At 69.8% G+C, this 114,457-nt stretch carries 89 protein-coding genes, 1 tRNA gene, 1 pseudogene and 1 riboswitch (2 of these 92 cut by a window edge); of the genes and pseudogenes, 42 read left to right on the top strand and 49 right to left on the bottom strand.

Translation table 11 applies throughout. The annotated features are described in order from the left end of the window. Positions 1-1,560 carry the 5' portion of a DEAD/DEAH box helicase gene (locus QRD43_RS04720; RefSeq protein WP_285981315.1) on the bottom strand. Its footprint begins 822 nt before the window's first position, so the window shows 1,560 of its 2,382 coding nt (coding positions 1-1,560); the start codon lies at positions 1,558-1,560; the stop codon falls past the left edge of the window. A gap of 70 nt (positions 1,561-1,630) precedes the next feature. Here QRD43_RS04720 and QRD43_RS04715 point away from each other — a divergent pair, with 70 nt between their 5' ends. Continuing rightward, positions 1,631-2,911, top strand: coding sequence for a hypothetical protein (locus tag QRD43_RS04715; protein WP_285981314.1), 1,281 nt, complete (start codon positions 1,631-1,633; stop codon positions 2,909-2,911). A gap of 12 nt (positions 2,912-2,923) precedes the next feature. Here QRD43_RS04715 and QRD43_RS04710 read toward each other — a convergent pair whose 3' ends face one another. Then, positions 2,924-3,856: a DMT family transporter gene (locus QRD43_RS04710; RefSeq protein WP_285981313.1), complete on the bottom strand. Its 933-nt coding sequence runs from the start codon at positions 3,854-3,856 to the stop codon at positions 2,924-2,926. A gap of 138 nt (positions 3,857-3,994) precedes the next feature. Between QRD43_RS04710 and QRD43_RS04705 the strand changes: the two genes are divergently transcribed. The 7 genes from QRD43_RS04705 to QRD43_RS04675 all read left to right on the top strand — a co-directional run bounded on the left by QRD43_RS04705 (position 3,995) and on the right by QRD43_RS04675 (position 9,954). Then, positions 3,995-4,453 (top strand): Lrp/AsnC family transcriptional regulator, encoded by a 459-nt coding sequence (locus QRD43_RS04705; protein WP_285981312.1) that lies wholly within the window; start codon positions 3,995-3,997, stop codon positions 4,451-4,453. A gap of 13 nt (positions 4,454-4,466) precedes the next feature. Then, on the top strand, positions 4,467-5,051 hold the full coding sequence (locus QRD43_RS04700) for a tRNA-uridine aminocarboxypropyltransferase (protein ID WP_285981311.1): 585 nt from the start codon (positions 4,467-4,469) through the stop codon (positions 5,049-5,051). 189 nt (positions 5,052-5,240) lie between these two features. Then, complete coding sequence (locus tag QRD43_RS04695) at positions 5,241-5,669, top strand: hypothetical protein (RefSeq protein WP_285981310.1); 429 nt, start codon at positions 5,241-5,243, stop codon at positions 5,667-5,669. Positions 5,670-5,764: 95 nt separating this feature from the next. After that, entirely contained in the window at positions 5,765-6,721 is a 957-nt protein-coding gene (locus QRD43_RS04690) for an RDD family protein (protein ID WP_285981309.1), read from the top strand. Continuing rightward, entirely contained in the window at positions 6,718-7,785 is a 1,068-nt protein-coding gene (locus tag QRD43_RS04685) for a hypothetical protein (protein ID WP_285981308.1), read from the top strand. Before QRD43_RS04690 ends, QRD43_RS04685 begins: the two co-directional genes overlap by 4 nt. A 394-nt stretch (positions 7,786-8,179) precedes the next feature. Then, positions 8,180-8,941, top strand: a complete 762-nt coding sequence (locus QRD43_RS04680) for a TSUP family transporter (protein WP_434063820.1) — start codon at positions 8,180-8,182, stop codon at positions 8,939-8,941. A 191-nt stretch (positions 8,942-9,132) separates the two neighbouring features. Further along, the gene (locus QRD43_RS04675) at positions 9,133-9,954 is read left to right on the top strand and encodes an HDOD domain-containing protein (protein ID WP_285981307.1); all 822 of its coding nucleotides are present in this window, start codon (positions 9,133-9,135) and stop codon (positions 9,952-9,954) included. A gap of 81 nt (positions 9,955-10,035) precedes the next feature. Here the strand turns inward: QRD43_RS04675 and QRD43_RS04670 are convergent, their stop codons facing one another. After that, positions 10,036-11,346, bottom strand: a complete 1,311-nt coding sequence (locus QRD43_RS04670; protein ID WP_285981306.1) for a GGDEF domain-containing protein — start codon at positions 11,344-11,346, stop codon at positions 10,036-10,038. Between the two features lie 192 nt (positions 11,347-11,538). Here QRD43_RS04670 and QRD43_RS04665 point away from each other — a divergent pair, with 192 nt between their 5' ends. Both QRD43_RS04665 and QRD43_RS04660 read left to right on the top strand, forming a co-directional pair. Beyond that, a complete protein-coding gene (locus QRD43_RS04665) occupies positions 11,539-12,291 on the top strand; it encodes a hypothetical protein (RefSeq protein ID WP_285981305.1) in 753 nt (250 codons plus the stop codon). 53 nt (positions 12,292-12,344) lie between these two features. Continuing rightward, a riboswitch (FMN riboswitch) is annotated at positions 12,345-12,495 on the top strand. 107 nt (positions 12,496-12,602) lie between these two features. Then, on the top strand, positions 12,603-13,094 hold the full coding sequence (locus tag QRD43_RS04660) for a 6,7-dimethyl-8-ribityllumazine synthase (RefSeq protein ID WP_285981304.1): 492 nt from the start codon (positions 12,603-12,605) through the stop codon (positions 13,092-13,094). On the opposite strand, the gene pbpC is transcribed toward QRD43_RS04660, so the two are convergent. Continuing rightward, on the bottom strand, positions 13,095-15,500 hold the full coding sequence (gene pbpC, locus QRD43_RS04655) for a penicillin-binding protein 1C (protein WP_434063827.1): 2,406 nt from the start codon (positions 15,498-15,500) through the stop codon (positions 13,095-13,097). Between the two features lie 91 nt (positions 15,501-15,591). Continuing rightward, the gene (locus tag QRD43_RS04650; protein WP_434063826.1) at positions 15,592-20,658 is read right to left on the bottom strand and encodes an alpha-2-macroglobulin family protein; all 5,067 of its coding nucleotides are present in this window, start codon (positions 20,656-20,658) and stop codon (positions 15,592-15,594) included. 183 nt (positions 20,659-20,841) lie between these two features. On the opposite strand from QRD43_RS04650, the gene QRD43_RS04645 reads away from it, so the two are divergent. After that, a complete protein-coding gene (locus QRD43_RS04645; protein ID WP_285981301.1) occupies positions 20,842-21,663 on the top strand; it encodes an endonuclease in 822 nt (273 codons plus the stop codon). On the opposite strand, the gene QRD43_RS04640 is transcribed toward QRD43_RS04645, so the two are convergent. The 11 genes from QRD43_RS04640 to rsmB form a co-directional block, all read right to left on the bottom strand. After that, entirely contained in the window at positions 21,624-22,559 is a 936-nt protein-coding gene (locus QRD43_RS04640; protein ID WP_285981300.1) for a pseudouridine synthase, read from the bottom strand. The two genes, QRD43_RS04645 and QRD43_RS04640, sit on opposite strands and share 40 nt — an antisense overlap. Beyond that, positions 22,556-23,488, bottom strand: coding sequence for a TIGR02285 family protein (locus tag QRD43_RS04635; RefSeq protein ID WP_285981299.1), 933 nt, complete (start codon positions 23,486-23,488; stop codon positions 22,556-22,558). The genes QRD43_RS04640 and QRD43_RS04635 overlap by 4 nt, the downstream gene beginning before the upstream one ends. Before the next feature lie 31 nt (positions 23,489-23,519). After that, positions 23,520-24,821 carry a UDP-N-acetylglucosamine 1-carboxyvinyltransferase gene (locus tag QRD43_RS04630; RefSeq protein ID WP_285981298.1) on the bottom strand — a complete coding sequence of 434 codons (1,302 nt, stop codon included), beginning with the start codon at positions 24,819-24,821 and terminating at the stop codon, positions 23,520-23,522. Between the two features lie 134 nt (positions 24,822-24,955). After that, positions 24,956-25,369, bottom strand: a complete 414-nt coding sequence (locus QRD43_RS04625; protein WP_285981297.1) for a YkgJ family cysteine cluster protein — start codon at positions 25,367-25,369, stop codon at positions 24,956-24,958. Between the two features lie 132 nt (positions 25,370-25,501). Beyond that, entirely contained in the window at positions 25,502-26,701 is a 1,200-nt protein-coding gene (locus QRD43_RS04620) for a glycerophosphodiester phosphodiesterase (RefSeq protein ID WP_285981296.1), read from the bottom strand. 120 nt (positions 26,702-26,821) lie between these two features. Then, a complete protein-coding gene (locus tag QRD43_RS04615; protein WP_285981295.1) occupies positions 26,822-27,304 on the bottom strand; it encodes a hypothetical protein in 483 nt (160 codons plus the stop codon). Positions 27,305-27,495: 191 nt separating this feature from the next. Beyond that, positions 27,496-27,571: transfer RNA gene (locus tag QRD43_RS04610), tRNA-Phe, on the bottom strand. Positions 27,572-27,636: 65 nt separating this feature from the next. Continuing rightward, complete coding sequence (locus QRD43_RS04605; protein WP_285981294.1) at positions 27,637-28,347, bottom strand: response regulator; 711 nt, start codon at positions 28,345-28,347, stop codon at positions 27,637-27,639. Positions 28,348-28,360: 13 nt separating this feature from the next. Continuing rightward, on the bottom strand, positions 28,361-30,616 hold the full coding sequence (locus tag QRD43_RS04600; RefSeq protein ID WP_285981293.1) for a sensor histidine kinase: 2,256 nt from the start codon (positions 30,614-30,616) through the stop codon (positions 28,361-28,363). 145 nt (positions 30,617-30,761) lie between these two features. Beyond that, complete coding sequence (locus tag QRD43_RS04595) at positions 30,762-31,424, bottom strand: DUF4390 domain-containing protein (protein WP_285981292.1); 663 nt, start codon at positions 31,422-31,424, stop codon at positions 30,762-30,764. Continuing rightward, positions 31,424-32,818, bottom strand: coding sequence for a 16S rRNA (cytosine(967)-C(5))-methyltransferase RsmB (rsmB, locus tag QRD43_RS04590; RefSeq protein ID WP_285981291.1), 1,395 nt, complete (start codon positions 32,816-32,818; stop codon positions 31,424-31,426). The genes QRD43_RS04595 and rsmB overlap by 1 nt, the downstream gene beginning before the upstream one ends. A 219-nt stretch (positions 32,819-33,037) precedes the next feature. Here rsmB and folE point away from each other — a divergent pair, with 219 nt between their 5' ends. Together folE and QRD43_RS04580 are read left to right on the top strand one after the other, a co-directional pair. Next, positions 33,038-33,763 carry a GTP cyclohydrolase I gene (folE, locus tag QRD43_RS04585; protein ID WP_285981290.1) on the top strand — a complete coding sequence of 242 codons (726 nt, stop codon included), beginning with the start codon at positions 33,038-33,040 and terminating at the stop codon, positions 33,761-33,763. Positions 33,764-33,791: 28 nt separating this feature from the next. Then, positions 33,792-34,214, top strand: a complete 423-nt coding sequence (locus QRD43_RS04580; RefSeq protein ID WP_285981289.1) for a BLUF domain-containing protein — start codon at positions 33,792-33,794, stop codon at positions 34,212-34,214. A gap of 46 nt (positions 34,215-34,260) precedes the next feature. On the opposite strand, the gene QRD43_RS04575 is transcribed toward QRD43_RS04580, so the two are convergent. Both QRD43_RS04575 and queC read right to left on the bottom strand, forming a co-directional pair. Beyond that, on the bottom strand, positions 34,261-34,806 hold the full coding sequence (locus QRD43_RS04575; RefSeq protein ID WP_285981288.1) for a LemA family protein: 546 nt from the start codon (positions 34,804-34,806) through the stop codon (positions 34,261-34,263). A gap of 5 nt (positions 34,807-34,811) precedes the next feature. Next, a complete protein-coding gene (gene queC, locus QRD43_RS04570; protein ID WP_285981287.1) occupies positions 34,812-35,540 on the bottom strand; it encodes a 7-cyano-7-deazaguanine synthase QueC in 729 nt (242 codons plus the stop codon). 245 nt (positions 35,541-35,785) lie between these two features. On the opposite strand from queC, the gene QRD43_RS04565 reads away from it, so the two are divergent. Together QRD43_RS04565 and QRD43_RS04560 are read left to right on the top strand one after the other, a co-directional pair. Further along, a complete protein-coding gene (locus QRD43_RS04565) occupies positions 35,786-36,430 on the top strand; it encodes a hypothetical protein (RefSeq protein ID WP_285981286.1) in 645 nt (214 codons plus the stop codon). 57 nt (positions 36,431-36,487) lie between these two features. Next, positions 36,488-38,071, top strand: coding sequence for a DUF4139 domain-containing protein (locus QRD43_RS04560; protein ID WP_285981285.1), 1,584 nt, complete (start codon positions 36,488-36,490; stop codon positions 38,069-38,071). A gap of 18 nt (positions 38,072-38,089) precedes the next feature. On the opposite strand, the gene QRD43_RS04555 is transcribed toward QRD43_RS04560, so the two are convergent. Both QRD43_RS04555 and QRD43_RS04550 read right to left on the bottom strand, forming a co-directional pair. Next, entirely contained in the window at positions 38,090-38,803 is a 714-nt protein-coding gene (locus QRD43_RS04555; protein ID WP_285981284.1) for a hypothetical protein, read from the bottom strand. Between the two features lie 79 nt (positions 38,804-38,882). Next, the gene (locus tag QRD43_RS04550; RefSeq protein WP_285981540.1) at positions 38,883-40,136 is read right to left on the bottom strand and encodes a glutamate-5-semialdehyde dehydrogenase; all 1,254 of its coding nucleotides are present in this window, start codon (positions 40,134-40,136) and stop codon (positions 38,883-38,885) included. A gap of 227 nt (positions 40,137-40,363) precedes the next feature. On the opposite strand from QRD43_RS04550, the gene QRD43_RS04545 reads away from it, so the two are divergent. Next, a complete protein-coding gene (locus QRD43_RS04545; protein ID WP_285981283.1) occupies positions 40,364-41,278 on the top strand; it encodes an AraC family transcriptional regulator in 915 nt (304 codons plus the stop codon). Here the strand turns inward: QRD43_RS04545 and QRD43_RS04540 are convergent, their stop codons facing one another. Genes QRD43_RS04540 through QRD43_RS04525 form a run of 4 tightly spaced genes read right to left on the bottom strand, consistent with a single transcriptional unit; the run spans position 41,279 to position 47,695 of the window. After that, complete coding sequence (locus QRD43_RS04540) at positions 41,279-42,127, bottom strand: GNAT family N-acetyltransferase (RefSeq protein ID WP_285981282.1); 849 nt, start codon at positions 42,125-42,127, stop codon at positions 41,279-41,281. It lies immediately after the preceding gene. A gap of 58 nt (positions 42,128-42,185) precedes the next feature. Next, positions 42,186-43,175, bottom strand: coding sequence for an AEC family transporter (locus tag QRD43_RS04535; protein WP_285981281.1), 990 nt, complete (start codon positions 43,173-43,175; stop codon positions 42,186-42,188). Between the two features lie 16 nt (positions 43,176-43,191). Further along, a complete protein-coding gene (locus QRD43_RS04530; protein ID WP_285981280.1) occupies positions 43,192-45,051 on the bottom strand; it encodes an ATP-binding protein in 1,860 nt (619 codons plus the stop codon). A 34-nt stretch (positions 45,052-45,085) separates the two neighbouring features. After that, the gene (locus QRD43_RS04525; protein ID WP_285981279.1) at positions 45,086-47,695 is read right to left on the bottom strand and encodes a DNA topoisomerase III; all 2,610 of its coding nucleotides are present in this window, start codon (positions 47,693-47,695) and stop codon (positions 45,086-45,088) included. Between the two features lie 165 nt (positions 47,696-47,860). On the opposite strand from QRD43_RS04525, the gene QRD43_RS04520 reads away from it, so the two are divergent. From QRD43_RS04520 to QRD43_RS04510, 3 genes are read left to right on the top strand one after another with little or no spacing between them, the layout of a single operon-like run. Next, positions 47,861-48,343 (top strand): SET domain-containing protein, encoded by a 483-nt coding sequence (locus QRD43_RS04520; RefSeq protein WP_285981539.1) that lies wholly within the window; start codon positions 47,861-47,863, stop codon positions 48,341-48,343. A gap of 15 nt (positions 48,344-48,358) precedes the next feature. Further along, a complete protein-coding gene (locus QRD43_RS04515) occupies positions 48,359-49,267 on the top strand; it encodes a biotin--[acetyl-CoA-carboxylase] ligase (protein ID WP_285981278.1) in 909 nt (302 codons plus the stop codon). Next, positions 49,261-49,959 carry a hypothetical protein gene (locus tag QRD43_RS04510; protein WP_285981277.1) on the top strand — a complete coding sequence of 233 codons (699 nt, stop codon included), beginning with the start codon at positions 49,261-49,263 and terminating at the stop codon, positions 49,957-49,959. The genes QRD43_RS04515 and QRD43_RS04510 overlap by 7 nt, the downstream gene beginning before the upstream one ends. Before the next feature lie 298 nt (positions 49,960-50,257). Here the strand turns inward: QRD43_RS04510 and QRD43_RS04505 are convergent, their stop codons facing one another. From QRD43_RS04505 to QRD43_RS04490, 4 genes are all read right to left on the bottom strand, one after another. Beyond that, on the bottom strand, positions 50,258-52,003 hold the full coding sequence (locus tag QRD43_RS04505; protein WP_285981276.1) for a S8 family peptidase: 1,746 nt from the start codon (positions 52,001-52,003) through the stop codon (positions 50,258-50,260). A gap of 181 nt (positions 52,004-52,184) precedes the next feature. Next, positions 52,185-53,183: a type I glyceraldehyde-3-phosphate dehydrogenase gene (gene gap / locus QRD43_RS04500; protein WP_285981275.1), complete on the bottom strand. Its 999-nt coding sequence runs from the start codon at positions 53,181-53,183 to the stop codon at positions 52,185-52,187. A gap of 230 nt (positions 53,184-53,413) precedes the next feature. Next, on the bottom strand, positions 53,414-54,007 hold the full coding sequence (locus QRD43_RS04495) for a PEP-CTERM sorting domain-containing protein (protein ID WP_285981274.1): 594 nt from the start codon (positions 54,005-54,007) through the stop codon (positions 53,414-53,416). Between the two features lie 164 nt (positions 54,008-54,171). After that, positions 54,172-55,197: a hypothetical protein gene (locus tag QRD43_RS04490; protein ID WP_285981273.1), complete on the bottom strand. Its 1,026-nt coding sequence runs from the start codon at positions 55,195-55,197 to the stop codon at positions 54,172-54,174. A gap of 222 nt (positions 55,198-55,419) precedes the next feature. Between QRD43_RS04490 and QRD43_RS04485 the strand changes: the two genes are divergently transcribed. After that, positions 55,420-59,460, top strand: coding sequence for a leucine-rich repeat domain-containing protein (locus QRD43_RS04485; RefSeq protein WP_285981272.1), 4,041 nt, complete (start codon positions 55,420-55,422; stop codon positions 59,458-59,460). Between the two features lie 123 nt (positions 59,461-59,583). On the opposite strand, the gene tkt is transcribed toward QRD43_RS04485, so the two are convergent. Continuing rightward, positions 59,584-61,626, bottom strand: a complete 2,043-nt coding sequence (gene tkt / locus QRD43_RS04480; RefSeq protein WP_285981271.1) for a transketolase — start codon at positions 61,624-61,626, stop codon at positions 59,584-59,586. Between the two features lie 211 nt (positions 61,627-61,837). On the opposite strand from tkt, the gene QRD43_RS04475 reads away from it, so the two are divergent. From QRD43_RS04475 to QRD43_RS04455, 5 genes are all read left to right on the top strand, one after another. After that, a complete protein-coding gene (locus QRD43_RS04475; protein ID WP_285981270.1) occupies positions 61,838-62,473 on the top strand; it encodes a hemerythrin domain-containing protein in 636 nt (211 codons plus the stop codon). Positions 62,474-62,637: 164 nt separating this feature from the next. Beyond that, positions 62,638-63,783, top strand: a complete 1,146-nt coding sequence (locus QRD43_RS04470) for a porin (RefSeq protein ID WP_285981269.1) — start codon at positions 62,638-62,640, stop codon at positions 63,781-63,783. A gap of 13 nt (positions 63,784-63,796) precedes the next feature. Next, positions 63,797-64,225: a type 2 periplasmic-binding domain-containing protein gene (locus tag QRD43_RS04465; RefSeq protein WP_285981268.1), complete on the top strand. Its 429-nt coding sequence runs from the start codon at positions 63,797-63,799 to the stop codon at positions 64,223-64,225. A gap of 108 nt (positions 64,226-64,333) precedes the next feature. Next, positions 64,334-65,056: an N-acetylmuramate alpha-1-phosphate uridylyltransferase MurU gene (murU, locus tag QRD43_RS04460; protein ID WP_285981267.1), complete on the top strand. Its 723-nt coding sequence runs from the start codon at positions 64,334-64,336 to the stop codon at positions 65,054-65,056. A gap of 283 nt (positions 65,057-65,339) precedes the next feature. Next, positions 65,340-66,959, top strand: coding sequence for a M20/M25/M40 family metallo-hydrolase (locus tag QRD43_RS04455; protein WP_285981266.1), 1,620 nt, complete (start codon positions 65,340-65,342; stop codon positions 66,957-66,959). 102 nt (positions 66,960-67,061) lie between these two features. Here QRD43_RS04455 and QRD43_RS04450 read toward each other — a convergent pair whose 3' ends face one another. Further along, positions 67,062-70,343: a ligand-binding sensor domain-containing diguanylate cyclase gene (locus QRD43_RS04450; protein WP_285981265.1), complete on the bottom strand. Its 3,282-nt coding sequence runs from the start codon at positions 70,341-70,343 to the stop codon at positions 67,062-67,064. Positions 70,344-70,429: 86 nt separating this feature from the next. Beyond that, a complete protein-coding gene (locus tag QRD43_RS04445; RefSeq protein WP_285981264.1) occupies positions 70,430-71,410 on the bottom strand; it encodes a potassium channel beta subunit family protein in 981 nt (326 codons plus the stop codon). Between the two features lie 180 nt (positions 71,411-71,590). Here QRD43_RS04445 and QRD43_RS04440 point away from each other — a divergent pair, with 180 nt between their 5' ends. Continuing rightward, complete coding sequence (locus QRD43_RS04440; protein ID WP_285981263.1) at positions 71,591-72,850, top strand: FAD-dependent monooxygenase; 1,260 nt, start codon at positions 71,591-71,593, stop codon at positions 72,848-72,850. Positions 72,851-72,883: 33 nt separating this feature from the next. On the opposite strand, the gene QRD43_RS04435 is transcribed toward QRD43_RS04440, so the two are convergent. From QRD43_RS04435 to QRD43_RS04405, 7 genes are all read right to left on the bottom strand, one after another. Next, positions 72,884-74,878, bottom strand: coding sequence for an ATP-binding cassette domain-containing protein (locus QRD43_RS04435; protein WP_285981262.1), 1,995 nt, complete (start codon positions 74,876-74,878; stop codon positions 72,884-72,886). Between the two features lie 8 nt (positions 74,879-74,886). Further along, entirely contained in the window at positions 74,887-77,802 is a 2,916-nt protein-coding gene (locus QRD43_RS04430) for a type 2 lanthipeptide synthetase LanM family protein (protein ID WP_285981261.1), read from the bottom strand. 143 nt (positions 77,803-77,945) lie between these two features. Beyond that, on the bottom strand, positions 77,946-78,134 hold the full coding sequence (locus QRD43_RS04425; RefSeq protein ID WP_285981260.1) for a DUF6229 family protein: 189 nt from the start codon (positions 78,132-78,134) through the stop codon (positions 77,946-77,948). A gap of 320 nt (positions 78,135-78,454) precedes the next feature. Beyond that, entirely contained in the window at positions 78,455-78,850 is a 396-nt protein-coding gene (cutA, locus tag QRD43_RS04420; RefSeq protein WP_285981259.1) for a divalent-cation tolerance protein CutA, read from the bottom strand. A 68-nt stretch (positions 78,851-78,918) separates the two neighbouring features. Continuing rightward, positions 78,919-79,485, bottom strand: a complete 567-nt coding sequence (locus QRD43_RS04415; RefSeq protein ID WP_285981258.1) for a hypothetical protein — start codon at positions 79,483-79,485, stop codon at positions 78,919-78,921. A gap of 97 nt (positions 79,486-79,582) precedes the next feature. Continuing rightward, complete coding sequence (locus QRD43_RS04410) at positions 79,583-80,437, bottom strand: carbon-nitrogen hydrolase family protein (protein WP_285981257.1); 855 nt, start codon at positions 80,435-80,437, stop codon at positions 79,583-79,585. 10 nt (positions 80,438-80,447) lie between these two features. Continuing rightward, positions 80,448-84,605 carry a YhdP family protein gene (locus QRD43_RS04405; protein ID WP_491572000.1) on the bottom strand — a complete coding sequence of 1,386 codons (4,158 nt, stop codon included), beginning with the start codon at positions 84,603-84,605 and terminating at the stop codon, positions 80,448-80,450. A 149-nt stretch (positions 84,606-84,754) separates the two neighbouring features. On the opposite strand from QRD43_RS04405, the gene glnE reads away from it, so the two are divergent. After that, positions 84,755-87,544 (top strand): bifunctional [glutamate--ammonia ligase]-adenylyl-L-tyrosine phosphorylase/[glutamate--ammonia-ligase] adenylyltransferase, encoded by a 2,790-nt coding sequence (gene glnE, locus QRD43_RS04400; RefSeq protein ID WP_285981255.1) that lies wholly within the window; start codon positions 84,755-84,757, stop codon positions 87,542-87,544. Continuing rightward, positions 87,544-88,116, top strand: a complete 573-nt coding sequence (gene rrtA, locus QRD43_RS04395) for a rhombosortase (protein WP_285981254.1) — start codon at positions 87,544-87,546, stop codon at positions 88,114-88,116. The genes glnE and rrtA overlap by 1 nt, the downstream gene beginning before the upstream one ends. Before the next feature lie 90 nt (positions 88,117-88,206). Here rrtA and QRD43_RS04390 read toward each other — a convergent pair whose 3' ends face one another. Then, entirely contained in the window at positions 88,207-88,704 is a 498-nt protein-coding gene (locus tag QRD43_RS04390) for a GNAT family N-acetyltransferase (RefSeq protein WP_285981253.1), read from the bottom strand. A gap of 223 nt (positions 88,705-88,927) precedes the next feature. On the opposite strand from QRD43_RS04390, the gene QRD43_RS04385 reads away from it, so the two are divergent. The 4 genes from QRD43_RS04385 (at position 88,928) to QRD43_RS04370 (ending at position 92,125) form a co-directional block, all read left to right on the top strand. After that, positions 88,928-89,821: a DMT family transporter gene (locus tag QRD43_RS04385; protein ID WP_285981252.1), complete on the top strand. Its 894-nt coding sequence runs from the start codon at positions 88,928-88,930 to the stop codon at positions 89,819-89,821. A gap of 99 nt (positions 89,822-89,920) precedes the next feature. Beyond that, positions 89,921-90,586 carry a glutathione S-transferase family protein gene (locus QRD43_RS04380; protein WP_285981251.1) on the top strand — a complete coding sequence of 222 codons (666 nt, stop codon included), beginning with the start codon at positions 89,921-89,923 and terminating at the stop codon, positions 90,584-90,586. A gap of 14 nt (positions 90,587-90,600) precedes the next feature. Further along, positions 90,601-90,879, top strand: a complete 279-nt coding sequence (locus QRD43_RS04375; RefSeq protein ID WP_285981250.1) for a cupin domain-containing protein — start codon at positions 90,601-90,603, stop codon at positions 90,877-90,879. Positions 90,880-91,207: 328 nt separating this feature from the next. After that, complete coding sequence (locus tag QRD43_RS04370; RefSeq protein WP_285981538.1) at positions 91,208-92,125, top strand: helix-turn-helix domain-containing protein; 918 nt, start codon at positions 91,208-91,210, stop codon at positions 92,123-92,125. Positions 92,126-92,505: 380 nt separating this feature from the next. Here the strand turns inward: QRD43_RS04370 and QRD43_RS04365 are convergent, their stop codons facing one another. Genes QRD43_RS04365 through QRD43_RS04340 form a run of 6 tightly spaced genes read right to left on the bottom strand, consistent with a single transcriptional unit; the run spans position 92,506 to position 97,945 of the window. Beyond that, positions 92,506-93,672 carry a DUF6421 family protein gene (locus QRD43_RS04365; RefSeq protein ID WP_285981249.1) on the bottom strand — a complete coding sequence of 389 codons (1,167 nt, stop codon included), beginning with the start codon at positions 93,670-93,672 and terminating at the stop codon, positions 92,506-92,508. Continuing rightward, positions 93,669-94,307 carry a LysE family translocator gene (locus QRD43_RS04360; protein ID WP_285981248.1) on the bottom strand — a complete coding sequence of 213 codons (639 nt, stop codon included), beginning with the start codon at positions 94,305-94,307 and terminating at the stop codon, positions 93,669-93,671. The genes QRD43_RS04365 and QRD43_RS04360 overlap by 4 nt, the downstream gene beginning before the upstream one ends. Continuing rightward, the gene (locus QRD43_RS04355) at positions 94,304-95,503 is read right to left on the bottom strand and encodes an aminotransferase-like domain-containing protein (RefSeq protein ID WP_285981247.1); all 1,200 of its coding nucleotides are present in this window, start codon (positions 95,501-95,503) and stop codon (positions 94,304-94,306) included. Before QRD43_RS04355 ends, QRD43_RS04360 begins: the two co-directional genes overlap by 4 nt. 22 nt (positions 95,504-95,525) lie before the next feature. Beyond that, complete coding sequence (locus QRD43_RS04350; protein ID WP_285981246.1) at positions 95,526-96,113, bottom strand: PaaI family thioesterase; 588 nt, start codon at positions 96,111-96,113, stop codon at positions 95,526-95,528. After that, a complete protein-coding gene (locus QRD43_RS04345; RefSeq protein ID WP_285981245.1) occupies positions 96,113-97,249 on the bottom strand; it encodes a radical SAM family protein in 1,137 nt (378 codons plus the stop codon). The genes QRD43_RS04350 and QRD43_RS04345 overlap by 1 nt, the downstream gene beginning before the upstream one ends. A gap of 3 nt (positions 97,250-97,252) precedes the next feature. Next, on the bottom strand, positions 97,253-97,945 hold the full coding sequence (locus QRD43_RS04340) for a Phenylacetic acid catabolic protein (RefSeq protein WP_285981244.1): 693 nt from the start codon (positions 97,943-97,945) through the stop codon (positions 97,253-97,255). 370 nt (positions 97,946-98,315) lie between these two features. Here QRD43_RS04340 and QRD43_RS04335 point away from each other — a divergent pair, with 370 nt between their 5' ends. Then, entirely contained in the window at positions 98,316-98,591 is a 276-nt protein-coding gene (locus tag QRD43_RS04335) for a VF530 family protein (protein ID WP_285981243.1), read from the top strand. Between the two features lie 103 nt (positions 98,592-98,694). Here QRD43_RS04335 and QRD43_RS04330 read toward each other — a convergent pair whose 3' ends face one another. Further along, positions 98,695-101,985, bottom strand: coding sequence for an alkaline phosphatase family protein (locus QRD43_RS04330; RefSeq protein ID WP_285981242.1), 3,291 nt, complete (start codon positions 101,983-101,985; stop codon positions 98,695-98,697). Positions 101,986-104,212: 2,227 nt separating this feature from the next. Between QRD43_RS04330 and QRD43_RS04325 the strand changes: the two are divergent. From QRD43_RS04325 to QRD43_RS04310, 4 genes and pseudogenes are all read left to right on the top strand, one after another. Next, positions 104,213-104,744, top strand: a pseudogene (locus tag QRD43_RS04325) (IS3 family transposase); the annotation flags it as partial. 307 nt (positions 104,745-105,051) lie between these two features. Beyond that, complete coding sequence (locus QRD43_RS04320; RefSeq protein WP_285981241.1) at positions 105,052-105,405, top strand: GntR family transcriptional regulator; 354 nt, start codon at positions 105,052-105,054, stop codon at positions 105,403-105,405. Next, entirely contained in the window at positions 105,402-106,295 is an 894-nt protein-coding gene (locus QRD43_RS04315; protein ID WP_285981240.1) for an ABC transporter ATP-binding protein, read from the top strand. Before QRD43_RS04320 ends, QRD43_RS04315 begins: the two co-directional genes overlap by 4 nt. 13 nt (positions 106,296-106,308) lie before the next feature. After that, positions 106,309-107,208 carry a hypothetical protein gene (locus tag QRD43_RS04310; RefSeq protein WP_285981239.1) on the top strand — a complete coding sequence of 300 codons (900 nt, stop codon included), beginning with the start codon at positions 106,309-106,311 and terminating at the stop codon, positions 107,206-107,208. Positions 107,209-107,277: 69 nt separating this feature from the next. On the opposite strand, the gene QRD43_RS04305 is transcribed toward QRD43_RS04310, so the two are convergent. Together QRD43_RS04305 and corA are read right to left on the bottom strand one after the other, a co-directional pair. After that, entirely contained in the window at positions 107,278-108,156 is an 879-nt protein-coding gene (locus QRD43_RS04305) for a ferritin family protein (RefSeq protein ID WP_285981238.1), read from the bottom strand. Positions 108,157-108,957: 801 nt separating this feature from the next. Further along, a complete protein-coding gene (gene corA, locus QRD43_RS04300) occupies positions 108,958-109,932 on the bottom strand; it encodes a magnesium/cobalt transporter CorA (RefSeq protein WP_285981237.1) in 975 nt (324 codons plus the stop codon). Between the two features lie 615 nt (positions 109,933-110,547). On the opposite strand from corA, the gene hpf reads away from it, so the two are divergent. The 3 genes from hpf (at position 110,548) to hprK (ending at position 112,571) form a co-directional block, all read left to right on the top strand. Continuing rightward, positions 110,548-110,889, top strand: coding sequence for a ribosome hibernation-promoting factor, HPF/YfiA family (gene hpf, locus QRD43_RS04295; protein WP_285981236.1), 342 nt, complete (start codon positions 110,548-110,550; stop codon positions 110,887-110,889). A gap of 235 nt (positions 110,890-111,124) precedes the next feature. Then, positions 111,125-111,595 (top strand): PTS sugar transporter subunit IIA, encoded by a 471-nt coding sequence (locus tag QRD43_RS04290; RefSeq protein ID WP_183103497.1) that lies wholly within the window; start codon positions 111,125-111,127, stop codon positions 111,593-111,595. A 13-nt stretch (positions 111,596-111,608) separates the two neighbouring features. Continuing rightward, a complete protein-coding gene (gene hprK, locus QRD43_RS04285; RefSeq protein WP_285981235.1) occupies positions 111,609-112,571 on the top strand; it encodes an HPr(Ser) kinase/phosphatase in 963 nt (320 codons plus the stop codon). A gap of 30 nt (positions 112,572-112,601) precedes the next feature. Here the strand turns inward: hprK and fur are convergent, their stop codons facing one another. After that, complete coding sequence (gene fur, locus QRD43_RS04280) at positions 112,602-113,027, bottom strand: ferric iron uptake transcriptional regulator (protein ID WP_285981234.1); 426 nt, start codon at positions 113,025-113,027, stop codon at positions 112,602-112,604. 103 nt (positions 113,028-113,130) lie between these two features. Between fur and QRD43_RS04275 the strand changes: the two genes are divergently transcribed. Continuing rightward, on the top strand, positions 113,131-113,712 hold the full coding sequence (locus tag QRD43_RS04275) for an outer membrane protein assembly factor BamE (protein ID WP_285981233.1): 582 nt from the start codon (positions 113,131-113,133) through the stop codon (positions 113,710-113,712). Beyond that, on the top strand, positions 113,709-114,457 hold the 5' portion of the coding sequence (gene dapB, locus QRD43_RS04270) for a 4-hydroxy-tetrahydrodipicolinate reductase (protein WP_285981232.1). It continues 67 nt past the right edge of the window; the window shows 749 of its 816 coding nt (coding positions 1-749); the start codon lies at positions 113,709-113,711; the stop codon falls past the right edge of the window. Before QRD43_RS04275 ends, dapB begins: the two co-directional genes overlap by 4 nt.

Below are 114,457 nucleotides of genomic sequence, written 5' to 3'. Positions count from 1 at the left end.
CCGCAGCAGAAAGGGCCGCACGCGCGCGGCCAGCCAGCGGGCCCGGCGCCCGTCCCCGCCCTCCTCGATCGGCTTGCGCCAATGGCGGGCGAAGCTGCGGGCGTCGCCCAGGTAGCCCGGCATCAGAAAGTCGACATGGGCCCACAGCTCGCCCAGGTGGTTCTCGAGCGGGGTGCCGCTGAGCACCAGGCGCTGGCGCGAGGGCAGGCGTCGCAGCGCGCGGGCCGTGCGGGAGGCGGCGTTCTTCACCGCCTGGCCTTCGTCCAGCACGAGCCAGTCCCAGTCCCGCCCGGACAGCACCCGCAGGTCCCGCCAGACGAGGCCGTAGCTGCACAGCAGCAGGTCGCATTCGGGCAAGACCTGGCCCCGCGGCGTGCCATGCCAGGTGGCCACGCGCAGGCCGGGCGTGACGCGGGCCGCCTCCTGTGCCCAGTTGAAGAGCAGGCTCGTGGGCATCACCAGCAGCGCGCCGCGGGCGAGGCGGCCGGCCTGCTTCTCCAGCCACAGGTGGGCCAGGGTCTGGGCGGTCTTGCCCAGGCCCATGTCGTCCGCCAGGATGCCGCCCAGGCCCTGCTGCCCCAGGTACTGCAGCCAGCCGACGCCCTGCCGCTGGTAGTCCCGCAGCGCCAAACCCAGGCCCTCGGGCTGAGGGGCCACGACCGGCCGGCCGGCCGCATGCAGCCGCGCCACCAGCGCCTCCAGCACGTCCCGGCCATGAAACTGCCAGCGCCCCCGCTCCTCCTCGAACAGCGCCAGCTGCTGCGCCTGCCAGCGGCTCAGCCGGACTGCCCCGCCGCCCTCCAGCTGGCGCGGCGTGACGAGGCTCAGGAGGTGCCGCATCAGCTGCTTGAGCGGCGCGGCCGGGGTGTGGAAGCGGCGCCCGCCGGGCGCACGCAGGAAGACCACCTCGTCGTCCTCGATCGCCTCGAGCGCCACGGCGTCCAGCCAGCGCTTGTCCCGGCGCAGGAGGTTGGCCATCAGCGGGGCCAGGTCCAGACGCTCGCCCTGGACCTCCAGGCCCAGGCTCAGCAGCCAGGAGCCCCGCTGGCGCGGCGCGGCGAGGCGGGGCACGGCCGTGCCCTCCGCCGCTTCCGCCCCCTCCGCCGCCGACAGGCCCAGATGCCAGGCAGTGACCGGCAGCGGCTCGTGGCGAAAGCCCGGCAGACGCTCCACCACCCAGCCCTCGGCCGTCAGGCGGGGCAGGACATCGGTGACGAAGTCGCCGAAGTCGTCCTCCAGCAGCAGCGTCCAGACCCGGCCCGGTGCCGGCGGCGAGGCCTGGCGCCACTGCAGGTGATCGGCCCGCAGCGGCTGGGCGCCCAGCGCCAGCAGCTGCTGGATCCAGGGGCCGTGCGGGCCCGCGTGGCCCTCGGGCGGACAGGGCCAGGGCGCCCCGCCCGCGTCGTCCACGAGGAAGAGCTGCATCAGGCTCAGCGGCGCCCCGCGCGGCCCCAGGCGCCCATGCCGCCGCACGCCGAGCAGGCCGTCACCGCGGTCGAGGGTCTGCAGTCGCAGCAGCGGGCGGAGGAGGGGCGGGGCAGGGGTCGCGGGCGCGGGCATGGCCGCCATTGTCGCCAGCGGCGGGGCTGGCTTTCGGAAGCGGTCGGCGCAAGGTGGCAGACTCCCGCCCATGACCTCGATCCCGCGACACGCCCAGTTCGGCCGCCTGCTGCGCCGCAGTCTCTGGCTGCTCCTGACACTCGGCCTGGGCCTGCCGCTGCTGCTGGCGGTGCTGGCCCTGCAGGCCGACCCCAGCGTGCCGCCGCCGGCCGCGCTCGAAGGCGCCCAACTGCAGCAGGCCAGCGAGATCCTGCGCCAGAACGATCCCCGCCAGCTGCCGCCCGGCGGCCTGCGCGTGGTGCAGCTCAGCGAGGTCCAGCTCCAGCTGCTGCTGGGACGTCTGGTCAACCGCTACCACGACGCCCGCGCCACGGCCCAGCTCGCCCGGCACGAGGCGCTGCTCGAGGTCAGCATTCCCCTGCGTGCAGGCGGCGGGCCCTGGCTCAATCTGCATGCCCGGCTGCAGGAGACCGGCAGCCTGCCCGTGCTGCGCCAGCTGCGCGTCGGCCATCTGCCCCTGCCGACCTGGGCCTCCGACTGGCTGGTGCGGCGGCTCACCGAGCGCCTTGCCGCGCAGGCCGAGGCGCAGGTGGCGGGCGAGCTCATCCAGCACGTGGGCTTCGAGCCGGGCCGTCTGCAGATGAGCTATGAGTGGAAGCCGGACTCGCTCAGGCGCGCCCTCAACGCCCGCTGGCCGCTGGCCGAGCAGGCGCGGCTGAAGCACTACAACGCGCTGCTGGTGGCGATCAGCGAGCCGCGCCCGCCGGGCACGCCGGTGTCGGTGGCCGCGCTGCTGCCGACCTTCTTCGCCGAGGCCCAGCGGCGCAGTGCGGCGGGCGAGGACCCGCGGCTGGAGAACCGCGCGGCCTTCATCATCCTGGCGCTGCAGGCGGCGGGCGAGCACGCCAGCCGCCTCCTGCCCGCGGCGCAGGATTGGCCCCGGGCGCGGCCGATGCTCCTCACCGTCAACGGGCGCGACGACTTCTCGCAGCACCTGCTGGTGTCGGTGGTGCTGGCGATCGAGGGCGGCGGGCCCATGGCGGATGCCATCGGCATCTACAAGGAAGTGGCGGACTCGCGGGGTGGCAGCGGCTTCAGCTTCAACGACCTGGCGGCGGACCAGGCCGGCGCGCGGATGGGGCTCTATTCCGAGCAGGACCCGCGGGCGCTGCAGCAGCGCCTGGCCGCGCATCCGCCGGAAGGCGCCTTCATGCCGCTCACGGACGACCTGCCCGAGTACCTCTCCGCCGAGGCGCTGCAGCAGCAGTACGGCGGCCTGCAGGGCGAGGGCTACCGGCGCATGGCCGCGCTGATCCGCCAGCGGGTGGACACCCTGCCGCTCTACCGCTGAGCGGCGCGGCGCTCAGCGCTGCGGCCGCTGGCTCCACAGCACGCCGCCGAGGATCAGGCCCATGCCCGCGAGCGTGGCGCCATCCGGCACCTCGCCGAACATCGGCCAGGCCAGCGAGGCCGCCAGCACCGGCGTCAGCGCACCGACCGTGGCCGCCCGCTGCGCGCCCAGGCGCTGGATGGCGAAGGCATAGCTGAGCGTCGAGAGCAGGCCCACGCCCAGCCCCTGGATGCTGCCGTGCAGCGCCCAGGCCCGCGCGGGCAGCGCCATCAGGCCCACCGGCGGATGCATCGCCAGCCAGGGCAGCAGCAGCGCCAGGGACACGACGGAGATCAGGGCCGCCGCCTCGATGGGGCTCAGGCCCGAGTGGCGCAGGGCCAGGGTGTAGTTGGCCCACATGAGGCTGCCCAGCAGGAAGAGCCCGTAGCCCTGGGCCAGCTGCCCCTCGCCATGATGGAAGGCCAGCAAGGTCACCACGCCGCTGACCACCGTCAGCAGGGCGGGCCAGCGGCTCAGGGCAGCACGGCCCTGCGTGAAGGCGGCGATCAGCGCGACAAACAGCGGGATGGTGCCGGGAATCAGCGTGGCGCCATCCGCCACCGGTGCATGGCGCATGCCGGCGCCGGCGATCAGGAAGTACGGGAGGCCGGCGCCCGCGACGATGCTCATCCACTGCAGCATCGGCAGCGCGGCAAAGCGGCGCCAGCGCATCACCACCACGGGCAGGAAGATCAGTCCGGCCGGCAGGAAGCGCACCAGGGCGAGTTCGGACGGCGCCAGCGCCGCCCGGGCCCCCGCACGCAGCGAGACGAAGAAGCTGGCCCAGATCAGCAGGGTGAAGGCCAGGGCGGCCCAGCCCGCCCAGGGGACGACGGCAGGGGCGCGGGACGGGGCGATCGACGGCAGGCCGGCGGCCTGGAGCGTGGAGGGAGCAATGCTGGACACGGGACGACTGCGGGTTACTACTGAACGGCGCCGATTTTCGAGGGGATCCAGCGCGATAATTGACCGCATTCGCTGGTGATTGGCGATGTCAAAGCACATATTCGCCAACGAAATACTTATCAACGCTCTTTTTCACCCATGGACCGCATTGATCTGCAATTGCTGGAGCTGCTCCAGCGCGAGGGCCGGCTTTCGGTGGCCGAGCTCGCCGACCGCGTCGCGCTGTCGCAGAGCCCCTGCGCGCGCCGCCTGCGCCGCCTCGAGGAGGCGGGCTACATCAGCGGTTACCGGGCCGTCCTGGACCGCAAGCGCCTGCAGCTGGCGACGACCGTGTTCGTGAACGTGCGGCTGATGCACCACCGGGAGGACGCCGTGCGGGAGTTCGAGGCCGGCATGCAGGCCATGAGCGAGGTGGTGGCCTGCCATGTCGTGTCCGGCGCGCACGACTACCTCCTGGAGGTGGTGGTGGGCGACCTCCCCGACTACGAGCAGATCGTGCGCCGGCTCCAGGCCCTGCCCATGGTGCAGGACATCACGAGCAACTTCGCCATCCGCTGCGTCAAGAGCGGCGCCCCGCTGCCCCTGAAGGCGCCCTGAGCGCGGGGGTTCCATGAGCCGCCGTCTCCACTGCCCCCGCTGCGAGCGCCCGCTGGCCGGCTGCCTGTGCGCCTGCGTCCGGCCGGTGGACAACGCCGTGCCGCTGCTGATCCTCCAGCATCCGGACGAGTCCCGGCAGGCCAAGGGCACGGCGCGCCTGCTGCAGCAATGCCTGCAGCGCTGCGAGCGCCGGGTCGGCCAGGCCTTCGCACCGCCGCCGCAGGACGGGCACCCGCTGCTGCTGCTCTACCCGCCCGACCCCGACCGGCCGTGTGGACCGTCGCCCGCCGCGTCCGGCCTGCCGCCCCGGCTCGTCCTGCTGGACGGCACCTGGCGCCAGAGCCGACAGCTGCTGCGCGCCTCGCCCTGGCTGCAGGCCCTGCCCCGCCTGACGCTGGCCGAGCCCCCGCCGAGCCGCTACGCCATCCGCAAGGCCCATGCCGCGCACCAGCTGAGCACGCTGGAGGCGGCGGCCCTGGCGCTGGGGCAGTTGCAGCCGTCGCTGGACGCCACCCCCCTGTGGCAGGCCCTGGACGACTTCGTCGCCCTGCAGCGACGGCTTCAGTCCCGGGGCACCGACGCCCGGGCGCAGCCCTGACCGACGCGTGGGGCACCCCCGGGTCGCGCCGGGAGGCCGGCGATGCCGCACGGGTTGAGGGGATTGAGAGGCTGACGGGCTGAGCAGCTTTGCATTTCTTCGCACAACAGACGCGAGCGGCTCAGGCAGGGCACGCATCCTTCGGCCTGCTCTTCCCTCGTGCCACGGCTCCCTGCCCGCCCTGCCTCCATGAAATCCACGGTCTTCCTTGCTCTTGCGCTTGCCGCCGTGGTCCTGGGCCACCGGCTGCCCTCGCTGGAGTCGACCGCGGCGGACGGCGTCGTGAGCGAGCCGGCCCCGCCCCGTCCCGCACACCGGCCGGCGGCTCCCGCGGCGGACGGCCTGCTGCGCGTCGCCTACGAAGCGCCGCCCCAGGCCGGACCACTGCAGCCGTCGCCGGCCCAGGATCCGCTCCCGGCGGGCGCCGGATCCCGGGCGGCCCCCCACGCCGCGACGCCGGCGTTCGCCCCACCGGACCTGCCCGCCGGTCCGGCCAGCCGTCCCATGGCCGCGACCGAACCGGAGAGCCCGAGTTGGCGGGACAACGCGCTGGACCTGCTCAGCCAGATCGGTGTGCTGTGCCCCGCCGCCGGTTGCGACAGCCTGGAAGACGACTGAGCGCAGGCCGCGCGGCCGATGGGTCGCGAGTCACCCGCGGGCCTGGTCCGCGGGGCAGAATCGGCAGCCTTGCCTTCCGCGTTGCCGCCTTCCCGATGCGCCTGCCCGCCCTCATCAAGCCCTCGCCCCGCCGTGACTGGGTCACACCCGAAGACGTCAACGTCAGCCCCGACCTGCTGGGCCACGCCCTGGCGCGGCCATCGCAGCGGGCCTGGGCCATGGCGCTGGACCTGGCGCTGATCGGCCTGGCCTCGTCGCTGGGGAACTGGATGCTGCTGGGGAGCGTGGCCGCCGCGGCCTGGCTGAAGATCCGCCAGCGGGACGCCGAGCAGGCGGCACGGCCGGCGCCATCGGTGCTGTGGTGGGTCCCCGTGGCCCTGGCCCTGGTGCTCGGGCTGTACGGGGTCTGGCAGGACCTCCGCCCTGCGAGCTTCCGTGAGAAAGGCCCCTCGCGCGCTGCCGCCACCGCCCCGGCGGACGACGAGAGCGAGGACCGGGCCGACGCCCCGGCGGCGGCCCTGCCCGAGGCGGGCGCTGCCAGTGCCGCCAGCGCAGAAAGCCGCCGCATCGCCGACCTGGAACGTCGGATCCAGCAGCTGCGCCGTTCGGAAGAGGAGGCGCGCAAGCACAGCGGCTTCCGTCCCCGGGAGTGGCTGGACGAGGCCCTGGGCGAGGCCGGACTGCGCTTCAGCCTGGCCATCGTCTACTTCACCCTGCTGCCGGTGCTGTGGCCAGGCCAGACCGTCGGCAAGCGGCTGATGGGCTTGCGGGTCGCGGAACTCAGCGGCAAGCCGATCAACTTCCTGCGCAGCTTCAGCCGCTATGGCGGCTACCTCGCCGGCATGGGCACGGGCGGCATGGGCTTCGCCCAGGTGTTCTGGGACGCCAACCGGCAGGCCCTGCAGGACAAGGCCGCCCATACCGTCGTGCTGGACCTGCGCCGCCGGGACCGCCTGCCCCTCGAGGACGCGCGGATGCAGGCCCCCGCCCCGGTGCCTGCTCCGGCTCCCACCCCAGCCCCCGCCACCCCGTCCACCGAGACCGCCCCATGAGCGCTGCCGCCCCCCGTCGCCCCCTGCCCGCCCGCGGGCGCCTCGATCGGGCCCTGCACCGGCTGGCCGCCCACGCCACCCACGCCGCGCTGAGCCTGGCGGGACTGCTCGGCGGCACCTCCGCGCTGGCAGCCGAGCCCGCGCCGCCGAAGCCCTTCGAGTTCGTGGCCCTGGGCGACATGCCCTACGGCGCGCCCGAGACGGCTTACCCGGTCTACCAGCACCTGATCGGGCTGGTCAACGCGCAGGCCCCGGCCTTCAGCGTCCACGTGGGCGACTTCAAGAGCGGCAGCAGCCTCTGCAGCGACGACGAGTTCGCCCGCCAGCGCGACTTCTTCAACCAGTTCGACAGCGCCCTGGTCTACACCCCGGGCGACAACGAATGGACCGACTGCCACCGCCCCGCCGCAGGCGGCTACGCGCCCCAGGAGCGGCTGGAGGCGCTGCGCGAGATGTTCTTCGGCGCGCCTCGCAGCCTCGGCCGGCGTCCGCTGGCCGTGGAGCGGCAGGCCGATGTCCAGCCGGCCCATGCGCGCTACCGCGAGAACCTGCGCTTCACGCGCGAGGGCGTGCTCTTCCTGACGCTCAACGTGCCGGGCTCCAACAACGGCTTCGAACCTCGCGACCTCGCCGCCGTCCAGGAGCATTTCGCCCGCACCGACGCCAACCTGGCCTGGCTGCAGGCTGGCTTCGAGCAGGCTCGCCGGCAGGACGCTCGCGCCGTGGTGATCGCCATGCAGGCCGATCCCTTCCTCGGTGCCAATGTGTGGTCCGAGTTCCCCAGCCACAGCGGCTTCACCCGGCTCTTCGAGCAGGGACTGCTCCCGATGGTGCAGGACTGGGGCCGCCCGGTGCTGCTGATCCACGGCGACAGCCACCGCTTCGTGATCGACCGCCCCTTCAAGGCCGTGAAGGAACCCGGCAAGGGCCAGGTCCTGCGCAACCTGCTGCGCCTGCAGGTCTTCGGCGAGCAGGAGGTGCATGCGGTGCGGGTCACCGTGGATCCGGCCAACCCCGATCCCTTCGCGTTCAAGCCACTGTTCAATCCGCTGTCGCCGCGCTGAGCCCGCCCGGCGCCCCCGGATCAAGGGACAGCCGCCCGCCGACCGCTGGCGCGCGGTGGAGCGCCCGCAAACCGGCGCCGCCGGCCCTGCGTCATGGAGAAAAACGGGGTGCGGACGACTGGCGGCGAGCCCCCGAACGGCGCGGACGGCACCGTAACGGTGCGTGACATCCCGTAAAAACCCCAAGTGCGTGCATGTCGGCCCGCCTCTACATTGGCGTCACTCGACGCGGATGCTGCTTTTGCAGTGTCTGCCTACGGGGGCTGAGGAGACAAACAAGACGGGGCCGCCACTACCGTGGCGCGCCACTGTCACAATCGACGGGCACCACATCGGTGCCCGTTTTCATTGGTGCCCGCCTCGCGGCCACCGCCCTGCCGCCTGAAGCCTGCCCATGCTGGATCTCGTCACCGTCGCCCTGGCCTCCCTGCTGGCCGGATTCATTGATGCCATCGTCGGCGGTGGCGGCCTGATCTTGGTGCCGGCCCTCTTCAGCGTCTACCCGCAGGCGGCACCGGCCACGCTCTTCGGCACGAACAAGGGCGCCGCCATCTGGGGCACCGCCTGGGCCACGAAGCAGTACGCCGCCCGCGTCACCCTGCCCTGGCACGCCCTGCTGCCCGCCGCGGGCGCCGCGCTGCTGGGCAGTTTCGGCGGGGCCTGGACCGTCACCCTGATCAGCCCGGAAGGCCTGCGCAAGCTGCTGCCGCTGATCCTCGGCGCCGTGCTGCTCTACACCCTGGCCAAGAAGGACCTCGGCCGCGACCACGCCCCGCGCTTCAGCGGCCGCACCGAGGCGGCGGTGGCCTGCCTGATCGGCGGCGTGATCGGCTTCTACGACGGCTTCTTCGGCCCGGGCACCGGCAGCTTCTTCGTCTTCCTGTTCGTGCGCCTGCTGGGCTTCGACTTCCTGCACGCCTCGGCCAGCGCCAAGCTGCTCAACACGGCGACCAACGCCGCCGCGCTCGTCCTCTTCTCGTTGAAGGGGCATGTGTGGTGGCACATCGCCGCGGTGATGGCCGTCACCAACGTCATCGGCAGCCTGCTGGGGACGCGCATGGCCCTGGCCCGCGGCACGGGCTTCGTGCGGGGCATGTTCGTGCTGGTGGTCGGGGCGCTGATCCTCAAGACCAGCTACGACGCCTTCCTGCGCTAGGGCGCCGGCCTGTTCGAGGCGCGGAATCATTTCCAGGCGTCACAAGATGCCGCGGCGGGCCTGCTGCGGCGCTACCATTGCCGGATTACGTCTCTCAGGACGCCGCCGCACCCTGCCGGCCGGCCTGACTCCCGCGGGGGGCGGAACGGGCCCGGCCCGTTTCCCGGAGATGCTCTCATTCAAGGCCGCCCATGTCCGTTGATCCTGAACTGCGCAACCTCGAGATCGAAATCCCGACCCAGCCCGAGGTGCTGGTCAAGCTGTCCCTGCTGATGGCGGCCGACGACATCGACCTGCTCGCCGTCTCGGCCCTCGTCGAGACCGACATGGCCCTCGCCGCTGCCGTGATGAAGGCCGTCAACTCCTCGCTGTACGGCCTGCGCGGGCGCGTGCAGACGGTGCACCAGGCCCTGACCTACCTCGGCATGCGCGAAGTGGCCGCCATCACCTTCGAGATGGGCCTGCGCGCCGCCTTCCCGCCCGCCCCCGAGCTCGAGCCGGTGTGGGCGCGCGCCTCGCAGCGCGGGCTGCTGATGGGCCGCATGGGGCAGATGCTGGGCGTCGATCCCTGGGCCGCGCACTCGGCCGGCCTGTTCGAGGAATGCGGCAAGGCCGTGCTGTACCGCCACGCGCCGGCCCACTACCCCGCGATGCTTCGTGCCACGCAGGATGACGCCGAGCTGGTGAAGCTGGAGCACACGGCCTTCGGCGTGAGCCACGATGCCCTGGGCGCCGCGCTGTGCGAGAGCTGGGGCCTCGCCCCCGCCTCGGTGGCCAGCGTGCGCAGCCACGTCGAGGTGCAGACCAAGCTCGAGATGCCCGAGACGCTGCAGCGCCGCAGCATCTGCGCCATCTCGGTCATTGCGTGGGCGCTGATGAACGCCCCGGAACGCCTGGACGAGATCGCCCAGGCCATCGCCCCGCAGGCGCAGCTCGACGAGACGCTGGTGCTGCGCGCCGCACGTCGCGTCAGCGAGCAGCTGCTGGAGGCGCAGGCCCACGGCCGCGACTGAAGTCCGGCGCCCCCGCCACAACGAAGCCGGCCCGGGGCCGGCTTTTTCTTTGGCGAGGCCTGCGACCTCGCACGCCAGCGCTCAGGCGGCCAGGCTGAGGCGGTCCCGCCCGGCGTGCTTGGCGATGTACAGCGCCTCGTCGGCCGCCTGCATGAGGGCCAGGGGGCTGAGGTAGGGCTGGGCGGGGCTGTAGGCGGCAAGCCCGATGCTCACCGTCACCACGGCATCCACCGGGCTTGCGCCATGCGGCAGCGACAGGCGCCGCCATTCCTCGCGCAGGCTTTCGAGCAGGCCCTGGGCCGAGTCGGCGTCAAAGCCCGGCAGCAGCGCCCCGAACTCCTCACCGCCGAGGCGCGCCACCAGGTCGGTATCGCGCTTGAAGCGCTCGCCCAGCAGCCGGGCGAAGCGGCGCAGGAGCTCGTCCCCGGCGTCGTGGCCGTGCAGCTCGTTGTAGGCCTTGAGGTGATCGAGGTCCAGCACCGCCAGGGCCAGGCGGGACTGCTGGCGCTGGGCGCGCTTGAACTCGCGGCGCAGGGCGTCGTCGAACTCGCGCCGGTTGGCGAGCCCCGTGAGCTTGTCATGGCGCGCCAGCTGGGCCAGCTCGCGCTGCTTGATGTCCAGCGCCGCCTGCGCCTCGTGCAGGGCGCGGGCCTGCTGGGCCACCTGGGCGCTCAGGTCCCGCATCTCGCGCTGCTTGCGCTGCAGCTGCTGGTCCACGCTCTGGTGGACGTGCGCCATGGCGCGGTTGATCTGCTGAAGCTCGGCGGGCGTGCGGGCGGGCAGGCCGTCGTCGAACCAGCTGAATTCGCTGGGCGGGCGGCTGGGATCGAAGCGTTCCATGTCCGAGGCCATGCGGCGCAGATGGCGCAGCAGCAGGCGGTCGACCAGCATCGCCGCCCCCAGCCCGAGGGCCAGGGCCAGGGCCAGCAGCTGCAGCAGCCAGTGCTGCATCGAGGGCTTGCCCAGCTGCCCCCACGCACTCAGTTCCGGGGCGATGACACGCACGCGGCCGATCTCTTCGCTGTCACCCGGCAGGCGCAGTGCGAATTCGCTGTGGGGGCTGTCCTGGCCGGGCAATGCGTCCGGCCCGCTCAGCAGACGGAGGCCATCGCGCCCCCGGAGCTCGGCGGACTGCAGCTCGTGGCGGCTGACCATCGCTTCCAGCAGGCGCTGGGCCGCGCTCGTCTGGCTGCTGGCCATCGCGCGCGACAGCGGCTCGGCATACAGCAGCGGCAGCAACTGCTGGCTGGCCTCGGCCTGCTCCGCCTGCAGGTTCAGCTCGCGCCGCAGATGCCAGCCGCCGAGCACCAGCACCATGGCCAGGCCCAGCAGCAAGAGACCCATCAGCGTGCGGGACTTGAGCGATCGGAGCGGAGCATAGGTGGCGTTCATGATGCGGCACCGGCATTGCAAACGTTGCCGGTTCTTCAGCATCGGCCGATTCGCGCGGATCGCACACCCGGGAATCCCCGGAACTTTGTCGCCGGAGCGGCGCTTGTGTCCCCAAACTGAGGCACAAGTTGGCAACGCTTGCTACATTGGCGTCGCCGCTCCAAGGGGGAGCCGGCCCTCCGGAGGAGCCTCATGCTGCGTCCGTTCCTGCCCACCCTGCTGCGCCGGGCGCCGCTCGTCGCCGCCCTGCTGGGCCTGGGCACCGCCCACGCCGACCCTGGCTACTACGTGATCCGCCCCTATGCCCAGGCGGCGCAATGGGGCCTGGAGCTGCGCTACTGGACGGTCAAGCAGCGTGACGGCAGCCCGGCGGTGCTGTGGCCGGAGCTGGCGCTGTCCTATGGCATTTCCGAGCGCTGGACCAGCGCGCTGCTGGCCAGCTACGAAGGCACGCGCGAGGAGGCCGTGCGACTGGACACCTGGAACTGGATCCATCAGGTCCGGCTCGACGATGGCCGGGGCGACAGCGATCTGGCGCTGCATGTCCAGCTGATCAAGACCGGCGGCGAGCAGCGCGGCCATGCGCTCGAGCTCGGCCTCGTCACGCAGACGGAATGGCGTCTGGCGCGCCTCCAGGCGAACGCGATCCTTGAGCACGGCTGGGGCGACCTCGCCCGCAACGGCACCGAGCTCAAGGTCCAGTGGCAGCTCAGCTGGCCCCTGCAGCCCGGCTGGCGCGCGGGCGTGCAGGGCTTCGGCGAGCTGGGCAACTGGCGGCGCTGGAAGCCGGCCGAGCGCCAGTCCCTCCGCGCCGGCCCGTCGCTGCAGACCGACTGGACGCTCGGCGCGCAGCGAAGCCTGCACGTCGAGGCCGCGTGGCTGCTGGGCAAGACCTACGGCCAGCGCGGGAACATGTTCTCGGCCACGGCGAAGCTGCTGTTCTGAACGCGGCCCGTCCCGGCCCCTAGAATGCGGCCGCCGGCCCCCCCCCTGGGTCGGCGCGTTCTCAGGGCGAGGTGCAATTCCTCACCGGCGGTATCTGCGCCACGCGCAGGAGCCCGCGAGCGCCTCGGCCGCTTCGGCCGAGGGTCAGCAGACCTGGTGCGAGGCCAGGGCCGACGGTCACAGTCCGGATGAAAGAGATCGCGTTGTTGAAGCCATGCGGCGCACCTGCCTTGTTCACGCCAGGCCGGAGCGCCGCTGTGGCTTGTCTGCGCGCGCCCTGATTTGTGTGACCTGCTTTCAGAAAGCTCAACATGAATCAGACCTTTGACACCCTTCCCGCTCCGAAGCATCGCGGCCGCATCGCCTTGCTGGCCAGCCGATGGCATCCCGAGCTTGTCCAGCGCCTTACCGGCGGCGCCACCGAGGCGCTGCGGCGCCTGGGCTGGACCGACGACCAGATCGAGGTGCACGAGCTGCCCGGCGCCTTCGAGTTCCCGCTCTACGCCCGCCGTCTCGCCGCCGGCGGCCAGCACCAGGCCGTCATCGCCTGCGCCCTGGTCGTGGACGGCGGCATCTACCGCCATGAGTTCGTGGCCCAGGCCGTGGTCGACGGGCTGATGCGCGTGCAGCTGGACAGCGGCCTGCCGGTCATCTCGGCCTCGCTCACGCCCCAGCATTTCCACGAGCACGACGTGCACCAGCGCTTCTTCCACGAGCATCTGGCGCTCAAGGGCGTGGAGGCGGCCCAGGCCTGCGCGATGACGCTGGCCGCGCACGAGCGGCTCGCGCCGCTGGCGGGCTGATCAGAGCCCCTGGACCGTGAAGCGCAGCCGGGCGTAGCGCCCCTGCGCATCCAGCGCGGTGAGCTGCTGCTCGCCGTTGCGCTGCGGCTGCAGCAGGACGCCGCCCCGGGCTGCCGCCCCCGCGGGCGCGTCCTGCCAGGCCAGCAGCTGCCCGTCGAGCAGCCAGGCGACGGCCCCCTGCGCGCCCAGCACCTGCAGCGGCAGCCGGATGTGCGTCTGTCCGGGCGACGGCCGCAGCACGGTGCCAGGCTCCAGCCCCACGATGCGCAACCGGGCGCTGGGCCCGCCCTGCGCCTCGCCACGGCACCCGGACTTCCACGGCAGACGCTCCAGCGGATGCCGCTGCGCCGGCTCGATCCAGGGCTGCAGCAGCTGCGGCCAGCGCACGGCGGGCACGCTGTGTGCGCCCGGGCCGGCGCAGTCGCCCGACACGCGCTCGCGCCCGGCGCCCTCCACCATCACCTGCATCTCCAGCCCCTGCGACACGCCGCGCTCCGGCAGCGTGGGCGGCGCCGCACCGTCCAGCAGCCAGGCCGTGCGCTGCTGCAGGCACTGGTCGGGCGGCGTGCTCGAGGCCAGGCGGCCGAGCGGCCAGCAGACGGCCGCGGCCTGCACGCTGGCCGGCTGGCGGCGCGGCGCGAGCTGCTGCGGCCCCAGCGCGGCGGCCAGATCTCGCAGGAGCGGCGCCGCGCTGTTGGCCCCGAAGTGGCCCGGGTTCGGCGTGCCATCGGGCCGGCCCATCCAGACGCCCAGCGTGTAGCGGTCCGTCACGCCCAGCGCCCAGGCGTCCCGGAAGCCGAAGCTCGTGCCCGTCTTCCAGGCGATCCGAGCCCCGGACTCGCGAAAGGGCGCGCCGGGCCGCCCCCCGTTTTCCAGGATCTCCCGCACGATGAAGGCCGCCCCCTCGCTCATGAGACGCGTCGTGCGCACCGGGTCCGCGGCCTGCAGGCGCGGCTGCACGGCCTCGCCGCCCCGTGCGAGCGCCGTGTAGGCCCCGACCAGCTCCTCCAGCCGGGTGCTGCCGCCGCCGAGGATCAGGCTGAGGTTGGGCGTCGCGTTCGCCGGCAGGCGCAGGCGCAGGCCCGCGCCACGCAGCTGCGCCGCGAAGCGCTCCGGCCCGATCCGGTCCAGCAGGTCCACGGCCGGCACATTGAGCGAGCGCTGCAGCGCCTCGGACACGCTCACCGGCCCGGAAAAGTCCGCCTGGAAATTGCCCGGCGCATAGCCGCCGAAGTTCTGCGGCGCGTCGATCAGCAGGCTCTCGGAGTGGACGAGCCCCTGATCCAGCGCCATGGCGTAGAGGAAGGGCTTGAGCGTCGAGCCCGGCGAGCGCAGGCCGCGCACCATGTCCACGTGGGCGGCGCGCTTCATGTCGCCGAAGTCCGCCGAGCCGGCGTAGGCGCGCACGGCGCCGTCGCGGTTGTCCACGATCAGCGCCGCGATGGAGACCTGCTCGGGCAGCGTGTTGAGCCGATCCAGCAGCACCTGCTCCAGGCGCAGCTGCAGGCCGGCATCGAGCAGCGAGGGCACGACGGCGGTGCCCGCCTTCAGCCCGCGCTGGCGCAGGCGCTCGGCGAACAGCGGTGCCAGCACGCGCGAGCGCAGGGGCGGCGCGAAGACCTTCTCCAGCTGGGCGTCCCGCACCTCGGCGGCCGGCCACACGCCCTGGCTCATCAGACGATCCAGCACCTTGTCCCGCGCCGCCTGGGCCTGCGCCGGATGGCGATCCGGTCGCAGCCGGGACGGGCTCTGCGGCAGGGCGGCCAGCAGCGCCGCCTCGGCCTGCGAGAGATCGCGCGCGGACTTGCCGAGGTAGGCCTGCGCCGCCATCTCGACGCCTTCGACCATCCCGCCCATTGGGGCCTCGTTGAGGTAGAGCGTGAGGATCTCGCGCTTGCCCAGATGCCATTCGAGCTGCAGCGCGCGCAGCATCTGCCGCGCCTTGGCGCCGACGGTGCGGGTGGCGCAGGTCTGCAGATTGCGCCGGCGGTCGGCGCACTCCGGGTCGAGCAGGCGCGCGACCTGCATCGTCAGCGTGGAGCCGCCCGACACCACCTGCCCCGCGCGCACCCACTGCCAGGCCGCCCGCGCCAAGGCCACCGGGTTGATGCCCGGGTGCCACCAGAACGCGCGGTCCTCGTAGTGCAGCAGGGCTTCGACGTACCGCGGCGACACCTGCTCGATCGTCACGCGGTGCCGCATGGCGCCATCCGCCCCGGGCCAGTAGCGCAGCGGCGTGCCGTCCTCGGCCAGCACCACGACGGCCTCCAGCGGGCGCCGCGCCGGGCTGTCGGGCCAGGCTGCCGCCGGCAGCGGGAACAGCCGGTCCAGGGCCAGCAGGGCCAGCGCCAGCAGGGCCAGGACTCCGCAGACCCGGCGGCGCCGGGCCCATCGTTTCAAGTTCAGACGCGCAGGCATGGGACGATCACCTGGCCCGGCTCAGCACGCCCTGACGACGCGCCGACGACGCACCGACGGGGCGCACTTCACGTCGGGCTCATTTCTTGTTCAGCACGGTGATCTCGCCTTCCGCCTTGCCGATGCCGCGCAGCTCCGGCCGGTACATGTCCTCCGCAAAGGGCGCCGGCACCTGGTAGCGGCCCGGCGTCACCACGCGGACGAGGTAGTAGACGTCCAGCGGATTGCCGTCGAGCTGTGCGGCGGCCACGAAGCGGTCGTCGCGGTACTCGGTGTGCACGATGCGGGCATTGGCGTTGGCCTGCGCGATGTTCTGGCCGTCCACCTCGAACTCGCCCGCCTGCGGCCCCTGGCTGAGGTTGAGGTTCTCCACCTCGAAGCCAGCCGGGATGCGGTCCACGATCAGGCCGTCCTTGATCGGACGCTTGGCCGTGGCGCGCAGGCGCACGATGTACATCTCCCCGGTGGTGAACTGGCGCGTCGTGACGGGCTTGCCGGACGTCGTGAAGAGGCTGCGCTCGACCACGATGCTGTCCGCCTGCGGTGGCAGTGGCTTCGTCGGGTAGCCCTGGGCATGGACCTCCACGAAGAGCGAGCCCTTGCCCTCGTTCTTCACCACGGTGCCGGCCTTGAGCTTGGCGCCGGGAATGTCGCGCTGTGCGGTCTCCTTGCCGGCCAGCGCCTCGGGTGCGGCGGCCGCGGTCTGCAGGCTGGCGCTCCAGCCTTCGCCGCCGGCCTGGCCGTGGGCGCTGCGCACCGCCAGGAACAGCGCGAGGCGTTCCTGCGTCGAGAAGTAGCGGCGGCGGTCGAAGTCGGAGGCCAGGTCGAAGAGCAGGCCCTCGCGGCGCTCGTGCTGGATGCCGTGCCGGGTCAGCAGGGCGTAGGCCAACGCCTGGTCGCGCACGCGGCTGCCGTAGTCGCCCAGCCATTCCTCCCACCACCACCACTCCTGCACCGGCGCGAGCGCGGGGTTGATGCCGTAGGCGCGCTTCACGCCTTCGTCCAGCGCCTGCTTCGCCCGCGTCTCGTCGCCCATCAGCTTGAGCGCGAGGCCCAGGTGGATCAGGGGCAGCGGCGAGCGGGCATTGCCGCGGTACTGGTCATGCAGCGTCTTGAGCGTCGCGAGCGGTGCCTTCTGCGCGCGGGCCAGGATGTAGCCCGCGTGTGCGGCCTCGGCGAAGCGCTGGTGGGCGATGCGGATCAGCTCGATGTCGCTGTAGCTCGCCACGCGGCCCTTGTCGTCCCGCTTCGGGTCCTTGGGCGGCTGCGTCTGCTGGCCGGGGCTGCGCTGGAACTGCTCCAGGAGGTTGTCCATGGCGCGCGTCATCATGCTCTCGGGCGGCGCGAAGCCGGCGTCCTTGGCATCCTGCAGGAAGCCCGTCACGTAGGCCGTCAGCCAGGCCTCGTAGGGGCTGGTGTTGCTCCACAGGCCGAAGCCGCCCTTGGCCTGCTGCATGCCGGCCAGCCGCCCGAAGGCGGTGTCCAGGCGCTTGGCACGCTCCTCGCGCGGGACGGGCGTCATGCCGAAGGCCTTGGCGGCCTCCTCGTCGATCATGGCCAGCGGGTAGGCGCTGCTGGTCGTCTGCTCAAGGCAGCCGTAGGGATAGCCCAGCAGTCCCTTGACCTGCTCGCGGATGTCGATGGGCGGGGAGTCCGAGAGGCTCAGCGTCGCGCTGGCCGAGCCGCCCCAGTAGCCGTCGAGCAGCCCCGGTTCGAGCTTGAGCGTGGCGCCGGGCTCGAGGCGCGTGCGCCTGAGCTCGTGCACCGGCGGCGTGAGCGGCTGCAGCTGCAGGGCGGCCTCGCGGGTGAGCTTGAGGTCGCCGGCCTGCACGTGCAGCTTGATCGGCACCAGCCCCGCGGCCTCGGTCGCCTCGACCTGGAAGCTCAGCACCTTGCGCTGCTTGTCGGCCAGCTGCACGGGCTCGGGCTGGGCGGCCACGCGCAGCGGCCCCTCGGCTTCCAGGCGCACCTTCACCTCGCGGGCGCTGCCCGAGAGATTGCTCACGTCGAGCGCGATGGTGGCCTTGTCGCCCGGCGAGAGGAAGCGCGGCATCGACAGCTCCGCCACCAGCGGCGCCGCGACCACGGTCTCGGCCTGCGCACTGCCGTAGCTGTCGGGGCTCGACACCACCGCCATCACGCGCAGGGTGCCGTTGAAGTCCGGCAGCTTGAAACTGACCGTCGCCTCCCCCTTGGCGTCCAGCAGCACGGGGCCGCTGAAGAGGTCCACCAACAGCACCTTGCGCGGCATGCTCTGCGTGTCGCGCTTGCCGGCATCACCGCCGAAACGCTGGCGGGCGGCATTGCCCTCCATCTTCTCGATCAGCTTGCCGTAGAGGTCCAGCAGATCGGCGCCGTAGCGGTGCTTGCCGAAGAAGAAGTCCTGCGGGTCCGGCGTCTTGTAGCGGGTGATGTTGAGGATGCCCACGTCCACGGCGGACACGGTCACCATCGCCGACTTGCCCGCCAGCTGCGGCACCTTGACCTTGATCGGCAGCGCCTGCTCCGGCGTGGCCTTCGGGGGCGCGACGAGCTCCACCTTGGGCTTGCGGTCCTCGCGCCACAGCGGCAGGTGCACCAGGCCCAGCGCGCGCGCCGGCGTCACCTTGTCGCCCTGGCTGCCCGGGCGGAAGGCGGCCACCGTGATGTAGAGGTCGTGGCGCTTCCAGTCCTCCGCCACGGGGATCTCGACCGTGGTGCCGCGCGCCTTGACCGAGAGGCGCTCGCTCCACAGCACGCGGTCGCCCTCGACGGTCACCAGCGCCTCGCCGTCATGCGGCGGCTTGATCTCGAGCTTCGCCTTCTGGCCCGGCTTGAAGGGGGCGCCCTCGAGCTTGAGTTGCACGCGGTCCGGACGGTTGCCGACGTCATCGGCGTCCTGCGCGCCCCAACCGGCGTAGAAGCCGTAGCGCAGCGTCTCCTGGGTGCCCGGATCCGCGATCTCCAGGCGGTAGCGGCCCCAGCGCACGGGCAGCGCGATCTTGCTGCGCTTGTCCAGCTTGATCTGGCGGGCCTCGACCAGCTCCTCCTGCGTATTGAAGCCCGAGTGCCAGCCACGGCTGTCGTCATAGCGCCAGTACCACTGCCGCTCCTCGTAGATCAGCTTGAGCTGCAGATCGGCGGCGGGGTGGAACTTGCCGGCGGCGTCCACGCGCGTGATCTCGAACTCGGCCATGCCGCCTTCCTGCACGACGTTGCGGTCGAACAGCGGGCGAAGTGCCACGAGCTGCTCGGCCGGCCACCAGCTGCGCTCCAGCGAGCGCACCACCGGGCGGCCGCCGCTCTCCAGCAGCGCCACGCTCGTGCGCAGCAGCATGGGCGAGCTGCGCTCCGTCAGCTCGGGCTTGAAGCTCAGGCTCGCGTGGCCCTTGTCGTCGAGCTCGGTGTCCGAGGCATCGCCGCGCTTCTTTGCCTTGTCGTCCGCGAAGTCACCGAAGATGAAGCCGGGCAGCTGGCGTGCCAGCGGATTGACCTGGCGCTCGCTGTAGAGGCTGGCCTGGACGCGGTTGCCGGAGGCCGGCGCGCCGTAGAGGTAGTCGCCCTGCACGTCGACGCTCAGCTCCGCGTCGCCCGTCAGCACGGCCTCGGGCGCGCTGAGCTGCAGCTTCATGCGCTCGGGCAGGAACTCCTCGACCTGGAAGCTCCATTGCGCATCCGGCTGCTTGGCGGCCGGGTCCACGCGCGCCTGCAGCTGCCAGCGGCCCGTGGGCGCATCAGCCGGCAGCGTGAGGGCCTGCTGGTAGTAGCCCGCGCCCGTGGCGCCGGGGCGCACCAGCAGCGTGGCGGCATTGCTGCCGTCGGGCTTCTTGAGGCTCAGCGTCAGCGGCACGGGCTTGGTCCAGGCGCGGCCGTCGGCATCGCGGGCCAGCACGGAGGCCTGGAAGCTCTCGCCGGGCCGGTAGAGATCCCGGCCGGCGTAGACGAAGAGCTTGTTGTTGCGCGAGGGATGGCCGACGGCGTCGAACTCCGAGAGATCCAGCGCCGCATCGCCCAGCGACAGCACCGACATCTCCTTGCCGCGCTTGGCCAGCACCACGCGGGCCTTGTCCAGCTTCTGCGTGAAGACGGCATGGCCCTGGCCGTCGCTGCTGGCCTGCTGCACGGCCTTGCCGGCCTCGTCCACCAGCGTCAGCTCGATGCCCGTCAGCGCCGAGCCGCTCTTGAGCGAGGTGGCAAAGACGTCGATCTGCGCGGCGTGGCGACGCAGGTGCAGGCCGATGTCGGTGACGTAGAAATGCGTGACCTGGTAGTCCCAGCCGAAGCGGCCGGGGGTGTTCATGACAGCCACGTAGATGCCGGGCTCCTGCAGCTCCTTGATGCGCTCGACGGGCAGGAAGGAGACGTTGCGGCGGTTGGGCCGCTCGTCCGTGGTGAAGCGGCCGATGTAGACGCTGTCGGACATGCCGCGCAGCTGGTCCAGCACGTAGCCCGAGGTCGTGCCCTTGAGACGGCGGCCCGGGTCCTCGTAGTAGTAGCCCCCCTCGTACTCCTCACTGCCCTCCTCGTAGCTCGCGGCGCGCGGGCGATCCCGGCGGCCGCCGACCTGGTCGAGGAAGGCGCTGAGGTTCTCGGGGCGGATGCGCAGGAACTGCACGTCCACCTGCGGCGTGTTGACCGTCACGACGGGCAGACCGCCGTTGATCTCGGCCGGCAGCACGGTGCCGCGGCTGGCGAAATAGTAGGCATCGGGCATGGCCTCGCTCGCGACCTCGCAGGTCTGCGGCGTGGCCAGCGTCGCGCCCGCGCGGGCGGCCAGCTCGCCGGCCAGCTTCACGCGGAACTTGCGCTCGGGCTTCACGTAGGGGAGGTAGAGCACGCGCGGGTTGTCGCCGAGGACCCAGCGGGCCTCGACGGGCTTGGCCTTGTCGGCGTCCTCGTTCGTGGCGGATTCCGTGGCCGTGAGCAGCTTGCCGAAGTCCTGGCCGCCGGCCAGCGCCTGCGTGAACATCACCGCGATGGCGGGCGAGCCGTCGAACAGGCGCGCCTTGCAGTCCGCCAGCGCGAAGGCGGCCGGCGGACCGCTGTCGGCCTCGGAGGCCTCCGGGGTGCCGCGCAGGCGCTGCCAGCCCCACCAGCCCGCGGCAGCCACCGCCGCCGCCAGGCCCACGCCCGCCAGGATCTTCAGTCCCTTGCCCATCGTTGCCATCGTCATGCTCCCGCCCTGCTGTGATCAAAGGGCGCCAGCAGTGTAGGGCGCGCCGCCCCTCGCGCCGGGTCCCTGTTGCGGCTTGTTGCTCCCTCCTGCTGGGGGGATGACAGCACAGCCGGCACGCCCCTCGCACAGCCATGACGCCTCTTGGCATACTGCGGCTCCCCCGCCCTGCGCCCCATGCTGCCCCACCGCATCCCCGACGCCAATCTCGCCGAGCTGCCCGCCGCCTGCGGGGTCTACGTCTTCCATGGCGAGGGCGCGCTGCCGCTCTACATCGGCAAGAGCGTCAACATCCGCTCGCGCGTGCTGGCCCACCTGCGGGAGCCGGCCGAGGCGCGCCTGCTGGCGCAGACCTGCCGCATCAGCTGGCAGCGCACGGCCGGCGAGGTCGGGGCGCTGCTGCTGGAGTCCCGCTGGGTGAAGGAGCAGCAGCCGCTGTTCAACAAGCGCCTGCGCCGCAGCCGCTCGCTGTGCGCCTGGATGGCGGCGGGCAAGCCCGCCGTGCTGCGTCTGGTGCATTCGCGGGACCACGACTTCGCGCGCAGCCCGGGCCTCTTCGGCCTTTTCAGCTCGGCCCATGCCGCCCAGCAGGCCCTGCGCAGCCTGGCCGAGGACCACCGCCTGTGCCTCGCCCGGCTCGGCCTGGAAAGCGCCTCGTCACGCGGCTGCTTCGCCCGGCAGCTGGGACGATGCGCGTTGTGCGCCGGGCAGGACACCCCCGCCGCGCACGATGCCCGCCTGTTCACGGCCCTGGGCGACTGGCAGGTGCAGGCCTGGCCCTTCGACGGCGCCGTGGGGCTGGTGGAGCGGGACGGCGACTGGGTCCAGACCCATGTGCTGCAGCACTGGGCCTACCTCGGCACCGTCGAGGGCCCCCACCTGGCACTGCCGGCGTCGCACCGGCCGCCGCCCTTCGACCTCGACGGCTACCGCATCCTCGTGCGGCCGCTGCTGAGCGATCAGGCGGAGCTGCTGCTCGCCTCGGCCAGCGCCAGCTGACGCGTCGAGCGATAGGCCCGGCGCTCGCCCGTCACCGGATCCGTGAAGGCGATGGCCCGCGCCAGCAGCTGCAGCGGCTCGTCGAAGTCTTCGCGCGGCGGCTGCAGCACCGGGTAGATGCGATCCCCTGCCAGCGGCAGCCCCAGCGCGCACATCTGCGCGCGCAGCTGGTGCTTCTGCCCCGTCAGCGGGTGCAGCTCGTACAGCGCCCGGCCCTGCCCCAGCAGGCGCAGGCAGCGGATCTGCGTCTCGGCATTGGGTTCGCCCGGCACCTCGGCCATCTGCATGAAGGCATCGCCCGCGCGCTCCACCAGACGGCTGCGGTAGCGCAGCGGCAGGGCCAGGCCCGCCGGCGGTGCGGCGGCCACGGCCTCGTAGACCTTATCGACGCTGCGCTCGCGGAACAGGCGCTGGTAGGCATCGCGGTGGGCCGGCTGCACGCAGAACACCGTGAGCCCGGCGGTCTCCAGGTCCAGGCGATGCACGGGCGTGAGGTCCGGCAGATCCAGCCGGCGCTTGAGGCGCGTCAGCAGCGTCTGCTGCACGTGCCGGCCCTTGGGCGTGACCGAGAGGAAGTGCGGCTTGTCGGCGATCACGAGGTGCTCGTCCACCTGCACCAGCCGCTCCTCGAAGGGGACGGGCGCCTCGTGGGCCACCCGGCGGTAGTAGTAGATGCGCTGGCCGGCGCGGTAGGGCGTGCCGGGGGGCAAGACCTGACCCTGCGGCCCCAGCACGTCGCCGGCGGCCATGCGGTCGGCCCAGTCCTCGCGTTCGACCAGGGGGAGGCGCTCCGCCAGGAAGTCCAGCAACAGGGTCCAGGCGCCGGCCGGGCAGGCCAGGGCGGAGGCGCTCACGCCCTCGCGCATGGGCAGCGCGAGCTTGGGCGGACGGCTCACTCGATGGCCGGGCCGCCGCGGGCCCGCTCGTCCATGTAGCGGATCACGCGCTGACGGTCCTGCTCGTCCAGGCCCTCCTTGCGCCAGCCACGCATCCAGCCCTCGCGGTCCTTCTCCTGGGCGAGGCGGCGCACGGCGGCGTCGATGGCCTCGATGTGCTGGCGCCCCTCCGGCGTGCGGCTGCAGGCGACGGTGGCGAGCTGCGTGCTGCGCCCCTCGGCCAGCGGCAGCTTCACCAGGTCGTCCCCGCCCTGCAGGCGCAGGAACTCATCCACCACGGAGGGGTACTCCAGCGTGTAGTCCATGCGCCGGGCCCGCAGCATGTGCAGCAGGTGCATGTTCCGGTTGGGCACGACGGTGCGGGGTGCGGCCTCGCCCGCCTGCTTCAGGAGGGCATCGATCCGCGGACCGAAGGCCCGGTCCCGCGGCAGCAGGCCCTGGAGGTCCGGGCGCTGGAGCAGGTCGGTCAGCTGCAGCGCCTGCCCGGTCGTGGCGGTCTCGAACTGCGCGAGCCGGTCCCGGTGCACCACGACGTGGAGCTGGCGCGAGAACAGCGGCGGGTACAGATGACTGAAGTAGAGCCAGGCCAGGCGCTCCGGCGTGCGCACATGCAGCAGGCTGCACATCGTCTGCCCCTGCCGAGCCTGGACCTCGAAGCGCGTGAAGGGCATCTCGACCAGCACGTGACGGTACTGCGGCATGCGCTTCAGCAGGATGCGCATGAAGCCGTCGAGCTCGCCCTGGCCGAGGTCCTCCACCGTCAGCGGCGTCTGGCCCGAGCGGGTGTAGCTGAAGTGCGGCGGCACGTCCTGGACGAGCCAGGTGATCGCCGGCAGCTCGGCGGCCCGCGCCGGTGCGGCGAGGGCCGACAGCAGCGCCAGCCCCGGAAGCAGGGAGCGCAGGCAGGAGCCCAGGAACTGCGGCAGCATGCGGACAGCGGGATGGCGTCAGGGGGCCGGATCAGTCCCCGTCCACCCACTCGATGCGGGCGCCGAGGGTGCAGATGTTCTCGACGAAGTGCGGGTGGGCGCGCCGGATGGGCGTCGCGTTGCGGATCACCGAACGCCCGGGGATCGACGCCGCCACCATCAGCAGGGCGATGGCCACGCGGATGATGTAGGGGCTCTCGACCTCGGCCGCATGCAGGGGCTTGCCGCCGAAGGTGACCATGCGGTGCGGGTCCGAGAGGAAGGCATGCCCGCCGAACTTGGACAGCTCGGAGGTCCAGCCCATCGCCCCGTCGTAGATCTTGTTCCAGAACATCACGCTGCCCTCGGCCTTCACGCCCAGGGCCACGAAGATGGGCAGCAGGTCCACCGGCAGGTAGGGCCAGGGCGCGGCCTCGACCTTCTGCAGGATGTTGCGCGTGAAGGGCTCCTTGACCTTGAGCGGGCCCTGCGTGACGGCCCGCGACCAGCCGTCCTTGTGCTCGATGTGCACGCCGAACTTCGCGAAGGTGCGGTCGATCAGCGGGAACTGCTCGGGATGGGAGTTCTTGACCTGCACGTCGCCGCCGGTGATCGCGCCGAGCGCGAGGAAGGTGACGATCTCGTGGAAGTCCTCGGCGAAGGTGAAGTCGCCGCCGCCCAGGCGCGGCACGCCGGTGATCTTGAGACGCGAGGTGCCCAGGCCCTCGATCTTCGCGCCCAGCATCTGCATGAAGGCGCAGAACTCCTGCACGTGCGGCTCGGAGGCCGCGTTCATCAGCGTCGAGGTGCCTTCGGCCAGCGCGGCGCAGAGCACGAAATTCTCGGTGGTGGTGACGGAGGCGTAGTCCGTCCAGTGGTCGTTGGCCTTGAGCGGGCGGTCGACGCTCAGCAGCAGGCCGTCGCTCAGACGCTGCACGCTGGCGCCGAAGCGCTCGAAGACCTCCACGTGCGGATCGATCTCGCGGGCGCCCAGCGTGCAGCCCTTGACGTCGTCCTCGATGCGGGCGGCGCCGAAACGCGCCATCAGGCCCGGCACCAGCATGATGGAGGAGCGCATCTCCTCCGGCAGGCGGTCCGTCGCGGCATCGAAATGGGTGTCGCGGTGGTGCACGTCCAGGATGCCGGTCTTGTAGTCCACCTCGACGGTGCTGCCCAGCTTGCGGAAGACCTCGAGGATCTTCTTGACGTCGGTGATCTCGGTGATGCCCCGCAAGCGCACCGGCTCGGCGGTGAGCAGGGTGGCGCACAGGATGGGCAGGATGGCGTTCTTGTTGGCCGAGGGGATGATGCGGCCAGCCAGCGGGGTGCCGCCGTGAACAATCAGATTCGACATGGATGCTGCAGCGAGAGGGTCGGGCCCCTGGGAAGGGGGACGGCGCCGATTATCCCGGATCGGCCCGCCCCCGGCGCGCCGGGGCCTTGCGGCCGAGGGACGGGCCGCGCTGACGCCGCATCCATCCCGCGGTCTCAGTCCCGCTGCGGTGCCTCGCGGCGGGGGCCGAAGGGGCAGTGCCCGGGCCGCGGCCCCACCTGGGGATGCTTGCGGCAGATGTCCGGGCGGCGCTCGTAGACCGTGCAGCGTCGCGTCTTCGCATCGAGGAACTGGCAGTCGCCCCCGGCACGGCGGGCCAGCTGGAAGATCTCATGGCGGAAGCTGAAGTGCTCGATCAGCCCCGCCTTGCTCAGACGCTTGGCGATCTGCTTGGGCGCCTCGTGCTCGGCCTCGAAGGCATCGACCAGCCCCAGTCGCACGAGGTCCGCCAGGCGGGCCTCCACGGGCATGGTGCAGCAGTTGGCGGCGCAGGTGTCGCACAGGCCCTTGCGGTAGCGCGTCCAGGTCTCCGTGCGGTCGACGTCGACGATGTGGATGGACGATCTCATGGCGCGGGCGGCGGGCGTTGATGCGGCTGGGGCCGGCATCGTACCGCGAGGCCCGCTCAAGATCCGCGCCGCGCCAGGGAATCCGCCCGACGCACGGCGGGTCCGTGCGTCAAATCACCGCCGCGCGCCCGCTCAGTTCGCCGGCTTCCAGCCCTGCACCGCCAGGCGGCCGACGGCGGAGTCGTCGGTGAAGAAGCCGTCGATGCCGGCATCGAGGTAGGCGCGGATTTCCGCCACGCTGTTGCCGCGCGCCGTGGCGTCGGCGGACGGCGCCCCCTGCAGACCGGTCGGCAGGAAGGCGTTCTCCGGTCGCAGCGTCCAGATCGTGATCTTCAGCCCCGCCGCGTGCGCGTCACGCGCGAAGCTCGTCGGCTGGCCCAGGCCCGTGGCCACGCCCTTGGCATCGCGGACCTGCGGGATCACCCATTCCTTGTACGGACCGACCGCATAGGCGTAGCGGGCGATCTCCTTCAGCCCGTCCGGGGTGACCAGGTCGGCGTAGCTGCGCGTGTTGGCCGCGCCTTCCTGGATGAAGTCCCAGGGCCGGCCGCTGCTGTTGATCAGCTGCACCAGGCGCACCGTGCTCTTCTGCGCGATGGCCTTCAGGTTGGCCACCTCGAAGGACTGGACGATCACCGGCGCATCGCGGTGGTTCCAGCCGTTCTTGTCGAGCACCGACAGCAGGGTCGGCTCCAGCGGCAGGCCGATGGACTGGAAGTAGGACGGGTGCTTGGTCTCGGGAATGATGCCGATGGTGCGGCCCTTGGCGGCCGTCTGCGCCTTGGCGAGGTCGATCACCTCCTGCAGCGTCGGGACCTCGAACTGGTCGTTGAAGGTGACATTGCCCGGGCGCACGGCCGGAATGCGCTCGCGGGCGCGCAGCGTCTTGAGCTCGGCCAGCGTGAAGTCCTCCGTGAACCAGCCCCGGATGCTGACGCCGTCGACGGACTTGGTGCGCAGCCGGTCCTTGAACTCGGGCTTGTCCGCCACGTTCGTCGTGGCCTCCTTGAGGCTGCCGTCGGCGTTCAGGATGGCGATGGCGTTCTCGTGGCGGGCCACCAGCACGCCGTCCTTGGTCGAGACGAGATCGGGCTCGATGATGTCCGCGCCGTCGTCGATGGCCTTCTGGTAGGCGGCCAGCGTGTGCTCGGGACGCAGGGCGGACGCGCCACGGTGAGCGATCACCGCGGAGGCCGGCGGCCAGGGCTGGGGTTCGGAGGCACTGCCCCCGCAGGCGGCCAACGCCGCCAGCAGGATGGCCACCGGCAAGGCGGCCAGCGGCGTCAGGCGGCGCGACGCGCGGGTGGAAACGGGCACTGGGACGATGGACATGCGGGACTCCGTGAGTGAAGTCCGGCAGCATCGCAAGGCCGGATGACAGCTTGATAAGGGCGGCGTGTCGGGGCTGTCACACAGGCGCCGGGCGGGCCCGCGGCACGGCGCGGCCCGGCGTCAGCCCAGGCGTCCCTGGCGCACCAGGTCCTGGTGCATGGCGTTGACCGTCATGGCGGCCTCATGCCCGCCGGCCATGTGCGTCATGATGATCTCGTTGGCCTTGGTGAAGCGGTGCCCGATGCGCACCGTGTAGGACTTCAGCAGCCAGCTGCCCAGGCCCTGGAAGAAGACGGCCTCGTCCAGGTCGCGCCACTTCACGCCGGTGATGCCCTTGCTCCAGGGCAGGATGCCGCGGGAATGCCAGACGCCGATGTCGTCGACATAGAGATGGTGGCTGCGGATTTCCAGCACCTGGTAGACCAGGAAGGCCACCACCGGCACCGTGAGCAGCAGCCCGCCCTTCCAGTTGGCCCCCCAGAACGCGGCCAGCAGCACCAGGGCCACCAGGCCCAGGAGGACGACGCGGATGTAGGCGGTCCAGGACTTGCGGGCCAGGATGCGGGCGTCGCGGCCGACGTTGAGCGAATTGTCTTGATCCATGGGAGGCTCCCTAAAAAGTCCGGCATGCTACGTGGGACCGCCGCCCGGGCCTACGGGGGAATTGCGGAAGCCGCCCCGAGGCGAGCGGCCCGTCACCCACCGTCGGTGGCCCACACGGACGCAAAAAAGCCCGGGCATGCCGGGCTTTTGTTGCGGCTTCAGCCGCCGGGAGGCGATCGAAGCACTTGTCTTGGTGGCCAAGGGCGGAATCGAACCACCGACACGCGGATTTTCAATCCGCTGCTCTACCAACTGAGCTACTTGGCCATCTTTTCTTCTCTGACCGCCTGCGTCTTGCGGCGCAAAGATCAGCGAAGACCATGACTATAACACTAAATTTGGCTGTTGCGCTTATTTCTTGAAAGATCAACGCCCAGCTGCTTGAGCTTTCGGTACAGATGGGTGCGCTCGAGGCCGGTCTTCTCGGCCACGCGGGTCATGGAGCCGTTCTCCTTGGCCAGGTGGAACTCGAAGTAGCTCTTCTCGAAGGCATCGCGCGCCTCGCGCAGCGGACGGTCGAGCTCGAAGAGCTGTTCGGAGGCCAGCGCCTGCACAGGGGCGATCACCGGCGCCACGGCATGGCCGCTGTGGTTCAGCACCGAACTGTGCGGGTGCATGGGCAGCTCCGGACGCGCCGCGTAGCTCGGCAGACCGGGCGCCGGGGCGGCCGGGCGCGGGGCGGTCTTGACGAGGGCCTGCTCGACCGCGCGCAGGAGCTTCTGCAGCGTGATGGGCTTTTCCAGGAAGGCGATGGCGCCGAACTTGGTGGCCTCCACCGCGGTGTCGATGGTGCCGTGGCCGCTCATCATGATGACGGGCATGGTCAGCTGGCCGCTGCTGCCCCACTCCTTGAGCAGGGTGACGCCGTCGACGTCGGGCATCCAGATGTCCAGCAGCACGAGGTCGGGGCGCATGCGCTCACGGACGGCGCGGGCCTGGCCGGCGTTTTCCGCCAGCTCGATCGTGTGACCTTCGTCGGTCAGGATTTCAGACAACAGGGCCCGGATGCCCAGTTCGTCGTCAACAACAAGAATGGTTGCCATGTATGCCTACTGTTCACGCAGCCCCGGGAGCGTCGCTCGGCTCGGCCGGGCTCGGTGCAGTCGCGAGTTTTGAAAATGATAACGAAACTTGCGCGCCGTTCGGCGGCAGGGACTCGTCGGCCTCGGGATGCAGATTGCTGAGGCGGATGCGCGCCCCATGCTCGTCGGCGATCTTCTTGACCACGGCCAGCCCCAGCCCCGTGCCCTTGGACTTGGTGGTCACGTAGGGCTCGAAGGCTCTCTTGAGCACTTTCTCCGCAAAGCCGGGACCGTTATCCGAGATCACGAGGCGCAAGCCCCGAAGTTCGCCAGTGTCGCCCAGAGATTTGAGCGTGCGTACCCGCACATGCCCTTGTTCTCGATCAGCAACCGCGTCGAGCGCGTTCTGCACCAGGTTGTGGATGACCTGGCGCAGCTGGGTCGCGTCCCCCACGATCATGGGGAGATCCGCGGTGAGCTCGGCATGCAGCCGCCCGGCCTCCTGGGCCGAGGCATAGAGCATCAGCACCTCGCCCACCAGCGCATTGAGGTCCAGCGGCTTGAGCTGCGCGGCGGGCAGGCGGGCGTAGTCGCGGAACTCGTTGACGAGCTGCTTCATCGCCTGCACCTGGTTGACGATGGTGCCGACCGAACGCACGAGCATGGCCTGGTCCGGCCCCTCGAGCTTGGCCTCGAGCTTGTGCTGCAGGCGCTCGGCCGAGAGCTGGATGGGCGTCAGCGGGTTCTTGATCTCGTGCGCCAGACGCCGGGCCACTTCGCTCCAGGCCGCGGAGCGCTGGGCCGACACGACCTCGGAGATGTCGTCGAACACGATCAGCCGCTCGCCCTCGGGCAGGGTCGCGCCGCGCATCAGCAGGTTGAGCGATTCCTCCTGCCCCGGCAGCTTGAGCTCGAAGCTGTCCTGCCAGGTGCCGTCGCTGTCCTCGCTGCTGGCGAAGCGCTGGGCGACCTCGGCGGCGAAGTCCTGCAGCTCGGGCACCGCCTCCATGCGCTGCCCCTGGTAGGCCGACAGCGGCAGGCGCAGGATGCGCGTGGCGCCGGGGTTGATGGTGTCCATGCCGCCGCGGGCATCGAAGCCGATCACGCCGGCGGTGAGGTTGTCCAGGATGGTCTGGAGGTGGGTGCGGGCGCTTTCAAGCTGGGTCACGCTCTGCTCGACCATGTGGCGGGCATCGGCCAGCTGCTGGGTCATGTCGGCAAAGCTGCGGGTGAGGCCGCCCAGCTCGTCGCGCGAGGCGATGGTGGGCTTGGCGGTGAGGTCGCCCTGTGCCACCTGGCGCATGCCGTCGGCCAGCAGCAGCAGCGGCTGGGCGAGCTGGTCGCCCAGGGTCACGGCCAGCAGCAGCGCGGCGAAGGTGGCCAGGATCAGCACCAGCGTGAGCGTACCGAGGTACATGCCGCGCATGCCGTCCCGTTCCAGCGAGCGCTGCTGGTACTCGAGGTTGGCGTTCTGCACGGCGAGCGCATTGGCCAGCACCGAGCCCGGCAGGCCCTGCACGACCATCAGATAGCGGTCGCTGGCGCCGAGGCTGAAGTCGTTGCTGGGCACGAGGGCCAGGGCGCGGATGCGGGCCTGGCCCTGCAGCGCCTTGGCCTCGTCCTCCAGGCCTTCGATCTTGCTGATCACGCCCTGGCGGCGCACGTCGCGCAGCAGGTTGCTGCTGGTGCGGCTGAGGGTGAGCGAGGGGTTGTCCGCGCCGCCGACCACCGCCAGCGGCTGCCCGTTGGCGCCCAGCAGGCTGACGGAACGGGCCGAGAGCTGGTCCCGCAGCCGCTCGAGCGCCAGCGTCATCGGCGTGCCGCCCTGCTCGCCCAGGCGCTCGGCGGCACTGCGTGTCTTGGTGCCCAGCTCGTTGACGAGGCCGTCGAGCGTGCCCTGCCCCAGCTTCAGGCCGGACTCCAGGGCGCTGGCGAGGCGCACGTCGAACCAGCTTTCGATGGAGCGGTTCACGAACTGGTAGGACACGGTGTAGATCAGCACGCCCGGCACCACGCCCACGAGGGCAAAGATGCCGGCGAGCTTGAGCAGCAGGCGACTGCCGAACTTGCCCCGGCGCACCCGCAGCACCAGACGGACGCCGGCGCTGATGATGACCGTGGCCAGCACGACCGCCACGCCGACATTCAGCCCCAGGAGCCAGAGCGAATGCCGCACGAAGAAGCCGCGCTCCGCCGTGGCGCCGATGGACAGCAGGAAGGCCAGCAGGCCGCCCGCCCCGGCAACGGCCAGCAGCGAGACCAGCCAGGCCCAGCGTCTCACACGGCTCACGGGAGCATCCTTCGCACGATGTGCGGTCCCGCCAGGCGGGAATTCGCGCCTACGGGCGGCCGGGCGGCGTCCATTGTGGGCACCCTTCGCACGATGTGCGGTCCCGCCAGGCGGGAATTCGCGCCTACGGGCGGCCGGGCGGCGCTCATGGCTGCAGCTTGGCGCTGAAATCAGGCGCGAGGTTGAGGCGCTGCTCGACGCTCAGGCCCCAGCCCTGCGGCGCGCCCAGGCCGATCTGCATGGGGCGCGGCAGCTGGGAGGTGTCGAGCTTGTAGCTGAACTCGAGGTAGTACTTGCCTTCCTCGTCGATGTCGCGGGGCTCGGCGATGCGCCAGCCGGCGACACCCCGCATGAAGGCCAGGGCCTCGGGGAGGGAGTCGAAGTTCTGGTGCAGGCCCTCGGTGGTCACCCGGTACTGGCGGGTCAGCGGCTGCCAGACGAGGCGCCAGCTGCGCGTGGCCCGCGCCGCACGGGCATCGCGCCAGTACCAGCGGCTGCGCATCACGGTGACCTCGGCCTGGAAGAAGACCGGCAAGCCCTTGAGCAAGGCCTCCTCCACCGGGCGGGTCAGCTCGAAGCGAGCGCTGAAACTCAGCTGCAAGCCGTCGTCGGTGCGCTCCGTGCGCAGGTCGCTCAGGTGGATGCCCTCGGCGCGCGCCGCGGACACCGCCCCGAGCAGCAGGGCCAGCATCAGCACGATCCCCAGAAGCAGCCGCCCGCCCCATGCCACAGCGCGGCCCAGACCCTTGGCGGGCCAGGCGCAGCGCAGCAGACATGGCGACACCGGCGCCAGGGGAGCAAGAACCATCAGTGGGTGGATGCGGGCGATTTCAGGAGCAGGGCATAGAAGAAGCCGTCCAGCGGGACAGCCTGCCCGGCCGCGTTCTGGGAGCCATTGTCAGGCACGGGTAGCAGATGGCCCGTGAGCCCGGCACACTCCAGGGCCTTCGCATCAGGCCGGCGTTGCAAAAATGCGTCGACCTGGTCCTGCCCCTCCGCCCTGAACAGCGAGCAGGTGGCGTAGACGAGCCGCCCCCCCGGCTTGAGCAGCGGCCACAGGGCGTCCAGCAGCTCGGCCTGGATGCGCGCCAGCTGGGCGATGTCCTCCGGGCGGCGCAGCCAGCGCACGTCCGGGTGGCGGCGCACGATGCCGGAGGCGCTGCACGGCGCGTCGAGCAGGATGGCGTCAAAGGGGCGGCCGTCCCACCAGTCGGCGGTCTGGCGGGCATCCACCGCGCGGGTGCCGGCCTGCAGCTGCAGGCGGGCAAGGTTGTCATTGACGCGGGCCAGGCGCTCGGCGTCGGCGTCCAGGGCCAGCAGGTCCAGCGCCTGCAGCTCCAGCAGGTGCGCGGTCTTGCCCCCCGGCGCGGAGCAGGCGTCGAGCACCCGGGCGCCGCTTGGCAGGGCGGCGAGGGCCAGGTCTTGCCCCTCGCCCGTGCGCCCGCGCAGGGCGGCCACCGTCAGCGGGGCGGCGATCTGGGCGGCGGCGTCCTGCACCGACACGGCCCCCTGCTCGAAGCCCGGCAGCGCGGACACCGGCTGCGGGCGATCCAGCAGCAGGCCCTGCGGCAGACGATCGCCCAGCAGGCGCGAGGCCAGTCCCTGCGCCGTCAGGCGGGCCTGGTAGTCCGCCGCGCTGCCCTGGCGGGCGTTCACGCGCAGCGTCATGGGGGGACGGCTGTTGTTGGCGGCCAGGATGCCCTGCCAGTGCTCGGGCCAGTCCTGACGGACGCGGTCGATCCACCACTGCGGATGGTTGTGGTGCGCCACCGGGTCGCGCTGCAGGGCCTGCACGAGGGCCTCGCGCTCCCGCAGGAAGCGGCGCAGCACGGCGTTCACGAAGCCAGCGCTCGGGGCCGCGCGCTGGCGCATGGCCCGCACGGCCTGGTCGACGACGGTATGGGCGGCGTAGGGCGGCTCCTCGGCGGGCCACAGCAGGGCCAGCGCGCACAGCAGCAGGTTCTCGACCTTGGGCGGTGGCGCCTTGGGCGCGAGCTGGCGGCGCAGAGCCTGGGCCGCGCCCAGGTGGCGCAGGACGTGGAAGCTCAGGGCCTGGGTGCCAGGGCGCAGCTCGCGCGGGCAGCGGGCCAGGACATCCGTGAGCGAGCGCCCCTGGCGCACGGCCTGGACGGCGTCCGCGGTCTGGAGCAGGAGGCGCTGCAGGGGGATGCCGGCAGCGGTGGAGGAGGAGTTTTCAGACACCCGGGCAGTGTAAGTGCCGCCCCGTTCCGAGACTTAGGCCGGTTTGAAGGGGGCCGGCGACGGGCGTCAGACGGCGGCGCCGTCGCCTCCCCAGCCTGCCTCCATGCGACGCCCACCGCCCTTGCCCTGCCGGCCCCTGGGGACAAGCGCCCGGCGCCTGCGCTCTTTGCCGCCAAAGAGGCCACAATCCGCGCACAACAAGTTCTCTGCGAGACCCCCATGCCCGGCAAGACCGCCTCCCTCCCCGCCCTCAGCGCCGACGAGCTGGCCGCGCTGCCCGCCTCGGAGCGCGTGCGCTACCGCCTGCTCGCCGCCGACTGCCGACACCACGCCAACGACAACATCGCCGACTTCATCGAGGACGGCGAGCTCGACGAGATCCAGGCCGAAGTCCAGAAGCAGCTCCAGGGCGTGCTGCGGGCCCTGGTGATCGACACCGACAGCGACCACAACACGCAGGACACCGCCAAGCGCGTGGCCAAGATGTTCGTCCGCGAGGTGTTCAAGGGGCGCTATGTGCAGGCGCCGGACGTCACCGAGTTCCCCAACATCACGCGGCTCAACGAGCTGATGATCGTCGGCCCCATCACCGTGCGCTCGGCCTGCTCGCACCACCTGTGCCCCATCGTCGGCCGGGTGTGGATCGGCCTGCTGCCCAACGAGCACTCGAACCTGATCGGCCTGTCGAAGTACGCGCGGCTCACCGACTGGATCATGAGCCGCCCCCAGATCCAGGAAGAGGCCGTGACGATGCTGGCCAACGAGCTGCAGGAGCGGGTCCAGCCGGACGGCCTCGGCATCGTGATGGAGGCCGACCATTTCTGCATGCATTGGCGCGGCGTCAAGGACAGCGACTCGATGATGACCAACAGTGTGATGCGCGGCGCCTTCCTCAAGGATCCGAACCTGCGTCGCGAATTCCTCTCGCTGCTCAGCAAGAAGTAAGCCCCGCCCCACCCTCCCGGAGTGCCCCATGCTTGTCCGTCTTCTCTATGCCAGCCGTGCCGCCGAAGGCACCAAGGAAAGCCAGCTGGCCGCCATCCTCAAGCAGTCACGAGAACACAACCCGGCCGAAGGCATCACCGGCCTGCTGTGCCTGAGCGACGGTGTCTTCATCCAGGTGCTCGAGGGCGGCCGCGATGCCGTCAATGCGCGCTACAAGGCCATCGTCCAGGATCCGCGCCACCACGACGTGATCCTGCTGAGCTACGAGGAAATCGACGAGCGCCGCTTCGCCGGCTGGTCGATGGGCCAGGTCAACCTGCACCGGCTCAACCCGGCCCTGGTGCTCAAGTACTGCGACACCACGCGCCTGAACCCCTACGCGATGCGCGGCCAGGCGCTGATGGCGCTGTTCCAGGAGCTGGTGAGCTCCGGCGTGATCGAGTGCAGCTGAGACCCGCGCCGGGCTGGGGGCCACCGCCTCCCGGCCGCGCGCAAGATCAGAGCGAGCGGGCCTCGCCGAAGCCGAAGAAGCTGGCCAGGACCCGCGTCGGGAACTGCTGCACCGCCTCGTTGTAGACACTCACCGCCTGGTTGAACAGCTGCCGGGCGAAGGCGCGCTGGCGCTCGACCATCTTCAGCTCGTCGACCAGCGCGAAGACCTCGGGATGCTCGGCGAGCTCGCCGTGGTGTTCGACGAGGGACATCAGCCGCGTGAGCGCCGCGGCATGCACCGCCGCCGCCACGGCCAGCGCGGCGACCGGGTCCGCCGCGAAGGGCCGGGCGCGCACGGCGTTCGCCGCCGCCTGGGCCTCGGCCTGGGCGCTCTCCAGCGCATCGAAGGTGGCCTGCTCGTTCTGCAGCAGCGGCCGCAGCCCCTCCAGCAGCCGGGCGCACAGCTGCGCACGCTGGCTGAGCAGGCCGTCCAGCTGCCCGTAGGCCGCGCCGATGGCATTGCGCAGCCGCATCATGCGGTTGTAGCCACCCACGCCCCAGAAGAAGAGCAGGGCGCCGAGCACCCAGGGGGTCCAGGACCAGGACGTCATCCCGCTCACGCCCCGCGACCCGCCAGCCAGCCCTCATAGCCCTGCGCCCGCAGCTCGCAGGCCGGGCAGGTGCCGCAGCCATGGCCCCAGGCGTGCCGCAGCGTGCGGTCGCCCAGGTAGCAGGTGTGCGTGTGCTCGACCACCAGCGCGTTCAGCGCCGCGCCGCCCAGGCGCTCGGTGAGGGCCCAGGTCTCAGCCTTGGTGATGAACATGAGCGGCGTCTCGATGGTCATGGGCTGGTCCAGGCCCAGGCTCAGGGCCACCTGCAGCGCCTTGAGCGTGTTGTCCCGGCAGTCCGGGTAGCCGGAGTAGTCCGTCTCGCACATGCCGCCGACCAGCACGGAAGCCCCGCGGCGGTAGGCCAGCGTCGCCGCGAAGCTCAGGAAGAGCAGGTTGCGACCGGGCACGAAGGTGTTGGGCAGGCCGTTCGCCTGCATCTCGATGGCGCGCGATTCGGTCAGCGCCGTGTCGGAGATCTGACCCAGGAGAGAGAGATCCAGCACATGGTCCTCACCCAGCTTGGCGCCCCAGGCGGGGAACTGCGCGGCCAGCTCGCGGCGCACGGTCTGGCGGCAGTCGAGCTCGACGCGGTGGCGCTGGCCGTAGTCGAAGCCCAGCGTCTCGACGCGGGCGTAGCGGTCCAGCGCCCAGGCGAGGCAGGCGGTGGAATCCTGGCCGCCGGAGAACAGCACCAGGGCCTTGCGGCTGGAATTGGCTTGCGGGGGAAGACTCATGGCCCGCAGTGTGCCATTGCCGGCCGAGCTGCTCCCGATCGAGCCCCTTGCCGCAGTGCCCGGCGCCGCGCCAAGGGGCAGGGTCGACGTGAAACCGTTTGGAAGGACATGGCTCGGGCAATACCCTGAAGTCGGAGGGGCTTCCGCACTCCTAGACTGCCGCACCCGTCCTGCAAACGATCCACGCAAGAAAAAGAAGAACGACGGTGCCGAGGAGGTCTTAGGACCTACACGAGGACTTCATCATGCAACTCCCGGATTGGGATGCCTTGCTGCGCCTGGTGGCGCTCTATGCCCACGTCCTGGCCTGCTTCGCCGCTGCGGCGGGCATCGTCATGGGCGACCTGGCCGTGTTCATGCGCCGCCGCATCGACCACGAGCAACTGAGGGAGGGCACGGTCTGGGTGAGCCGCGCCCTGCTGGCTCTGTGGATCACCGGACTGGTGATCATCGGGATCGACACCGGCTTTGCGCCGGCCGTCATCGCCTCCAAGGGCAAGCTGCTGGCCAAGATCGCCGTCGTGGTCGTGCTGACGCTCAACGGCTTCGCCCTGCACCGCTGGGCCCTGCCCCGCCTGCTGGCGCCCGCCGGTGACGCGGACTATGCGCGTCAGGCCGCCAAGGTCCCGAGCCTGCTGGGGGCCGTGAGCGCCTGCAGCTGGCTCTTCGCCGCCTTCCTCGGCCTCGCCAAGGTGCTGGCCGCGGTGATGGGCGTCGGCGGCTTCCTCGAGCTCTACGCCCTGGGCCTCGTGCTGGCGATGGCCGTGGCCTGGGTCTGGGCCCGCCCGCGCCTGGCTCGCCAGCTGCGCGAGCCGAGCCCGGCCAGCGCGGCCATGGCGCTGGACGCGCTGCACAGCGAATCCCGCCTCGAAGGGCTCTGGGGCACCTGAGGCCGGCAGCGGGCTGGCGGTGTTAGGCTCAGGCTCCCATTGCCAGCCCCCACTGCCATGCCCGTCGCCCTGCCTGTCACGTGCCGCCCCCTCCCGCTGCTGATCCTGCTCGCCGCGGGCCAGGCCTCCCTGGCCCAGGCCGCCCCCGCCTCCGACACCCTCCGCCAGGTCACCCTGCATCCCCAGGGCGCCACGATCGAGCGGGCGCTGACCCTGGCGCCCCATGCCCGCGAGGCCCGCTTCAGCTGCCTGAGCCCGGACCTCGTCGCCGATTCCCTCCAGCTCCTGCCCGCAGCCGACATGGGCGTGGGCGAGGTCCGGCTGGAGCTCAAGCCCGCCGAGCTGCTGCCGGAATGCGACCGTGGCAGCCGGGTGCGGGAGCTGGAGCAGCAGTCCCGCCAGCTCCAGGCCGAGAAGGAGGCGCTCGAGGTCTCGCTGAATTTCCTGCGCCACCTGACCGGCAAGGAGCTGCCCCCGGGCCCGCGCCTGCAGGACACGCTCGAGACGCTGCGCCGCCAGACGTTCGAGCAGCTGCAGCGCCAGCAGTCGCTCAAGGAACGCGCGGAGGCCCTGGACCGCCAGCTGGCCCAGGCCCGTGAGCAGGAGGGTGAGCAGCGCCAGTACCAGGTCCTGACCGTGCCCGTGGACACCGCCGCGGGCGGCGAGCTGCGCCTGGTCTACCGCAGCGAGCAGGCGGGCTGGACGCCGCTCTACCGCGCCCGCCTCGACACCGCCACGGGCAAGCTGAGCGTGGAGCGCCGCGCCGAGGCCTCGCAGAAGACGGGCGAAGACTGGAGCAGCGTGCCGCTGCGCCTGAGCACCGAGCTCGGCCGGCCGCAGGGTGGGCCGGGCTTTCTCGCGCCCTGGCTGCTGGACATCCGCCCGAAAGAGGAGCCGCGCCCTCGCTATGCCGCCGCGCCGGCCCCCGTCATGATGGCGGACAGCAAGCCCGGGGCGCTGGAGCACGTGCAGGTCACCGGCTCGCGGGTGCGGTCGCCGTTCACGCCCGAGGTCTTTGCCGGCGAGTTCGCCACGGACTACACCCTGCCCGGCCGCCAGCGCCTGCTCAGCGGCGCGCAAGCCCTGCAGCTGTCGCTCGGCCAGGAGGTGATCGAGGCCGGTGTCTACAGCCGCGTGCAGCCGCAGGTCGACAACGCCGCCTTCCTCATCGCCGAGCTCTCGCGCCCGGCCGGCAGCTGGCCGCGCGGCAAGCTGCAGCTCTACCGCGACGGCCTGCTGGTCGGGGACTCCCAGCTGCTGTTCAGCGGCGAGCAGAAGGTCGACTGGGTCTTCGGCCGGGACGATCGCCTGCGCGTGCGCCGCCTGCCGGAGCGCCTTGACGGCGCCCAGTCCGGCCTCATCAGCCAGCGCCAGGAGCGCCAGGTGGAACGCAGCTACGAGGTGGAGAACCGCCTCGACAAGCCGATCCCGGTCGTGGTGCTGGAGGCCAGCCCGGTCAGCCAGCATGCGGACATCCGCATCGATGCGACCTTCACCCCCGAGCCCCAGCCGGGCGAATGGCGCGAGCAACGCGGCATCCGCGCCTGGCGCCAGACGCTCGCCCCGAAGCAGACGCAGCGCTTCAGCGCCCGCTACAAGCTCTCGGCCCCGGCCGACGCGCAGGTCACGGGCTGGCGCTGAGCCACCCACGCCCCCCGGTCAGGACTTCGCCGCCTTGCCGCTGCAGCGCTGCAGGTTGTAGCGCGCGGCGCGGTAGAGCGGCAGCAGGATGTCGTGGTCCGTGGGGGCCGTCTCGCGGAACATCTTCAGCTGCTCCTCGTTCGCCCCCTCGCGGGACAGCCGGATGCACTCGTCCGACTGCCCCAGGTGATAGGCCGCCACCGCGCGGTCGTTGTTCAGGGCATAGGCCTCCGACCAATGCAGGTAGGGGCCGCAGGCGGTGGCCAGCGCCGCCCAGCGCGCCGCGGCCTCGGCATGGCGGCCGGCCTTGTAGTCCTTGAGGCCCGCCGCCTGGCGCGCCTGCCGTTCGGGCTCGGTGCAGCCGGCCGGCGTCGGGTGGTAGATGCCCTCGAACGTGGCCCGCTGGCCGCAGAACATCCGGCAGGCCGACTCCATGGCCGGCGAGGCGGGCCCCACCTGCAGGCGCCCGCCCGGCAGCGGCTTGAACGCCACCTTGCAGCCGTCGCCCGCATCCCCGATGTCGCCCTTGCGCGGGCCGTCCAGCGTGCAGCTGTGGCCGTTGGAGCCCATCGCGAGCAGCTCGAACTTGTCACCCTCGAAGCTCAGGTCACCCCAGCCCTTCTCCGTGACGTAGCGGGTGCCCGGTGGGGCCGCCAGCGCGACCATCGGCAGGGACAGCGCGGCGGCCAGCAGGGCGCGCGAGGCGAAAGACAGTCGGGGAGCAGCGGTCATGGCATCGAGGGACATCCGGTGCGCGGACCATAACACGGCCCCTGCGCGGCGCCCCACATCGCCCCTCGACGGCGGGCCCTCAGCCGCGGACCTCGCCCTGCCCCAGCACGACCCACTTCATCGACGTCAGCCCTTCCAGGCCGACCGGGCCGCGGGCGTGGAACTTGTCGGTCGAGATGCCGATCTCCGCGCCCAGGCCGTACTCGAAGCCGTCCGCGAAGCGCGTGCTGGCGTTGACCATCACGCTGGCGGAGTCCACCTCGCGCAGGAAGCGCATGGCATTGGGGTGGTTCGTGGTGAGGATGGCATCGGTGTGGTGCGAGCCGTGGCGGTTGATGTGGTCCATGGCCTCGTCGAGGCTGTCCACCACCTTGATGCTGATGACCAGCGCGAGGTACTCCGTGTCCCAGTCCGCCTCCGTTGCCGCGACGAGTGTCGCGCCGGGCACGCCCTGAAGCAGCGCGAGGCTGCGCGGGCAGCCGCGCATCTCGACGCCCTTGGCCGCGAACACCGCACCCATGCGAGGCAGGAAGGCCGCCGCCTGCGCCGCATGCACCAGCAGGGACTCGGTCGCGTTGCAGGGGCTCACCTTCTGCGTCTTGGCGTTGTCCACCACGCGCAGGGCCAGGTCGAGGTCGACCTCGGCATCGACGTAGCAGTGACAGTTGCCGTCCAGGTGCTTGATGACGGGCACGCGCGCCTCAGCGGCGATGCGCTCGATGAGGCCCTTGCCGCCGCGCGGGATGATCACGTCCACATAGGCCGGCATGGCGATGAGCAGGCCCACGGCGGCGCGATCGGTGGTGCCGACAAGCTGCACGGCGGCGGCCGGCAGGCCGGCCTCCTCGAGGCTCTGTGCCACGAGCGCGGCCAGCGCCTGGTTCGAGTGGAACGCTTCTGAGCCACCGCGCAGCAGGCAGGCATTGCCGCTCTTGATGGCCAGCGAGGCGGCCTCGATGGTCACGTTGGGGCGGCTCTCGTAGATCATGCCGAAGACGCCCAGCGGCACGCGCATCTGCCCCACGCTGATGCCGGTGGGGCGGCGCTTCACGCCGGTGATCTCGCCGATGGGGTCCGGCATGGCGGCGATCTGCTCGCAGCCCTCGGCCACGGTGGCGATCACGGCGGGCGTGAGGCGCAGGCGGTCCAGCATCGGGCCGGCCAGGCCGGCGGCCTCGGCGGCCTGCAGGTCGCGGGCGTTGGCGGCGGCCAGGGCCGGCCCCTCGGCACGCAGGCGCCGCGCCAGGGCCAGCAGGGCGGTGTTCTTGGCGGCGGTCGGGGCCGCGGCCATCAGCCGGCTGGCGGCACGGGCGGCCACGCCCAGGGCGCTCATGTAGGCCGGGAGGTCCTGGGCGGGATCGGGCCGGGGCGCGGCCCCGGCGGTGAGCGAAACGGCGGTACTCATGCGCCCCATTCTCCGCCCTCGCCCCCGGCCGGCGCCCGGCGACGGCTTTCGCCGCTGGGCAAGCCGATCTTGCGGCAGCACGGGCCGGCAGCGCCCGCGGGTCCGCAAGATCGGCACGGCGCGCGGGCGGGTGCGGGGGTAGGCTTCGCCCCACGATGAACACGCCCGCCCTGCCCTCCCCGACCGACAGCCCCCAGCGCTGGCAGGCCCGCATGCAGCGGGTCCTGCGCCATGTCGATGCCCAGCCCGGCGCGGCGCTGGACCTCGCCGGCCTGTCGGCACTCGCCCACAGCTCGCCCTTCCACTTCCACCGCCAGTTCGCCGCCCTGTGCGGGCTGCCGCTGGCGCGCTACGTGCTGCTCTCCCGCATGCGACGCGCCGCCCAGCAGCTCGCGCACCGGCCGGCGCTGCCGGTGCTGGAGGTGGCGCTGGCCAGCGGCTACGAGAGCCCCGAGGCCTTCACCCGGGCGTTTCGTCGCCTGCTCGGCAAGACGCCCAGCCAGTGGCGGCGTGACCCGCGCTCCGCCCGCTGGGCCGCCTGCGAGCAGCAACTTCATCTCGCGGAGCAATGGCCCATGAACGACACGATCTTCTCCCTCGCCCAGGTGCGCCTCGAGCGGCGCCCGGACGTCCCCGTCGCGCTGCTGGTGCATCGCGGCCCGATGCAGGACCTGGCGCCCAGCCTGCAGCGCTTCATCGCGTGGCGGCGCGAGCGCCAGCTGCCGCCCTCGCGGGCCGCGACCTACAACCTGCTCTATGACGATCCGGCCTCCGTGGCCCCGGCCGACTGCCGATTCGGGCTGGCCGTCGCCTGGGAGGCGCCGGTGCCGCCGAATCCGCAAGGGCTGGTGGCCTCGCGCATCGAGGGCGGCCTGCACGCGGTGCTGCGCCACGAAGGGCCGGACGCCAGCCTCGACCAGGCCATCCGCTGGCTCTACGGCGTCTGGCTGCCGCAGAGCGGCCACGAGCTGCGCGACGCGCCGCCCTTCCTGCACCGACTGCGCTTCTTCCCCGATGTGCCCGCGCACGAGGCGCTGGTGGAGATCCACCTGCCGCTGCAGGCGGCCTGATCACCCGACCCGGCGCATCCAGAGCTGGTGCAGGGGCTCGGCGCCCAGGCCCAGCGACGCCAGGGCCTCGCCCCCGACCGACGGGCGCAGCAGCTGCGGCATGCGCCAATGCCGCCAGCCGGGATGCGCGGCGGCCAGGGCCTGCAGCAAGGCGCGCAGGTCCGCCTGCGAGGGATCGCGGTCCACGACGGCACTGAGCTGGAAGCACCCGTCGTCGTCGGGCCTGGGCGCCCCGGTGACGAGCGCCCCGCCCCAGGCGAAGGCCCGCTGCCCCTGCGCGGACGCGAGGCCAAGCCGCGTCTGCTGCAGCGGCAGGGCCAGGCCCTCGGCCTCGGCCGCGTCGAGCCAGGCCAGGGCCTCGTTCCAGGCCAGCTCGCGCCAGCCCACGCCGGGGCCGGGCGGCACCGTCCCGGCCCAGCCCTGCAGCAGGTCCCGCGTCTCGAAACCGTGGCGCTCATACAGCCGCCGGGCCCGCTCGTTCTGGGCGAAGACTTCAAGCTCCGTCTGTTCGCAGCCGGCGGCGCGCGCCCGCGCCAGGAAGTCCGCCAGCAGCGCGGGGGCCGCCCCGCTGCCCCGTGCGGCCGGCAAGGCGCCCATGGTGCCGAGGCGCCAGCTGGACCGGGCCGGACGCGGCGCCGTGAAGGCGAAGGCCAGCGGACGGCCCTGCCCATCGACGGCCACGCGGCTCAATGCCAGGTCGATCCCCTGCCGGGCCAGGAATCCCGGCCAGGCCTCGGGCGGCAGCACGAAGGGGCCGATCAGGTAGTCGGCGAAGGCGGCGGTGAAGGCCTCGTGCAGCGATGCGGCGGGCACCGCATCGGCGCAGATCAGCGTGACAGAGGGGGACATGGGCAAGACCTGGCCCTCGCCTGGCGCGGGGCCCCTGACAGAACAGGCCCCCAGTGCATCAGAGCAAGCCGAGGCGCGCCAGTCCCAGGAGCCATAGCGGCGCGGTGCCGGCGAAGATCAGGGTGCCCAGCACGACGGCGGCCGTGGTCTCGGCTTCCTCGCAGCGGTAGCGCTGCGCGAAGATCAGCGCATTGGAGCCCGGCGGCAGCGCGGCCATCATCACGATCACGGCCAGCGGCAGGGCCGGCAGTTTCAGCCCCCACAGGCCCAGGGCCAGCACCAGGCCCGGCAGCACCAGCAGCTTCCACACGAGCAGGCCCAGCACCGAGCGCCAGCGCGCCGGCCAGCCGTAGTAGGCCAGGGACATGCCGATGAGCGTCAGGCACAGCGGCACCACCGCCGTGCCCAGCATCTGCAGCACTTCGTCCAGCGCCGCCGGCAGCGCCCACCCGGTCGCGTTCCAGGCGAGGCCCGCCAGCACCGGCAGCACCACGGGGTGGATGATGGTGTTGCGCGCCGTGGCCCGCATCGTCGCGCGCAGGCCCAGGGGGTTGTGGGCATGCGCGGCGCGGGCGAGGTCCAGCTCCACCAGCAGGGTCAGCACGCTCAGCAGCGTCAGCGCATGCAGGCTGACCACGGTGATGTGGATGGCCAGCCCCTGCTCCCCGAAGACCGCCGCGGCCAGCGGCACGCCCACCTGCAGCGTGTTGCCGAAGCTCGCCGTGATGGCCCGCACGCTGGGGCTCGCGACCGCCCCCTGCCCGCGGAGGCGCAGCCAGCCGTAGCAGGCCAGCATGCCCAGCACGACGGGCGTGAAGAAGCCGATCAGCGTGACCCAGGGCAGGTGGTGGAAGTCGATGCGGGCCGTGGTGCGGAACATCAGCGCCGGCACGAAGATGAAGAAGGCGGCGTTGGACAGCACCCGGGCGGGATCGCCGCCGCTGCCGCCGGCATCGGCCTCGCCAAGCCAGCGCATGCGCCCGACGAGCCAGCCGATGCTGACCGCGGCCATGATGGCCATCAGCTTGGCCAGGACCGTGTCGTTCATCGCCCGCCCCGCCCGTTCACGACTGCAGCGGCAGCTCGAGGTCGAACCAGAAGCGGCTGCCGACGCCGGGCTCGCTGTGCACCTCGATGCGGCTGCCCATCAGGCGCACGAGCTGCTGGCTGATGGACAGGCCGAGGCCGGTCCCGCCGGCGCGGCGGGCATCCTCGGCCACCTGCTCGAAGGGCTGGAACAGGCGGCTCGCCTGGGCGTCGTCCATGCCGATGCCGGTGTCGCTGACCTCGATGCGCACCGTGGCGGTGGCCGGGCTCTGCGCCACGAGCTCGGCGACGAGGCTCAGCCGGCCGTGGTCCGTGAACTTGACGGCGTTGGAGAGCAGGTTGAGCAGCACCTGGCGCAGGCGCTGGCCGTCCACGCGCACGCGCAGCGGCAGGTTCTCGTCGATGTGCACCTGGAAGGCGAGGCGCTTCTCCGCCACCCGCAGCCGGATGGCGTCGCAGGCCACCTCCAGCAGCGCGCGCAGGTCCACGGTGGCGGGCTGCAGGCGCACCTTGCCGGCCTCGATGCTGGCCATGTCCAGCAGATCCGTGATGAGTGCCAGCAGGTGCTCGCCGGAGTCGCGCACGAGGTTGATCTTGCCGCGCTGGCCGTCGTCCAGGCGCTCGTCCATCTGCAGCAGCTGCGCGAAGCCGAGGATGGCGTTGAGCGGCGTGCGGAACTCGTGGCTCATGGTGGCCAGGAAGCGGCTCTTGGACTGGTTCGCCGCCTCGGCGCGGATCTTGGCCTGGGACAGCTCCATGGTGCGCGCCTCCACCAGCTCCTCGAGGTGGTCGCGGTGCCGCGTGAGCTCCTGCTCGGCCAGGCGGCGCTGGGTGATGTCGCTGATCATGCCCTCGATGCGCGCGCCCTGCCCCTGCGCCCCGGGCACGACGTGGGCGCTGAGCTCGATCCACAGCTGGCGGCCGTCATGCGTGCCCACCAGCATCGGCACCTGCTGCAGCAGGCGATGGCGCATCAGCGCCCGCAGCACGCGCCGCAGCTCGCCGGGCTCGAGCCGGACCAGGCGGCGCAGATTGCGGGACACCGCCAGCGCCTGGGCCGGACGCTCGTAGCCCAGCATCTGCGCCATGGCCTTGTTCAGCCCGAGCAGGCGGCCGCGGCCGTCCGTCTGGAAGATGCCTTCGGTGGCGTTCTCGAACAGGCTGCGGTAGCGCGCCTCGCTGGCCCGCAGCCCTTCCGAGGACTGCTGCAGCTGGTGGCTCATGATGTTGAACTGCTGCGTGAGCTCGCCGATCTCGTCGTGGCGCACCACGTCCAGCGTGACCCCCAGCTCGCCATGCGACACGCGCTGCGCCAGGGCGCCCAGGCGCGAGACCGGCTGCTTCACGAGCCGGTTCACGAGCCAGTAGCAGGAGGCCAGCACGGCCACGAGCACGGCCGCGAGCAGCATCACCACGAAGCGGCGCATCTCCGACACCGCGGCCGCCACGCGGTCCCCGGTGAAGTGCAGCCGCGCCTGGCCGACCTTCACGGGCCGGTGCTGCGAGGCCGTCTGGTAGACGACGTCGAACTCCTTCACGAGCGGCGGCGTGCGGCTCTCCTGCTCGCGGTGGCGGCGCATCGGCTGGACGTCGACGCCCAGGGCCTCCAGCTCGACCGACAGCACCTCCGGGTCGGCCATGACGGCATCCAGCAGATTGGAGATCGCGGCGCTGTCGAGATTCCAGATCGGGCCTGCAAAGCCACGGGCGGCGATCTCGGCCAGCCGCTCCTGGCGCTGCAGCAGCGCCTCGGTCAGCTGGCGTTCCTCGCGGCTCGTCCAGTACGCACCGACGGCGAGCACCAGCAGCGTGGCCACGAGGCCGAGGCCCGCCATCAGGCGCGTCTGGATGCTCCAGTCCCTCAGCGGCAAGCGCATGCGACTCCTCGTGGGGGGCACCACGGCTGCGCGGTCAGGCCTTCTTCGCGGCGGTCTTGCGCGCCGCCGACTTCGCCGCCGGCTTCGCCGCGCGCGGCTCGAACTCGAACATCACCTTGCCGGCCTTGGCGTCGAAGGCCAGGAAGGCCTTGAACTTGCGGCGGGTCTTGTTCGAGACGAAGTTCTCCAGCAGGTCCGTCTTGCCGGCCTCCAGCAGCTTGCGCATCTGGTTGAGCTCGATGGGCTGCTGCAGGATGATCTTGCCGCTCTTGAAGTCGCAGGAGGGCGCCGGGCCGGTGCTCTTCTCGCAGACGTAGTTGCTGCCGTGCTCGTAGACGGTGCCGCCGCACTTGGGGCAGGCGCCCAGCGGCTCGGACTGGCTGAAGTCCACGGCCTCGGCGGCCTCATCGGCCTTCTTGGCGTCCTCGCCGAAGTCGAACTCCAGCTTCCAGTTCTGGATCTCCTCGTCATAGACCAGGGCCAGCTCGGCCGTGAAGGGCCAGCCCGCCTTGGAGCGGAAGCCTTCGAGCGGGCCGATCTTCTTGTCGTGCAGGAACTTCTCGACCTCATGCAGCTCGAAGCTGCGGCCGCCCGGGATCTTGCCGATGGAGAAGCCGCAGCCTTCGCCCTCGCCCGACTTGCCGCAGCAGGTGAAGCGGCGGTAGTTCTCCTTCACGACGCCGCCGCACTTCGGGCAGGGCGTCTTGAGGGTGGCGTAGTCGCCGGGGATGGTGTCGCGGTCGTATTCCTTGGCCTTCTGCACCACGCGCTGGGTCATCTCGGCGATGCGGGCCATGAACTCCTCGCGGTTCAGGCGGCCCTTCTCCATCTCGGCGAGCTGGTGCTCCCAGTTGCCGGTCAGCTCGGGCTTGGTGAGGTCCTCGACGCCCAGGCCGCGCAGCAGCGTCATCAGCTGGAAGGCCTTGGCCGTGGGGATGAGCTCGCGGCCCTCGCGCAGCATGTACTTCTCGGTGATCAGGCCTTCGATGGTGGCGGCGCGCGTGGCTGGCGTGCCCAGGCCCTTCTCGGCCATGGCCTCGCGCAGCTCGTCGTCGTCCACCAGCTTGCCCGCGCCTTCCATGGCGGACAGCAGCGTCGCTTCCGTGTAGCGGGCGGGCGGCTTCGTGGCCAGGCCCTTGACGTCGACGCTCTCGGTGCGCACCACCTCGCCGGGCTTCACCGGCACCAGGCTCGCGCCGCTGCCGTCGTCCTCGCTCTGGGCTTCCTTGCCGTAGACGGCCAGCCAGCCCGGGTTCACCAGCACCTTGCCGTTGGTCTGGAACTTGTAGTCCTTGCCGGCGGCGGTCACGGTCGAGATGCGGGTGGTGACCTGGAATTCGGCCGCGGGGAAGAACACCGCCAGGAAGCGCTTGACCACGAGCTCATAGAGCTTGGCCTCGGCCTCGGTGAGGCTCTTGGGCGCCTGCAGCGTGGGGATGATGGCAAAGTGGTCCGAGACCTTGGCGTTGTCGAAGACCTTCTTCGTGGGCTTGATGTAGCCCTTGTTGAGCGCCACGCGCGCATGGCCGGCGAGGGCCTGCAGCGGACCGGGCAGGTCCTCCTCGGCGATCATCTCCGCGGTCTGCTTGGCGACGGCCAGGTAGTCCTCCGGCAGGTAGCGCGAGTCGGTACGCGGGTAGGTGAGGACCTTGTGCTTCTCGTACAGCGCCTGGGCCAGGCCCAGCGTGGTCTTGGCCGAGAAGCCGAAGCGCGAGTTGGCCTCGCGCTGCAGCGTGGTCAGGTCATAGAGGCCCGGGCTGCTCTGCGAGCTGGGCTTGCTCTCTTCAGTGACGGATGCCGGCTGGCCCTTCACCGCGGCGGCGATGGCCTCGGCCTCGGCCTGGGTCCAGACGCGGTCGGCCCTGAGCTCGGCATCCTCGGCGTTCTTCTTCCAGGCCGGGTCGAACCACTTGCCCTCGTACTGGCCGGCCTCGGCATCGAAGCTGCCGCGGATCTCCCAGTAGTCGCGCGCGACGTGCTTGCGGATCTTCTCCTCGCGCTCGACGACGATGGACAGCGTGGGCGTCTGCACACGGCCGACGGTGGTCAGGAAGAAGCCGCCGTCGCGCGAGTTGAACGCGGTCATGGCGCGCGTGCCGTTGATGCCCACGAGCCAGTCGGCCTCGGAGCGGCAGCGGGCGGCGTCGGCCAGGGGCAGCATCTGCGCATCCGTGCGCAGGCGATCGAAGCCGTCGCGGATGGCCTGCGGCGTCATGGACTGCAGCCACAGACGGCTGACCGGCTTGCTGATGGCGGCCTTGGCCGTGCCGGCGTACTGCACGATCAGACGGAAGATCAGCTCCCCTTCACGGCCCGCGTCACAGGCGTTGATGAGCGTCTCGATGTCCTTGCGGCGGATGAGCTTGACCAGCGCGTTGAGGCGGCCCTTGCTCTTGTCGATCGGGTTGAGGTCGAAGTGCGGCGGGATGACGGGCAGGTGGGCGAAGCTCCACTTGCCGCGCTTGACGTCGTACTCCTCCGGCGCCTTGATTTCCACCAGGTGGCCCACGGCGGAGCTCACCACGTACTGGTCGTTCTCGAAGTACTCGTCATGCTTGTCGAACTTGCCGGACTGCGGCGTGAGGGCGCGCACGATGTCCTGCGCGACGGAAGGCTTCTCGGCAATGATCAGGGCTTTGCTCATGGTCTCTTCTGACGTTCCTGGTGGGGCTGGCCGCCGGCATCGAAAGCTCTGCCTACAATGCGGCCTCGCGCGCACGCACACGCGCACGCACCCATGATTTCAATGTAACCAACTCGAGCCATGCCGCAAGCCGCCCGCAAGAAGTCCGCAGACGCTCCCGCCCCGATGGCCGTTCGCAAGGCCGCCAAGGTGGTCAAGGGCGGTGGCCGCCGCATCCAGGTGCGCCGCTCGGGCGTGCATGGCCGCGGCGTCTTCGCCGTGGCGGAGATCGCGGCGGGCGAGGTCCTGGTCGAGTACACCGGCGAGCGCATCGACTGGGACGAGGCCATGGACCGCCACCCCCATGACCCGGCGCAGCCCAACCACACCTTCTACTTCGGCCTGGACGACGGCACGGTGATCGACGCCCTGCACGGCGGCAACAGCGCCCGCTGGATCAACCACAGCTGCGACCCCAACTGCGAGGCGGACGAGGTCAACGGCCGCGTCTTCATCAAGGCCCTGCGTGACCTGATGCCCGGCGAGGAGCTGTTCTACGACTACGGGCTGACGGTGGACGAGCGCTACACGCCGAAGCTCAAGAAGGAATACGCCTGTCATTGCGGCGCGCCGCACTGCCGTGGCACCATGCTCACGCCCAAACGCTGAACCGCCCGCCCCACAATGGCCGTCAATCATCAGAACTGGGGCGCCGAGTCGCTCTGGCAAGACCTGGAACCCCTGCTGCCGGGCCTGTCCATCGAGGTCCTGGCCCGCACGGACTCCACGAACAGCGTGCTGCTGGAGCGCGTGCGCTCGGAGCAGCGCTCCACCAGCGATCGCGGGGCGGAGCGCCCCCCGGAGCGAGGCCAGGAACGCGGCATCGACCGCCATGACACCCCCCGCTTCGGCCGCCGCGCCCACGACATGCAGCCCTGCCTGCTGGTGGCCGAGCACCAGACCGCCGGCCGTGGCCGCATGGGCCGCATCTGGCATGCGGAGGCCGGCGCCTCGCTGACCTTCTCCCTGGCCCTGCCGCTCGCGCTGCCGGACTGGTCCGGCCTGTCGCTCGCCGTCGGGTGCGCCATGGCCGAGGCGCTGGAGCCCGCGCCCGCCGCCGCGCCGCGCCTGCAGCTCAAGTGGCCCAATGACCTCTGGCTGGACGGCCGCAAGCTCGGGGGCATCCTCATCGAGACCGTCAGCGCCGGTGAGCAGCGCATCGCGGTGATCGGCGTGGGCCTGAACATCCGCCCGCAGCACCCCGGCAACGAGAGCCAGTTCATGAGCGGCTACGCCAGCCTCGATGAGCTCGACGCGAGCCTCAGCGCCCCCGAGGTGCTGCGCCGTGTGGCACGGCCGCTGATCCTCGCCGTCACCGGCTTTGCCCAGGGCGGCTTCGGCGCCTGGCAGCAGCGCTACCAGGCCCGGGACCTGCTGCGGGGCCGCCCCATCAGCGCCGCCGGCGCCGAGGGCCTGGGCGCGGGTGTCAGCGCCCAGGGCGAGCTGCTGATGGACGTGCGCGGCCAGCGCCAGGTCGTGAGCGCTGGCGAAGTCTCTGTCCGCCTGCAAGCCAGCGAGCCGCCCGCATGCTGAGAATCCTCTTCATCGCCGCCCTGCTCCTGAACGCCCTGGTGTTCGCCTTCACCCAGGGCTGGCTCGACAGCATCACCGGTCTGCGCGCTCGCGGCGACAGCGACCCGACGCGTCTCGCCCGGCAGGTGCAGCCGGAGCAGCTCCAGCTCCTGAATGCGCAGGCGGCGAAGTCCGTCCAGGCGCGCGCCTGCCTCGAGTTCGGCCCGCTGATGGGCGACGACGCCCTGCGCAGCGTGCAGGCGCAGCTGGACAAGGCCGGCATCGCCGCCTCGCAGTGGCAGGACCAGCGGGCCGAACAGGCCGGCGTGTGGGCCGTGGCGACCATCCGTTTCCCGAACAAGGATTTCCAGCAGCGCAAGGAAGAGACCTACAAGCGCATGCGGATCAACTTCGAGTACCTCGCCGGCCCCCCCGAAGAAGTGCCGACGATGGTGCTCTCCCGCCACGGCAGCGAGAAGGCCGCCGAGGCCGCCCTGGAGGCCATGAGCCAGCGCGCGCTCAAGGGCCTGCGGGTGATGCAGCTCCAGGCCGCCAGCAGCCTGCACGTGCTGCGATTTGCCCAGGCGGACGGCGTGACGCAGGGCAAGCTGCGCGGCATCAAGGAGCTGGGCGAAGGGCGGGCCTGCCCGGCCTCGGGGGCGCCTGCCACCGCCGACAGCGCAGCCGCCAGCGCCGCTTCCAGCGCCCGCTGATCCACAGGCGAGTGCCGGCCGTGCCCGGTGAGGCCGGGCCGCGTCCGCCCTGCCCCCTCGATGCCTGACGATGCGCACATCGCCCCGGGCGCTTGGGCATGCCGCACGAGACCTCGGATCGCGTGGACGGGCCCGGGCGTCACGGGCGCTTCCGCCCTCCCCACGGCACCTCGGCCTGCCACCCCCGACGGCAGACCGTCAGGGCCGCCGCCACCGGGCCAGCGGCAGACTCAGCGTGGGCCAGAAGCAGACAGGGCGCCCGCGGGCGCCCTGTCGGCATGAGCAGGCGCGGTGGCCTTCAGCGCAGCCGCCGTGCGCGGCGCAGCCAGGGCACGCTGGCCAGCAGGGCCAGCAGCCAGACCGGGCTCATGGCACCGCCGCCGCCGCCACCGCCGCTGGAGGTCGGCGTCGGCGCCACGCTCTTCAGGGCCGCCTGCACGTCCAGCATGCCGGCGCCACAGGTGCTGGTCGTGCAGTAGCACTCGAACTGGGGGGTGCCGTCCGGCGCCTTGCAGGCGGCCGGATTGGCGTCACCCGAGGACCCACCCCCGGTGGTGGGGAAGGGCCGGACGGTGCTCACCAGGGTCTGGCGCACCTGGTCCGGCGTCAGGTCGGGACGCACGGACAGGAGCAGCGCGACCGAGCCCGCGACCAGGGGCGCCGAGAAGCTGGTCCCGATCGTGACCTCGTTGTTCGTGTAGGCATTGACCGCGGCCTCCGGCCCCTGCTTGCCGGTGTTGCTGGTCGTGAGCATGGGATACAGGCAGGGGCCTTCGGCCAGGACGCAGTTCCCGCCCGGCGCCGAGAGCGTGACCTCGGGACCCACGCTCGAGAAGCCCGACTTGGTGCCCACATGGCGCAGGCCTCCCACCGCGATGACGCCGCTGCAGTTGGCCGGCAGGCCGACCGCCAGGCCGGCCGAGTTGCCGGCCGCCGCGACGATCACCGCCCCCTTGGCCCGGACCTCGGCCACGGTCTCCGTGTAGAGCTTGGCGATGCTGCTGCCGTCGCTGCAGCTGCCGTTGCCGCCAAGGCTCATGTTGAGCACCCGGGCCGGCGTGGGGTTCGCCGGCACACCCGGCGCCGTGATGCCGGCCGCCCAGCGCATGCCCAGCATGATGTCGGAGTCATAGCCGCCGCACTTGCCCAGCACGCGCACGGGCAGGATCCTGCTGCTCCAGGAGACGCCGGCAATGCCCACGCCGTTGTTGCCGGCCGCGCCGATCAGCCCGGACACCTTGGTGCCGTGCCAGGAGCTGTTGCTCACGTCATCGTAGGTGCAGCCGCTGATGAGGCCGCTGGCGATGTCCGCGTCGCTCACCCAGTCGCCCGGGTCGCTGGCATCGCTGTCCCCCCGGTTGCCGTCATTCGCCACGGCCAGGGCGTCGATGTCATTCGTGCTCGCGCCGATCATGTCGTAGCCGGGCAGCAGCTTGCCGGCGAGATCCGGATGGTCGTAGCGCACGCCCGTGTCGAGCACCGCCACCACCACGCTGCTGCTGCCGGTGCTGAGATCCCAGGCCCCTTCGGCATTGATGGAGGAGACGAGGTCCTTGCCCGGCGCCATCAGGTACCACTGGCCGTGGCCATTGCTGCCCTGCGCCTGGTTGACCTGGGGATACAGCGGATCGTTCGGCACCGCGGCCAGGTGCCGGCGCTGGTCCACCGCGACGAACTCGACCTCGGCGTCCTTGCCCAGGCGCGCTGCCAGCGCGTCGGAGCTCAGGCCCCTGGCCAGCACCACCTGCGTGCGCTCGTCCAGGCTGTGATGGGCGCGCAGGGCCAGGCCGGTCCGCCCGCCAAGGCCTTCCGCGCGGACGCGGGCGATCTGCCGCGCCGTGGCGACATCCGTGCGGGCGCTCAGGGCCTGGGCCCGCACGCTCTGCGCGCCGGCCTTGAAGCGGACGATGACACGCCCGACAGGCTCGGCGGTGGCGCTCGCGCCGGTGCCGGTGCCGGATTGGGCCTGCAGGCCCAGGGGAGCGGCCAGGGCGGCCATCAGCAGGCCCAGGGCAAGTGGGCGCAGGCGGGTGGGGAGAGACATGGGAAAGGCTCCGGTGCAGGTCGGTTCAATGCCCGGCAGTGTAGGGATTTGCACGCGGCACGGACGTAAAGAATCGCTAGGCAAAACACGCAGGGCCAAGACCGCGGCCTCGTGCTTGCCCGGCGCCCAGACATGAAAAAACCCCGCCGTGGCGGGGTTCTGCAGCGGGAGCGCGCCGGATTTACTTGGCGACCACGCGGACCATTTCGAGGACCTTGTTGGAGTAGCCCCACTCGTTGTCGTACCAGGACACGACCTTCACGAAGGTGCTGTCCAGGGCGATGCCGGCCTCGGCATCGAACACCGAGGTGCAGGACTCGCCGCGGAAATCGGTGGCGACCACCTTGTCTTCCGTGTAGCCCAGCACGCCCTTGAGCGCGCCTTCCGACTGGGCCTTCATTTCGGCGCAGATGTCGGCGTAGCTGGCGGCGCTGTTGAGCTCGACGGTCAGGTCGACCACGGAGACGTCAGACGTCGGCACGCGGAAGGACATGCCGGTCAGCTTCTTGTTCAGCTCGGGGATCACCACGCCCACGGCCTTGGCGGCGCCGGTGCTGCTGGGGATGATGTTCTCGAGGATGCCGCGGCCGCCGCGCCAGTCCTTGTTGGACGGGCCGTCGACGGTCTTCTGCGTGGCGGTGGCGGCGTGCACGGTGGTCATCAGGCCGCGCTTGATGCCCCACTTGTCGTTCAGCACCTTGGCCACGGGGGCCAGGCAGTTGGTGGTGCACGAGGCGTTGGAGATGATGGCCTGACCGGCGTAGGTCTTGTCGTTCACGCCGTAGACGAACATCGGGGTGTCGTCCTTGGACGGGGCGGACATGATCACCTTCTTGGCGCCGGCCTTCAGGTGGGCGTCGGCGGTGTCCTTGGTCAGGAACAGGCCGGTGGACTCGACGACGATGTCGGCGCCGACCTCATCCCACTTCAGCTCGGCCGGGTTCTTCACGGCGGTCAGGCGGATCTTCTTGCCGTTGACGATCAGGGTGTTGCCATCGACGGCGACGTCGCCCTTGAAGCGGCCGTGCACGCTGTCGTACTTCAGCATGTAGGCCAGGTAGTCCGGCTCCAGCAGGTCGTTGATGCCCACGACCTCGATGTCATTGAAGTTCTGGACAGCGGCGCGGAACACCATGCGGCCGATGCGGCCGAAGCCATTGATACCGATCTTGATCGTCATGCGGAAGTCTCCGGAGTGAAATGAAAAAGCTGTGAAAACCTGACTGCGCAGGATTTTCGCCGATTCCGGAGCCCTGGGCGCTGCCGCCCCGGAACAAAGGGGGTACGCAGGCTTCACTTTTCGATCCAGCGCAAGTCGTGGCATCGCGTGTCCTGCCCGGTTCAGCGCTGACCGCGCAAAAAATAGGCCGACCCGCAGGTCGGCCTCCGGCCAGCGCCGGCGCCGGTGCGTCAAGCCTTGCGGCGGCGATGGACAGTGGCCACGCCCAAGCCCAGCAGCAGCAGCAAGCTCCAGCTTGCCGGCTCGGGCACGTCGAAGGCGTCGATCCGGACGCCCTGCACGGACAGGCCCACGAACTGATCGCCATCGCTCGGCACCAGGCTGGCCCGGATGAGGCGCGGGTGGTCCTGGCTGAGCCACAGCGTCGTGAAGCCCCCGTCCGGCGTGATGCGACCGAACTGCACATGGGTGTCCGTCGCGAAGTCCGCCCCCACGATCGCCGTGTCCACCGGACGCGCCAGCAGGTCCAGCAGCGGGATGCCGGCCGCATTCGTCGAGATGTAGCTCTCTCCCAGGGCGCCGGAGAAGGACGTGAAGGTCATGTCCAGGCTGCCGCCGATGGCGCGCACGCGGGCACTCTTGATGTCGGAGTTCAGGTACACCTGGCCCAGGCTGCTGCTCGCGCCGTTGTCCAGCGTGAAGTCTACCCAGATGTGACTTCCGAACAGCGCGGGGTTGTGATTGCGCTGCCAGTCGGGCATGTCGAATCGGAAGGTCACGGGACTGGCCTGTGCCAGGCCCGCGGCCAGCAGCCAGCAGCTCATCAACAGGGCACGTCCCGCCTGCAGAGGGCGGGCTCTTCTCAGGAACGTCAACATCGGGAATCCTCCATGTTTTGGACTATTGACGGGCGCCCTGGGGGCGCCACGCCGTGGCCTTGTAGCACGCCTGCGGGCGGCGGCGTGAGGGGGCTCGCCCGCCCTCCGGCTCAGGATCCCGGCGCCGCGGCGGCGGCCGCAGGCGCGAGGTCCAGCTTGCCGCAGGGCACCTCGACCTGCAGGGTGGTCCCGAACAGCTCGTTGGCCTGCCGGTCCGACGCGAAGGCGATCTGGCGCTCGCCCAGCCACTTCAGGAAGACCGTGCGGTTGGGGTCATGGGCGCCGACTTCCCGGACCCGGTTCGGCCGGGCCGGGCCGAAGTTCGTGAAGTGCAGCTTGAACAGGCAGTTCATCGTGCTGAAGTCGAAGTAGGCCTGCAGCTGCTGCGCGCCCTGCATGAAGCCCAGGAACTCGGCCAGGGCGAAGGCCTCGCGCTTGAGCACCGTCTGGCGGTGCCCGTACGGCACGAAGGTGAAGCGCAGCTCCATGGTCTGCGGCTTCTCCTGCCCGGTGCGGCAGGGCATGCGGTAGGCCTGCACGCGCTCGATGACGGCGGCCTCCAGGCGCTTGTTGCCGGAGGAGTAGACCAGCTTCACCTCGGGCGCCTGCGTCCCGTCGCCCGTGAAGGTGGCCTCGGCCATCACGTGGTGCATCTCGCGGGTCAGCGTGTCCAGGCGATCCGGGTCGCGCCGGGGCATCACGATGCACAGCGCGGCACTCGGCGCCGCGTCCTCGGGCACCGGCGCCTCATCCAACATCGAGTTGTCGAACTGGAACTCCTGCACGGCACTCACCGTGCCGTCCTGGGGCTGCTGGCAGGGCAGGCGGTAGGCGCCGACATGGCAGTAGACCAGGTCCTGCATGTCCTCGCGCGCCGTGTTGGACAGCTCCTCGACGCGCGGCTCAGCGTCCGGCTTGCTGAAGTGCAAGCGTATGAAGCCGCAGGTGCGGTCGAGGCGGTGCTTCTCCGGATAGCTGAGGGTCGCCGAGGGCGGCTTGAGGCAGCTCAGCGACTGCGCCGCCGAGGGCGGCGTGCTGTCCGTCTGGGCCAGGGCGGCGCCGGCCAGTGCGCCGGACATAAAAAGGGCCGCCACGAGGCGGCCTTTCAGGGCGTTGATGGGCGATCTTGTTGTCATGCGCTCCTCCCCTGTTGAATGAGCCCGGACTCTATCGCAGGCAGCCACAACGCATCGCCGACGGCCCGCCAGGGCCTTCCTTCGCACTCGCCAGGCAGGCCGTCGCCGACCCCGCGATGTGGTATCGGAGACAACGATTGCCGGGGACTGCGGCGGCACCCTGGATTCCGTCGGCACAATCCCCCGGTCACTGCCCATAACCAGACATAAACAGGGGATCCCATGCCAAGGCACGAGCTGGCGCATGCCATCGCGGAAGAACGGATTCGACAGGCCCTGGACACCGGAGCGACCAAGCTGTCGCTGGGAGCCCTGCGCATCGACAGGCTGCCGGAGAGCTTCCAGCAGCTGGCGCCGCAGCTGCTGGAGCTGGACTTGAGTCATTGCGAGGTGCTGCTCGAGTTGCCGCGGCTGGACGAATTCCATGCCCTGCAGCAGCTGCGCTTGCAAAGCTGCAGCCGCCTCGGCAAGTTCGATGCACTCGCCGGGATTCCCGCCCTGGAAGGGCTGGATCTGCAGGGATGCGAGAACCTCAAGGACCTCTCGGCCTTGGCCAATCTGAAGACGTTGCGCCAGCTGAACTTAAGCAATTGCCTTGGAGTACAGGACCTGGCCGCACTCGCTTGCCTGCCTCGACTCGAGGAATTGGCGGCGACCCAAAGCGCGGCATTCCGGGACCTGTCCTTCTTCGCCGATTTGTCGGCGTTGCAGACGCTGCAGCTGAGCGCCCGCGCAAGAGAGCTGGATCTGTCTGCCCTGGCCCGCTTGCCACAGCTTCGGACCTTCGTCCTGGGTGGCTCCGTTTCATGCATCAGCCACCTGTCTTGCATTGATTTTCCGCAGCTCCAGGAGCTGGACTTGAGCTGGTGCATGTCGCTTGAGGGCCTGGGGGCCCTGACCAGGATGCCGCAGCTCCAGGAGCTGGACTTGAGCGGGTGCCAGAAGATCCGCGACTTGTCAGCGCTTGCGGAGCTGCGGCAGCTGAGTTCGCTGCAATTGGGCGAATGCGAGGGGCTTCAGGACCTCACCGCGCTCGCTGGGCTGGCCCAGCTGCGGTCTCTGGCACTGCAACGATGCAAGGGTATCCGGGACCTCGGCCCGCTTGCCCAGCTGACCCAGCTGCAGTCGCTGACTGTGAACCGCTGCCCCTCGATTCGGGACCTGTCCCCGATCGCAGGACTTGATCAACTGCAGGCCCTGCACTTGTGCGGTTCAGCACTGCTTCGAGACGTTCAGACATTGGCGAAGCTGCCTCAGCTGACGTCACTCACTCTGCAGAACTTCGATGAGCTTGAGGATCTGTCTGCGTTGACCCCCTTGAAGCAATTGCAGGGACTCAACATTCGCGGTTTCGAATCACTCCGGGACGTGTCGGTGCTGAGGCTGTTCACGGCGCTCCACAGTCTACAGTTGACCTGGTGCCCCAGGCTTAAGGACCTCTCGGCGCTAGCAGCGTTGACACAGCTGAGATCCCTGGATTTGTCAGGCTGTACATCGCTTTTGGATCTATCTCCGCTCACGCAGGCCACGGAACTCCAGAGCCTGGATCTGGGGTGGAACGGCACCCTGCGCGACCTGACTGCGCTGGCCGGCCTGACCCGCTTGCAGCAGCTGGACCTGACTGGGTGCACTGCTGTCCAGGACCTGTCGGCGCTGGCAGGCATGACACAGCTGGAAGCACTTGAGCTGCGCAACTGCCGCCAGCTCAGCGACATTGCCAGCCTTGCCGGACTGGAGCAGCTTACGGAGCTGAATCTGTCGGGCTGCAAGGCCATCGAGGACCTGTCCGCACTCAGCCAACTGAGCCGACTCCGCATGCTGGTGCTTCGTGACTGCCCTGCCATCCGGCATCTGGCGCCGTTGGCCGGCCTGCACAGCTTGTCGACATTGGCACTGGCGCAATGTGCCGCGGTCCAGGATGTGGGAGCGCTGTCGCAACTGACCCAGCTCGAGTTCCTCGACTTGACCAATTGCGCCGCGCTGCAGGACCTCACCCCTCTGACGACGCTTCAGAACCTGCGGGCGCTCCATCTTTTAGGAACACCGACGGCGGGATTGCTGGCATCGACGTGCTGGACCTTCTGGCCGCAACTGTCGACACTGGTGGCCAGCACGCTTCAGGGCCTGCCGGGCGACCTCCTGTCCAGCGAGGCCCATGACTCCCTGCTGGAGCGCATGATGGGCTGGATGGACGACCTGGCCGAGCACGGCAGCATCCCCATCGACGAAGTCAAGCTCTTCGTGCTGGGCAACGGCCGCATCGGCAAGACCCAGGTCTCGCGACGCCTGTGCGGCCAGCCTTTTGACCCCGAGGTGCCCAGCACCCACGGCGTGGTCCTGCAGCGCTTTGAGCTGCCCATCTCGGCCGGCCGCCCGCAGCAGACCGTGCAGCTGTGGGACTTCGGCGGCCAGGATCTCTTCCTCGGCACGCACAGCCTCTTCCTCGACGCACGGGCCATGTACCTGCTGTTGTGGCATCCGGCGCTGGAAAACGAGAAGGAGGTCTGGGACGGCGGCCTGTGCCTGCCCTCGCACCGCCTGTCCTACTGGCTCGACTATGTCCAGTCCATGGCGGGACCTGAGGCACCCACGATCGTGGCACAGGCCCAGTGCGACGAAGAATCGGCCGTCGTGGAAGCCCCCATCCCCCCCGAGCATGGCTTCCGGTGGCTGCGACGCAGCAGCTGCAGTGCAAGGAGCGAAGACGGCACCGAGCGCCTGGTGCTGGACCTGCGATCGGCCGCCAAGCTCCTGGCCGAGCGCTATGGCGAGGAACTCATCCCCAGGAACTGGGTCGCGCTGGGCAAGGTCCTGCGCGAGCATGCCCGGACCCGGAAGGTGATGTCCCTGGCGGACTACCAGGCGCTATGCGCGGCTCATGGCGTGCGCGCCCCGACAACGCTGCTGACCTACCTCCACCAGTCCGGCCAGGTGTTCTGGCGCGAAGCTGTCTTCGACAGCGCCCTGATCCTGGACCAGGCCTGGGCGCTGGAGGGCGTCTATGCGTTGCTGCACCGGGACAAGGTGCTGCCTGTCCTGCGTCGCCAGGGTGGGCGCTTCACGCCGGAGCTGCTGGAAAGTCTGCTCTGGGAAGGGCACTTCAACCAGGCGGAACAGGCCCACTTCCTCAGCCTCATGGAGTCCTGCCGCGTGTGCTTCAGTCTGTCGGATGGCGAGTACATCGCCCCCGACTGCCTGCAGGAGCGCGCGGCCGTAGCCGCCGCCGAAGACAGTGTCTGGCGCGGTGCCCGGCCGGATGCGGAGCTGCACCTGATCTACCCTTTCCTGCACGCGGGACTGCAGCGGACCTTGCTGGCAGAAATCGGCGGCATGGCCGGCATGAATGCGGTGTACTGGCGCCATGGCTGCTGCCTTTTCGACGCAAAGGCGCAGGCGCTGCTGCGCATGGACTGCGAGCCGGCCGCCGCGGGGGTCAGGCATGGGCGTGTGGTGCTGCAGGCTGCTGGGCCGCAGGCAGGAGACTACCTGCGGCAGCTAGTCTCGCATCTGCTGGACCGGGTGCGGATTGGAAGGCCTCCCGAACTCGCATGGATCAGCGGCGAGCCCCAAGCCAGGCCACCGCTGGATGAGGAGCGCAACAGCAAGGACCCGATGGACAAACCAACCACGAACACCCCTGTAGTCATGCCCGCCGCCCTGCCGCCAGGCACCACGGCAACCCGTAACAAGCCCGTGGTCTACGTGTCCTATGCCTGGGGCGGCGACAGCGACGCCACTGTGGATGGACTCCAGAAGGCCCTGGCTCCCTGGGTCGAGGTGCACCGCGACAAGGAGGTGATGCGTACTGGCGACAGCATTCGACGCTTCGAGGAGGAGATCGGTCGCGGGCTGTGCGTCCTCGTCGTGCTGAGTGCCCGCTACATGCGCAGCGTCGACTGCATGCGTGAACTCGGTTTTGTGTGGGAACGCGCTCAGCGCGATCCAGCCCAGTTCGCCGATCGGGTCGTTCCCGTGGTATTGGAGGATGCCGGCATCGGAAAGCTGGCGGATCGGCTGCGTCATGTGCAGCACTGGAAGGCGACCCTGGCAGAGCTCAAGGCACTTGTGGCTGAGATTGGTCCGGTGGAATGCGGCCAGACCACGACGCAGCAGCTGCAGGACATCGGCACCTTCACCGTCCACCTGGCGGACGCCTTGAACACCCTGGCTGACAAGGTCATGCCACGCGGAAAGGCCACCTTGGAGGCCAGCAATTACTCGCCCGTCGTGGACCTGGTGAAGCGCCGGCATCAGCTGGGCTGAGGCAGGCAGCCGACACCAGGGTGACCCGAGCGTCACGATCTCGACGGCCCATGAAAAAGCCGCCCGAGGCGGCATCTGGAAGCACGGGGCAGGCCGCCCGACGGCGCGGGCGGCTCCCGACCCTTAACGCTTCAGACGTGCGGCCCCCACAGCCACCTTGACCGTGTCGACCACGTTCTCGGCCGTGAAGCCGAAGTGCTTGAACAGCACCGGGGCCGGGGCGGATTCGCCGTAGGTGTCGATGCCCACGACGGCGCTCACGCCGTACTTCCACCAGAAGTCGCTCACGCCGGCCTCGACGGCCACGCGGGGCAGGCCGGCGGGCAGCACGCTCTGCTTGTAGGCGGCGTCCTGGCGGTCGAAGACATTGGTGCTGGGGACCGAGACCACGCGGGCGGCGATACCGTCCTTGGCCAGCAGGGCCTGGGCGTTCATGGCCAGCTGCACTTCGGAGCCGGAGGCCATGATCACGACCTGGGCCTTCTTCTTCAGGCCCACCTCGCTCGGCTCGGCCAGGACGTAGGCACCCTTGGCGATTTCGTCCACGGCCGTCTTGGGCGCGTAGGGCAGGTTCTGGCGCGACAGGGCCAGCACGCTGGGGCGCTGGGCGTTGCCGATGGCCATGGTCCAGGCGACCACCGTTTCCACGGTGTCGGCCGGACGCCAGACGTCCAGGCCCGGGATCAGGCGCAGGCTCGAGACGTGCTCGATGGACTGGTGCGTCGGGCCATCCTCGCCGAGGCCGATGGAGTCGTGCGTGAACACATGGATCACGCGCTGCTTCATCAGCGCGGCCATGCGGATGGCGTTGCGGCTGTAGTCGCTGAAGGTCAGGAAGGTGCCACCGTAGGGGATGTAGCCGCCGTGCAGGGCAATGCCGTTCATGATGGCGGCCATGCCGAACTCGCGCACACCGTAGTTGATGTGGCGGCCGCCATTGGCGCTGCCGTCCGCCTCGATGCGGAAGGCGGGCGTGCTCTTGGTGTTGGTCAGGTTGGAGCCGGTCAGGTCGGCCGAGCCGCCCAGCAGCTCGGGCAGTGCGGCGGTGAAGGCTTCCAGCGCCAGCTGGCTGGCCTTGCGGCTGGCCACGGTCTCGGCCTTCTCATGGGCGGCCACGACGGCGTCCACGGCGATCTGCGCGAAGTTGGTGGGCAGCACGCCGGCCATGCGGCGCTGGAACTCGGCCGCCAGCTCGGGGTGGGCGGCGGCATAGGCCTCGAAGCGCTCGTCCCAGGCCTTCTCGGCGGCGGCGCCGGCGGTCTTGGCGTCCCAGGCGGCGTAGACGTCGGCCGGGATCTGGAAGGGCTCGTGCGACCAGCCCAGGGCTTCGCGCGTCAGCTTGATTTCCTCGGCGCCCAGGGGCTCGCCGTGGGCCTTGGCGGTGTTGGCGCGGTTGGGCGAGCCCTTGCCGATGTGGGTCTTGGAGATGACCAGCGTAGGCTTGTCGCTGCTCTTCTTGGCGGCGGCGATGGCGGCGTCCACGGCATCGACGTCATGGCCGTCGATGGGGCCGATCACGTTCCAGCCATAGGCCTCGAAGCGCTGGGCGGTGTTGTCGATGAACCAGGGGGCGACCTGGCCGTCGATGGAGATGCCGTTGTCGTCGTACAGGGCGATCAGCTTGTTCAGCTTCCAGGCGCCAGCCAGCGAGCAGGCCTCGTGGGAGATGCCTTCCATCAGGCAGCCGTCGCCCAGGAAGACGTAGGTGTGGTGGTCCACGATGGCATGGCCGTCGCGGTTGAATTCCTTGGCCAGCATCTTCTCGGCCAGGGCCAGGCCCACGGCGTTGGTGATGCCCTGGCCCAGCGGGCCGGTGGTCGTCTCGACGCCCGGGGTGATGCCCACTTCGGGGTGGCCCGGCGTCTTGCTGTGCATCTGGCGGAAGGCCTTCAGGTCGTCGATCGACAGCGCGTAGCCGCTCAGGTGCAGCAGCGCGTAGATCAGCATCGAGCCATGGCCGTTGGACAGCACGAAGCGGTCGCGGTCCGCCCACTGCGGATTCGTCGGGTTGTGACGCAGGTGGCGACCCCACAGGGCGACGGCCATCTCGGCCATGCCCATGGGCGCGCCCGGGTGGCCGGAGTTGGCCTGCTGCACGGCGTCCATGGCCAGTGCGCGAATGGCGTGGGCCATCAGGGTGGGGGTGCTTGCAGCGGTGTCAGCCATGGTGGGTGCGGGCGGGAAGTTGGGGGTAAACCCGGCATTTTAAGCGGCGAAGACGACACCGGCACGCGCCGACAAACCCTGCCCGCGCGCAAACGATTACGTCCCCGGCCGCCGCCAAGGGCTTCACGGAACTTGATCCATGGCAAGGCGGCCTGCGCCCCCAGCGACGAGCCTAGGCGGGATCGACAAGAACACGCACGGAGACCTCGCCATGACCGGCCTCAAGCCCCTGACCCTGCGCATCATCCGCGACGAGCACTCGGCCCTGGCCGCCATGCTGCGCACCCTGCCGCTGCTGCTGGCCGAGCATCGCCGCGCCGGCACGCTGCCGGACTTCAGCGCGCTGCGCGCGATGCTGTTCTACGTGGACGAGTTCCCCGAGCGGCTGCACCATCCGAAGGAGTCGGAGCTGCTCTTTCCCAAGCTGCGCGCCCGGGCGCCGGCGCTGCGCGAACTGCTGGACAAGCTCGACGACGACCACGCCCGGGGCGAACGCGCCATCCGGGACCTCGAGCACACGCTGCTGGGCTTCGAGATGCTGGGCGACGCTCGCCGGCAGCCCTTCGAGCAGCAGGCCGAGCGCTATGTCCACCACTATCTCCAGCACATGGAAATCGAGGAGCGGGAGATCCTGCCCGCCGCGATCCAGCTGCTCAGCGAGGAGGACTGGCAGGACCTGGACGAGGCCTTCGCCCAGAACCAGGACCCGCTGACGGGCCGCCACCTCGGCCAGCGGCAGCAGGATCTCGCCGGCCCCTACCAGGCCGTCTTCCAGCGCGTTCTGGGCGCCCTGCCCGAGCCGCTGGGCCTGGCCCCGGCGCCCGGTCGCGGCCCGGGCCGGACGTGACCGCGGCGCAACACTTGCGGGGGGGCGACAGTCGCCCAGTCGTGAGCTAAGCAACAGACGGGCGCCTGTCGCACGTATTAGGGCTTCTACTGAGATGCGCCAGGGTCGATAAAGCCGCATGGACGCCAGATGGGCTGGCGCGACTCCCTCAGAAGGACCTTGTGATGACACATGCCCGGCTCTCCAAGCGGCACCGCCTCGGCGCCCTCCTCGCGCTCGGCGGCCTCTGCGCCTCGGCACAGGCGGTGGACTTCAGCTGGTCCGGCTTCGCCAACGTGACCGCCTCCAAGGTGGTCAGCGGCTCCGGACTCGACATCGGCTACCCCGACACCACGCAGTGGACGAACTGCCCCTGCTTCATCTCCGACTTCTCGCATGGCAGCGTGATCGAGTCCAAGTGGTCGCTGACCCCGGAGTCCCGCCTCGGCCTGCAGGGCAGCTGGACCTTCGACCCGAAGTGGTCCTTCACCGCCCAGGCCATGGCCCGCCACAGCGCCCAGAAGGCCAAGCTCGAACTGGAGTGGGCCTACCTCTCGTATGCGCTCACGCCGGAGTGGACGCTGCAGGCCGGCCGCAAGCGCCTGCCGCTGTTCTACTACTCCGACTACCAGGACGTGAGCTTTGCCTACACCTGGGCGCGCGTGCCGCCGGACGTCTACGGCTGGGCCGTCGTGAACTACAACGGCGCCAACATCACCTACCGCAGCGATGTGATGGGCTGGGCGGTGAAGTCCAGCGCCTACGTCGGCCAGGAGCACACCAAGGACAACCCCATTGCCCGCCTCGAGTCGCCCGTGCCGGCGCAGATCGACTGGGACAACATGTGGGGCGCCGACCTGGAGCTCACCCGCGACTGGTTCACCATGCGCATCGCCTACAACAGCTCCAAGCAGCGCCTGGTGCGCGAGGGCGTGCAGACGAGCCCGGACCCGGCCCTCTTCGGCAAGAACTCCAAGCAGAGCTTCGCGTCCATCTCGTTCAACGTCGACAAGGACGACCTGATCGTGCGCAGCGAGTTCTCCAAGGTGGACCGCTCGCCGGCCCGGGGCAGCTACTTCGGCTACCTCGTGGGCGTCGGCTACCGCTTCGGGAACTTCACGCCCATGTTCACCATGAGCCAGCTGCGCGCCTACGACAACGACTTCAGCGTGCTGGCCGAGCGGGACAAGCTGCGCACCTTCACGCTGCGCTACCAGCTCAACGACAGCAGCTCGCTGAAGTTCCAGTACGACCGCAGCCACTGGGACTACCTGAACGGCACCGACACGCTGCGCAAGGTCGTCACCCTGTCCTATGACACCGTCTTCTGAGCGGGGAGTCGACATGCAACATCACCAGACCCCCACCCGCCTCTTTGCCGCACTGACCCTGGCGCTCGGCCTGAGCGCCTCGGCGCAGGCTGACATGGTCGTGATCGTGCATCCCAGCAATGCCGCTGCGATGGATGACGAGCAGATCAGCAAGATCTTCCTCGGCCAGACCAAGACCTTCCCCGGCGGCGGCGAGGCCATGCCGGTCGACCAGAAGGAAGGCGCGGCGGCGCGGGAGGACTTCAACGCCAAGGTGCTGAAGAAGAGTTCGGCGCAGCTCAAGGCCCTGTGGGCGCGCCAGATCTTCACCGGTGGCGCCAAGCCGCCGAAGGAGCTGGACGGCGACGAGGCCGTGGCCAAGTTCGTGGCCAGCACGCCGGGCGCCATCGGCTATGTCGATGCCGGCAAGGCCGGCAGCGGCGTGAAGGTGCTCAAGCGCTGAGCGCCGCGACCGCCTTGGTCCTGCCTGCGGGCAGCCACCTCCGGGGGGCTGCCCGTTTTTCATGGCCGGCACCGAGGCGGCCCGCCCGGCCTGGATAGACTCCCGCCCATGAGAGCCATCATCCTGGCAGCCGGCCGCGGCGAGCGCATGCGGCCGCTGACCGACCACACACCCAAGCCCCTGCTGAACGTCCGCGGGCAGCCGCTCATCGTCTGGCACATCCAGGCCCTGGCCGCCGCCGGCGTGCGAGACATCGTCATCAACTGCGCCTGGCTCGCCGAGCAGTTCCCCGCGCAGCTGGGCGACGGCAGCCGCTACGGCGTGCGCCTGCACTACAGCGACGAGCAGCGCGACCACGGCCGTGCCCTCGAGACGGCCGGCGGCATCGCCAAGGCCCTGCCCCTGCTGTGCGCGGACGGCGACGATGCGTTCTGGGTGCTCTCCGGCGACGTCTTCCTGCCCGGCCTGGCGCTGGACGTGCAGGCGGCGCAGGACTTCGCCGCCAGCGAGCGCCTCGCCCACCTCTGGCTGGTGCCCAACCAGCCCCACCATCCCCGCGGCGACTTCGGCATCAGCGCCGAGGGACTCGCCCTGAGCGGCGATGCCGTGAGCCCGCGCTACACCTGGTCCTGCGTGGGCCTCTTCCGGCGGGCGCTGTTCGACGGCGTGCCGCCGGACCAGCCCCAGCCCCTGCGCCCCTGTCTGGAGCGCGGCATCGGCGCCCAGCGCATCAGCGCCTCGCTCTACCCCGGCGAATGGGCCGACGTCGGCACGCCCGAGCGCCTGGCCGCCGCCCAGCGGGGCAGCGACGCCGGGCCCGCCGCCGGCTGACGATCCCAACGTTCCGATACAAGACGTCGGCCCGCCACAACAGGCCGCGACGCTTGCTCGCGCCTGAACCCTGTCAAGTCTTACAGCTTCGCCCCGCCTGTAGGCCAAACGGCGTGCGAAGCGCGCGCAAACCCTGAGCACGCGGTGCGATTGCCGCCCGAACAATCGCCTCGCGCCGCTGGCAGTCCCGCAGCGTGCATGCAATCCGGGGCCTGCTGACATTGCTCGCTGCCACGAGCAGGGCGGTGTGGGGTCCCTCTTTCCTAATCGTCAGGAGACCTCCATGCAACGCAAGAACGCCTTGTCCGCCCTGGCCCTCGCGGCCAGCCTCGTGTGCCTCAGCGTCCCGGCCCACGCCGGCGAGAAGATCTGGATCAGCCTGGGCGACGTCGCCTTCGGCGAGCTCCAGAAGCTGCAGCCCGCCACCCGCCCGACGGCCTCCGTGGCCGTGTCCGAGGCCCAGCTGCGCCGCGGCGAGATCGCCGGCCTGGCCACGCCCGCCGCCGCCCTCAAGGGCGAGAAGGTGCACCTCGTGCAGATCGACGAGGACCTGCTGCCCACGCTGTCCGAGGCGCTGCATGAGAACCAGCACCGCTGCGGCGGCTACATGCACCATGCCAGCGAGCGCGACGGCCGCCGGGCCCTGGACCTGCATGCCGCCGGGAGCGTCAATGCCCGCATCCTGACGGACCGCCGCAGCCTCGCCACGCGCCCGAGCTACGTCATCGACCAGCAGACGGTGGTCAACCCGATGCTGTCGCAGATGCAGGCCAGCAACATCGTCCAGACCATCTCGGACCTGTCCAACAACTACACGAACCGCTACTACCAGACCAGCGGCGGCGTGAACGCCTCGGACTGGCTGAAGAACAAGTGGCTCACGATGGCCAATGGCCGCACCGACATCACCGTCGAGCAGTTCACGCACAGCGGCTGGAAGCAGAAGTCGGTGATCGCCACCATCAAGGGCACGGACAACCCGAACGAGATCGTCGTGCTGGGCGGCCACCTGGACTCGATCAACGGCTCCGGCACCACCGAGACCACCCGTGCGCCGGGCGCTGACGACGACGCCTCGGGCGTCGCCAGCATCACCGAGATCTACCGCACGCTGCTGGCCAACAACTACAAGCCGCGTCGCACGATCAAGTTCATGGCCTACGCGGCCGAGGAAGTGGGCCTGCGCGGCTCGGCCGAGATCGCCAACAGTTTCTCGGCCGCCGGTGCCAACGTCGTGGGCGTCGTGCAGCTGGACATGACGAACTACAAGGGCGCGGCGAACGACATCTACATCTTCACCGACTACACCGACAGCGCCCAGAACACCTTCGTCACCAACCTGATCAAGACCTACCTGCCGACGCTGACGGTGGGCACGGACCGCTGCGGCTACGCCTGTTCGGACCACGCCTCCTGGAATGCCAAGGGCTATGCCACGACGATGCCGTTCGAGTCGTCGTTCTCGGGTGACAACAAGGCGATCCACACCGCCAACGACACGCTGGCCAACAGCGACAGCACGGGCGCCCACTCGCTGAAGTTCGCGCGCATGGGCCTGGCCTATGCGGTGGAGCTGGGCAGCGACGGCCCGACGACGACGCCCGGCAACAAGACCGAGACCTTCACCGGCAGCCTCAGCTCGGGCCAGACGAAGAGCTTCGGTCCCTTCAAGGTCGGCGCGGGCGGCACCTTCAAGCTGTCCACCACCGGCACGGGCGACATCGACATCTACGGCAGGCTCGGCTCCGTGCCCACCACCAGCACGTATGGCTGCAAGTCCGACGGCAGCACCGCCACCGAGACCTGCACGATCAACGTCACCGCCAACAGCGATGGCTACGTGCTGGTCAAGGGCTACACGGCCGGCAGCTACACGCTGACCGTGACCTACCGCCCGCAGTGATCGCGGCGCGGGTGCGGCCGCGACGCCGCGCCCGCGAGGCCTGGATCCGTTGGCCCGGGAGGGCCTGATCCGGGCCTTGCACGGCACTCGCACGGCCCCCGATCAACGCCCCGATCCGCCGTCCGTCTCACCGGCCCCCGGCGACTGCGGCGACTCCGGCCGCGACTGCCCGGACCCGACCATCTCCAGCCGGCCGGTCGCGGCCCATTCGGCCAGCGGCCGGCGGCTCCACTCGCGCAGTTCCTCCAGCGTGTCGACATTGGCCGACACCAGGCCCAGCCAGCCGTTGCGCCCGCCGCGCTTCACGGCATAGAGCGCCGCATCGGCCAGGTCGACCACCGTGCTCCAGTCCAGCCCGCGCGGGAACTTGGGCGAGAGCGGGAAGGCCGCAAAACCGAGCGAGCAGGTCCGTCGCAGCATGCGGCCGTCGTCCAGCCGGAACTCGTAGCGCGCCAGCGTGCGGCGTGCGCGCTCGGCCAGCTCGGCGGCATGGTGGCGGTCCGTGTTGCGGGCCACGACGAGGAACTCCTCGCCGCCCCAGCGGATCAGATAGTCCGCATCGCGGAAGACCTGGCGCAGCAGGGCCTGCATCTGGGCCAGCACGGCATCGCCGGCCGCGTGGCCGTAGTCGTCGTTGACCTGCTTGAAGTGGTCCAGGTCGACCATGAAGAAGACGATGTCCTGCCCCGGCTCGCGGGCCAGGCGCTGGACCTCGCCCTCGTAGCCGCGCACCACGCTGTTGATGTCCGACTCGATGTGCTGGGCCAGGAAGCGGCGGTTGCGCAGGCCGGTCAGCGGGTCGGTGAGGCTGGCCTCCTTGAGCGCCTGGCTGAGGCTGACGAGCTCGTGCGTGCGCTCCCGCACCCGGGCCTCCAGCACGGCCTGGGCGCGCCGCAGGTAGCCGGTGCGCAGGTGCACGATCCCATAGACCCCCAGCAGCGCGACCAGCACGCCGCCGAGCCGCGCCCACCACGTCTGCCACCAGGCCGGCTGCACATGCAGCGGCACCAGCAGCTCGTGCGGGCTCCACTGGCCGACGCGGTTGCTGCCCTGCACCTGCAGCAGGTAGCGGCCAGGGTCCAGGTTGGTGTAGCTGGCCATGCGCTGGCTGGCTTCGCTCTCGACCCAGTCCGTGTCATAGCCCTGCAGCCGGTAGCGGTAGTTCAGCACCGCCGGATTGCTGAAATCGAGCGCCGAGAACTCCAGACTGAAATCGCGCTGGCCGGGCTTGAGGACGATGGTCTCGCCCACCGGGCCCGGCGGGGTGCGCTCACCGGCCACGCGCATCTCGGACACCACGAGCGGCGGCTGGTAGGTCCAGGGCTTGAAGCGCCCGGCGTCGATGACGAGCACGCCCTTGCTGCCGCCGACCAGCATGCGGCCGTCGTCCAGCCGCGCATAGGCCCGGAACCAGCCCGTGCCGAAGGCGGCGCCGTCCGCCACGCTGAGTTCGTGGTGGCGGCCGCTCTTGGGATCGAAGACGGCGCGATGGGTCCAGATGCGGCCCTGCTCGTCGTCCATCAGATTCGCACCGAAGGCCTTGCCGCCCAGGCCATGCTTCTCGCTGATGCGCTCGAACAGCGCCTCCTGGCCCTTCCAGCCGTTGAGCTGGTGCAGGCCCGCGGCCGTGTCGACCCACAGGCGCTGCTGGCGGTCGATCAGCAGGCCCAGCACCGAGTGGTTGGACAGCCCCGCGCCCGGCGGCGAGCGCATCTCCTCGAGCTCGGACGCCCCCTTGGGCAGGAGGTACAGCCCGCCCTCGCCGCCGACCCACAGCCGCCCCTCGGCGTCCTCGGCCAGCGCGTTGACGTCCCCGCTGAGCTTGCGACCGCCCGCCAGCGTCACACGCTGCAGCCGGTCCTGCTCGCGGTCGTAGTGATAGAGCCCGTCCTGCGTGGCGACCCACAGACGGCCGGCGCCGTCGGCCATCAGCCGGCGCACGCGGCCCTTGCCGGCCGAGTAGTGGCCCAGCAGCTGCCGGGCCTCGTTGAAGCGGTACAGCGCCGTGTCGGTGCCGACCCAGACCTGGCCGTCCGGCGTCTGCGCCAGGCCGCCCACGCGGCCCCCCCGGAAGCCGGCGCCCTCCTGCGGGGCGATGTGGCCGACGAGCCGCAGGTCGCGGTCAAGGATCGCCACGCCGCGCTCGTTCGTGCCCATCCAGACGGCGCCGCTGCGAAGCTGAAGGATGCTGCGCACGTCCGCCTGGGCCAGCGGGCTGTGCTCGTCGAGGTCGGCGTGCCGCACCCACAGCCCGGCGTTGGCCGGGTTGTGCAGCTGCAGGCCGCCGCCGTAGCTGCCCACCCAGATCCAGCCGGCCGCGTCGCGCAGCAGCGCGCGGACATCGTTGCCGGCCAGCCCCCAGGGGCGGCGGATGTCGTGCTGCAGGCGGCGCAGCAGGCGGCCGCTCAGGGGGTCGCGCTCCTCGATGCCGCTGGCCCGCGCCACCCACAGACGCTGCGGGTCGGGCGCCACCATGGCATAGAGCGTGTCACGCCGGCCGGACTGCTCGCCCAGCTCGATCCATTGCAGCTGCGGCGAGTCCTTGCCCAGGCGCAGGAGGTCGCCCTGCTGCGTGCCGACCCAGAGGTGCCCGTCGGGAGACTCCGCCAGCAGCGTGATGATGCGCTCGCCCAGCGGCCGGCCATCCACCGACAGCGTCTCGAAGCGTTCGGCGCCCTTGCGCAGGCGCGCCACGCCGTTCCAGGTGCCGACCCAGAGGTCGCCCCGGGTATCGATGAACAGGGTCTGGATGCGGTCGTCCGGGAGGCCGCTGGCCGCGCCCTGGCGGAAGTGCGTGAACTGGCCGGTGGCCGGATCGAAGCGGTCCAGACCGCCGCCGATCGTGCCGACCCACAGCGTGCCGTCCAGCGCCTGGGCCAGCGCGCGCACCGTGCCCGGGGCGAGCGCCTTGGGGTCGTCGGGCTTGCTGCGGAAGAAGGTCCAGCGGTCGGTCTGCGGGTCGAAGCGCGCGAGGCCGTCGCTCTCGGTGCCGATCCACAGCACGCCTTCCTGCGAAGCCAGCAGGGAGCGCACGAAGCTGGTGCCGGCCGGGGTGTTGCGCTTGCTGTCGTTCCCGAGCTGGTAGGTGCGCAGCTGGTAGCCGTCGAAGCGGACGAGGCCCGCCGTGGTGCCGATCCAGATGAAGCCGCGGCCGTCCTGGGCCAGGGCGGACACGACGCCGTCGGTGATGGAGGCGACGTCGCCCACCGCCTCGAAACGCGGCTCGGTCAGGGCCGGCGCGGCCCGTGCGTCCGCGGACGCTGCCGCTGCCGGCGGCTTCACCGTCGCCGCGGGCGCTGCCCGGGGTCCGGCCTGGGCGACCAGGGCCCCCGTGAGCAGGGGCAGGAGCAGACAGCGACGAAAGCGAATGAAGCGGGCCAGCATCCGGCCGATGTTAGCGGCCCCGCGCGACCGCCGTGGCGCTATCGGCCGCCCCGCCCCTTCAGGCAGGGGGAGGCGGCGGCGGGCCCTCAGTTGGCGAGCGAGGCGGTCAGGGCGTCGATCCGCTCCAGCACCTCGGGGGTGAGCTTGGGCGTCAGCGCCAGGGCGGCGAGGTTGTCCTGCAGCTGGCTCATCCGGCTCGCCCCGAGGATCACGGTCGACACCCGCGGATTGCGGTTCACCCAGGCGATGGCCAGCTGCGCCACGTTGCCGCCCAGCTCGGCGGCAATGCCGGCCAGCTCGGCCACGGCGGCGTTGCGCTGCGGGTGCTGGAGCTGCTCGCGCAGCCAGCTCATGCTCTCCAGCGAGCCGCGGCTGCCTTCCGGGATGCCCTCGCGGTACTTGCCGGTCAGCAGCCCCGAGGCCAGCGGGCTCCAGGTGGTCAGGCCCAGGCCGATGTCCTCATAGAGCCGCGCGTACTCCTGCTCCACCCGCTTGCGATGGAAGAGGTGGTACTGCGGCTGCTCCATCACCGGCTTGTGGAGGTGGTGGCGCTCGGCGATCTCCCAGGCGGCGCGGATGTCCGCGGCGCTCCATTCGCTGGTGCCCCAGTAGAGCGCCTTGCCCTGCGTGATGATGTCGCTCATGGCGCGCACCGTCTCCTCGACGGGCGTGTGCGGGTCCGGCCGGTGGCAGTAGATGAGGTCGACGAAGTCCAGCTGCAGGCGCTTCAGCGAGCCATCGATGGCCTGCATCAGGTACTTGCGGTTGAGCGTGTTCTGCAGATTGACGGTGCTGCCCTCGCGCTGCAGACCCCAGAAGAACTTGGTCGAGACCACATAGCTCTCGCGCGCCCACTTGAGCTGCTTGAAGGCCTCGCCCATCACGCGCTCGCTGGCGCCCTGGGCGTAGACCTCGGCGTTGTCGAAGAAGTTGACCCCGGCGTCGCGCGCGGCGGCGAGCATCTCGACGGCGGCCTGCGTGTCCACCTGGTTGTGGTACGTCACCCAGGAGCCCAGGGAGAGCTCGGACACTTGCAGGCCGCTGCGGCCCAGTCGACGGTATTGCATGCTGATTCCTTCTTGGTTCCGGGCTGAACGCCCATCCGGTGCCCATGGCATCGGGCGCCAGCGTAGCCGAGCCGGCTCGCTATAGTGCAGATCTCCCGCAATACCGGGGCACCGCCTGCGGGCATCTGTCGCCCGGGCGACGCCGCCCCGCCGCGGCCCCGTCACTGCACCGCCATCGCCATGAGCACCGACCACGAGCCCTCCGCCCCGCCCGCCCCCTTGCGCGTTGCCATCGTCGGTGCCGGCCCCGCGGGCCTGGGCCTGGCACTGCTCACCACCCAGCGACTGCCCGGGGCGCAGGTTCATCTCTTCGACGCCCGTCCGCTGGACAAGGACATCAGCGGCGATCCCCGCACCCTCGCGCTGTCGCTGGGCAGCGTGCAGCTGCTGCAGCGGCTCAAGGCCTGGAACGAGGCCGCGGCGCAGTCCATCCGGCAGGTCCACGTGAGCCAGGCGCCGCCCACGCTGCGCCACCCGGTCTTCGGCGAGGCCGGCCAGCCGGTGGTGAGCATCCACGCCCACGAGCAGGGTGTGGAGCGCCTGGGCGCCGTGCTCGCGTACGGCCAGCTGGTGGCGCCGCTGCAGGCCGCGTGGCTGCGCCACGGCGAGGCGTGCCCGGGCCAGGCCTTCACGCGCTTTGGCCAGCCGGTGGCGGGCATCCGGGCCGTGGGCGACGAGGTCGAGGTGGATGCCGGCATCGCCGAGCGCTTCGATCTTGTCGTGATCGCCGAGGGCGGCGTCTTCGCCGAGCAGGCGCGCAAGAGCCTGAGCCACGACTACCGGCAGAACGCCTGGGTCGGCACCGTCAGCCTGGACCCCGCCTCGCCCCCCGGCGTCGCCTACGAGCGCTTCACCCGCAACGGCCCGCTGGCGCTGCTGCCCCTGCCGCCCACGGCGCAGCAGCCGCGGCGTGCGGCGCTCGTCTGGTGTCTGCCGCAGGAGGAGGATGAAGTCGCCGGGCTCACCGACGCCCAGCGCCTCACCGTCATCAACCAGCAACTGCCGCCGGGCCTGCCGCCGCTGCTGGGCATCAGCCCGCTGAAGTGCTTCCCGCTGGGACTCAATGCGGAACGCAGCCTGGTCGAGGGGCGCGTGGTGCGCATCGGCAATGCGGCGCAGACCCTGCACCCCGTGGCGGGCCAGGGGCTCAACCTGGGCCTGCGCGACGCCTACGCGCTGGTGGAGGCGCTGCGCCAGGCACAGGACCGGCATCCGGCCGCGCCACTCGCCGCGGCCGTCCCGCAGGCGCTGCAGCGCGTGCAGTGGCAGCGCGGCCCGGACCGCTGGAGCACCATCCTCGGCACGGACTTCCTCGCCCGCAGCTTCAGCTGGCGCTGGCCCGCACTCCCCGCCCTGCGCGGCCTGGGCCTCGCCGCCCTGCAGGCACTGCCGCCGGTGAAGAAGGCGCTGGCGCGGCAGATGATGTTCGGGCGGCGCTGACACCGGGCGCCCACGGCACGTCAGCGCCCGGCGTCAGGCTGCAGTCGGCGGCCCGCCCTCCGCCAGCCGCGCCTGCAACGCATACAGCTGCGCATACCCGCCGCCCAGCGCCATCAGCTCGGCATGGGTGCCGGACTCGACGATGCGCCCGGCGCGCAGGAAGTGGATGCAGTCCGCCGTCTGGGCGCTCGCAAGCCGGTGCGTGATGAGCACCACCGTGCGCTCACGGCGCAGCTGCGCGAGGCTCGCGTAGACGGCCGCCTCGGCCTTCGCGTCAAGGGGGGCCGTCGGCTCGTCCCAGATCGTCAGCGCGGCATCACGGTAGAGGCCGCGCGCCACCGCCAGGCGCTGCCACTGCCCGGAGGACAGCTCGATGCCGCCCTTGAACAGCCGGTTGAGCCGGGTCTTCCAGCCCTGCGGCAGCTGCGCGGCCACGTCGTCGGCCTGCGCGGCCTGCACGGCGGCACGGAATCGCAACGCCTCCGCGGCGTCCTCGGGCAGGCCGACGCGGCCGAGGCGCACGTTCTGCTCCGCACTGTAGGGCCAGCGCAGCGGATGCTGGGGCACGATCAGCGTGTGGGCCAGGCGCTGGCGGGCATCCAGCCGCCGGCAGTCGATGCCGTCCCAGCACAGGCGGCCGCGCGTCGGCTCGTACAGGCCGGCCAGCAGCTTGGCCAGCGTGGACTTGCCCGAGCCGTTCTCGCCCACCAGCGCCAGGGTCTGACCCTGGTGCAGCGTGAGGTCGATGTCCTGCAGCACCGGGCGGTCCGGTGCGCCGGCGTAGGCATAGCTGACCCCATGCAGGGAGATGGTGCGGGGCGCGGTCAGCGGTGCGGCGGTGGGCATGGCGCCCGGCTCGCCCGGCACGCCCGGCGCATGGCGGACGAAGGCGAAGTAGTCGTCGAGATACAGCGCCTTCTCCATCATCTGGTCCAGCGCATGCACCAGCTGCCGCACGGCGTCGAGGCTCGTGCGCATGCCCAGCGCCGCCGCACCGGCCAGGGCGGGCGCGAGGCTGCCGCGATCCACCAGCAGCAGCAGCCACAGATAGGCCATGCCCTGCGCCACGCCACTGAGCACGGCGCCGGCGGCCTTCGTGCGGGCGATGCCCGCCTTCAGCCGCGACAGGCTCTGCCGCAGGGCCTCGCTCACGCGGCGATGACGCGCGCCGAGCAACGGCTCCATCTGCAGCGCGCGCAGCTCGGCGGCCGGCTCGGGCTGGCTGGCGAGGTCCTGCAGCATCCAGCCCTGGCGGGACAGTGCGATGCTCTGGTCCCAGTGGCTTTGCACGCACAGCAGCGCGCGGATTGCCGACCACGCCTGCGGCAGCAGGCACAGCAGCAGCACCGGCAGCAGCGCCGGATGCAGCACCGCCAGCGCCAGCCCCCCGGACACGAGGCCGATGCCGGCCCCCGACAGCGCCACCACCTGGTCGACGATGCTCTCGACGTAGTGCAGGCCGCGGTCCCGTGCGCGGTGCATGCGGTCCACGAACTCCGGGTCGTCGAAACGCTGCAGCGGCGCCCGCAGGCAGGCGTCGACGAAGTCCTGCTCCGCCGTGGCGATGAGGGTCGGGCTGAGGCGCGCGCGCAGCATCTCGGCCGCGGCGTCGAGCGCCAGCTTGCCGAGGTAGGCCGCCCCGAGCCCCAGCACCGTGCCGTAGTGCCCGGCCAGCTGCTGGCTCAGCGGCCGAGCCAGCGCCTGCGCGTCCAGCACCGCCTGGAGCAGCTGCGCCCCGAGCACCAGCGTCAGCGCCCACAAGGCGCCTGCCAGCAGCTGGCAGGCCAGCACGCTGACGACGGCAGCGGGCCCCACGCGGCGCAGGAGCGCCAGGACCGGCGGCAGCGCGCTGGCCACGCGGCGGAAGAAGGCCCGAAAGCTGCCGAGCGAGGTGTCGGCGTCGCCCAACTCCCAGTAGGGGTTGTCGGTGGCGATGAAGACGTCGTCGTCGCTGCCTGCGGGCGCGGCCGGCCCGACACGGGGCGACGTGCGCTCCGGCGCCGGGGGCGTCGCGGCAGCGCCATCCATGGCCGCGCTCACGGCCGCACGAAGGACGGCAACCGCGCGTCGGGATGCGCGCGCAGCAGCTGGTAGACGATCCCGCCGGGCCCCGTCATCAGCGACGGCGAGAACACCTCATTGGTGATGCCGCAGCGGCTGCCATGCCGGTCGAGGCTCGCGAGCAGGCGCGCCAGCTCGGACGCCCGGCTCACCTCGGGCGGCGCGAGACCGCGGTCCGCCGCCTCCTGCAGCAGCTCCAGCGCGCTGGCATCGCCATGGCAGGCGCAGTGGTTCCAGCCCATGCCGAAGCGGAAGGTCGCACCGGCCGCCTGCCGCACGCGCTCGCGGACGCGGTCCTCACCGATCAGCGCGGTGAAGCTGAGGTAGGCCAGACCATTGCCGACGGCGCCATGGCACCAGGCCGTCGAGCAGTTCACGCCGTCCAGGTGGCGCAGGTCGCGCCAGTTCTGGTCCGCGTCATCGAACAACGATTCCTCGAAAGCCAGCGCCTCCCGCGCGCCCTGCAGGAAGCGCACCTCGCCGCTGGCCTCGTGCAGGCGCCACAGCGCCCAGGCGATGCCGGCGGTGCCATGCCCGAAGCCGCCCATGCCCTCGGGCGCGGCAGCGGTGGGCCAGAAGGCTCGATCGCCCTCGCGCTTCGCGGCCTGCAGCAGGTGGTCCCCCGCCGCGACCGCCAGCGCCAGATGGGCCGCCTGCCCCGTGCGCCGGTGCAGCAGCAGCAGGCCGGGAATGGCCCCGGCCGCGCCGGCCAGGAGGTCGAAGGTCTCGTCGGCCTCGATGGAACCGCGCATGTACTCGGCCGTCAGCGAAGCGCACTCGACCGCCTCGGCGCCGATCGCCCCCAGCGCCTCGAGCTGCAGCCAGCCCCAGATCTGCGAGCCGATGCCGAGATAGGCGCCCGGCTGGTGCGGCCGCACCTTGCCCGCCGCGCGCTGCAGCTCCACCTGTCGGTAGAGGCCCTGGCGCATGGTGAGGATGACGGCCTGCAGCAGCGCGTCGACGCCGGGCAGCGGCAGGGCCCGGCCCGCGGCCACCTCGCGCTGGTAGGCGGCCAGCAGCAGCGCCACGCCGGCATTGCCGCCGTAGAGATTCTGGTCGATGGCCTGGATGCCCCAGCCCGTGGCGCCGAGCGTCGGCGAGATCCACGTCGCGGTGCCGTCCTCACCTCGGATGCAGGTCTGCAGGAAGGGCTCCAGCAGGCGCTTCGCCCAGGCCTGGCGCCGCGCCTCCAGGTCCTCCTGCGAGGCGTCGATCACGCGGAACGAGCGCTCCGTCGGCATCCAGCCGTCGTTGAGATAGGCGCTCAGCAGCGACGCCTTGATGATGTCGCGATCCAGGCGCTGGTCCGAGGTCGCCCAGGCCTGCAGGGACTGCGCCACCAGGTCGCACACCGGCAGCCAGCGCGTGCCGCCCGGCCCCGCCATCTGGCCGTGGCCCGCGGTGGTGTGGAAGTAGGGCACGTCGCCGCGCAGCATGTCGTCGATCTCGGCCTGGATGACGACCGGGTCGGAGGGCGTGGTGGAGATCAGCGCCGCCGCACGGGACAGCAGGCCCGCCGCACGCGCCCGGGCCGGCGCCTCGTCCGCGAGCGAGATCGGATGCCACAGCATGCGGATCAGCTCGGCGTAGACCTCCGTCGCGCGCGGCACGAGGCGGATGTGGCAGGGCTTGAACGGCTCCAGCAGCGGTGCCAGCGCCCCGCGCCCATGCAGGGCGAGCAGGCATTCGGTGAGCTCGTCATAACCTTCCAGCACCTGGCCCCAGTAGCGCTCCAGCGAGGGCGTCTCGCAGGGGTGGTTCTTGGCGATCTCGACCTCGACGAGCGTCTGGCCGATGCGCACCGTATCCCGGCCGGCGTCCACCAGTGCAGGAATGCTGATCCGCGGCTGCTGCTGGCGGATGTTGCCCATGCCGGAGTTGTCCACGCCGCGCCAGCCCAGCGAGGCGCCACGGCCGGGCAGCAGGCCGGTCTTCATCAGCGAGGCGAACATGGCTTCGTCGGCCTTGTCGACGGCCTGCCCGAAGCCGGAGGGCTTGATCTCGGTGCGCGGGCAGAAGAGCGTCTCGCAGTCCACGATGATGGGCAGGCAGCCCTGCGCGATGACGTTCTCGCCGTGGAAGTCGGTGCCGCCCAGCAGCCGCATGATGGCCAGCCAGTGGCCCATGTTGCGGTAGAAGCGCTGCAGCTCCGGCTCGCCGTCGGCATGGCGATGGACGATGAACTCGCTCCAGCCGTGGTCGCCGCCATCGATCACCGCCGGCACGCGCACGCGCGCCTCGGGGGGCAGGCCCGGCACCTCGGCCAGGACTTGCGCCAGGAAGCCGGCCAGCGCGCGATCGGTGTTCAGAGGCCGCGGCTTGTAGACGACGGTCCCGCCCTCGAGCCGCAGCAGCGCGACACCGGCGCCGCCGTTGTGGCTGTCCCCTTGCGCCAGCTCGAGGCGCTGCAGCCGGCCCGGCGACGCGGGCAGGAGCCGGCCCAGCTGGGCGCGGTCCTCGGCCAAATGGCGCGCGAGGGTGGCGACGAAGCGGACCTTGTGATTGACGATCCACTCGACCCGCGACAGCAGGCTCGGGTACTGCGCCCCCAGTGCGGCCCAGTGATGCGGCGTGGCGGCCAGCGCGAGGTACTCCGCCCAGCGGGCTTCGGGCGTCGGCGCCTTCAGCCGGCCCTGCACGCGAGCGGCATTGATGTCCATGACCAGCACGCGGGCGAGCTTGGCATGCAGCTGCTGCTCGAGGTGCTGGCGCAAGGCCTCGGTAATGACGCGGCGCTCCGCATCGTCGAGGCCCTCGAGGGCCTGCAGCGACGGACTCAGCGCGGCCAGGGCTGGCTCGATCCAGCTCGCCAGGCAGGGAATGAAATCGGGCTCGACGGCGTCGCGGCGCTCGCTCGGGGCGATGGATTCGGTGGGGGTGGTGGACGGCATGGCGAGCGATTCAGGGCGAAGCCGGGACAGCGAAGCGGCCATGAGCACCGGGCATCGGCGCCGGCCGCGTCAGGGCCAGGACAGCCCCGCCACGATCGACGGGGCTGCCGCGCCAGAGGCCGAAGCCTCTGGCGATCAGGGCATCAGCAGCACATGATCGTGCGCGAGCCGGAGCAGCTGGAGCAGCCCTGGCGGGTTTCGCGCGACACGTCGCCGGCGATCTCGGCTTCGCTGTACACGCCGCTGGAGAACAGCGGGCCAGCCGGGTTGGCGGAGGACTCGTCCTGCATCCATTGCTCGACTTGCTGCAGTGCGCTGGTGATTTCGTTCATGGGGTTCTCCTTGCTTAGTTGCGTTTTGAAAACCTTGCGCCTGACCACGGCCGCAGCACACCGTCACTTCTCGAGAACTGCAACATGACAGGTGCCGAACGCGGCCGGACATCGCGCAAAGCGAGCGAAGGCTATGCGCGGCGCGAACGCACCCCCCATGGGGCAAGTCCCTAGAGGAGCCCGGCTTTACATGGATTCGGGCGCCAACCTGCAAGGGTTTACAGGTTGTCCGCGCCGGCACCGACGCCGGGATGGAAACCACCCACCAACCAGTTGGGCGCGGTGCGCACCACGCCTCCGTCGGCGCCTCGCCCCTCCGATCACCGCGCGGGATCGCCCGGGGGGCCCCCTGCCGGCGCCCGGCAGGAGTCGTCCACCCAGGCGGCGAACGCCGGCTCCGCCCAGCTCACCGGCACGCACAGCACGGCCGGCAGCTCGTAGGGATGCAGGTCCGACACCAGCGCCGCGAGCGCGGTGCGGCAGGCCGGGGTGGTCTTGAGCAGCAGCCGCCACTCCGGGTCTTCGCAGAGCGTGTCTTCCCAGCGGTAGAGGCTCTCGATGGCCTCGATCTGTGCACAGGCCGCCAGCCGCCGCTGCACGGCCTCGCGGGCCAGCGCCTGCGCCGCCTCGCGGCTGGGCAGCGTGGTGAGCATCAGCAGGAGCGGCGGCGCCTCGTCGGCGGCGGCAGCGGCAGCGGGCGCAGGGGGTGTCGTCATGGCGGGCTCCCGGGCGCACCGGGTGGCGCACCGGGTGGCGCCCCGCCCAGCATTGTGAGGCGCGCCGCTCAGACGAGGCGCAGCTCGATCAGTTCGCGCACCAGCTGGTTCAGCGATTGATGCAGCGCCGCCTCGTTGGCCAGGCGCGTGCGCTCGTTCATGTCCAGCCAGGCGGCGTCCAGCGGCGTGGTGTGCACCAGGCGCATCTGGCGCTCGTAGACCAGCTTGCCGGTAGCTCGCTCGACCAGGCGGTAGTGCATGTAGAGCGCCACGGTGACGTCCGCGGCGACCATGGGCTGCTTCAACTGCTGCAGCTGCGCCTGCAGTTCGTAGCGCCCGCCCTCCGGCATCACCGCCGCGAGGCCAACCCCGCGGAGCGACTCGTCGATGGCGATGCGCAGGCTGTCGTCGCTGATCTTGGAGCCCCAGTACTCCCAGGTCTCGGCCCCGCCGCCGACCTTGCCGAGGCGGATCTGGCCCTTGAGTCCGTCGGGAATCCAGCTGCGCAGCTGCAGCCGCTCGGCGGCACCCAGGGCCATGCCACCGGGTTCGGCGGGCGTGCCGCAGGCGCCCAGCAGCAGGGCGAGAGCCAGCAGCGGCAGGGACGCAAGGACGGTGGGCGGAATCGGGCGCATGGCGGGCAGTCTCCTCGGGCCCATCATGCCCGCCAAGGCCGCCGCCGAAGCCGCGAAAAGCGCGGCAAAGCCGGTCCGGATCGGCTCCGGCGCCCGCTCAGAGCAAGCGGTGCTGCAGGGCCGGCAGCTGGCTGCGCACGGCCGCCAGGCGCTCGGCGTCGAGTTCCGCCATCACCACGCCCTCGCCTTCCGGCAGGCAGGCCAGGACCTGGCCCCAGGGGTCGATGATGAGGCTGTGCCCCCAGGTGCGGCGGCCGTTCTCGTGGCGCCCGCCCTGGGCCGGCGCGATGACGTAGGCCTGGTTCTCGACCGCGCGCGCGCGCAGCAGCAGCTCCCAGTGCGCCTCGCCCGTCGTGTAGGTGAAGGCGGCCGGCACGGCGATGAGGTCGCAGGGCGGCTGCCCCGGCTTGAAGCTCATGGCCCGGAACAGCTCGGGGAAGCGCAGGTCGTAGCAGACCGACAGCCCCGTGCGCCAGGTCCGGCCGTCCCGCGCGCGCAGGTCCACCGTGACGGGCTGCTCGCCGCGCTCCAGCACCTGGCCTTCGTCGTAGGCCTCGCGGCCGTTGTTGAAGCGGAAGAGGTGGATCTTGTCGTAGCGCGCGGCCCGCTGGCCGTCGGGGGCGTAGACGCACACGCTGTTGCGCACGCGCTCGCCCGCGGCCGCGCCCTCGCAGGCGATGGGCAGCGTGCCGCCGAGCACCCACACGCCCAGCTCCCGCGCCGCGCTCGCCAGGGCACGCTGCAGGGGTGCGGCGGCGTCGGGCGCCACTGCCAGATCACGTTCGGCGATGGCGAGCTTGTCGCGGTCCTGCAGGCCCATCAGGCAGAAGTACTCGGGCAGGGCCACGGCCTCGGCGCCGCCGGCCGCAGCCTGTGCCATGAGCTCACAGGCGCGCGCCAGGTTGCGGCCGGCATCGGGGCTGGACACCATCTGGATGGCAGCGATCTTCACAGGCTTCTCCTCAGGGGGTGACGGCAGGCGGCGGCACGGAGGGCGGGCTCGACGCCGGCGAGGTGGCAGGGGCGGATGCGGGTGCGGAGGCGGGCATCGCCGCGGCCGGCTTGCTGGCGGCGTCGTCGGGCACGCCGCCCTTGTGCGGCACCTCTTCGACCTTGGGCGACTCCCAGGTCCCGGTGACGTGGAACTCGCTCGTGCCGGCGGCCGCCATGGGCTTGCGCAGCAGCAGCTGGGCCAGGAAGGTGCCGAGGCCGATGGCCGGGTTGATGGCGGCATAGGCCAGCGAGGCGCCGCCCGCGTTGACCTGCGGCACCACGAGCACGCGCAGGTCCTGGGTCTCACGCGCGAGGTCGGCGTGGCCGTCCATCAGCACCAGGGCCTGCACGCCGCGCATGCGCAGGTTTTCGCTGCGGGCCAGGCCGCGCTCGATGCGCACGTCGCCCTCGAAGCTGTCGAAGGCGAAGCCCTCGGCGAAGACATCACGGAAGTCCAGCAGCAGCCGCCGCGGCAGGCTCTGCAGGCTCAGCACGCCCAGCAGACGGCCGACACCAGGCTCCGCCTTCAGGAACTGGCCCGCATCCAGGGCGACGTTGAGCTGGCCGCCCATGCTGGCGTAGTCGGGTGACAGCGGCGAGCCCTGCCAGCCCAGCTGCCCGCGCAGCTTGCCGCGCCCGCTGCGCAAGACCTGACCCTGCCCGATGCGCTCCAGCAGCTTGCCGGCATCGGCCACATCGAGCTGCCAGTCAAGCTGGGTGCGCCGCTGCGTCTGGCCCGGTTCGGCCTTCCACTGGCCGGTGGCGGTGAGCGTGGCATCCGGACTCTTGAGCTGCAGTCGGTTGAGCTTCCATTCGCGGCCCGCGGGCAGGCGCGGCCCCTGGAGCTGCGCCTCGACTTCCAGGCGGCCGAGGCGCTTGCCGCGCAGCTCGAAATCGTCCACCACCACGTCGAGCGCCGGCACCTGCGTGTCCGTCTTTTCCAGCAGCTGGCTGACGGAATCGGCCTCGCTCTTGGGCAGCGACAGGCGGCTCAGCCGCGCGAACAGACGCCCGCCCTGCGGCGCGGCGTTGTCCCGCCAGTCGATCTGGCCGGCCAGCTGCTCGGCGTCCAGCGTGCCGCGCCAGGACCAGGCGTCCGCTCGGGTCAGGTTGGCGTTCAGGCGGTTGATGGCCCGCCCGCCCACCTGCAGCTGCTGGGCCTGCAGCTGGATGCGGGTCGGACCGTAGCCGGCGTCGGCACCGCCACCGCCCGGGCTGCCCATCAGCTGGGATTCCACCGCCAGCCACGGATCGGCCAGCAGGCGCCCGAGGCGGGCCTGGAAGAGCACGCCGCTGTCCGGCAAGGCGGGCAGCCGGTCCTCGACCGCGATGGCGCCACGCAGCACCCGGGGGGCTTCGGCCTCGCTGGTGTCGCGCTGGTAGAGGGCATGAAGCAGGTGGCCGACATCCAGGCGCAGCTCGTCGCGCTGGGCGCCGACCGGTTGGGTCTGGTAGAGCAGCGGCAGGATGGCGTCGGCGTCCTTGCGCAGCGGGGCGGGCAGGTCCACGCCGAGGCCCTGCAGCGAGGACTGCACCGAGATCTCCGTGGCGCCGCCCCGGATGCCGAGCTGCAGCCGGTACGCCGCCTGCCCCGTCATGAAGGACCCGAGCCGGCTCACGAGTCCCATCTCGGCCGCGCGGCGCAGGCCGTCCGCCGTGGCCACGCCCTGGCCGGTGAAGCGCAGGCTGCCGTCCTTCTGGCTGCCGCCCTCGAAGCTGGCATCGCCGCCCAGCACCTGGGCCTGGCCGCCGGTGATCTGCAGGCCTTTGTGGTCGAAGTCGATGCGACCTTTCGCCGCGCCCAGCAGCGGCACGTCGGGTCGCAGGCGCAGGTCATTGCCCTGCAGCTGCACGCTGCCCTTGACCTGCGTGGCCTCGGCACGGTCCAGCGGCATCTGCAGGCTCAGCTTGAGCCCGGCATTGCCATTGGTGGTGGCCGTGGCCAGGGCCTGGCCCGTCCACTGGCCGACGGGCGAGACGTTGACGAAGCGGATCAGCTCCGAGGCCGGACCGCGGCCCACGCCGTCCAGCGACAGCACCTGGTGGTGGATCAGGTCACGGATGCCGCCGTTCACGCCGGTGAGCTCGTAGCCCAGCACCTGCGCCCGGCCGTTGCGAATGCTCATGCTGCCGCGGTCGAAGAGCAGCTCGGCCTGCACCCGCTCCATCACGGGCCAGGGCGATTCGTAGGCCGGGACGCCATCGCGGGCGGCATGGCTGGGCACGTAGGCGAGCAGGACGTCGCGGGCCTGCGCGCTGATGCGGAACTGGCCGTCCTTGCTGCGGTCGTAGGGGAAGTCCCAGAGGTCGCCGCGGCTGCGGAACTGCACATTGCTGGCGGTGCCGTCCAGCACGGCGTCGCGGACGTAGTGGCGGGCCTGGTCGCCCACGCCGAGCGGCAGGTAGCGCCAGACGGCCGCGGCCTTCGCCTCGGACAGGCGCCCGTTCAGGTCCAGCAGGCCCGGCAGGCGCCCGCCGCGGCCCACGCCCTCGCCGGACCCGGTGCGCCAGGTGGCCTCCAGCTCGCCCAGCAGGTCGTCGTTGGCGACGCTCACCTCGCTGGCCTTGAGCTCGACCATCGGCAGGCCATTGGGCCGCGCCTCGATGCGCCAGTCCAGCTGGGCCGAGAGGCGCTGGATGGGGATGCGCGGCGCCTCGAAGACGCCGGGGAACTCCACCGAGCCTTCGCTGATGTGCAATTGCGCCTGCCCGCCGCGCTCCGTGGCGTCGAAGCGCAGGCTCGCGCCGTCCAGGCCCGGGCGGCCCACGTGCAGGGCGTCGGCGCCGGCCTGGGCCTCCATGCTGAACTGCGTCAGCTGCCCGCGGGCGCGGTAGCGGGTCGGGGCATCCAGGCTGCCCTCCCAGCTCGCGCCGAGGTCGCTGAGCACGCCCTGCGGGGCGATGTCGTCGATCAGGCGGCGCAGCTGCTCGCCCAGCGGGAGCTTGGTTGCGATGCGGGCCAGCAGGTCGAGGTCCAGGCGCTGGGCCTTGAGCTCGCCGCCGACGATGCGCCCGGGCGCCGGAGCCTGGGTGACATCGCGTTCGCTGGCCTGGGCCTCCCGCACGCTGAGGGACCAGTCGCTGCGGGGCCAGACGAGGCGGTCGTCCAGCTCGAAGCCCAGCTGCTTTGCGGAGAGTGTGAGCTGCGTGCCGCTGCGGCGCAGTTCCAGGCGGCCGGCGATGCCGCTGAGGTCGAGCACGTCGACCCGCGGCGACAGCCGCATGCGCACGGAGCGAAGCGCCATGTCCAGCGTGAGGGCCTGCGGCTGGCCCGCGCGGATCTCGGCCCAGGCCCGCAGCGCGCCGTCGCCCTCGGACAGCTCGAAGGGCAGGTCCAGGTAGCGGCGCAGCTCGCGCACGTCCGCGCGCGGCAGGTCGGCGAAGAGCTCGCCGCTCCAGTGCTGAAACTCGCTCGGCCGGGTCAGCAGCGCCTGCTTGAAACGCCCGCGCAGGCTCAGGGCCTGGCCCCAGGCCGCGGGTGGCGTGGCGTCCAGGCGCAGGTCGTGGTGGACCAGGCCATTGCGCATGACGAGATCCAGCCCGCCCAGCTCCAGGGGCGGCGCCTGGCGTTTCTCGTCCACCCAGCGGATGCGGCCTTGCCGAATCACGAACTCGGGCTGGGAGAAGAACCAGTCCGCGAGCTCGGCGCCGTCGGTGGAGCGCTCACCCTCGGCGATGTCCAGGCCCGCCACGAAGATGCGGCCCCGCCGGTCCCGGCGCAGCTCGAGCTCCGGCTTGCTGATCAGCAGCTGGGCGAAGCGCAGCTCCAGGGCATAGAGCGAGCGCAGGGACAGCACCGCCTTCACCTCGGGCAGGCGCAACGCCGTGCGGCCCTGAGCGTCGCTCAGGCGCAGGTCATGCAGGGTGATGGCGGGCAGCCAGGCGCCGGGATCGGCCTCCAGGCGGCCGATCTCGGTCTTCAACCCCAGAACGCGGGTGGCTTGTTGCTCCAGCGGCGCACGCCATCGATCCAGCTGCGGCAGAATCGCCCAGTGAAGCGTGAGCCAGGCTGCCAGCAGCAGGGTGCACAGCGTCAGCAGGGCGATGACGACCCAGCGCATGCAGCGGCGCGTCCACCAGAGCGGACGCCGGCAGGCAGCAAGCGTTTGGGCAATCAGCGAAGACATGACAGAGGCACGAGAGGCCGGCAATCGGCAGTGGACACCATGAGTTTTGATTCGAAGCCTCGGCCAGCGCGCGTGCTGAAGCGCACGGCGGCCCTTCGCTCGTGGAATGCCCCGGCATCTTACCCAGGGGCATCCCGGCGATGAGCACCATGGAGCAAAGTTTTACGAAGCCCGGCGCCGAGCCCGCCGCCCCTCCCCTTGCCAGTGCCGCGCACAGCCGCTTCGTGCAGCGCATCCGCCGCCGCTACGAGGCCGAGCTGCCCCTGCTGCCGCCCGGCCTCCCCGGCCGCGAGGCCATGCAGACGCTGATCGGGCAGCTGCAGGCCGGCGGCCGCACGCTTGCCAGCAGCCTGCGGGTCTGCCGCCACCTCGTGCTGGAGCGCCTCGCCGTGGCCGACATCGAGCAGGCCGCCCCCATGCCCGCCATCACGGAGGCCATGACCACGCTGGCCGAGGTGACGCTGTGCGCTGCCCTGCGCCAGGCCCGGCTGGAGCAGGACGAGGTGAACGGCGAGCCCCGCAATGAGGCCGGCGAGCCCATCGAGTTCTGGGTCGTCGGCATGGGCAAGCTGGGCGGGCGCGAGCTGAACGTCTCGTCCGACATCGACCTGATCTACGTCTACGAGGACGACGGCCAGACGCTGGGGCCCCGCGTGGTCACGGCGCATGAGTACTTCAGCCTCGTGGCCAAGCGGCTGTACGCCCTCATCGGCGACGTCACCGAGGACGGCCAGGTCTTCCGCGTGGACCTCGCCCTGCGGCCCAACGGCAACTCCGGACCGCCGGTGGTGAGCCTGTCGATGCTGGAGGAGTACTTCCTCGTCCAGGGCCGCGAATGGGAGCGCTTCGCCTGGCTCAAGAGCCGCGTGGTCGCGCCGGCCCAGCCCGAGGCCGGCGAGCCGCCCTCCCGCGCCGTGGCGCTGCGCTCGCTCGTGACGCCCTTCGTGTACCGCCGCTACCTGGACTACGGCGTCTTCGAGGGCCTGCGCCAGCTGCACCGCAAGATCCGCGACGAGGCCCAGCGCCGCGCCGCCGGCCGCCCCGAGCGCGCCAATGACGTCAAGCTCTCGCGCGGGGGCATCCGCGAGATCGAGTTCATCGTGCAGCTGCTGCAGGTGGTGCGCGGCGGTCAGTTCCCGGAGATCCGCACCCGCTCGACCGTCAAGGCGCTGGGCCGGCTCGCCGCGCGCGGCCTGATGAAACCGGCCACCGCCGAGAAGCTGGCCGAGGCCTACGACTTCCTGCGCCGCGTCGAGCACCGCATCCAGTTCCTGGACGACCAGCAGACGCACTGCCTGCCCGGCTGCGACGACGACCTCGGCTGGATCGCCCGGTCCATGGGCATGGCCTGCACGGCCGAGGCCTGCCAGCTGCTGGACCGGCTGTGCGAGGTGCGCGAGCTGGTGGCGACGGAGTTCGATGCCCTGCTGCACGACGGCCAGGCACCGGGCGCCGGCAGCTGCAAGAAGGGCCAGTGCGGCGGCCCGCCGCTGCCGGTGGACGCCGACGAGTTCCTGGAGAAGCTGCCGCCCGAGCTGTCCGAGGCGGTGCGCCGCTGGGCGCAGCAGCCGCGTGTGCAGAACCTGCGCGAGGAGTCCCGCCTGCGCCTGGCCAAGCTGGTCGGCCGCACGGCGCTGGGCGTGCGCGACGGCGAGTGCAGCCTCGATGCCGCCCTGCGCTTCATCGACTGGATGGAGCCCCTGCTGCGCCGCGAGAGCTACCTCGCGCTGCTGGTCGAGCGCCCGTCCGTCCATTCGCGCCTGCTGCGCCTGCTGGGCCTGGCCCGCTGGCCGATGCGCTATCTGATGCAGCACCCCGGCGTGATCGACGAGCTGGCGGACACCCGCCTGCTGCACGAGCGCTTCGACGGCGCCACCTTCATCGCCGACCTCCAGGCCCGCCACGACGCCTGGGCGCAGCACGGTGAGGCCGACGAGGAGGCGCTGCTGGACAGCGTGCGCCGCGCCCACCATGCCGAGGTCTTCCGCACGCTGGTGCGTGACGTCGAGGGCGAGATCACCGTCGAGCAGGTCGCCGACGACCTCTCCGCGCTGGCCGATGCCACCCTGCAGTGCGTGATCGACTGGGCCTGGTCGCGCCTGAAACAGAAGCACCGCGAGCAGCCCTGCTTCGCCGTCATCGCCTATGGCAAGCTCGGTGGCAAGGAGCTGGGCTATGGCGGCGACCTCGACGTGGTCTTCCTCTTCGACAACGAGCAGGACACCGACGAGAACGCCCCCGAGGTCTATGCCGCCTTCGTGCGCAAGCTCATCACCTGGCTGACACTGCGCACCGCCGCGGGCGAGCTTTTCGACATCGACACCGCCCTGCGGCCCAATGGCAACTCGGGGCTGCTGGTCACGTCGATGGCCTCCTTCGGCAACTACCAGATCGGCCGCGGCAGCAACACGGCATGGACCTGGGAGCACCAGGCCATCACGCGGGCCCGCTTCTGCGCGGGCGATGCCGGCCTGGCCCAGCGCTTCGACGATGTCCGCCGCCAGGTGCTGACCGCCCCGCGCGACCCGCAGGCGCTGCGCCAGGAGGTGCAGGCCATGCGCGAGAAGGTGCGCGCGGCGCGGCCGGTGAAGCCGGGGCTGTTCGACGTCAAGCACAGCCCGGGCGGCATGATGGATGCGGAGTTCGCGCTGCAGTACCTCATCCTGGCGCATTCCGGCCAGCATCCCGAGCTGCTCGCCAACGCCGGCAACATTGCGCTGCTGCAGCGCGCCGAGGAGGCCGGGCTGCTGCCCGTGGGCGTCGGCCGCAGCGCGGCCAATGCCTACCGCGAGCTGCGTCGCCTGCAGCACCGGGCGCGCCTGGACGAGCAGAGCACCGCGCTCGATGAAGCCGCCCAGGCGGCCCAGGGCACGGCCCCGCTGCAGGCGGCCGTCCTGGCGCTGTGGCAGGCAGTATTCCCCCCCGAGACGGCCGTCTGATGCGCGCGTGGACCACTCTGTGCGCCGCCGCCGCGGCGCTGGCTCTGCTGGCGGCCCTCCTCGCCACCTCCGTGCTGCCCGCCGGGCGCGTGGACTGGCAGGCCGACCTCGTCTGGCACCAGCCCTGGCGGCTGTGGACCGGTGCCCTCGTGCACTGGAGCTGGCATCACCTGCTCGCCAACCTCGCGGGCTGCCTCGTGCTGGCGCTGCTCGGCTGGGCCAGCGAGCCGGGCGGGCGCGCCGCCCTGGCCTGGTTCATCGCGTGGCCGCTCACGCAGCTGGGCCTGCTGCTGCAGCCCGGGCTGCATCGCTACGGCGGGCTGTCCGGTGTGCTGCACGCCGGTGTGGCCGTGCTGGTGGTGATGCTGTGGCAGCGCAAGGGTCGCGAACGGGCGCTGGGCGCGGCCATCGGCCTCGGCCTGCTGCTCAAGCTGCTGTCGGAGCAGCCCCTGGGGGCGCCGCTGCGCACGGTCATCGGCTGGGATGTGCCCATCGCACCCTTCGCGCACCTGTCCGGCGCGGCCGCCGGGCTGCTGTGCGGGCTGCTGCTTCTGCGCGGCGGCAAGCGCTGAATCCGCCGCATCGCGCGCCTCACCCCAGACGTCACCTGCGCTCGGCCCGCGGCGCCTCGCACGCCAGCCGGCGAGGGCCGGCGGGCCGGCTCACAACGTGCGGGTCATGAAGAGGCTGTAGGGATCCTCGGCATAACCCTCGAAGGGGCCGCAGGCCTCGAAGCCGGCGGAGCGGTACAGCGCATGGGCCGGCGCGAAAAAGGGCTGCGGCCCGGTCTCCAGACTCAGGCGGCGCACCCCCTGGTCCCGGGCGTCGTCCAGCAGGCGGTTCAGCAGCGCACGAGCCACGCCCCGACCCCGAGCAACGGTGGCGGTGCGCATGGACTTCAGCTCGGCATGATCGCCGCTGAGGCGCTTGAGAGCCCCGCAGCCCAGCAGCTCGCCGGCCGCATCCCAGGCCGTCCAGAAGCGGACCTCGGGCCGCTTCAGCCGCTCGAGGTCCAGCGCATGCACGCTCTCCGGCGGGGACACGCGCCGCATGTCCGCCAGATGTTCCTCCAGCAAGGCCGCGATGCGCGGGTCACTGAGGTCGTCGAGGCGCAGCCGCAGGCCGGTGGCGGCCACGGGCGGCAGGGTGGATGTGTGCATGGGTCGTCCCTCCATCGTTCGAGTTCATCAGGATCCCCGAGACTGCGCAAGCGCCGTGCCAGCGGAAGCGCCACGGGCGCGACGCGCATGCACCAACCCCAGGCCCGGATCGCCGCCCATCGCCCGCCCTGCGCCACGTCTGTGCGCCAATGCCCGCACAATGCACCCGCCCGGTGCGCCCGCGTGCCGGGCGTCACCCCCTCTTCACTGCAGTCCCCCCCCCATGACCGATCGCCGCGCCCATCTGGACCTGTTTGCCATCAGCTCGCTGCTGGCCTGCTGCCTGCTGTGGGGCCTGGGTCAGGTGGCCATCAAGGCGGCGCTGACGGAGATCACGCCCCTGTGGCAGGCCGGCCTGCGTTCGGCCCTGGCGGCCGTGCTGGTGTGGGTCTGGGCGCGCTGGCGGCGCATCCCGCTGTTCGATCGCGACGGCAGCCTGCAAGGAGGCCTGCTGGTCGGCAGCCTCTTCGCCGCGGAGTTCGCCTGCATCTACGCCGGCATGCAGTACACCAGCGCCGCGCGCATGGTGGTGTGGATCTATCTCTCGCCCTTCGTCGTGGCCCTGGGCATGCCCTTCATCGCGCGTTCGGAGCGGCTCAGCCTGCGCCAGAGCGCCGGCCTGCTGCTGGCCTTCGGCGCTGTCGCCTTTGCCTTCGCGGAAGGCTTTGCCACACCCACGGCCGACGCCCCGCGCCAATGGCTGGGCGATGCGCTCGGCCTCCTGGCCGCACTGCTGTGGGGCGGCACGACGCTGGCAATCCGGGCCACGACGCTGTCGACGGCCAGCGCCGAGAAGACGCTGTTCTATCAGCTCGCCGTCTCCGCCGTGCTGCTCTGCGCCGGCGCTGTCTGGACCGGCGAGGCCTGGCCGCTGACCTGGAGCTGGCGCCTGGCCGGGCTGTTCGGCTTCCAGGCAGTGATCGTGTCCTTCATCAGCTATCTCGTGTGGTTCTGGCTGATCCGCCACTACCCCGCCACGCGGCTGGCCAGCTTCACGCTCAGCACGCCGCTGTTCGGCCTGCTGGCGGGCAGCGCCCTGCTGGGCGAGGCCATCTCCGGCCGCCTGATGGGCGCCATGGCCGGGCTGGCGCTGGGCATCGTGCTCGTGAACCGCTGAGATCCCGGGCGAAAGCCGTCCGACCTGTCGCGCGGGCGGCAGGCCGGTCCACGTCGTCGGCATAGACTCCGGCGATCCCAAGAACACCGGAGACCCCCCATGATCACGCTGTGCGGCTTCTCGCTCTCGAACTACTACAACAAGGTCAAGCTGGCCCTGCTCGAAAAGCAGATCCCCTTCCAGGAAGAGCTGGTGATGACGAAGTCGGCTGACGAGGCCGTCCTGAGCTGCTCGCCGCTGGGCAAGGTGCCCTTCATCAAGACGCCGCAAGGGGCGCTGTGCGAGAGTCAGGTCATCATGGACTACCTGGAAGCGGCCTATCCCCAGCAGCCCCTGCTGCCGGCCGATCCCTTCGCCGCCGCCAAGCTGCGCGAGCTGACCACCTTCATCGAGCTGCATCTCGAGCTGGTGGCCCGGGAGCTGTATGCGCAGGCCTTCTTCGGCGGCACGGTCAGCGAGTCCAAGCAGGAGTGGGTGCGCAAGACGCTGAACAAGAACATCCCCGCCTTCAAGCGCCTGGCGCGCTTCGCGCCTTATGTCGGCGGCGAGCACTTCTCGCAGGCCGACTGTGCCGCCTGGGTGAGTCTGCCGCTCGTGGGCATGGCCACCAAGGCCGTGCTGGGCGAAGACCTGCTGGCGACGCATGGCGTGGACTGGAAGGGTTATGCCAAGCTGATCGGCGACCGCCCCGCTGCCCAGCAGGTGGCGGCCGATCGCAAGGCCGACAACGACCGCCAGCTCGCCGCCGTCAAGGCCAGGGGCTGAGGCAGGGGCCCGACGTGACCACGCCCTCCTCCTTCGACGACTTCCGCGCCAACGCCCTCGCCGCGGGCTTCACGGAGGTGCTGGAACGAACCTGGGCGCCCGACACGGTCGTGGCCGCCCACACGCACCCCTTCGACGCGAAGGCATGGATCGTTCAGGGCGAGATGTGGCTCACCGTGGCGGGCGCCACCCGGCACCTGCGCCCCGGCGAGGGCTTCGAGCTGCCGGCCGGCACGGTGCATGACGAGCGCTACGGGCCGCAGGGCGCGACCTACTGGGTCGCCAGACGCTGAACGGGCCCCGGCGGCCGGCCGCACGCCGCCGCCGGGTCAGTGCGCGACATCCTGTGACGCGCACGCAGGCCGTCATGCCGAGCGACGAAGGCATGACCGTCACGCTGGGATATCCCTGGCTATACTGAAAACGCACCGCCCTCCCCCGGCCGCCCGGCACCCCGGTGCGTTGCCATTCCCGCCGCACCCCGGCGATGGCATCTGGTCTTGAGGGCGTGGGAGATTCACCAGATTTCCGATGACCGGCACCCGCGCGTGCCCAGCTTCCCGATATCTCGAGGCAGTCTGCAGTTGACTTCCAAACATCAACGCACAAGCGCCCCTGGTGATGCAGAAAATCAACTTCAAGGATCCTGCGCAATACGGCAGCCTGTTCCAGGCTGCCCCCGTGCGGAACAGCGTTCCCTTCCAGTGGGGGGAGCTCTATTTCGAGCGCCGCGAGGAGGCGGCGTTCGAAACCCTGGAGCACAGCATCGATGGCCATTACCTGATGGTCAAGCTGAATCCCTGGTCGATCGCGGACCGGCGCATTGACGGCAAATGGCAGTCGGAAGTCCAGCGTCGAGGATCCGTGGCCTATGTGCCGGACGGCTGCCGCCACAGCGTGCGTTACCAGAAGCCGCTGGGCGCCTTGTGTTTCGTGACCCTGTCGCGCGGGCTGGTGGATGCCGTCGCCGATGAGCTGAACCAGCCCCGTTTCGCGGGCCAGCCGCGCTTCGCCAAGGACACCGATCCCACGATGCTCAACGCCGTCGAGGCCATGGACCGCGAGCTGCGGGAGGGCAATCCCAACGGCATCCTCTTCGCGCAGAACTACAGCAAGCTGATGGCCGCCCATCTGGTGCTGGGCTACGGGCCGGCCCGGCGCGCCCGGCCCGGCCTGCAGAACCTGCCCCATCGAAAGATGAAGTGGCTCGACGACTACATCGACGCCAACCTCGCCGCCAAGATCACCCTGGAAGAGCTGGCCCAGCAGGTGGACCTGAGCCCCTACTACTTCACCCGCATCTTCAAGGCCACCGCTGGCATGGCTCCTTACCAGTACGTCCTGCACAAGCGGATCGAGTTCGCGCGGGCTTGCCTGAAGCTCGACCAGCAGTCCATCCAGGATGTCGCCCTGGCCTGCGGCTTCAGCGATGCCAGCCAGTTCTCGCGGCAGTTCACGAAGATCTGCCAGCAGACGCCGTCGGCCTACCGGCAGACCTGTCGCACCGATGGCCCCCCTGCGTGCACGTCAGGGGACTGACGCTCGGGCCGCGAGGGGCGGGGCGATGGACGGAGCGGCTCAGGCGAATGGCATCGGGTCCCTGCGGCTCGCCCTGCGCTGAACCGGGTTCGGACCCAAGCCCTGCGCTGGCCGCGTCACTGGAGCTGTCACTGGTGCTGCGCTGCCCACGCCCGTGACAGCGCAAGTGGCAACACCTGCGGCGACCTCGGCGGCGCTGTCATGACCGAGGGCCCTGATGTCGTCGCCCGGGCCTGTCCCCACACTCAGACCCGTGCCCATGCCCATGCCCGTGCTCGTGCCTGTGTTCGGCTTTGGCATCGGTTTCGGCTTCAGTTGGAGGCCCGAGTTGGAGGTCCGGCTGCGACCCGCATGCCCTGCTGACCGCACCGGTCCGCGCCTCAGGCCATGGCCACCGCCACCTTCAGGCGGGTCAGTGCGACCCGCATGTGGTCGTAGTGCCGGTGGGCGTAATGCTGGACGGGTCCCGGCACCTCCAGCGCCTCGTGCACGAAGTCCAGCAGCGCCGCCTTCACCTGCTCGACGGGCTCATGCTTGATGCGGGACTCGATGTCGAGGATGTCCCGGAGGATGGCGCGCAGCGTGGGCACGAGCGAGGCATTCAGATGAATCTTGCCGTCGACGATCTCCAGCGCCCCACGCCGCTTCAGCAGATTGAAGAACATGTAGCTGGACAGCGCGTCGTAGGAGGGCCAGGCCTGACCCTCCGCATCGAAGCTGACCCCATCGACACCGTATCGCAGCAGCCGCTCCGCCAGGATGAACTCGAAGAGGAAGGCGGTGCTGGCCTGGAAGACGTCCTTGTCGTCCAGCAGGGCCAGCGCGCTGGCCACATCCACGCGCAGCTCTTCCAGCCCCGCGAGGGACCGGCTCGACTTGAGTTTGAGGAAGGCCGGAATCGGCAGGTCGCCGACGCGCTGGTGGTGGTACTCGTGCATCCAGACCCAGTAGACCGTCGCCCGCTCGATCGCCGGATAGCCGGCCTCCCGGATGTGCTGGAACGAGTCGTCCGTGGTCAGGTGCTCGACGATGCGCTGCGTCAGCTTGTGGTGGCGGCTGGCGAACTTGTTGATGAGGTAGTAGATCTTGTCGCCCGGCTCCTGAACCGCGCCCACATGGTTCTCCGGGAAGATGGCCACCGTGTGCACCGGGATCAAGCCCTCCGTCGACTCGCGCACGACGATGGGCATCACATTGGTGGCGTACTTCCTCAGCGCGGGGTCGACGGGCAGGAGCTCGAACTTCAGATACTCCAGACCCATGGGTTTGGCGTAAGGCGCGCTCAGCAGAGAAATGAGGGTGTCGCTGCGGGGGTTGTTGAAGTAGCGACGGGTGTCCCGCAAGGAGAAGCCGTCGCCGGTGGCGCAGCGCTGGAGGTCCCTCAACAGGCTGCGGGCGCATTCCATGTCGAAGAAGTCGGGCACGGCCAGCAGCTGATCCATCAGCGAGCGGGCGGCGCGAAGACTCAGCCCCTGGGGGTTGCCGACCCAGCCCAGCGTCTGCTGTCGAATGGCGTTGAGCCGGGGCAGCGTGGCGTCGTGGTTCATGACATCGCTTCCAGAAGTTCACGGGCGATGGGCACGATGGACAGCAGCAGCAGGCCGCCCATCAGCAGCTTGAAGGCCAGGTCCCGGCGGGGGCTGGTCAGCAGGCGGGACATGAATCCACCGAAGACGGCCCAGACCAGCATGCAGGGCGCATTGATCACGAGAAAGGTGAGCGCCACGAGACCGACCTGGGGAAGCCCAGCGGCCGGCGAGGTATAGGACGTCACGGCCCCGAAGGCCATGATCCAGGCCTTCGGATTGAACAGGGGCAGCGCCAGCCCGCTGGGAAAGGAGACGGCTGCGGCAGGCTGCCCGTCGGCGCCGCTCCCTTGGGCCACGGGCGCTTCGCTGCCGGGCGCCGTCATCAGCTTCCACGCGAGATAGGCGATGTAGAGCAGCCCCACCCCCTTGAGCACCAGCAGGAAGCCGGGGCTGCGGCCCAGCAGCTCGAAGAGACCGAGGCCGGACACGAGCACCATGCCTCCCAGGCCCGTGGCGATGCCCAGAATCATGGGCAGGGACCGCACCGGGCCATGACGCGCCCCCGAAGCCAGCACCAGGAAATTGGCGGGCCCCGGCGTGATGGACATGGCCACGGCGTACAGGCAGAACGCCAGGAAGAGTTCGATGTTCATGGGACCTCGACTGCCGGCAGGACGGTGGAACCCCGGGCAGCGGCGAGCGCCCGTGCGAGCCGCAGCGCGGCCTCCTGCGCGGTGGCCGGGGAGATCATGGAGTAGGACAGACGCAAGGTGTTCGGCTCGGGATCCGCGGCGTAGAAGGCAGCCCCCGGCACAAAGACCACCCCCTGCTCGACCCCATGCGCCAGGACGCGGGCGGCATCCAGAGACGGGTCGAGACGCGCCCAGAGGAACATGCCGCCCTGGGGCTCGACAAAGTCGATGTCTTCCCCCAGATGCTGGCGCAGCGCCGCCATCAGGGCGTCCCGACGCCGCCGGTAGCCATCGCGCAGGACCTGCAGCCGCAAGGGCAGGCGACCGCTGGCGAGGTAGGTGGCCACCACGTGCTGGGACAGCGTGCAGCTGTGCAGGTCGATCGCCTGCTTGGCGAGCGCGGCCTGCCGGAAGCAGGCGTCCGACAGCACCATCCACCCGATTCGCAAGCCTGGCGCCAGGATCTTGGAAAAGGACGACAGGTAGATCACCTGTTCGCTGGCGCCCTGCCGGCTGGCCAGGGTGTACAGGCTGTCGAGTGGCTCGCCCTGAAAGCGCAGCGCGCCATAGGGGTCGTCCTCGATGAGCACGGTGCCACTGCGCGCCGCGAGCTGCACCAGCTGCTGTCGGCGCGCCAGCGACAGCGTCGCCCCGGTGGGGTTGCCAAAATCCGGCACGACGTAGATGGCCTTCACCCGGTGCTGCTGGACGTAGCGCTCCACCCAGTCGACGTCCATGCCGTCGGCATCCGACGGCGCCGAGACGATCTGGGCCTCGGCCAGTCCGAAGGCCTGCAGGGCGGCCAGGTACGACGGACGCTCCAGGATGATGCGGTCACCGGGCGCGAGCAGGATGCGCGCAGCCAGGTCAAGACCTTGCTGCGAGCCTGCGGTCACCAGCACCTGCTCCGGTCGCGCCTCGATGCCTCGCTCCGCCATCAGCGCGGTGATCTCGGCCCGCAGCGGCCATCGCCCTTCGGTTTCGCTGTACTGGAAGAGGTTGGCATCAGCCTGGGACTCGACATCCGAAAGAATGGCACCCAGGCCTTCCAGGTCGAACAGGTCCGGCGCCGGAATGCCACCGGCCAGGGAGATCATGCCGGGCGTCCGGCTGTGCTTGAGAAGGTCCCGCACGGCCGAGCTCTGCAGGCGCTGCATGCGCCCAGCGAATTCGACAGGCTCAGACGATGGATGAAGTGGCGTCATGGTGATGCAGCGAGTCCAGAAGTGGCGAAGACAGCCCGTCGCCCTGCGGGGCGGGCATGGCGAAGCGAGACGCCCAGCTTTCGTCGTCGCCCCCCATTGCGCGGGCGACCGACACAATGCCGCTGGCCTTGAAGTGCAGCGCCCCGTTGCGACCGAGCAGCCGAGCCTCGACAAACGCCAGCGAGTGGGTGCGACGCAGCACACGGCATTCAAGTTCCGGTGAGGCCGATCGCACGGGCTTCATGAAGTCCATGGAGAGCTGCAGCGTGCCGCAGGTGCGGCCGCGAAAGAGGAGCACTCCGGCCGAGGCGATGCCGCAGTCCGCCATCGCCGCAAGCGTGGCGCCGTTGATGGCCTCGCCGCCCAGTCCGCCGGTGTGGGCGGGCAGCGAGCGGACCAGACGAATCCGCACCGCCTGCTCGTCCGAGAGGTCCAGCGCCGCGCCCAGGTGCGTCAGCAAGGCCATGGTGTTGAGGCGAGCTTCCCAGCAGGCGCGCTGCGCGGCATCCAGCGGGAAGCGGATCGCCCGGTCCTGCGCCGGCCAGGGCAGCGGCCCGTCCATCAGTTGAGCTCCAGCGACTGCAGGACCTGGGCGTCGGCAGTCCGTGGCGGCTGCGGCTTGCGCCGATAGGGCGACCAGATGAACTGGCGCCAGTAGCTTTCGGCGACGTCCACCCAGGTCTCCAGCGCTTCCTTGGATGCCAGCGAACCGGCGAGATTCACCATGAACCAGCTGTAGACCGCCTGGCTGTCCCGGCAGCCCTCGCAATGGCCGGAGGTGCAGCAGCGCTCCAGCGTCTGCAGATCCGCCTTCCAGGTGTTGAACATGGGCAGGACCGGCGCCCCGCCCGCGACTCGCGCCGCGTTGTCCGGATGGTCCACGCTGATGCTGGGACAGCTGTCCCGACCGAAGCTGCCCAGCCAGCTGGAGCCGGTCACCATGGCCTCGATATGGGCCGGGTGGTTCAGGACCACCTCGGGATAGGCCTCCCGGACGCGCAGCATCTCGGCCAGCAGGAGACGCTGGTTGTGCATGCGCAGGGGATGGCCCGTGTTGTATTCGCTGTAGAAGTTGAAGGTGACGGTGTTGCCGTTGTCCCGGATGCGCTGCACCGTGGACTCCACATGCCCCAGCCCTCGCTCCGTCACGGCAAACACGAAGCAGGCGCGGGGATCGTCCTTGTAGTTGGCCAGCGCCGTGTCGAAGAGGCCGGTGAAGGTGCGACCGCCCGGCTTGATCGCCCGCAGTTCGTCGTCCAGCGGACCGCCGCCGAAGACCGACACGAAGACCGTGACGTTCTCGAACGGCGCCTCGCGGGGCAGTGCCCGCAAGCCATTGGTCGAGATGGACACATAGCGCATGCCCTCGACGAAGGCCGCCACGCGATCAGGAAACAGGGCCGGCTCACCACCGATCAGCAGGGCCGCCGACACCTTCTGGCGGCGCTGGGATTCGATGAAGGCCTTCCAGTCGTCCAGGGACTTGGCTTCACCCGCCGTCCTGTCGTGACCGTACTCATAGAACCAGCAACCCTTGCAGCGGATGTTGCAGGCGTTGGTGACGTGGTATTCCGAAGCACGTACGCGGGAGCCGAAGCGACGCAGGGCGTCGAGGCGGTCGGCCAGGATCTCATCACCCGCCAGGAGTTCCTCGAGACGGGCCGCCACGGCATGGCGGGCAACAGTGCGGTCCTGCATGGCTCACACCTCCACCAGTGCAGCGTCTCCGCGGACGGGCTCGGGCACCTTGAGGCCCAGGACTTGAAGGCGCGGCACCGTCTTGTTGAGGAACTTCTGACGGAGCTCGTCGTTGCTGGTCTTGCGAAGCCCCCACTTGATGTACTGCAGCGTGCGCGGCGACTCCGCACGGCCGAAGAGCTTGAGCAGATGCGGCCAGAACCGGTCGAGCGCCTGCTGGACCTCCGCACGCCCGGACTCGGTCTGGCAGGCCTCGTGGATGATGCGGTAGCCATGCGCGATGTGCGTGTGCTCGTCACTGATGATCTGCCGCGTGAAGATCTCGGCAAACGGTGCATAGCTGGAGTCGACAAACTCCTGCAGATGCTCGAGCACCACGGCCTCGCCGAGGAACGAGAAGATGCCCCGTTCCATCCAGGTCTTGACGCCCCGGACCAGTTCGTTGGCATAGAGCGGGCGCTGCAGGTAGTTCTGGGCCAACATGTAGCTGGTGTCCACGCCGAGGTCGGACAGCACCTTGGCACTCAGCTGGTAGTGCTCGATCTCTTCCGCCGCACGCTCGCAGCAGACGAGCTTCTCATAGGCATTGGGTGCGATGTTGTAGAAGACCTGGGTGTAGTCGTCGGCCCCGGTCAGCTCGCCTTCGGTGTGGACCTTCATCAGGTGAATGGCCAGCTCGCGATACTCGAGCGGCATCTTCTGGAAGTCCTCCGGTGACTTGACTGAGCCGGGTTTCGCCAGGACTTCGACTGGGGCGTTGCTGCTGGGTTGCACCTTCAAGTTGCTTCTCCGTCTGCCATTGGGGTGGCGACCAGTCTAGAAGTGCCGCCCCCCGGACCAAACGCAGAAACGAGCAGGTCTTGTCGATTCTTGCCATTCAACTAATTGATTAGCAAAACTCCGCCAATTCATTTGCCCTATGAGGCATAGCGATGACCTTCGCGCGCCGCCCTGGCGAGCGTCAATGGTGCAGGCGCTGCGCGATCTCACACGCCGTCGCCGCGGTGAGTGGGCACCTCCATGCTCCTCTTGGGAGAACCGCCGCCGGGCCGGCGACAATCCGGACATGAACGACGTTCCCGCCGCACCTGCGCAGCCGCGCAATCCATTGCATGGCCTGACGCTGGAAGCCATCCTGACGGCACTGCAGGAGGAGTACGGCTGGGCAGGCCTTGATGAACGCATTCCTCTGCGCTGCTTCGCATTCGATCCCAGCATCAAGTCCAGCCTGAAGTTCCTGCGGCGGACGCCCTGGGCCCGCGCAAAGGTCGAAGGGCTCTACCTCTACATGCTGCGCGAACGGCAACGTCGCGAGCGGGCGGGCGGCGCTGACCCGGCCTGAGCCCTCTCGAGGTCGCCCGGCTTGACCACGCAGCGTCCAGGCCGGCCTACCCTTCCGGCAGGCCGCCTGCCTTCTAGCGCGATGCGCCCGACGCAGGGGCGGCCTAGCGTCCTTGTCCGTCGCGCCAGCGCAGCATGGGCAAGGGCTCGTCCAGCTTGTCTTGCGGGCCGCTCGCGGTGGGCGTCTGCTGAAATCCCAGCTGGACCAGCTCCTTGCGCACGCCCTCCACCAGCTTGGCAAAACCAGGTGGCCGGGACCGCCTCTGGCGCAGTTGCTTGTTCATCGCGAACGTGAAGGCGCCGTAGGCTGTGGCCCCATGGTCATACTCCGCCGCCAGCTCGTTCTGCCCCGCCGCAAAGACCAGCAGCGGCAGGTAGGGGCCGCGGTGCCCATAGCGCTCCCGGGCGGCATCGAAGTCGAGCTTGTCACCCAGACGCAGTGCCCCCGCTTCGCCCAGTCCTGATCGCTGAGGCAAGGGGTGGCGCGCCGGCGACTCCTCGGTGCCGACACGGCTCGCATCGAAAGGCCGGGCGCCCCGACGGGCCGCTTCCACGAAATCCCGGGGCACCCACATCTGATGGGACGGGCTCCATCGCAAGGCGCGATGCCGCACATCATCCGGCGGCTCGATGCCCCGGACGCGCTGGCCGCCTCGCGTCATGCCCCCGGCATGGCAGCAGTCGAACATCGCCACGAAGCTCGATTCATAGGGCAGCTGGCTGTAGTAGCGATTGAAGTCCTGATCCGTGAAGGCATGCGCCTCGCTCCAGTCGAAGTCGACCGGCACCAGCGTCTCGGCCATCTGCCCGGGCCGGTCCGCACCGTAGAGCGGCATCTGCGCGCCATGCCCGGAATAGAAGAGAACGCGCTCATCCCCTTTGCCCACGCCCTCCGACAACCATTCCAGCCGCTCCTGCAAGGCAGCCCGCGTGGCGCGACCGTCCGTCAGCACACGGATGTCGTCTGCGTCGAACCCGCACTCCTGAAGCAGCGCGCTCATCAGGTAGACGTCGTTGACGCAGCCGTTGAGCCGCATTTGTGGGTCAGGGTACTCGTTGATCCCGACCAGCAGGGCGCGGCGATGGGCCCGGCGTGGGGCGATGATGGCAGGAGCCAGGCGCAGCCGGGGTGCCGCGCCGGGAACCGCCGGCGCAGGCGCCGCCGGCAGCACGACCGGCAGCACCGAGCGCTGCATGACGCCATGCTTCAGGTAGGCGCCCCCATCGTGATTGAGCGGGTCGAAAGGCAGGTCGAAGGCCGCCACCAGCGAGTGCGTGTGCACATCGCCCCCTGGCAGTGGCGCCGTGAAGACGTGGTCGTTGGGGTTGAAGAGATGGAACCACTGGGCGAAGCCGTTCAAACCGTCATTCAGCGGCGCAATGCGCCCGCCGAAGACGCCCTGCACGGCGGGATGGGCGATCTGGCTGCCGAACGTGATGAAGCTCCGCCCGTTGAAGGCGTGGCCGGCGTGCATCGCCACCTCGCGCCGGAACGCGTCATAGCAGGCCAGGGATCCGAGACTGTGAGCGCAGACGATGTCGCAGCGGCTGTCGGTGAACGTCTGCATGATGCGGCGTGACAGCTCATCCCGAAGCGCCTCGTTCTCGATCCACTGGATGACCATCCCCGCGGTCCAGCGCACGACGTCCGCCAGTCCGCGCTGAACCAGGTCCCGCTGACCGAACACGGGTGCCGGGCCGAAGGCATGGCGTCCGAGCAGCAGCAGACCCCGCGCGACAGTGGAGGCATCGAGCGGATAGCGATCGAAAATGTCGTCAAATGGCGTGAATTCAAACGAGATCTGGATGGTTTCCGCAAGCCCGGCGGCGCGTGCACTGGCCGTGAACTCGTCCTGCCATTGCTGCTTCCAACCCTGCGAGGCCGGGTCGTCGCCATGGCCCACGCCATGCACCATCAGGACCCGAAGCGCGGGGGCACCCACCGCCGGGGCCGTGGCCCCGGACGCGGCCTGACTCTTCAGCCACCGCAGCGCCTCGTCGGCCTTGCGCTCCACATGCTCGCCCGAAATGGGAGCAACCGCGGCCAGGTCCCGTGTGCCGGGCGGCCCGTCCACCGGCCGCTCGGCGAGACCCAGCTCCCCGCGGACGAAGTCCACCATCAGCGCCAGCGCCCGCTGGTTCTCGTTAACCATTTCTGGTGAAACCCGGGCACTCAGGGCCTTGCGCCGGGGCAGTTCGATGCGCGGCAGCACGTCCGGATTGGCACCCGCGACGATGGACGCGGAGAAATCGGCGGCCTGCTCGCATCTCGCTCCCAGCGGCAGGAGGTCCCATTTGCGGCAGAGGTAGGCCAGCAGGCTGGTGTGGTCGTAGGTGCCATGGTCGACGCCGCCCGCCTTCACGTGCGGCGACACCAGCAGCGCCGGCACTCGCACGCCCAGGCGCCGGAAGTCGAAGTGGAAGTGCGTGTCGACGGCGTCGTCCGGAGGCACCGTCGCCGGAGGCGGCACATGGTCGTAGAAGCCGCCGTGCTCGTCATACAGGACCACGAGAAGGGTCTGCTGCCAGAGCGCCTCGTTGCCCCGCAGCGCGTTGTAGACATCCGCGATCAAGGCGTCGCCCAAGGACACGTCGTGAGGCGGGTGCTGGTCATTCTGGGTGTGCCCGAACACCGAAAAGTACTTGGGCTCGATGAAGGAGAACTCGGGAAAGGCGGCCGGATCCCCCGATGCCAGCTCGTGGAAGTCGTCCATGTCGCCGTACACGCCCGGATGTGCCCACGTACGGCGCAGCAGCATCGACAGGGACACCCCCTGGTGGAAGATGCGGTGGCTGCGGCCTGCTTCACGCAGGCGATCGAAGATGGTGTCCATGTCGTAGGCCTTGAACAGCAGGCCGACGTCACTGAAGGTCTCCGGCATCTTGACGTTCCCGGCCGCTGTGCCGCACAGCGCGAAGAAGCGGTTGGGCCAGGTCGGGCCGGGCAGGGAGGCATGCCAGCGGTCGCACACGGTGTAGTGCCGCGCTAGGCTGCGCAGGGCCGGCAGCGGGTCCTGGGCGAGATCCGGCTCCGCGCTGAAGTAGCCCATGACCTGCCGGGCCACCGTGTCGGCCTTGAAGCGTTTGGCGAGTGACGCGGCCCCGTCGGCCACAAAACCGTCCATCGTCGGGTGCGCCGCCCCGCCCAGCTGCGTCAGCACATTGGGCAGCTCGTGCCTGGGGTCGAAGTGGTCCGGAAGCTGCAGCGAGGCCCCCTCGCTCTGAAAGGCGACGCCACCGCCCGGAACGGGATTGCTGCCGGGATTCGCCCGATCGATGCCCTCGATGCCGCGCGCCGGATCCAGCCGGACGAGGTCCCCCAGCATCTGGTCGAAGGACCGGTTCTCCATCATCAGCACGACGACGTGCCGGATCGGATCATTCAGGAATGCCATGTCGTCCTCCCTTGCCAGATGCGGTGATCGCCCCCGCATTGAAGCAGGAACTGCGGCGGCGAAGGCGCAGGAACGGCCCCCTAATTCGTGGGCGAGCAGGGTGTCGGTTTTCGCTGGGTGCTGAACTCGAGCGTGCGGCGTATTAACGGCCCGGCGCGACTTGCTTCATCGCAGGCTGAATCGATGTTTCACCGAAGTCTGAATTCGCAGATCTCTGGCTCGTCGAAGGTCGAATTTCGGCAACGAAAATCGAACAGTCACCTGAGGATTTCCCTGCAACTTCATCAGTATTGAAAGAGCGTCTGGCAGACGTCTAAGCCCATACGTCGGGACGACGGAGGGGCGGAGGGTCACTTCAAGCGGCGCAACTCGTCGGCTAGCGGCAGCTGAGCTTGGCGCTCAACAGACGGCGTTCGGCGCGCCTTGATCTATTCGCACAAGCTGTGCTGGTATATGCCAAGCTTGGCCGACACATCGATCGCCTTGCACCTCCACACGTTGATCTGTTTGACCGCTTCGGAGTATCGCTGCTTACTCATGGCACCTCCTATTGGGCCTCTGGCTTGAGACTCGAAGGTGTCTATTGAATCCGAGGTGATTCATGGTGACCGGCACCTGAATTGACGATGAATCACCCCCAAGGTACAGCAGGCGCCTCCTGCCCTTCCTCTTCTGCCCTTGCGCCCCGGTCTCGGGGCAGGATCGCCGAAATACTACTGTTCAACGCCCCTCATGCTTCTTAAATGAGGAGCATATCAGCTACCGGTCATTTCACTTATCACACCGCGGCAGATTACGTAGAAGCAAGGTTTAACCGCCGCAATTCGACCGACATGTTCTTGTTTTGCACCAATACTTACCAATGAAAGTGCCTGCAGAGCAAGCCAACCCAACCACGGCTGCCCCAGGAGCGCCCACACCGGCATAGGCCAATGCGACCGCGACCCCATTGCAAGCAACACCAACGGCATCGCCACCGACATCGCAGGCATCGGTGCAGGCAGCCTTGCATCGCTCACGCGCATCAGACGATTGGAGCGAAAATTCTTCGGCAGCCTGTACTCCGTAATCAGCAATCACTGACTCCCAAATATCTCCCCAAAAATTCGGATCATTGTACTCAGTAGGGTAAATAAGCCCACCCATGTCTCCCGTGGGCTCCGTCTGAATGCCGGCCAATGCTTTCGTATCTTTCTTTATGGCGCCACTTGCGACTTCACCATTGCATAGCAACTTCACCCTTCGATAAAGTTTTAGGCGATTGATGAGGTGCCTGGTGAGATCGATTCTCGAATGATCAGGAATGCTCACACGCGCGTGAACACCCTAACCCGCGATCGCAGAGGGAACCTTGTCCTTTTCGGTGGCATATTGAATGACATATTCAATACCATTCCCACCAACGATCACACCTGGGCGACCGAGATGGTCAAGCTTAACGGTTGCCGCTGAACGTTCGTGTGACTTTTGCTTAAGGCACTCACAGCTATTTAAGACTTTCGCAATAGATCGCGGACTGAATCCTCTTGCTGAGATGGGCCGCCTTCTGAGTGTGCGCTTTGCACCGCAAAAACGCAAGAATGAATGTAGAAAGCAGTTTAAAAATTTGCTTTAGAGATCTCATCAGATATTTTTGTACGCGTTATCAGTATGGCCGCCTCAGCAAAAAACAGCATGGCAAGCATGAGCGCGCCAAAAAGAAAACCAGCATGCACAACAAGAGTAGTCGTTGTGTAGATAAGTAACGGCACAACAACCCACGCTCGCGCGGGATAGATAATGGATGATTTCCCCCCGCAGACTGGACAATGCAAATTTCTCCCTTGCGGCCTGAATAGCACCTTATATGTCGAGAATGTTTTCTGCTTGCAATGCGGGCAAGTGTGCATGTTGATGGGTTCCTTTCTACCTGTTGATTATTTTGCTTGCGCCCGCGAGGCGCCACCATCGTGAAAAGAGGTGAGTGGCATTTGAAACCAGTTTCTATTTACATGGCGCTCAGGTACGTGATAGATCAGAGCTAGCGCCGGCACCACCTAGGCTGCTGCCAGTTTGAAAGACACCTTGTTAAGGCGGAAGTTCAATCCGGAGAAGGTTGATGAGGACGAGACGGTAGTTCAGCCGGGAATTCAACGTCGAGGCGCTCAATCTAGTGACCGAGCGGGGCGGACCGCGCGTGATCTCGACGCGCATGAGACTCGCCTGCGAGCGTAGATGAAGGAACCGGCTCGAGGGGATGCGCAAGGAGGAGGCCAAGCTCAAGATGGCGCGCGACATCTTGAAAAAGCCGCGGCCTTCTTCGCCAAGGAATCGATGTGAAGTTCGGCTTCGTCGCGAAGCACCGAGGAGCGTGGCCGGTCAATGTGTGGTGCGAGGCGCTCGGTGTCTCGCGAAGCGGCTTCTACGAGTGGATGTCGCGCCGGCGCAGCTTGGACGACGAGCAAGTGAGCGCGCCGGTGCGCCAGAGCTTCGTGGCCAGCGACCGTACCTACAACGCACGGCGCGTCTGGCATGACCTGCTGACGCTGGGTCAACCCTGCGGTTTGCATCGCATTGAACGGCTCATGTGCGCACAAGCGCCGAGCGCCCGCGCCGCCATGGCTTACCCAAGGACCATGGCGAGCACAGCGCCATTGCCGCCAAAGTGCTGGACCGCCAGTTCCAGCCCGACGCGCCCAACCCAATAGTGGGTGGCGGAGTTCACCTACATCTGGACGGCCGAGGGCTGGCTTTACGTGGCTGTGGTGCTGGACCTGTTCTAGCGGTGCATAGGGAGGCGATCCATGCAGTCGCTCTACGTAGCCATGACAACGCGATCACTTTGCGGCAAGAAAATCTCCATCAGATCAATAACTTGCATCCATCACAGAGCCACAAGCCACGGCCTCCCGAGTTCAAATTAAAGCGCAAACCGCCAGACAGTTACTGAGGCACCAACCATCGGGCATCCTATGCAGCTCATCCCCCCTTCGCTGCAGTCTGTCGCCCACCCCTAGGTCGCCCCCCAGGTCATTGTTATGGTGTGCTACATCAGCAACACACCGCAGGCGTCTGGCCTGAAGCGACATGCACAGCTGGAATGACAATGCGCCGATCTACCAGCAACTGGCTGACCGCCTGGCCAGTCAGCTGCTGGATGGCAATCCGCCGGAAGGCGAAGCCCTGCCCTCGGTTCGCCTGCTGGCGAACCAGTACCTCATCAACCCGCTGACCGTCAGCCGCGCGCTGCAATCGCTGGCAGACAACGGGCTGGTGGAGAGCCGACGGGGCCTGGGCATGTACGTGCGACCCGGGGCGCGCCAGCGCCTGCTGCAAAGCGAGCGCGAACAGTTCCTGCGCAAGGAATGGCCGCAGCTGCGAGAAAAACTCAAACAACTGGGCATCGGCGCCCAGGATCTGCAATGGGAGGACCTGCAATGAGCACGACGATCAACTCACCCGACGCGCTGGTCAGCGCGCGAGACTTCACGCTGCGCTATGGCCGCAAGGTCGCCTGCGATCACCTCACCTTCCAGATTCCCAAGGGTCGCGTGGTCGGCCTGCTGGGGCACAACGGCGCGGGCAAGACCTCGCTGATGAAGGCGATGGTCGGCCTGCAGGCTGGCGAAGGCGAGCTCCGGGTGCTGGGCGTGGATCCCCGCCAGCAGCGCACGGAGTTGCTGAAGGGCCTGTCCTACATCCCGGACGTGGCCGTGCTGCCGCGCTGGGCCCGCGTCCATGAACTCGTCACGCTCATGGGCGGGCTGCAGCCGCAGTTCTCGGCCGAGCGAGCCCGCGCGCTGCTCAAGCGCACGAGCGTGGGCCTCAATGACAAGGTCAAGTCCCTCTCCAAGGGCATGGTGACGCAGCTGCACCTGGCCCTGATCGCGGCGATCGACACGCGCCTGATGATCCTGGACGAGCCCACGCTCGGGCTGGACGTCATCTCCCGCAAGAGCTTCTACGAGATGCTCATCGATGAATGGTGCGACGGCGAACGCACGGTGGTGATCTCCACCCACCAAGTGGAAGAGATCGAGAGCCTGCTGTCCGACGTGATGATGCTGGACGAAGGCAAGCTGGTGCTGAACATCAGCCTGGAGGAGATGGACTCGCGCTTCGTGGCCCTGGCCCACGACCCGGCCGCCGCCGACACGGTGGCCCGCGCCCATCCGCTGCTGCGCTATCGCCAGCAGGGCCGCTCGGCCGCGCTGTTCGACGGCGAGCCGCCGGCCGATGTGCAGGCGCTGGGGCAGCGATTCCGCCCGAGCCTGGTCGACCTGTTCGTCGCCCTCACCCGCAAGCCCGAACTGCAGCCTCGCGAAGCCTGAAGGAGCTCCCACCATGAATGCACAACGATTCCTGACCCTCATGCAGCGCGAGTGGATGCAGCATCGCATCGGCTGGCTGCTGGTGATGCTGGTGCCGCCCGCGCTGATCCTGCTGCTGATGCCCCTCCAGGGCCCTATCGTCGACGGCGACGCCCACGTACCGCCGCCGGTGGCCGTGGCCGCCGTGGCCATGCTGGGCAGTATGGCGGGCGTGTTCGCCCTGAGCTGGATCGTGTCGATGTTCCAGCTGCCGGGCCTGTCCCGTCGCGATCAGCAGGACCGCTCCGTCGAGTTCTGGCTCTCCCTGCCGGCCACACATGTCGAGAGCATCGGCGCCACCGTGCTGACCCACGCGCTGCTCGTGCCCATGGCAGCCATGGCCGTCGGCCTGGTCTGCGGGCCCGTGATGGCAGCGGCCGCCCTGCTCAAGATCCACGGTTTGGCCGGTTTCGGTCAGGTGCCCTGGAGTGGCCTGATGGGCATCGCTGTCCTGGGCTGGCTGCGCCTGAGCATCGGCCTGCTGCTGATGACCCTGTGGCTGGCGCCCATGTTCATGGCCATGATGGCAGCGGCGGCCTGGCTCAAGCGCTGGGGGGTTCCCGTGCTGATTGGCGGCACTGTGATCATCGCCAACGTGCTGGACAAGGTCTATCACAACCGCGTCGTAGCCGAACTGCTGAAGACTCAGTTCGAGGGTGCCGGCAAGGCCCTGTTCAATGCCAGCATGACCCTGGAAGGCCGGGGCGCCGCTCAGCAACTGGAGCACGAGAGCTTCGCCAGCCTGCTGCAGCTGATGCTGCATGACCTGGGCGCGGCCTTCGCCCAGCTGGCATCGCCGCACTTCGTGGGCGGCCTGGCCCTGGCAAGCCTGTGCTTCTACCTGCTGGTGCTCAAGCGCCGCCAGGCCACCTGAGCCCTCGCCGGTCTCCAGCAAAAAGCCCGCCAATTGGCGGGCTTTGTCTTTGCAGGATCGACGGTGCGATCAGGCCGCGGGGCTGGGCTCGGCGCCGCCGGCAGCGCCGGTGGCCGCGGACACCTTGGCGCTGACTTCCTTGCGGAAGCGGTTCAGCTCCTGGACGCTGGCGAAGCTGCGTTCCATCAGCAGGCTCATGTTGTGCAGGATGCGCTCGACCACCTTGGTCTCCCACACGGCATCGAACTGGATCTGCTTGTCCAGCCACTTCTCCAGCCACTCGGGATCCGGCAGGCGGCTCTGGATGGTGTCGCGCGGGAAGAGCTTGGCATTGACGTGCAGATTCGTGGGATGCAGCGCCTGGGCCGTGCGGCGGGCGCTGGCCATCAGCACGCCCACCTTGGCGAAAGCTGCACGGGCCTCGTCACCGAACTTCTGCATGGCACGCTTCATGTAGCGCAGGTAGGCGCCACCGTGGCGGGCCTCGTCCCGGGCCAGGGTCTCGTAGATGGCCTTGATCACGGGTTCGGTGTGCCATTCGGCGGCACGGCGGTACCAGTGGTTCAGGCGGATCTCGCCACAGAAGTGCAGCATGAGCGTCTCGAGGGCCGGGGCCGGGTCGAAGTCGAAGCGGATCTCGTGCAGTTCCTGCTCGCTGGGCACGAGGTCCGGGCGGAAGCGGCGCAGGTACTCCATCAGCACCAGCGAATGCTTCTGCTCCTCGAAGAACCAGACGCTCATGAAGGCGGAGAAGTCGCTGTCGTCCCGGTTGTCACGCAGGAACATCTCGGTGGCCGGCAGTGCCGCCCACTCGGTGATGGCGTTCATCTTGATCGTCTGGGCCTGGTCTTCGGTCAGCAGGCTGGCATCGAACTTGTCCCACGGGATGTCGGTGTCCATGTTCCAGCGCACGGCTTCCAGTTGCTTGAAGAGTTCGGGGTAGAGCATGGTCCGTCCTATGGTTTAGGGGCGGCATTCTAAACGGGGTGCCGCACGGCCACCCTTCGCATCCCGTGAGCCGGGGGAACCTCCCCCCGGCCGTCGGGCGAAAGCCGGATGCCACGGACCCGTTTCCGGGCGTCGTCTATCGGCACCGGCCGCAGTTCAACAGTCTTCGCTTGCAGGCGTATGACAAGCCCCACGTGCGTCGGCCGTTCCCGGATGAGACTCAAACGCGGGACAAGCCATCCACTCCTGCCTACGTGAAACGGCCTGACTTGAAGCTTGGTGTAAGCCCCAAGCCCCAGACTCCGAGTCAGGAATTCACCCATGTACCCAGCATGGGGGACAGAAGTAGCAAAACTTCCGCCTCCGAGAGCCAACAATCCAAGGCGTGGCGCCAAATCATTTACAGATTTACGCAAAGGTTTGAAAAGTACGGTTGGCGTGCATCCCCATCAACAAGTCAAACGAGTACAGTAGCCACAAGCTTTCGGTCGCAAGATCTCCCCAGTGTTGGGGCTGAAATCCCGGGACTCTTCTCCTCCTCCTCCCTCCCTCCCTCGTTGGTCCCGGGGCATCTTGCGGCTTCTTTTATGTCCAGGGCTCCCGCTGTTGCGGGAGCCCTTTTTCATTGCGGCCCACGCCTGCGGCCTGACACAAAGCTACACGCCGGTGCATGTCGGGAACGGCGATCGGCTACCGCACGAATAACGTGTGCAGCGTGCAGGTTTCGTCTGGCGCGATCTCCGCCATCACCGATGGCGAATCCCGGCAGCGAAGCACCTCCCGGTGCGCCGCCTGGCGCCCTCAGCGCAGCCAGCCCTTGCGGCGGAAGTAGATGAAGGGCGCCGCCACCGATGCCACCATCAGCGCGATGGCAAAGGGGTAGCCCCATTCGGCGTCCAGCTCCGGCATGTGCTTGAAATTCATGCCGTAGATGCTGGCGATCAGCGTCGGCGGCAGCAAGGCCACGCTCGCCACGGAGAAGATCTTGATGATCTTGTTCTGGTTGATGTTGATGAAGCCGACGGTGGCGTCCATCAGGAAGTTGATCTTGTCGAACAGGAACGCCGTATGGGAATCGAGCGAGTCGATGTCACGCAGGATCTGTCGCGACTCCTCGAACTGCTCGGCATTGAGCATGCGGCTGCGCATCATGAAGCTCACGGCACGGCGCGTGTCCATCACGTTGCGGCGGATGCGACCGTTCAAGTCCTCCTCGCGGGCGATGGCAGCCAGCACCTCGCCGGCCTCGGCGTCATTCACATCGCTCTTCAGCACGCGGGCGCTGATGCGCTCGAGCTTGTCGTAGATGTTCTCCAGCACGTCGGCAGAGTATTCGGCGTCGGCGTCGTAGAGCTTGAGCAGCACGTCCTTGGCATCCTCGATCAGCGCAGGGATGCGGCGTGCCCGCAGGCGCAGCAGACGGAAAACGGGCAGGTCCTCGTTGTGCACCGAGAACAGCACGTTCTGATGCAGGATGAAGGCCACACGCACATTGCGGGCGGACTCGTCATCCTCGATCAGGAAGTCCGAGCGGATGTGCAGCTCGCCGTTGTCTTCCTCGTAGAAGCGGGCGGATTCCTCCAGGTCGTCGTCGACGATGTCCTCGGGAATGATCAGGCCGAAGCGTTCGCGGATCCAGGCTTTCTCTTCGGAGCTCGGGTTCTCGAGGTCCACCCAGACGGGGCGGGCCATGGCGAGGTCGGCGGCGGATTCGGTTTCGTCCTGGAAGAGTCCGCCCTTGAGGCGGCCGTTGTCCAGCGTGAAGACATTGAGCATGAGGGCTCCAGCGCATGCGTCCGGCCGGCATGCAGGCACGGCGGGATCAATCTGTGGGCGTTGGACAAGCCTTGCAGTGCAGGCCAGGTCCGGGGCAGGGGGCAGGGTGACCCGTCTCACTCCGGACACCGGTCACCCGAGGCGCCTGCTCAGGCGCCGCGCGAACCAGGACGCTGGAGTGGACGGTCACCGAGGGTGATCGCTGTCCAAGGAGGGCTCCAGTAGCGGGGACGGCGCATTATCGCGCCGCGCCGGAGGCCGCATCAAGCATTTCTATTGCGCACGCGGCGACGATATCCGAGGGCTTGCCCCAGGGGCATCCGGGTGGCCCGCAACGGCGTCCTGCGCAATCCGTCACGGCTTTGCGCTCGAGCAAATATGCACTTGCGGATGCCGCCTGATGCCGCCTTAAAACGCTTGTCACGTTCGGGGTTCAGGAGCACACTGATCCGCAACTAGAACGATTCCTCCACTCTGCTACTGACTGCCGCACACGCCTCAATCTCCCCCCTCAAGACCTCTGAAGCTCCGATGACTGGCGTATCGCCACCGCGACCGCCAACGTTCTCAAGCACCAACGCTTTCTCGCGACTAAGCCCTGTGAAAGGAGGCTTTATGAACCTGACTATCAGCGGCCACCATCTTGAAGTGACCCCAGCGCTGCGCGAATACGTGCTGACCAAGCTGGACCGGGTGACCCGCCACTTTGACCAGGTCGTTGACATCAACGTCCTGCTCACGGTGGAGAAGCAGAAGGAGAAGGAGCGCCGACAAAAGGCCGAGGTCACGGTCCACGTGAAGGGACGTGACATCTTTGTCGAGCAGGCTCATGAAGATCTATACGCCGCCATTGACCAGCTGATGGACAAGCTGGATCGTCAGGTCTGCCGCTACAAGGACAAGCTCCAGGACCACCACCACCAGTCCGCCAAGCGGATGGATGTGCCGGCCCCCTGAGCCCTGATTTCCTTGAGTTCGCAAGGCGCCCACTCGGGCGCCTTTTTGCTGATCGCCCACACGTGCAGGAGCGTTGCCGGAGCGCCTCAATGTCACGCAATCGACCGCATTTGGGGGGCTCTCCCGGTGGACGGGCCGCCCGTGGGCAAGGAGCTTTCTATAATCGGCGCTCCAACCCTAGTGACCAAGCGTCCCGCCCAAGGCCTACCCAGCCGTAATCGGCGCTGTGACCTCGATGAACCGTCTCGCCGCCATCCTGCCTGCCAGCAATGTGCTGGTGAATGTGGACGCCTCCAGCAAGAAGCGCGTTTTTGAACAAGCCGGGCTGCTGTTCGAGAACAACCACTCCATCGCTCGCGCCCTGGTCACGGACAACCTCTTTGCCCGGGAACGCCTCGGCTCGACCGGGCTGGGCCATGGCGTGGCCATTCCGCACGGCCGCATCAAGGGCCTGAAGAACCCGCTGGCTGCCGTGCTGCGCGTGCAGCAGGCCATTGGCTTCGATGCGCCGGACGACGAGCCCGTCTCCCTGCTGATCTTCCTGCTGGTACCCGAGGCCGCCACCCAGCGTCACCTGGAAATCCTCTCCGAGATCGCCGAGATGCTCTCGGACCGCGAACTGCGTGAGCGCCTCAAGACCGAGGCCGAGGCCGCGACGCTGCACAAGCTGATCGCCGACTGGGAACCGCTGAAGTCGGTCGCCTGAGACTGATCACCGGATGAAACCCACCTCGATCAGCGCCGACCGCCTCTTCGAAGAACTCCGCGAGGCCCTGCGCTGGGCCTGGATCGCCGGACATGCCCATCCGGAGCGCCGTTTCGACGACACGGCCGTGCGCGACGCGCAGTCCGCCGCCGACCTGGTCGGCTACCTGAACTACATCCACCCCTACCGCGTGCAGATCGTGGGCCGCCGCGAGGTGGCCTATCTCAGCGAGGCCTCTGGCGAGGTGCTGGACCGCCGCATCGCGCGCATCGTGACCCTGGAGCCGCCGGTGATCATCGTCGCCGACGACCAGACCCCGCCGGACCGCCTGGTGGCCATGTGCGATCGCGCCGAAATCCCGCTCTTCGTCACCTCCGAGTCCGCCGGCCACACCATCGACGTGGTCCGCTCCTACCTGGCTCTGCTGTGCGCCAACCGGACGACCCGCCACGGTGTCTTCATGGACATCCTGGGCCTGGGCGTGCTGCTGACCGGGGAGTCCGGCCTGGGCAAGAGCGAGCTGGGGCTGGAGCTGATCTCCCGCGGCCATGGCCTCGTGGCTGACGATGCGGTGGACTTCTTCCGCATCGCCCAGACCGCCATCGAAGGCCGCTGCCCGGAACTGCTGATGAACCTGCTCGAGGTCCGGGGCATCGGCCTGCTCGACATCAAGGCCATCTTTGGCGAGACCGCCGTGCGCCGCAAGATGCGGCTCAAGCTCATCGTGCACCTGGTCCGCAAGGAGACCATGGAGCGCGATTTCGAGCGCCTGCCCTACGAGCCGCTCTACGAGGAAGTGCTGGGCATGCCCGTGCGCAAGGTCGTGATCGCCGTGGATGCCGGCCGCAATCTGGCCGTGCTGGTCGAGGCCGCCGTGCGCAACACCATCCTGCAGCTGCGCGGGATCGACACCTACCGCGAGTTCGTCGAGCGCCACCAGCGCGCCATTGAAAAGGGCCTGCAGGACGACGCCTGAGGCCTTTTCCAGGGAGCCGCAGCGCCGGGATCAGCGCCGGTTCGCGCAGTCCTTCTTGACGCAGCTGGCGTAGAGCGACAGCGAATGCTCCTGCAGCTCGAAGCCCCGCTCCAGGGCGATCTTGTGCTGGCGGGCCTCGATCTCGGGATCGAAGAACTCCTCCACCTTGCCGCAGGTCAGGCACACGAGGTGGTCGTGGTGATGGCCTTCGTTGAGCTCGAACACGGCCTTGCCGGACTCGAAATGGTTGCGCGACAGAAGACCGGCCTGCTCGAACTGGGTCAGCACCCGGTAGACGGTGGCCAGGCCGATGTCGGCATCTTCCACGAGCAGGGCCTTGTAGACATCCTCGGCCGTCATGTGACGCTGGGCGGTCTTCTGGAAGATCTCGAGGATCTTGATGCGAGGCAGCGTGGCCTTGAGGCCGCTGTTCTTGATTTCGTCGGTGCGGTTCATGGTCTTGCCGGCAATCTGCGTGCTGTCAGCAGGCCCCGGGCCTGCCGCTAGAATGGGTCGATCATAGCCAGCTTGGGCCGCCGACTTCTAAGCCCCTAGTGACATGCGACTCATTTCTCCTGACGCCAGCCCCCGCGGCTGGCCGCTGACCGGCGCGCTGGCGCTGGCGCTGCTGACCCTGGGCGGCTGCAGCCAGATGCCCAAGCTGAGCGAGCTGACCTCCGCGACCGGCGACAAGGTGCTGGGCTTCGTCCGCCCCTACCGCGTCGAGGTGGTGCAGGGCAACGTGCTGACCAAGGAACTCCTGGCCAGCGTCAAGCCGGGCATGCCCCGCGCCCAGGTCCAGGATCTGCTGGGCTCGCCCATGCTGACGGACGTCTTCCACGAGGAACGCTGGGACTACATCTTCACCATCCGCCGCCAGGGCACCGAGCCGCAGCGCCGCCACGTGGTGGTCTGGTTCGAGGGTGATGCCCTGAAGAGCGTGGATGCCCCCAGCGACATTCCCACGGAGCGCGACTTTGTCGCCTCCATCAACAGCTTCAAGCCGAAGGGCGACTCCCCCAAGCTGGCCCTGAGCGAAGCTGAGCGCAAGGCCCTGCCGGCCCCGGCCAAGCAGGCCCCGGCCGCCGTGGAGCCGATGGGCCCCGTCCGCAGCTACCCGCCGCTGGAACCTCGCTCATGAGCGTGCGCATCGCCATTGCCGGCGCGTCCGGCCGCATGGGCCGCATGCTGATCGAGGCCGTGATGCAGTCGCCCGACTGCCAGCTCAGCGGCGCCCTGGACCGCGACGGCAGCCTGCTGCTCGGCCAGGATGCCGGCGCCTTCCTCGGCCGCGAGAGCGGCGTGCGCGTGACGTCCGACCTGCGCGAAGGCCTGGCTGGCGCGCAGGTACTGATCGACTTCACCCGCCCGGAAGGCACGCTGGCCCACTTGGCCCTGTGCGAGGAGCTGGGCGTGGCCATGGTGATCGGCACCACCGGCTTCGAGCCCGAGCAGAAGGCCCGCATCGCGGCCGGCGCCCAGAAGATCGGCATCATGATGGCGCCCAACATGAGCGTGGGCGTCAATGTCGTGCTCAAGCTGCTGGACATGGCCGCCCGTGCGCTGAACGAGGGCTATGACATCGAGATCATCGAGGCCCACCACCGCCACAAGGTCGATGCCCCGAGCGGCACGGCCCTGAAGATGGGTGAGGTGGTGGCCGGGGCCCTGGGCCGCGACCTCCAGGCCTGCGCCGTCTATGGCCGCGAAGGCGTGACCGGTGAGCGCGACCCCTCCACCATCGGCTTCGCGACCGTCCGCGGCGGCGACATCATCGGCGACCACACCGTGCTGTTCGCCGGCACGGGCGAACGCATCGAGATCTCGCACAAGTCCTCCAGCCGCGCGACCTACGCCCAGGGCAGCCTGCGCGCGGCGCGCTTCCT

This window comes from Roseateles subflavus (genome assembly GCF_030285365.1).
GTDB classification, from domain to species: domain Bacteria; phylum Pseudomonadota; class Gammaproteobacteria; order Burkholderiales; family Burkholderiaceae_C; genus Roseateles_B; species Roseateles_B subflavus.
Note: the sequence above shows the minus strand (reverse complement) of the source record. Positions and strands in the feature narration are given on the sequence as shown.

Bases quoted from the DNA above. Each gene is read 5' to 3' on its own strand.
- QRD43_RS04715 (WP_285981314.1), top strand. From the start codon at position 1,631: ATGACCTCGATCCCGCGACACGCCCAGTTCGGCCGCCTGCTGCGCCGC.
- QRD43_RS04705 (WP_285981312.1), top strand. From the start codon at position 3,995: ATGGACCGCATTGATCTGCAATTGCTGGAGCTGCTCCAGCGCGAGGGC.
- QRD43_RS04700 (WP_285981311.1), top strand. From the start codon at position 4,467: ATGAGCCGCCGTCTCCACTGCCCCCGCTGCGAGCGCCCGCTGGCCGGC.
- QRD43_RS04695 (WP_285981310.1), top strand. From the start codon at position 5,241: ATGAAATCCACGGTCTTCCTTGCTCTTGCGCTTGCCGCCGTGGTCCTG.
- QRD43_RS04690 (WP_285981309.1), top strand. From the start codon at position 5,765: ATGCGCCTGCCCGCCCTCATCAAGCCCTCGCCCCGCCGTGACTGGGTC.
- QRD43_RS04685 (WP_285981308.1), top strand. From the start codon at position 6,718: ATGAGCGCTGCCGCCCCCCGTCGCCCCCTGCCCGCCCGCGGGCGCCTC.
- QRD43_RS04680 (WP_434063820.1), top strand. From the start codon at position 8,180: ATGCTGGATCTCGTCACCGTCGCCCTGGCCTCCCTGCTGGCCGGATTC.
- QRD43_RS04675 (WP_285981307.1), top strand. From the start codon at position 9,133: ATGTCCGTTGATCCTGAACTGCGCAACCTCGAGATCGAAATCCCGACC.
- QRD43_RS04670 (WP_285981306.1), bottom strand. From the start codon at position 11,346: ATGAACGCCACCTATGCTCCGCTCCGATCGCTCAAGTCCCGCACGCTG.
- QRD43_RS04665 (WP_285981305.1), top strand. From the start codon at position 11,539: ATGCTGCGTCCGTTCCTGCCCACCCTGCTGCGCCGGGCGCCGCTCGTC.
- QRD43_RS04660 (WP_285981304.1), top strand. From the start codon at position 12,603: ATGAATCAGACCTTTGACACCCTTCCCGCTCCGAAGCATCGCGGCCGC.
- QRD43_RS04650 (WP_434063826.1), bottom strand. From the start codon at position 20,658: ATGGCAACGATGGGCAAGGGACTGAAGATCCTGGCGGGCGTGGGCCTG.
- QRD43_RS04645 (WP_285981301.1), top strand. From the start codon at position 20,842: ATGCTGCCCCACCGCATCCCCGACGCCAATCTCGCCGAGCTGCCCGCC.
- QRD43_RS04635 (WP_285981299.1), bottom strand. From the start codon at position 23,488: ATGCTGCCGCAGTTCCTGGGCTCCTGCCTGCGCTCCCTGCTTCCGGGG.
- QRD43_RS04630 (WP_285981298.1), bottom strand. From the start codon at position 24,821: ATGTCGAATCTGATTGTTCACGGCGGCACCCCGCTGGCTGGCCGCATC.
- QRD43_RS04625 (WP_285981297.1), bottom strand. From the start codon at position 25,369: ATGAGATCGTCCATCCACATCGTCGACGTCGACCGCACGGAGACCTGG.
- QRD43_RS04620 (WP_285981296.1), bottom strand. From the start codon at position 26,701: ATGTCCATCGTCCCAGTGCCCGTTTCCACCCGCGCGTCGCGCCGCCTG.
- QRD43_RS04615 (WP_285981295.1), bottom strand. From the start codon at position 27,304: ATGGATCAAGACAATTCGCTCAACGTCGGCCGCGACGCCCGCATCCTG.
- QRD43_RS04605 (WP_285981294.1), bottom strand. From the start codon at position 28,347: ATGGCAACCATTCTTGTTGTTGACGACGAACTGGGCATCCGGGCCCTG.
- QRD43_RS04595 (WP_285981292.1), bottom strand. From the start codon at position 31,424: ATGGTTCTTGCTCCCCTGGCGCCGGTGTCGCCATGTCTGCTGCGCTGC.
- folE (WP_285981290.1), top strand. From the start codon at position 33,038: ATGCCCGGCAAGACCGCCTCCCTCCCCGCCCTCAGCGCCGACGAGCTG.
- QRD43_RS04580 (WP_285981289.1), top strand. From the start codon at position 33,792: ATGCTTGTCCGTCTTCTCTATGCCAGCCGTGCCGCCGAAGGCACCAAG.
- QRD43_RS04575 (WP_285981288.1), bottom strand. From the start codon at position 34,806: ATGACGTCCTGGTCCTGGACCCCCTGGGTGCTCGGCGCCCTGCTCTTC.
- queC (WP_285981287.1), bottom strand. From the start codon at position 35,540: ATGAGTCTTCCCCCGCAAGCCAATTCCAGCCGCAAGGCCCTGGTGCTG.
- QRD43_RS04565 (WP_285981286.1), top strand. From the start codon at position 35,786: ATGCAACTCCCGGATTGGGATGCCTTGCTGCGCCTGGTGGCGCTCTAT.
- QRD43_RS04560 (WP_285981285.1), top strand. From the start codon at position 36,488: ATGCCCGTCGCCCTGCCTGTCACGTGCCGCCCCCTCCCGCTGCTGATC.
- QRD43_RS04555 (WP_285981284.1), bottom strand. From the start codon at position 38,803: ATGACCGCTGCTCCCCGACTGTCTTTCGCCTCGCGCGCCCTGCTGGCC.
- QRD43_RS04550 (WP_285981540.1), bottom strand. From the start codon at position 40,136: ATGAGCGCCCTGGGCGTGGCCGCCCGTGCCGCCAGCCGGCTGATGGCC.
- QRD43_RS04545 (WP_285981283.1), top strand. From the start codon at position 40,364: ATGAACACGCCCGCCCTGCCCTCCCCGACCGACAGCCCCCAGCGCTGG.
- QRD43_RS04540 (WP_285981282.1), bottom strand. From the start codon at position 42,127: ATGTCCCCCTCTGTCACGCTGATCTGCGCCGATGCGGTGCCCGCCGCA.
- QRD43_RS04535 (WP_285981281.1), bottom strand. From the start codon at position 43,175: ATGAACGACACGGTCCTGGCCAAGCTGATGGCCATCATGGCCGCGGTC.
- QRD43_RS04530 (WP_285981280.1), bottom strand. From the start codon at position 45,051: ATGCGCTTGCCGCTGAGGGACTGGAGCATCCAGACGCGCCTGATGGCG.
- QRD43_RS04525 (WP_285981279.1), bottom strand. From the start codon at position 47,695: ATGAGCAAAGCCCTGATCATTGCCGAGAAGCCTTCCGTCGCGCAGGAC.
- QRD43_RS04520 (WP_285981539.1), top strand. From the start codon at position 47,861: ATGGCCGTTCGCAAGGCCGCCAAGGTGGTCAAGGGCGGTGGCCGCCGC.
- QRD43_RS04515 (WP_285981278.1), top strand. From the start codon at position 48,359: ATGGCCGTCAATCATCAGAACTGGGGCGCCGAGTCGCTCTGGCAAGAC.
- QRD43_RS04510 (WP_285981277.1), top strand. From the start codon at position 49,261: ATGCTGAGAATCCTCTTCATCGCCGCCCTGCTCCTGAACGCCCTGGTG.
- QRD43_RS04505 (WP_285981276.1), bottom strand. From the start codon at position 52,003: ATGTCTCTCCCCACCCGCCTGCGCCCACTTGCCCTGGGCCTGCTGATG.
- gap (WP_285981275.1), bottom strand. From the start codon at position 53,183: ATGACGATCAAGATCGGTATCAATGGCTTCGGCCGCATCGGCCGCATG.
- QRD43_RS04495 (WP_285981274.1), bottom strand. From the start codon at position 54,007: ATGAGCTGCTGGCTGCTGGCCGCGGGCCTGGCACAGGCCAGTCCCGTG.
- QRD43_RS04490 (WP_285981273.1), bottom strand. From the start codon at position 55,197: ATGACAACAAGATCGCCCATCAACGCCCTGAAAGGCCGCCTCGTGGCG.
- QRD43_RS04485 (WP_285981272.1), top strand. From the start codon at position 55,420: ATGCCAAGGCACGAGCTGGCGCATGCCATCGCGGAAGAACGGATTCGA.
- tkt (WP_285981271.1), bottom strand. From the start codon at position 61,626: ATGGCTGACACCGCTGCAAGCACCCCCACCCTGATGGCCCACGCCATT.
- QRD43_RS04475 (WP_285981270.1), top strand. From the start codon at position 61,838: ATGACCGGCCTCAAGCCCCTGACCCTGCGCATCATCCGCGACGAGCAC.
- QRD43_RS04470 (WP_285981269.1), top strand. From the start codon at position 62,638: ATGACACATGCCCGGCTCTCCAAGCGGCACCGCCTCGGCGCCCTCCTC.
- QRD43_RS04465 (WP_285981268.1), top strand. From the start codon at position 63,797: ATGCAACATCACCAGACCCCCACCCGCCTCTTTGCCGCACTGACCCTG.
- murU (WP_285981267.1), top strand. From the start codon at position 64,334: ATGAGAGCCATCATCCTGGCAGCCGGCCGCGGCGAGCGCATGCGGCCG.
- QRD43_RS04455 (WP_285981266.1), top strand. From the start codon at position 65,340: ATGCAACGCAAGAACGCCTTGTCCGCCCTGGCCCTCGCGGCCAGCCTC.
- QRD43_RS04450 (WP_285981265.1), bottom strand. From the start codon at position 70,343: ATGCTGGCCCGCTTCATTCGCTTTCGTCGCTGTCTGCTCCTGCCCCTG.
- QRD43_RS04445 (WP_285981264.1), bottom strand. From the start codon at position 71,410: ATGCAATACCGTCGACTGGGCCGCAGCGGCCTGCAAGTGTCCGAGCTC.
- QRD43_RS04440 (WP_285981263.1), top strand. From the start codon at position 71,591: ATGAGCACCGACCACGAGCCCTCCGCCCCGCCCGCCCCCTTGCGCGTT.
- QRD43_RS04435 (WP_285981262.1), bottom strand. From the start codon at position 74,878: ATGGATGGCGCTGCCGCGACGCCCCCGGCGCCGGAGCGCACGTCGCCC.
- QRD43_RS04430 (WP_285981261.1), bottom strand. From the start codon at position 77,802: ATGCCGTCCACCACCCCCACCGAATCCATCGCCCCGAGCGAGCGCCGC.
- QRD43_RS04425 (WP_285981260.1), bottom strand. From the start codon at position 78,134: ATGAACGAAATCACCAGCGCACTGCAGCAAGTCGAGCAATGGATGCAG.
- cutA (WP_285981259.1), bottom strand. From the start codon at position 78,850: ATGACGACACCCCCTGCGCCCGCTGCCGCTGCCGCCGCCGACGAGGCG.
- QRD43_RS04415 (WP_285981258.1), bottom strand. From the start codon at position 79,485: ATGCGCCCGATTCCGCCCACCGTCCTTGCGTCCCTGCCGCTGCTGGCT.
- QRD43_RS04405 (WP_491572000.1), bottom strand. From the start codon at position 84,605: ATGTCTTCGCTGATTGCCCAAACGCTTGCTGCCTGCCGGCGTCCGCTC.
- glnE (WP_285981255.1), top strand. From the start codon at position 84,755: ATGGAGCAAAGTTTTACGAAGCCCGGCGCCGAGCCCGCCGCCCCTCCC.
- rrtA (WP_285981254.1), top strand. From the start codon at position 87,544: ATGCGCGCGTGGACCACTCTGTGCGCCGCCGCCGCGGCGCTGGCTCTG.
- QRD43_RS04390 (WP_285981253.1), bottom strand. From the start codon at position 88,704: ATGCACACATCCACCCTGCCGCCCGTGGCCGCCACCGGCCTGCGGCTG.
- QRD43_RS04385 (WP_285981252.1), top strand. From the start codon at position 88,928: ATGACCGATCGCCGCGCCCATCTGGACCTGTTTGCCATCAGCTCGCTG.
- QRD43_RS04380 (WP_285981251.1), top strand. From the start codon at position 89,921: ATGATCACGCTGTGCGGCTTCTCGCTCTCGAACTACTACAACAAGGTC.
- QRD43_RS04370 (WP_285981538.1), top strand. From the start codon at position 91,208: ATGCAGAAAATCAACTTCAAGGATCCTGCGCAATACGGCAGCCTGTTC.
- QRD43_RS04365 (WP_285981249.1), bottom strand. From the start codon at position 93,672: ATGAACCACGACGCCACGCTGCCCCGGCTCAACGCCATTCGACAGCAG.
- QRD43_RS04360 (WP_285981248.1), bottom strand. From the start codon at position 94,307: ATGAACATCGAACTCTTCCTGGCGTTCTGCCTGTACGCCGTGGCCATG.
- QRD43_RS04355 (WP_285981247.1), bottom strand. From the start codon at position 95,503: ATGCAGCGCCTGCAGAGCTCGGCCGTGCGGGACCTTCTCAAGCACAGC.
- QRD43_RS04350 (WP_285981246.1), bottom strand. From the start codon at position 96,113: ATGGACGGGCCGCTGCCCTGGCCGGCGCAGGACCGGGCGATCCGCTTC.
- QRD43_RS04345 (WP_285981245.1), bottom strand. From the start codon at position 97,249: ATGCAGGACCGCACTGTTGCCCGCCATGCCGTGGCGGCCCGTCTCGAG.
- QRD43_RS04340 (WP_285981244.1), bottom strand. From the start codon at position 97,945: ATGCCGCTCGAGTATCGCGAGCTGGCCATTCACCTGATGAAGGTCCAC.
- QRD43_RS04335 (WP_285981243.1), top strand. From the start codon at position 98,316: ATGAACGACGTTCCCGCCGCACCTGCGCAGCCGCGCAATCCATTGCAT.
- QRD43_RS04330 (WP_285981242.1), bottom strand. From the start codon at position 101,985: ATGGCATTCCTGAATGATCCGATCCGGCACGTCGTCGTGCTGATGATG.
- QRD43_RS04320 (WP_285981241.1), top strand. From the start codon at position 105,052: ATGCACAGCTGGAATGACAATGCGCCGATCTACCAGCAACTGGCTGAC.
- QRD43_RS04315 (WP_285981240.1), top strand. From the start codon at position 105,402: ATGAGCACGACGATCAACTCACCCGACGCGCTGGTCAGCGCGCGAGAC.
- QRD43_RS04310 (WP_285981239.1), top strand. From the start codon at position 106,309: ATGAATGCACAACGATTCCTGACCCTCATGCAGCGCGAGTGGATGCAG.
- QRD43_RS04305 (WP_285981238.1), bottom strand. From the start codon at position 108,156: ATGCTCTACCCCGAACTCTTCAAGCAACTGGAAGCCGTGCGCTGGAAC.
- corA (WP_285981237.1), bottom strand. From the start codon at position 109,932: ATGCTCAATGTCTTCACGCTGGACAACGGCCGCCTCAAGGGCGGACTC.
- hpf (WP_285981236.1), top strand. From the start codon at position 110,548: ATGAACCTGACTATCAGCGGCCACCATCTTGAAGTGACCCCAGCGCTG.
- QRD43_RS04290 (WP_183103497.1), top strand. From the start codon at position 111,125: ATGAACCGTCTCGCCGCCATCCTGCCTGCCAGCAATGTGCTGGTGAAT.
- hprK (WP_285981235.1), top strand. From the start codon at position 111,609: ATGAAACCCACCTCGATCAGCGCCGACCGCCTCTTCGAAGAACTCCGC.
- fur (WP_285981234.1), bottom strand. From the start codon at position 113,027: ATGAACCGCACCGACGAAATCAAGAACAGCGGCCTCAAGGCCACGCTG.
- QRD43_RS04275 (WP_285981233.1), top strand. From the start codon at position 113,131: ATGCGACTCATTTCTCCTGACGCCAGCCCCCGCGGCTGGCCGCTGACC.